The 112915-nt window shown below is 71.8% G+C and carries 108 protein-coding genes and 1 pseudogene (2 of these 109 running past the window's edge); 46 read left to right on the top strand and 63 right to left on the bottom strand.

Annotated features, from left to right (window positions below; all coding sequences use genetic code 11):
- A protein-coding gene (locus AB0C35_RS14640) for a sensor histidine kinase (RefSeq protein WP_358454988.1) crosses the window boundary here: on the top strand, positions 1-979 show its 3' portion. The gene continues 152 nt to the left of window position 1, outside the view; the window shows 979 of its 1131 coding nt (coding positions 153-1131); its start codon lies beyond the left edge, outside the window; it ends in the stop codon at positions 977-979.
- Positions 976-1638 (top strand): response regulator transcription factor, encoded by a 663-nt coding sequence (locus AB0C35_RS14635; RefSeq protein ID WP_358454985.1) that lies wholly within the window; start codon positions 976-978, stop codon positions 1636-1638. The genes AB0C35_RS14640 and AB0C35_RS14635 overlap by 4 nt, the downstream gene beginning before the upstream one ends.
- A 28-nt stretch (positions 1639-1666) precedes the next feature.
- Here AB0C35_RS14635 and AB0C35_RS14630 read toward each other — a convergent pair whose 3' ends face one another.
- The 8 genes from AB0C35_RS14630 to uraH form a co-directional block, all read right to left on the bottom strand.
- Positions 1667-1897 (bottom strand): hypothetical protein, encoded by a 231-nt coding sequence (locus tag AB0C35_RS14630; protein ID WP_358454983.1) that lies wholly within the window; start codon positions 1895-1897, stop codon positions 1667-1669.
- A 5-nt stretch (positions 1898-1902) separates the two neighbouring features.
- Positions 1903-2766, bottom strand: coding sequence for a hypothetical protein (locus tag AB0C35_RS14625; RefSeq protein WP_358454980.1), 864 nt, complete (start codon positions 2764-2766; stop codon positions 1903-1905).
- Between the two features lie 79 nt (positions 2767-2845).
- A complete protein-coding gene (locus AB0C35_RS14620; protein WP_358454977.1) occupies positions 2846-4192 on the bottom strand; it encodes a hypothetical protein in 1347 nt (448 codons plus the stop codon).
- Positions 4193-4318: 126 nt separating this feature from the next.
- On the bottom strand, positions 4319-6631 hold the full coding sequence (pucD, locus tag AB0C35_RS14615; RefSeq protein ID WP_358454974.1) for a xanthine dehydrogenase subunit D: 2313 nt from the start codon (positions 6629-6631) through the stop codon (positions 4319-4321).
- Positions 6631-7983: an 8-oxoguanine deaminase gene (locus AB0C35_RS14610; RefSeq protein ID WP_358454972.1), complete on the bottom strand. Its 1353-nt coding sequence runs from the start codon at positions 7981-7983 to the stop codon at positions 6631-6633. The genes pucD and AB0C35_RS14610 overlap by 1 nt, the downstream gene beginning before the upstream one ends.
- A complete protein-coding gene (locus AB0C35_RS14605; RefSeq protein ID WP_358454969.1) occupies positions 7980-8465 on the bottom strand; it encodes a (2Fe-2S)-binding protein in 486 nt (161 codons plus the stop codon). The genes AB0C35_RS14610 and AB0C35_RS14605 overlap by 4 nt, the downstream gene beginning before the upstream one ends.
- Positions 8465-9352, bottom strand: coding sequence for an FAD binding domain-containing protein (locus tag AB0C35_RS14600; RefSeq protein ID WP_358454966.1), 888 nt, complete (start codon positions 9350-9352; stop codon positions 8465-8467). The genes AB0C35_RS14605 and AB0C35_RS14600 overlap by 1 nt, the downstream gene beginning before the upstream one ends.
- Positions 9353-9364: 12 nt before the next feature.
- Positions 9365-9679, bottom strand: coding sequence for a hydroxyisourate hydrolase (gene uraH, locus AB0C35_RS14595; RefSeq protein ID WP_358454963.1), 315 nt, complete (start codon positions 9677-9679; stop codon positions 9365-9367).
- Positions 9680-9829: 150 nt separating this feature from the next.
- Here uraH and AB0C35_RS14590 point away from each other — a divergent pair, with 150 nt between their 5' ends.
- Positions 9830-11371, top strand: coding sequence for a PucR family transcriptional regulator ligand-binding domain-containing protein (locus AB0C35_RS14590; RefSeq protein WP_358454960.1), 1542 nt, complete (start codon positions 9830-9832; stop codon positions 11369-11371).
- A 59-nt stretch (positions 11372-11430) separates the two neighbouring features.
- On the opposite strand, the gene AB0C35_RS14585 is transcribed toward AB0C35_RS14590, so the two are convergent.
- The 7 genes from AB0C35_RS14585 to AB0C35_RS14555 are packed head-to-tail and all read right to left on the bottom strand — an operon-like array spanning position 11431 to position 18475.
- Positions 11431-12291 carry an alpha/beta hydrolase gene (locus AB0C35_RS14585; protein ID WP_358454957.1) on the bottom strand — a complete coding sequence of 287 codons (861 nt, stop codon included), beginning with the start codon at positions 12289-12291 and terminating at the stop codon, positions 11431-11433.
- A 30-nt stretch (positions 12292-12321) separates the two neighbouring features.
- Complete coding sequence (locus AB0C35_RS14580) at positions 12322-13050, bottom strand: Clp protease N-terminal domain-containing protein (RefSeq protein WP_358454955.1); 729 nt, start codon at positions 13048-13050, stop codon at positions 12322-12324.
- 50 nt (positions 13051-13100) lie between these two features.
- A complete protein-coding gene (locus AB0C35_RS14575; RefSeq protein ID WP_358454952.1) occupies positions 13101-14033 on the bottom strand; it encodes an NAD(P)-dependent oxidoreductase in 933 nt (310 codons plus the stop codon).
- Positions 14030-15535: a class I adenylate-forming enzyme family protein gene (locus AB0C35_RS14570; protein ID WP_358454950.1), complete on the bottom strand. Its 1506-nt coding sequence runs from the start codon at positions 15533-15535 to the stop codon at positions 14030-14032. The genes AB0C35_RS14575 and AB0C35_RS14570 overlap by 4 nt, the downstream gene beginning before the upstream one ends.
- Entirely contained in the window at positions 15532-16710 is a 1179-nt protein-coding gene (locus tag AB0C35_RS14565) for a cytochrome P450 (protein WP_358454947.1), read from the bottom strand. Before AB0C35_RS14565 ends, AB0C35_RS14570 begins: the two co-directional genes overlap by 4 nt.
- Entirely contained in the window at positions 16707-17459 is a 753-nt protein-coding gene (locus AB0C35_RS14560; protein ID WP_358454946.1) for a glycosyltransferase family 2 protein, read from the bottom strand. The genes AB0C35_RS14565 and AB0C35_RS14560 overlap by 4 nt, the downstream gene beginning before the upstream one ends.
- Positions 17460-17461: 2 nt before the next feature.
- Positions 17462-18475 (bottom strand): ketoacyl-ACP synthase III, encoded by a 1014-nt coding sequence (locus AB0C35_RS14555; protein ID WP_358454943.1) that lies wholly within the window; start codon positions 18473-18475, stop codon positions 17462-17464.
- Between the two features lie 192 nt (positions 18476-18667).
- On the opposite strand from AB0C35_RS14555, the gene AB0C35_RS14550 reads away from it, so the two are divergent.
- Positions 18668-19852 (top strand): cytochrome P450, encoded by a 1185-nt coding sequence (locus AB0C35_RS14550; protein WP_358454941.1) that lies wholly within the window; start codon positions 18668-18670, stop codon positions 19850-19852.
- On the opposite strand, the gene AB0C35_RS14545 is transcribed toward AB0C35_RS14550, so the two are convergent.
- A complete protein-coding gene (locus AB0C35_RS14545; RefSeq protein ID WP_358454938.1) occupies positions 19849-20289 on the bottom strand; it encodes a hypothetical protein in 441 nt (146 codons plus the stop codon). The genes AB0C35_RS14550 and AB0C35_RS14545 overlap by 4 nt on opposite strands.
- Before the next feature lie 320 nt (positions 20290-20609).
- Between AB0C35_RS14545 and AB0C35_RS14540 the strand changes: the two genes are divergently transcribed.
- The 3 genes from AB0C35_RS14540 (at position 20610) to AB0C35_RS14530 (ending at position 24166) form a co-directional block, all read left to right on the top strand.
- Positions 20610-21854 carry a cytochrome P450 gene (locus tag AB0C35_RS14540; protein WP_358454935.1) on the top strand — a complete coding sequence of 415 codons (1245 nt, stop codon included), beginning with the start codon at positions 20610-20612 and terminating at the stop codon, positions 21852-21854.
- Between the two features lie 96 nt (positions 21855-21950).
- A complete protein-coding gene (locus tag AB0C35_RS14535; RefSeq protein WP_358454932.1) occupies positions 21951-23111 on the top strand; it encodes a steroid 3-ketoacyl-CoA thiolase in 1161 nt (386 codons plus the stop codon).
- Between the two features lie 65 nt (positions 23112-23176).
- A complete protein-coding gene (locus tag AB0C35_RS14530) occupies positions 23177-24166 on the top strand; it encodes an MBL fold metallo-hydrolase (protein ID WP_358454929.1) in 990 nt (329 codons plus the stop codon).
- Here AB0C35_RS14530 and AB0C35_RS14525 read toward each other — a convergent pair.
- The 3 genes and pseudogenes from AB0C35_RS14525 to AB0C35_RS14515 all read right to left on the bottom strand — a co-directional run.
- A pseudogene (locus AB0C35_RS14525) lies at positions 24163-25194 on the bottom strand (ATP-binding cassette domain-containing protein); the annotation flags it as partial. The gene AB0C35_RS14530 and the pseudogene AB0C35_RS14525 sit on opposite strands and share 4 nt — an antisense overlap.
- A 3-nt stretch (positions 25195-25197) precedes the next feature.
- Positions 25198-25533: a helix-turn-helix transcriptional regulator gene (locus AB0C35_RS14520; RefSeq protein WP_358454927.1), complete on the bottom strand. Its 336-nt coding sequence runs from the start codon at positions 25531-25533 to the stop codon at positions 25198-25200.
- Positions 25530-25850, bottom strand: coding sequence for a type II toxin-antitoxin system RelE/ParE family toxin (locus AB0C35_RS14515; RefSeq protein WP_358455083.1), 321 nt, complete (start codon positions 25848-25850; stop codon positions 25530-25532). The genes AB0C35_RS14520 and AB0C35_RS14515 overlap by 4 nt, the downstream gene beginning before the upstream one ends.
- Positions 25851-26151: 301 nt before the next feature.
- On the opposite strand from AB0C35_RS14515, the gene AB0C35_RS14510 reads away from it, so the two are divergent.
- From AB0C35_RS14510 to AB0C35_RS14490, 5 genes are read left to right on the top strand one after another with little or no spacing between them, the layout of a single operon-like run.
- Complete coding sequence (locus AB0C35_RS14510; RefSeq protein WP_358454924.1) at positions 26152-27408, top strand: cytochrome P450; 1257 nt, start codon at positions 26152-26154, stop codon at positions 27406-27408.
- 26 nt (positions 27409-27434) lie between these two features.
- Positions 27435-28682, top strand: a complete 1248-nt coding sequence (locus AB0C35_RS14505) for a cytochrome P450 (RefSeq protein ID WP_358454922.1) — start codon at positions 27435-27437, stop codon at positions 28680-28682.
- 28 nt (positions 28683-28710) lie between these two features.
- Positions 28711-30018, top strand: coding sequence for a glycosyltransferase family 4 protein (locus tag AB0C35_RS14500; RefSeq protein WP_358454919.1), 1308 nt, complete (start codon positions 28711-28713; stop codon positions 30016-30018).
- Positions 30019-30061: 43 nt separating this feature from the next.
- A complete protein-coding gene (locus AB0C35_RS14495; RefSeq protein WP_358455082.1) occupies positions 30062-30823 on the top strand; it encodes a methyltransferase domain-containing protein in 762 nt (253 codons plus the stop codon).
- Entirely contained in the window at positions 30813-31940 is a 1128-nt protein-coding gene (locus AB0C35_RS14490) for a prenyltransferase (protein ID WP_358454916.1), read from the top strand. The genes AB0C35_RS14495 and AB0C35_RS14490 overlap by 11 nt, the downstream gene beginning before the upstream one ends.
- Before the next feature lie 54 nt (positions 31941-31994).
- Here AB0C35_RS14490 and AB0C35_RS14485 read toward each other — a convergent pair whose 3' ends face one another.
- A complete protein-coding gene (locus AB0C35_RS14485; RefSeq protein WP_358454913.1) occupies positions 31995-32702 on the bottom strand; it encodes a class I SAM-dependent methyltransferase in 708 nt (235 codons plus the stop codon).
- A gap of 174 nt (positions 32703-32876) precedes the next feature.
- On the opposite strand from AB0C35_RS14485, the gene AB0C35_RS14480 reads away from it, so the two are divergent.
- From AB0C35_RS14480 to AB0C35_RS14470, 3 genes are all read left to right on the top strand, one after another.
- A complete protein-coding gene (locus AB0C35_RS14480) occupies positions 32877-33068 on the top strand; it encodes a ferredoxin (RefSeq protein ID WP_358454911.1) in 192 nt (63 codons plus the stop codon).
- 120 nt (positions 33069-33188) lie between these two features.
- Positions 33189-35036 (top strand): endonuclease/exonuclease/phosphatase, encoded by a 1848-nt coding sequence (locus tag AB0C35_RS14475; RefSeq protein ID WP_358454909.1) that lies wholly within the window; start codon positions 33189-33191, stop codon positions 35034-35036.
- 168 nt (positions 35037-35204) lie between these two features.
- Positions 35205-35390, top strand: coding sequence for a hypothetical protein (locus tag AB0C35_RS14470; protein WP_358454906.1), 186 nt, complete (start codon positions 35205-35207; stop codon positions 35388-35390).
- A 218-nt stretch (positions 35391-35608) separates the two neighbouring features.
- Here AB0C35_RS14470 and AB0C35_RS14465 read toward each other — a convergent pair whose 3' ends face one another.
- Positions 35609-38125 (bottom strand): hypothetical protein, encoded by a 2517-nt coding sequence (locus AB0C35_RS14465; protein WP_358454904.1) that lies wholly within the window; start codon positions 38123-38125, stop codon positions 35609-35611.
- A gap of 111 nt (positions 38126-38236) precedes the next feature.
- A complete protein-coding gene (locus tag AB0C35_RS14460; protein WP_358454902.1) occupies positions 38237-38803 on the bottom strand; it encodes a DUF1707 domain-containing protein in 567 nt (188 codons plus the stop codon).
- Between the two features lie 116 nt (positions 38804-38919).
- On the opposite strand from AB0C35_RS14460, the gene AB0C35_RS14455 reads away from it, so the two are divergent.
- The 3 genes from AB0C35_RS14455 (at position 38920) to AB0C35_RS14445 (ending at position 41649) form a co-directional block, all read left to right on the top strand.
- Positions 38920-40128, top strand: a complete 1209-nt coding sequence (locus AB0C35_RS14455; protein ID WP_358454900.1) for an RNA-guided endonuclease TnpB family protein — start codon at positions 38920-38922, stop codon at positions 40126-40128.
- A 238-nt stretch (positions 40129-40366) separates the two neighbouring features.
- The gene (locus AB0C35_RS14450) at positions 40367-40951 is read left to right on the top strand and encodes a Uma2 family endonuclease (protein ID WP_358454898.1); all 585 of its coding nucleotides are present in this window, start codon (positions 40367-40369) and stop codon (positions 40949-40951) included.
- A gap of 2 nt (positions 40952-40953) precedes the next feature.
- Complete coding sequence (locus tag AB0C35_RS14445; RefSeq protein ID WP_358454896.1) at positions 40954-41649, top strand: cupin domain-containing protein; 696 nt, start codon at positions 40954-40956, stop codon at positions 41647-41649.
- 6 nt (positions 41650-41655) lie between these two features.
- Here AB0C35_RS14445 and AB0C35_RS14440 read toward each other — a convergent pair whose 3' ends face one another.
- Positions 41656-42141 (bottom strand): MarR family transcriptional regulator, encoded by a 486-nt coding sequence (locus tag AB0C35_RS14440; protein ID WP_358454894.1) that lies wholly within the window; start codon positions 42139-42141, stop codon positions 41656-41658.
- A gap of 65 nt (positions 42142-42206) precedes the next feature.
- Here AB0C35_RS14440 and AB0C35_RS14435 point away from each other — a divergent pair, with 65 nt between their 5' ends.
- The gene (locus AB0C35_RS14435; RefSeq protein ID WP_358454891.1) at positions 42207-43052 is read left to right on the top strand and encodes an LLM class F420-dependent oxidoreductase; all 846 of its coding nucleotides are present in this window, start codon (positions 42207-42209) and stop codon (positions 43050-43052) included.
- Positions 43053-43107: 55 nt separating this feature from the next.
- Here the strand turns inward: AB0C35_RS14435 and AB0C35_RS14430 are convergent, their stop codons facing one another.
- The 14 genes from AB0C35_RS14430 to AB0C35_RS14365 all read right to left on the bottom strand — a co-directional run bounded on the left by AB0C35_RS14430 (position 43108) and on the right by AB0C35_RS14365 (position 58899).
- Complete coding sequence (locus AB0C35_RS14430; protein ID WP_358454889.1) at positions 43108-44112, bottom strand: sugar phosphate isomerase/epimerase family protein; 1005 nt, start codon at positions 44110-44112, stop codon at positions 43108-43110.
- A 1-nt stretch (position 44113) separates the two neighbouring features.
- Positions 44114-45253, bottom strand: a complete 1140-nt coding sequence (locus AB0C35_RS14425) for a Gfo/Idh/MocA family oxidoreductase (protein ID WP_358454886.1) — start codon at positions 45251-45253, stop codon at positions 44114-44116.
- A gap of 71 nt (positions 45254-45324) precedes the next feature.
- On the bottom strand, positions 45325-46401 hold the full coding sequence (locus AB0C35_RS14420; RefSeq protein ID WP_358454883.1) for an ABC transporter substrate-binding protein: 1077 nt from the start codon (positions 46399-46401) through the stop codon (positions 45325-45327).
- Between the two features lie 37 nt (positions 46402-46438).
- The gene (locus AB0C35_RS14415; protein WP_358454880.1) at positions 46439-47545 is read right to left on the bottom strand and encodes an ABC transporter permease; all 1107 of its coding nucleotides are present in this window, start codon (positions 47543-47545) and stop codon (positions 46439-46441) included.
- Positions 47542-49074, bottom strand: coding sequence for a sugar ABC transporter ATP-binding protein (locus tag AB0C35_RS14410; RefSeq protein ID WP_358454878.1), 1533 nt, complete (start codon positions 49072-49074; stop codon positions 47542-47544). The genes AB0C35_RS14415 and AB0C35_RS14410 overlap by 4 nt, the downstream gene beginning before the upstream one ends.
- Positions 49075-49098: 24 nt before the next feature.
- Positions 49099-50286, bottom strand: coding sequence for an ROK family transcriptional regulator (locus AB0C35_RS14405; RefSeq protein WP_358454875.1), 1188 nt, complete (start codon positions 50284-50286; stop codon positions 49099-49101).
- Between the two features lie 269 nt (positions 50287-50555).
- A complete protein-coding gene (locus AB0C35_RS14400; RefSeq protein WP_358454873.1) occupies positions 50556-51155 on the bottom strand; it encodes an ATP/GTP-binding protein in 600 nt (199 codons plus the stop codon).
- Positions 51136-51537 carry a DUF742 domain-containing protein gene (locus AB0C35_RS14395; RefSeq protein WP_358454870.1) on the bottom strand — a complete coding sequence of 134 codons (402 nt, stop codon included), beginning with the start codon at positions 51535-51537 and terminating at the stop codon, positions 51136-51138. Before AB0C35_RS14395 ends, AB0C35_RS14400 begins: the two co-directional genes overlap by 20 nt.
- Before the next feature lies 1 nt (position 51538).
- Positions 51539-51985 carry a roadblock/LC7 domain-containing protein gene (locus AB0C35_RS14390; RefSeq protein ID WP_358454868.1) on the bottom strand — a complete coding sequence of 149 codons (447 nt, stop codon included), beginning with the start codon at positions 51983-51985 and terminating at the stop codon, positions 51539-51541.
- The gene (locus AB0C35_RS14385) at positions 51982-54603 is read right to left on the bottom strand and encodes a nitrate- and nitrite sensing domain-containing protein (RefSeq protein ID WP_358454866.1); all 2622 of its coding nucleotides are present in this window, start codon (positions 54601-54603) and stop codon (positions 51982-51984) included. Before AB0C35_RS14385 ends, AB0C35_RS14390 begins: the two co-directional genes overlap by 4 nt.
- Before the next feature lie 78 nt (positions 54604-54681).
- Positions 54682-55290, bottom strand: a complete 609-nt coding sequence (locus AB0C35_RS14380; RefSeq protein ID WP_358454864.1) for an ATP/GTP-binding protein — start codon at positions 55288-55290, stop codon at positions 54682-54684.
- A 10-nt stretch (positions 55291-55300) separates the two neighbouring features.
- Positions 55301-55681 carry a DUF742 domain-containing protein gene (locus AB0C35_RS14375; RefSeq protein ID WP_358454862.1) on the bottom strand — a complete coding sequence of 127 codons (381 nt, stop codon included), beginning with the start codon at positions 55679-55681 and terminating at the stop codon, positions 55301-55303.
- Positions 55682-55684: 3 nt separating this feature from the next.
- Positions 55685-56143, bottom strand: a complete 459-nt coding sequence (locus AB0C35_RS14370) for a roadblock/LC7 domain-containing protein (protein WP_358455079.1) — start codon at positions 56141-56143, stop codon at positions 55685-55687.
- On the bottom strand, positions 56143-58899 hold the full coding sequence (locus AB0C35_RS14365; protein ID WP_358454860.1) for a nitrate- and nitrite sensing domain-containing protein: 2757 nt from the start codon (positions 58897-58899) through the stop codon (positions 56143-56145). Before AB0C35_RS14365 ends, AB0C35_RS14370 begins: the two co-directional genes overlap by 1 nt.
- Positions 58900-59290: 391 nt before the next feature.
- Here AB0C35_RS14365 and AB0C35_RS14360 point away from each other — a divergent pair, with 391 nt between their 5' ends.
- Positions 59291-60133 carry a CbiX/SirB N-terminal domain-containing protein gene (locus AB0C35_RS14360; RefSeq protein WP_358454858.1) on the top strand — a complete coding sequence of 281 codons (843 nt, stop codon included), beginning with the start codon at positions 59291-59293 and terminating at the stop codon, positions 60131-60133.
- Between the two features lie 33 nt (positions 60134-60166).
- Here AB0C35_RS14360 and AB0C35_RS14355 read toward each other — a convergent pair whose 3' ends face one another.
- Both AB0C35_RS14355 and AB0C35_RS14350 read right to left on the bottom strand, forming a co-directional pair.
- On the bottom strand, positions 60167-60964 hold the full coding sequence (locus tag AB0C35_RS14355) for an enoyl-CoA hydratase-related protein (protein WP_358454856.1): 798 nt from the start codon (positions 60962-60964) through the stop codon (positions 60167-60169).
- 4 nt (positions 60965-60968) lie between these two features.
- Entirely contained in the window at positions 60969-61871 is a 903-nt protein-coding gene (locus AB0C35_RS14350; RefSeq protein WP_358454854.1) for an SDR family oxidoreductase, read from the bottom strand.
- 260 nt (positions 61872-62131) lie between these two features.
- On the opposite strand from AB0C35_RS14350, the gene AB0C35_RS14345 reads away from it, so the two are divergent.
- The 7 genes from AB0C35_RS14345 (at position 62132) to AB0C35_RS14315 (ending at position 70969) form a co-directional block, all read left to right on the top strand.
- Positions 62132-63199: a dihydrodipicolinate reductase gene (locus AB0C35_RS14345; protein ID WP_358454852.1), complete on the top strand. Its 1068-nt coding sequence runs from the start codon at positions 62132-62134 to the stop codon at positions 63197-63199.
- Between the two features lie 84 nt (positions 63200-63283).
- Positions 63284-64246, top strand: a complete 963-nt coding sequence (locus tag AB0C35_RS14340) for a glutathione S-transferase family protein (protein ID WP_358454850.1) — start codon at positions 63284-63286, stop codon at positions 64244-64246.
- Between the two features lie 61 nt (positions 64247-64307).
- Entirely contained in the window at positions 64308-64979 is a 672-nt protein-coding gene (locus AB0C35_RS14335; protein WP_358454847.1) for an AIM24 family protein, read from the top strand.
- A 233-nt stretch (positions 64980-65212) separates the two neighbouring features.
- Entirely contained in the window at positions 65213-68938 is a 3726-nt protein-coding gene (locus tag AB0C35_RS14330) for a multifunctional oxoglutarate decarboxylase/oxoglutarate dehydrogenase thiamine pyrophosphate-binding subunit/dihydrolipoyllysine-residue succinyltransferase subunit (RefSeq protein WP_358454845.1), read from the top strand.
- A gap of 130 nt (positions 68939-69068) precedes the next feature.
- Complete coding sequence (locus AB0C35_RS14325; RefSeq protein WP_358454842.1) at positions 69069-69251, top strand: DUF6104 family protein; 183 nt, start codon at positions 69069-69071, stop codon at positions 69249-69251.
- Between the two features lie 95 nt (positions 69252-69346).
- Entirely contained in the window at positions 69347-70171 is an 825-nt protein-coding gene (locus tag AB0C35_RS14320; protein ID WP_358454839.1) for a DUF4097 family beta strand repeat-containing protein, read from the top strand.
- A gap of 9 nt (positions 70172-70180) precedes the next feature.
- Positions 70181-70969, top strand: coding sequence for a helix-turn-helix transcriptional regulator (locus AB0C35_RS14315; protein WP_358454837.1), 789 nt, complete (start codon positions 70181-70183; stop codon positions 70967-70969).
- A 36-nt stretch (positions 70970-71005) separates the two neighbouring features.
- On the opposite strand, the gene AB0C35_RS14310 is transcribed toward AB0C35_RS14315, so the two are convergent.
- Positions 71006-71974, bottom strand: a complete 969-nt coding sequence (locus tag AB0C35_RS14310; RefSeq protein WP_358454834.1) for a zinc-binding dehydrogenase — start codon at positions 71972-71974, stop codon at positions 71006-71008.
- A gap of 198 nt (positions 71975-72172) precedes the next feature.
- On the opposite strand from AB0C35_RS14310, the gene AB0C35_RS14305 reads away from it, so the two are divergent.
- Both AB0C35_RS14305 and AB0C35_RS14300 read left to right on the top strand, forming a co-directional pair.
- Complete coding sequence (locus AB0C35_RS14305) at positions 72173-72547, top strand: BlaI/MecI/CopY family transcriptional regulator (protein WP_358454831.1); 375 nt, start codon at positions 72173-72175, stop codon at positions 72545-72547.
- Positions 72544-73434 (top strand): M56 family metallopeptidase, encoded by an 891-nt coding sequence (locus tag AB0C35_RS14300; RefSeq protein ID WP_358454828.1) that lies wholly within the window; start codon positions 72544-72546, stop codon positions 73432-73434. Before AB0C35_RS14305 ends, AB0C35_RS14300 begins: the two co-directional genes overlap by 4 nt.
- A gap of 39 nt (positions 73435-73473) precedes the next feature.
- Here AB0C35_RS14300 and AB0C35_RS14295 read toward each other — a convergent pair whose 3' ends face one another.
- Together AB0C35_RS14295 and AB0C35_RS14290 are read right to left on the bottom strand one after the other, a co-directional pair.
- Positions 73474-74004, bottom strand: coding sequence for a PH domain-containing protein (locus AB0C35_RS14295; protein WP_358454825.1), 531 nt, complete (start codon positions 74002-74004; stop codon positions 73474-73476).
- Between the two features lie 61 nt (positions 74005-74065).
- Positions 74066-74521 (bottom strand): TerB family tellurite resistance protein, encoded by a 456-nt coding sequence (locus AB0C35_RS14290; protein WP_358454822.1) that lies wholly within the window; start codon positions 74519-74521, stop codon positions 74066-74068.
- A 201-nt stretch (positions 74522-74722) separates the two neighbouring features.
- Between AB0C35_RS14290 and AB0C35_RS14285 the strand changes: the two genes are divergently transcribed.
- Positions 74723-75298: a TerD family protein gene (locus AB0C35_RS14285; protein ID WP_358454820.1), complete on the top strand. Its 576-nt coding sequence runs from the start codon at positions 74723-74725 to the stop codon at positions 75296-75298.
- A 301-nt stretch (positions 75299-75599) separates the two neighbouring features.
- Complete coding sequence (locus AB0C35_RS14280) at positions 75600-76400, top strand: SAM-dependent methyltransferase (RefSeq protein ID WP_358454817.1); 801 nt, start codon at positions 75600-75602, stop codon at positions 76398-76400.
- Positions 76401-76496: 96 nt separating this feature from the next.
- Here the strand turns inward: AB0C35_RS14280 and AB0C35_RS14275 are convergent, their stop codons facing one another.
- The 3 genes from AB0C35_RS14275 to AB0C35_RS14265 form a co-directional block, all read right to left on the bottom strand.
- Positions 76497-77249: an amino acid ABC transporter ATP-binding protein gene (locus tag AB0C35_RS14275; RefSeq protein WP_358455077.1), complete on the bottom strand. Its 753-nt coding sequence runs from the start codon at positions 77247-77249 to the stop codon at positions 76497-76499.
- A gap of 77 nt (positions 77250-77326) precedes the next feature.
- Positions 77327-78241 carry an amino acid ABC transporter permease gene (locus tag AB0C35_RS14270; protein WP_358454814.1) on the bottom strand — a complete coding sequence of 305 codons (915 nt, stop codon included), beginning with the start codon at positions 78239-78241 and terminating at the stop codon, positions 77327-77329.
- Positions 78242-78245: 4 nt separating this feature from the next.
- Complete coding sequence (locus AB0C35_RS14265) at positions 78246-79154, bottom strand: ABC transporter substrate-binding protein (RefSeq protein WP_358454812.1); 909 nt, start codon at positions 79152-79154, stop codon at positions 78246-78248.
- Between the two features lie 358 nt (positions 79155-79512).
- On the opposite strand from AB0C35_RS14265, the gene AB0C35_RS14260 reads away from it, so the two are divergent.
- Together AB0C35_RS14260 and AB0C35_RS14255 are read left to right on the top strand one after the other, a co-directional pair.
- Positions 79513-80703, top strand: a complete 1191-nt coding sequence (locus AB0C35_RS14260; protein ID WP_358454809.1) for an NADP-dependent malic enzyme — start codon at positions 79513-79515, stop codon at positions 80701-80703.
- A 144-nt stretch (positions 80704-80847) separates the two neighbouring features.
- A complete protein-coding gene (locus AB0C35_RS14255) occupies positions 80848-81411 on the top strand; it encodes a CGNR zinc finger domain-containing protein (protein ID WP_358454808.1) in 564 nt (187 codons plus the stop codon).
- Here AB0C35_RS14255 and sodX read toward each other — a convergent pair.
- On the bottom strand, positions 81312-81755 hold the full coding sequence (gene sodX, locus AB0C35_RS14250) for a nickel-type superoxide dismutase maturation protease (protein WP_358454806.1): 444 nt from the start codon (positions 81753-81755) through the stop codon (positions 81312-81314). The genes AB0C35_RS14255 and sodX overlap by 100 nt on opposite strands.
- A gap of 191 nt (positions 81756-81946) precedes the next feature.
- Here sodX and sodN point away from each other — a divergent pair, with 191 nt between their 5' ends.
- Entirely contained in the window at positions 81947-82351 is a 405-nt protein-coding gene (gene sodN, locus AB0C35_RS14245; protein ID WP_358454803.1) for a superoxide dismutase, Ni, read from the top strand.
- Positions 82352-82612: 261 nt separating this feature from the next.
- On the opposite strand, the gene AB0C35_RS14240 is transcribed toward sodN, so the two are convergent.
- The 12 genes from AB0C35_RS14240 to AB0C35_RS14185 form a co-directional block, all read right to left on the bottom strand.
- A complete protein-coding gene (locus tag AB0C35_RS14240; protein ID WP_358454801.1) occupies positions 82613-83083 on the bottom strand; it encodes a GNAT family N-acetyltransferase in 471 nt (156 codons plus the stop codon).
- A gap of 9 nt (positions 83084-83092) precedes the next feature.
- On the bottom strand, positions 83093-84328 hold the full coding sequence (locus AB0C35_RS14235) for an enolase C-terminal domain-like protein (RefSeq protein WP_358454798.1): 1236 nt from the start codon (positions 84326-84328) through the stop codon (positions 83093-83095).
- Between the two features lie 32 nt (positions 84329-84360).
- A complete protein-coding gene (locus AB0C35_RS14230; protein WP_358454795.1) occupies positions 84361-87450 on the bottom strand; it encodes a glycoside hydrolase family 38 C-terminal domain-containing protein in 3090 nt (1029 codons plus the stop codon).
- 53 nt (positions 87451-87503) lie between these two features.
- The gene (locus tag AB0C35_RS14225; RefSeq protein ID WP_358454793.1) at positions 87504-88358 is read right to left on the bottom strand and encodes a carbohydrate ABC transporter permease; all 855 of its coding nucleotides are present in this window, start codon (positions 88356-88358) and stop codon (positions 87504-87506) included.
- Entirely contained in the window at positions 88355-89329 is a 975-nt protein-coding gene (locus AB0C35_RS14220; RefSeq protein ID WP_358454790.1) for a sugar ABC transporter permease, read from the bottom strand. The genes AB0C35_RS14225 and AB0C35_RS14220 overlap by 4 nt, the downstream gene beginning before the upstream one ends.
- A gap of 24 nt (positions 89330-89353) precedes the next feature.
- The gene (locus AB0C35_RS14215; RefSeq protein ID WP_358454788.1) at positions 89354-90625 is read right to left on the bottom strand and encodes an extracellular solute-binding protein; all 1272 of its coding nucleotides are present in this window, start codon (positions 90623-90625) and stop codon (positions 89354-89356) included.
- A 161-nt stretch (positions 90626-90786) separates the two neighbouring features.
- Complete coding sequence (locus AB0C35_RS14210) at positions 90787-91488, bottom strand: FCD domain-containing protein (protein WP_358454785.1); 702 nt, start codon at positions 91486-91488, stop codon at positions 90787-90789.
- A gap of 35 nt (positions 91489-91523) precedes the next feature.
- Positions 91524-92480 (bottom strand): alpha/beta hydrolase, encoded by a 957-nt coding sequence (locus AB0C35_RS14205; protein WP_358454782.1) that lies wholly within the window; start codon positions 92478-92480, stop codon positions 91524-91526.
- Between the two features lie 103 nt (positions 92481-92583).
- A complete protein-coding gene (locus AB0C35_RS14200; RefSeq protein WP_358454779.1) occupies positions 92584-93894 on the bottom strand; it encodes a DUF4185 domain-containing protein in 1311 nt (436 codons plus the stop codon).
- A gap of 105 nt (positions 93895-93999) precedes the next feature.
- A complete protein-coding gene (locus tag AB0C35_RS14195) occupies positions 94000-94797 on the bottom strand; it encodes an SDR family oxidoreductase (RefSeq protein WP_358454777.1) in 798 nt (265 codons plus the stop codon).
- Positions 94794-95843, bottom strand: coding sequence for a DUF4432 family protein (locus AB0C35_RS14190; protein ID WP_358454774.1), 1050 nt, complete (start codon positions 95841-95843; stop codon positions 94794-94796). Before AB0C35_RS14190 ends, AB0C35_RS14195 begins: the two co-directional genes overlap by 4 nt.
- 10 nt (positions 95844-95853) lie before the next feature.
- Positions 95854-96621 (bottom strand): phytanoyl-CoA dioxygenase family protein, encoded by a 768-nt coding sequence (locus tag AB0C35_RS14185; RefSeq protein WP_358454772.1) that lies wholly within the window; start codon positions 96619-96621, stop codon positions 95854-95856.
- A gap of 137 nt (positions 96622-96758) precedes the next feature.
- Between AB0C35_RS14185 and AB0C35_RS14180 the strand changes: the two genes are divergently transcribed.
- The 3 genes from AB0C35_RS14180 (at position 96759) to AB0C35_RS14170 (ending at position 99129) form a co-directional block, all read left to right on the top strand.
- Positions 96759-97733, top strand: a complete 975-nt coding sequence (locus AB0C35_RS14180; protein WP_358454769.1) for a sugar kinase — start codon at positions 96759-96761, stop codon at positions 97731-97733.
- A gap of 146 nt (positions 97734-97879) precedes the next feature.
- Positions 97880-98308: an anti-sigma factor gene (locus AB0C35_RS14175; RefSeq protein ID WP_358454766.1), complete on the top strand. Its 429-nt coding sequence runs from the start codon at positions 97880-97882 to the stop codon at positions 98306-98308.
- 62 nt (positions 98309-98370) lie between these two features.
- Positions 98371-99129, top strand: a complete 759-nt coding sequence (locus AB0C35_RS14170) for an RNA polymerase sigma factor SigF (protein ID WP_024935411.1) — start codon at positions 98371-98373, stop codon at positions 99127-99129.
- Between the two features lie 70 nt (positions 99130-99199).
- Here AB0C35_RS14170 and AB0C35_RS14165 read toward each other — a convergent pair whose 3' ends face one another.
- The gene (locus tag AB0C35_RS14165) at positions 99200-99748 is read right to left on the bottom strand and encodes a hypothetical protein (RefSeq protein WP_358454763.1); all 549 of its coding nucleotides are present in this window, start codon (positions 99746-99748) and stop codon (positions 99200-99202) included.
- A 121-nt stretch (positions 99749-99869) separates the two neighbouring features.
- On the opposite strand from AB0C35_RS14165, the gene AB0C35_RS14160 reads away from it, so the two are divergent.
- Together AB0C35_RS14160 and AB0C35_RS14155 are read left to right on the top strand one after the other, a co-directional pair.
- Positions 99870-100802, top strand: a complete 933-nt coding sequence (locus AB0C35_RS14160) for a diacylglycerol kinase family protein (protein WP_358455074.1) — start codon at positions 99870-99872, stop codon at positions 100800-100802.
- Between the two features lie 314 nt (positions 100803-101116).
- On the top strand, positions 101117-101371 hold the full coding sequence (locus AB0C35_RS14155) for a WhiB family transcriptional regulator (protein ID WP_358454760.1): 255 nt from the start codon (positions 101117-101119) through the stop codon (positions 101369-101371).
- Between the two features lie 157 nt (positions 101372-101528).
- Here the strand turns inward: AB0C35_RS14155 and AB0C35_RS14150 are convergent, their stop codons facing one another.
- Positions 101529-103187, bottom strand: a complete 1659-nt coding sequence (locus tag AB0C35_RS14150) for a histidine kinase N-terminal domain-containing protein (RefSeq protein ID WP_358454757.1) — start codon at positions 103185-103187, stop codon at positions 101529-101531.
- Between the two features lie 75 nt (positions 103188-103262).
- On the opposite strand from AB0C35_RS14150, the gene AB0C35_RS14145 reads away from it, so the two are divergent.
- The 4 genes from AB0C35_RS14145 to AB0C35_RS14130 all read left to right on the top strand — a co-directional run bounded on the left by AB0C35_RS14145 (position 103263) and on the right by AB0C35_RS14130 (position 106371).
- Complete coding sequence (locus AB0C35_RS14145) at positions 103263-104435, top strand: 8-amino-7-oxononanoate synthase (protein WP_358454755.1); 1173 nt, start codon at positions 103263-103265, stop codon at positions 104433-104435.
- 112 nt (positions 104436-104547) lie between these two features.
- Complete coding sequence (locus AB0C35_RS14140; protein ID WP_358455072.1) at positions 104548-105276, top strand: GntR family transcriptional regulator; 729 nt, start codon at positions 104548-104550, stop codon at positions 105274-105276.
- 112 nt (positions 105277-105388) lie between these two features.
- Positions 105389-106066 carry a Uma2 family endonuclease gene (locus AB0C35_RS14135; protein ID WP_358454752.1) on the top strand — a complete coding sequence of 226 codons (678 nt, stop codon included), beginning with the start codon at positions 105389-105391 and terminating at the stop codon, positions 106064-106066.
- Positions 106067-106068: 2 nt separating this feature from the next.
- Entirely contained in the window at positions 106069-106371 is a 303-nt protein-coding gene (locus tag AB0C35_RS14130; RefSeq protein WP_358454749.1) for a hypothetical protein, read from the top strand.
- A gap of 6 nt (positions 106372-106377) precedes the next feature.
- Here the strand turns inward: AB0C35_RS14130 and bioB are convergent, their stop codons facing one another.
- Both bioB and bioD read right to left on the bottom strand, forming a co-directional pair.
- The gene (bioB, locus tag AB0C35_RS14125; RefSeq protein ID WP_358454746.1) at positions 106378-107418 is read right to left on the bottom strand and encodes a biotin synthase BioB; all 1041 of its coding nucleotides are present in this window, start codon (positions 107416-107418) and stop codon (positions 106378-106380) included.
- Between the two features lie 3 nt (positions 107419-107421).
- Positions 107422-108147: a dethiobiotin synthase gene (gene bioD, locus AB0C35_RS14120; protein ID WP_358454743.1), complete on the bottom strand. Its 726-nt coding sequence runs from the start codon at positions 108145-108147 to the stop codon at positions 107422-107424.
- 123 nt (positions 108148-108270) lie between these two features.
- Here bioD and AB0C35_RS14115 point away from each other — a divergent pair, with 123 nt between their 5' ends.
- Entirely contained in the window at positions 108271-109068 is a 798-nt protein-coding gene (locus AB0C35_RS14115) for a hypothetical protein (protein ID WP_358454740.1), read from the top strand.
- A 43-nt stretch (positions 109069-109111) separates the two neighbouring features.
- Here AB0C35_RS14115 and AB0C35_RS14110 read toward each other — a convergent pair whose 3' ends face one another.
- A complete protein-coding gene (locus tag AB0C35_RS14110; RefSeq protein ID WP_358454738.1) occupies positions 109112-110788 on the bottom strand; it encodes a carotenoid oxygenase family protein in 1677 nt (558 codons plus the stop codon).
- Positions 110789-110897: 109 nt separating this feature from the next.
- Here AB0C35_RS14110 and AB0C35_RS14105 point away from each other — a divergent pair, with 109 nt between their 5' ends.
- Entirely contained in the window at positions 110898-112577 is a 1680-nt protein-coding gene (locus AB0C35_RS14105; protein ID WP_358454735.1) for an acetolactate synthase, read from the top strand.
- Positions 112570-112915 carry the 5' portion of a GNAT family N-acetyltransferase gene (locus AB0C35_RS14100; protein WP_358454732.1) on the top strand. It continues 149 nt past the right edge of the window, so the window shows 346 of its 495 coding nt (coding positions 1-346); it begins with the start codon at positions 112570-112572; the stop codon falls past the right edge of the window. The genes AB0C35_RS14105 and AB0C35_RS14100 overlap by 8 nt, the downstream gene beginning before the upstream one ends.

Raw genomic sequence — 112915 nt, 5'->3', positions numbered from 1 at the left:
CCTGGTGCTGGCCGCCGGCCGCCGGGCCCCGGTCCCCGTCCTGGCCGTCACCGGGCTCTGCGCGCTGGGCTACCAGGCCGTCGGTTTCGACGTGCCCGCCGTCGCGTACCTGTTCGCGGTGTACGCCGCCGTACGCGCGGGGCACCGCATCATCACGCTGGCGGCGAGCGTGGCCCTGCTGGCCGCGCTACCGCTCGCCGCCATGGCCTCCCCGGCGGACGGGCCCGCGAGCGACGCGTTCGCACAGGCCAGGGGGGCGCTTGAGATCGCCTGGCTGATCGCCGCCGGTGCCGCCGGTGAGGCGCTGCGGCAGGCCGAGCGGCGGGCCGACGAGGCCGAGCGCACCCGGGAGGAGACCGCCCGGCTGCGCGCGTCCGAGGAACGGCTGCACATCGCGCGGGAACTGCACGACTCGCTGACCCACCAGATCTCGATCATCAAGGTACAGGCCGGAGTCGCGGTCCACCTGGCCCGCAAGCGCGGCGAACAGGTACCGGAGGCCCTGCTGGCGATCCAGGAGGCCGGCCGTGAGGCGACCCGGGAACTGCGGGCGACCCTGGAGACGCTGCGCGACGACGCCACGCCCCCCTCACATGGGCTCGACCACGTCCCCGACCTGGTGGAACGGGCCCGCTGGACGGGTCTCAACACGACCCTGACGATCGAAGGCCAACGCCACGACGTGCCGACGGCGGTGGACCGGACCGCCTACCGGATCGTCCAGGAGTCGCTCACCAACACCGCCCGCCACGCCGCCGCCTCCACCGCGTCGATCCGGATCGACTACCGTCCGGACACCCTCGCCATCCGAGTCGACGACGACGGCAAGGCCATGCCGGGAACCGCCCCCGTGCCGGGCGTCGGGCTGCTCGGAATGCGCGAGCGGGTCACCGCCCTGGGCGGCCGCCTGCGCGCGGAACCGCGCAGCGAGGGCGGCTTCAGCGTCGAGGCCGAGTTCCCCGTGGGCGGGCCGCAGTGATCCGCGTCCTCCTGGTCGACGACCAGCCGCTCCTCCGCGGCGGATTCCGCGCGCTCCTCAACGCCGAGGACGACATCGAGGTGGTCGCCGAGGCCGCCGACGGCGAGCAGGGCCTTGCGCTCATCAGGGAGCACCTCCCCGACATCGCGCTCATCGACATCCAGATGCCGGTCATGGACGGCATAGAGACGACCCGCCGCATCGCAGCGGACCCGGCCCTCGCCGGCGTGCACGTCGTCATCCTGACCAACTACGGCTTCGACGAGTACGTCTTCAACGCCCTGCGCGCCGGCGCCGCCGGATTCCTGGTGAAGGACATCGAGCCGGAAGACCTCCTCCACTCCGTACGCGTCGCCGCACGCGGTGACGCCCTGCTCGCACCGTCGATCACCAGAATGCTGATCAGCCGGTACGTCGCACAGCCGCTCAACACGGGAGCCGGCACGGAACTGAAGGAGCTGACCAACCGCGAACGCGAGGCCGTCGCCCTGGCCGCGCAGGGCCTGTCCAACGGCCAGATCGCCGACCGCATGGTGATCAGCCCCGTGACCGCCAAGACCCACCTCAACCGGGCCATGATCAAACTCCACGCCCGCGACCGCGCCCAACTGGTCGTCCTCGCCTACGAATCCGGCCTGGTAACCCCCCGAACCCCCTGAACGAGAGACAACCACGCCACAAACGACGTCAGTCGAACAGCTCGTCGGCGGACGACGCCGTCACTGCGCGGGTTGCCCACTCGGTGAGCTGCTCCTCGTCCGTGCAGGCCATGATCCGCTCACGCGCCTCGTCGGACAGACTCAGCCCGCGAGCCTCAAGCACGACGAACAGAACCCTTATCTCGCCCTCAACTCTGCCGATGGCTTTGTTACGGAGGAAGAGGGCGCTCTTCTTGATCTCGTTGCCAGTGGTGCTCACCGCGGTCAGTCGAACAGCTCGTCGGCGGAGTCCACCGTGATGGCCCGGGCCAGCCACTCGTCCAACCGCTCCTGATCCCGGCAGGACAGAATCCGCTCACGAACCTCATCCGACACCGACAGGTCCCGCGCGGCGAGAACCTTCAGCACCGACCCCGCCTCCCCGAGGGCTTGGTGGCGGAGGAAGAGGTCGCTCTTGAACTTGTATTCGGCGGTACCAGTGGACACGAGTTCCTCCAGGATGCGACGCGCCAGCCTCGGCAGCGCGCTGACCACAAGGTCAGTGTACAGATCGGCGTTTTCGTGGCCGGCGTTCTCGATGGTGGCGAGGGCGGCGTGGGTGATCTCCAAAGACTCCCTGGTGGGGGTGCTGACGTTGGCCAGCGTGCTGATGATGGCCAACTCGGGCATCTGCGCCGCCTGCTCGGTCGTGGTGACGAGCGGCTTGGTGCCCGGGCCGACTACCAGGGGCTTGAGGGTGAAACCGGGGTGGCCGATCCTGATCGGCTCACGTGCCCACTCGGCGACCGAGCGCTTGGGGCAGATGACGATCAGGTAGCACGGGCAGGCGGTTTTGCCGTGGAGCGTCGTGAGGTAGACGGGCCAGGACTTGCGTTTCCGCAGGTCCTTCTTCTGCTGCATTTCCGCGACGACGGCGAGGGTCGTCTCCGCGGAGCCCCCTTCGCACATCTCTACGACGTTGTCGGCTCGGTAGGCGGTCGGGGCGATCTGGGTGCACTCTTCGGACGTCGATCTGATCACCAGGTCGTCCCCGACCTCGATGTCGAACGCGGTGCGCAAGATCTGGGCTATGACCTCCGGGTTGTCGCGGATGATCTGGATAGGTCCTTCGTGGACTGCGGTGACCATGCACGGAAAGTTACTTTGGCATCACGGTTAGATACCTTGACTATCCAATGACTCAGCGTGTGGCTTACATCACAGTGGGTTATGGGTGGGCTGGTTGGGCTACGAGGTGGTTTGGGCGGTAGCGGATGAAGGCTGAGGGGTCGAGGGAGAGGGACTCGGCCGCCTTGTTCAGGGACGGGGCGGTCGTGTTCGGCCAGTGGCCGGTCTTGACGCGCTTCTCCAGGGCCTGGAGGGAGGCCATGTATTCGGACGCGGTGAAGTTGCAGTGGCCGATGCGGTGGACATAGGCCTGGCGCAGGAGATGGGTGCGGCCGGCCCGCCGGACGGACGCGGCGTACTCGGCCTGGTGCTCGACCGGGACGAGCTGGTCGGAGATGGTGTGGATGTTCAAGGCCGGGACGTTGACGCGGCCGGTCGGCTGGGAGGTGCGGGCCATCCAGGCGAGCGGGCGTGGTTCGACCTTCTTGGCGGCGGTGGCGGTCAGGTGGGACAGGTCTGCTTTCAGGTTCAGGCCCGCGGCGCGGTAGAGGGCCTTCACCTGGCGGTGGTTGCCGGACTCGTGGAGTAGGCGCGAGTGGTTCAGGCCCTGGTTCCAGGCGCTGTCGCCGCCGGAGGCCAGGTTGATCCAGTAGCGGCCGCCGAAGATGAAGTTGAGGACGCCGCCGGACGTGAGCCACTGGTACTGCTGGTGCTCCTGGGCGGCGTAGTCGTGGCGGGGCGGCGGCGCGTCGCCGGAGAACCAGGGTGACTGGTTGAGGAAGGCGGACGCCAGGGCGATGCGGGCGCGGCCGGCGGGGGTGGCTTGGGCGTCCCTGACCGCTTGGGTGAGCTGGGCTCCCGCGGCCGCGGCCTCGGCGGGAGTCTCGTAGTTGGTGAGCTTGATGTCCTGGTCCGGGGCCAGGAGCGTGGCCACGGTGTGGCCTGCGTTGAGCTGGTAGTTGTTGAGGTCGACGCCGCCGGCGACGATGCCGCAGGCGGTGAGGACGCCGTCCACCCCGCGAGTCTCGGCGATCTTGGCGCTGACGAGGCCGCCCATGGACTGGCCGAGGGCGAGCGTGATGCGCGGGCGGCCGATGATCTCTGAGACGGCGGCGCCGGTGGCGAGCTGGTCCCGGACGGCGCTGCCCAGGGCCCAGAGTGAGCCCGAGGGGTCGTAGGACGAGCCGGCGAGGGCGTAGCCGCGGTCGAGCAGGGCCTTGCCCGCGGCCTCGCTGGGGCGGTTGGCCGGGGTGAGGGGGCCGAACCCGTGGCTGAAAAGGACGAGCGTCCCGTTCCAGTCGGCCGGGACGTCGGCGATCCAGGTGGCTCCGTCGGGGAGGGTGCCGGTGTAGTGCGCGGGGCCCGCGAGCGCGTGGGCGGCGGTCGGGGTCAGGGCTGCGGGGGACGCGAGGACGGCGGCCACTGCGATGGTCGGCAGTCGTTTCATGGTGATCCTCCGGCCTGGGGGCGGGCTCAGAATTGGATACAAGTGCCACGAACGTCAAAATTTTGTCGAACATCGCAGAATGTAGGCAGATTCCCTGCGGCAGTCAATGCTCTGCCTAGTTTTGGCCTAGCCGACGATGTGCTCCGGGCGGACCGGGACCCGGGGCAGCGGACGGCCGGTGGCGTCCCTGATCGCGGCGACGATGGCGGGGGTGGACGAGAGCGTCGGCGGCTCACCGGCGCCGCGCAGCCCGTAGGGCGCCGCGGGGTCCGGGTTCTCCAGGATGTCCAGGCGCATCGGCGGCATGTCGAGGATCGTCGGGATCAGGTAGTCGGTGAAGGACGGGTTGCGGACGAGGCCGTCCGACACGACGATCTCCTCCATCACGGCGAGGCCGAGGCCCTGCGCGGAGCCGCCGTGGATCTGCCCCTCCACCCCCGTGCGGTTGATGATCCTTCCGACGTCCTGGACGGCGGCCAGCTCGACGACCTTGACCAGGCCGAGGTCGACGTCCACGTCGACGACGGCGCGGTGGACGCACAGGGCGAGCTGGGTGTGGCTGGCGCCCTGGCCGGTGACGGGGTCCATCGCCGTCGTGGGCCGGTGGTGGTATTCGCGGGTCTCCTCGATGACGGCGTCGCCGAGGACGTCCTCGATGGTGCCGAGCACGCCGTCCGAGAGGGAGACGATCTTCCCGCCGGTGGCGGTCAGGCCGGTGGCCGTCGCGCGGCCGAGGCGGCGGGCGGCCAGGGCGAGGAGTTCGGCGCGCACCGCCTCGCAGGCCGTCTTGACCGCGCCGCCCGTCATGTACGACTGGCGGGACGCGCTGGACGAGCCGGCGTCGCCGGCCCGGTCGTCCGCCGGGGCGATGGTGACCCTCTGGACGCCCAGCTCGGTCCGGGCGATCTGCGCCTGGATCGTCACGAGCCCCTGCCCGACCTCGGCGGCGGCGGTGTGCACGAGCACGGTCGCCTCGCCGCCGATGACCTCCAGCCGGACGCGGGCGGTGGAGTAGTCGTCGAAGCCCTCGGAGAAGCAGATGTTCTTGATCCCGACGCCGTACCCGACGCCCCGCGCGACGCCTTCGCCGCGGGTCGTCTGGGAGACCCCGCCGGGCAGGTTCCTGATGTCGGACGGGTCGAGCGGTGGCGGCATCGGCATCGCCTCCAGCCGGGACAGCATCCCGGCGAGCGGCGCCGGCGAGTCGATGACCTGCCCGGTGGCGAGCTTCGAACCCTGCGAGACGGCGTTGCGGCGGCGGACCTCGACGGGGCCGAGGCCGCAGGCGGCGCCGAGCTTGTCCATCATCGACTCATAGGCGAAGCAGGCCTGGACGGCGCCGAACCCCCGCATGGCTCCGCACGGCGGGTTGTTGGTGTAGACGCCGTACGCGTCGATGCTGATGTTCGGGATCTCGTACGGGCCGACGCCGAGTGAGGCCGCGTTGCCGGTGACGTTCTTCGTGGACGAGGTGTACGCGCCGCCGTCGAGGACGATCTCGACGTCGGCGTAGAGGAGCCGCCCGTCCGACGTGGCGCCGTACTCGTACCGCATCTGCGCGGGATGCCGGTGGACGTGCCCGAAGAACGACTCGTACCGGTTGTAGGACATCTTGACGGGGCGGCCGGTGTGCAGCGCGAGCATCCCGGCGTGGATCTGCATCGACAGGTCCTCGCGTCCGCCGAACGCGCCGCCGACGCCCGCGAGCGTCATGTGGATCTGGTCCTCGGCGAGGCCGAGGCAGGGCGCGATCTGCTTGAGGTCGTTGTGAATCCACTGGGTGGAGACGTAGAGGTCGACGCCGCCGTCCTCGGCCGGAACCGCCAGGCCGGACTCGGGGCCGAGGAACGCCTGGTCCTGGATGCCGACCTCGTACTCGCCCGACACGACGACGTCCGCCCGGGATCTCGCGTCGGCGACGTCGCCGACGCGCACCGGCTGGTGGCGGGTGATGCCGCCGAGGTCCTGGACCTTCAGGCCCTCCGGATCGGCGATCACGGCGCGCGGGTCGGTGATCGGCTCCAGCACCTCGTAGCCGACGGCGATCTTCTCCATCGCGCGCCGCGCCGTCTCCGGATGGTCGGCGGCGACGAGCGCGACCGGCTCGCCCTCGTGCCTGACCTGGTCGATGGCGAGGACGGGCTGGTCCTCGGTGTGGTCGATGCCGAACATCTTGCGGCCCGGCACGTCCTCGTGGGTGAGGACGGCGCGGACGCCGGGCATCGCGAGCGCGGGCCCGATGTCGATCGACCTGATCAGTGCCCGGGGATGCGGGCTGCGCAGGGTCGCGCCCCACAGCATCCCGTCCATCCACAGGTCGGACGCGTACGCGAACTCGCCGGCGACCTTGAGCGTCCCGTCCGGCCGCGGCGCGCTCTCCCCGACGCCGCCCAGCCCCGGGGCGGCGACATGACCGGGGCTTTTCACCGGGGACGCCATCAGAGCACCTCCTCCGCGAGCCGCATCAGGCGGCGGTGGGCGTCGGCGCCGCGCCGCCCGGCCTCGTCCTGCGGGACGGTGACGAGCGTGTCGTCGTCGACGACGGTCCGGCCGCCGACGAGGAGGCGCTGGAGCGGCGGGGTCTTCCCGAACGCGAACGCGACGACCGGGTCGGCGACGGCCGCGTGGAAGCCGTCCACCCGCCATAGCGCGATGTCGGCGAGCTTGCCCGGTTCTAGGGTGCCGATCTCGTCGTCGCGGCCGAGGCAGCGGGCGCCGCCGAGCGTCGCCATCTCCAGGGCCTGCCGGGCGGTCAGCGCGGTCGGCCCGGACCGGGCGCGCTGCATGTAGATCGCCTGCCGGATCTCCCCGGCGAGGGGGACGAGTTCCGCGGACGCCGACCCGTCCACGCCGAGGCCGACGGCCGCGCCCTCCTCCAGGAGGCGGGACACGCGGGCGATCCCGGCGCCGAGGCGGGCGTTGGAGCTCGGGCAGTGCGCGGTGCCGGTGCGGGTTTCGGCGAGCCGCTTGATGTCGGTGTCGTGCAGGTGGACGCAGTGCGCGAGCCACACGTCGGGGCCGAGCCAGCCGATCGAGTCCATGTACTCGGTCGGCGTCATGCCGAACTGCTCCGTCGTGTGCTCCTCCTCGTCCAGCGTCTCGGCGAGGTGGGTGTGCAGCCGCACGCCCTTGGCCCGCGCCAGCTCCGCCGACCTGGCCAGCAGTTCCCTGGTGACGGTGAACGGGGAGCAGGGCGCGACGGCCACCCGCAGCATGGAGCCGGGCGACGGGTCGTGGTAGCGGTCGATGGCGGCCTCGGTCTCCGCGAGAATGGTGTCGAGGTCTTCGACGACCTCGTCCGGGGGGAGCCCGCCCTGCGACTCGCCCCGGTCCATCGACCCGCGGCACGGGTGGAACCGGACGCCGATCTCGGCCGCCGCGTCCACCTCGGCGGCGAACAGGTCGCCGCGTCCCTTCGGGAACAGGTAGTGGTGGTCGGTGGACGTGGTGCAGCCCGACTTGGCGAGCCAGCCGAGGCCCGCGCTCGCCGCGCCCGCCACGACCTCGGCGTCCATCTTCGACCATGGCTTGTAGAGCGTGGTCAGCCACTCGAACAGGGTGTTGTCGACGGCGAGGCCCTGGCTCGCCCATTGATAGAGGTGGTGGTGCGTGTTGACCAGGCCGGGGGTGGCGAGGCATCCGGTGCCGTCGATCCGTTCGGCGCCGCCGGCGGCGGGGGCGGGGCCGGGGCCGACGGCCGTGATCCGGTCGCCGTCGATCACGATGTGGCCGCCCGGGTGCTCGCCGCCGGACACGGTGACGACGTGGGCGTTCTCGATGACGATCGTCATTTCGCGGCCGCCTTCCGCTCGGCGGCGAGGCGCACCGCGTCCAGGATCTTCTCGTAGCCGGTGCAGCGGCACAGGTTGCCGGCGAGCGCCTCGCGGATCTCGGCGTCGGTCGGCGCGGGGTTCCGCTCGATCAGGTCGTGCGACTGGACGATGAGGCCTGGCGTGCAGAACCCGCACTGGACGGCGCCGCTCTCGGCGAACGCCTCCTGGACGGGGTCGAGTCGCTCGTCCCCGGGCTGCCCCTCGGCGAGGCCCTCCACGGTGCGGACGTCGCGTCCCTCCGCCTGCCCGGCCGCGACCAGGCACGCGCAGGCCGGGACACCGTCCAGGTAGACGGTGCAGGAGCCGCATTCGCCCTGCTCGCAGGCGTTCTTGGAGCCGGGGAGGCCCATCCGCTCCCGCAGCATGTAGAGCAGGCTCTCGCCCTCCCACACGTCGTCCACGGTCTCGTGGGAGCCGTTGACGGTGACGTTCACGCGCATCAGGAAGCCTCTCTCCCGGAACCGGCCGGCGCCCCGGCGCGGTGGTCGTTCCAGGCCCAGGTCAGCGTGCGGCGCGCCATCACCGCCAGGGCGTGCCTGCGGTAGGCGCCCGTCCCCCGGACGTCGTCGATCGGCGCCGCCGCCTCCGTCACCAGTTCGCCGAACCGCCGCGCCGCCGGATCGGCGAGCGGTCCCCGGCCGTCCCAGTCCAGTTCGGCGGAGATGAACGCCTCGGCGGCGGTGGCTCGGCGCGGTGTCGGGGCGGCCGACCCGAGTCCCGTCCCGACGCGCCGCTCCCCCGGATGCAGCGCGACCGCGAACGAGCAGACCGCGATCACCATCGCGTTCCGCGTGCCGATCTTGGAGAAGTACTGCGGGCCGGACGCGGGCGCCGTCCAGAAAGCGCGGATCAGCTCGTCCGGCTCCAGCGCGTTCCGCTTCACGCCGGTGAAGAAGTCCGCCGCCGGGATCATCCGGACGCCGCGCGCCGCCGACTCGGCCTCGATCTCGGCGCCGCCCGCCAGCAGCGGCGGGTGGCCGTCCCCGGCGGGCGACGCCGCGCCGAGGTTCCCGCCGACCGTGCCCCGGTTGCGGATCTGCGGCGACCCGACCGTCCGGGACGCCTGCGCGAGGCCGGGCAGCCGGCCCCCCAGCTCGTCGATCAGCCGGGTGTAGGTGACGCCGGCGCCGACGCGCAGCCGCCCGTCCGCCGTGTCCCACTCCGCCAGGTCGCGGACGCGGGTGAGGTCGAGCAGCGCCTCCGGCCGCCGCGCATCGAAGTTGATCTCGACCATGACGTCGGTGCCGCCCTGGAGGGGCAGCGCCCCGGGCCGCTCCGCCTTCGCGGCGAGGGCGTCCGCCCAGCTCACCGGTCGCAGGAAGTCCATGTCTCGGTGTCCCTAGCTCCCTCGGTAGGTCGAGTAGGCGAACGGGCTGATCAGCAGCGGCACGTGCAGATGCCGTCCCGGATCGGCGACCGTGAACGCCACCGTGACCTCGGGATAGAAGTCCGACAGGCCCGCCGTGTCGAACGTCAGCCGGTGCACCCCGGCCTCGATCGGCGCGTCCCACTCCCTGATGCGGCCGTCGGCGTCAGTGCGGGCCGCGGCCAGGGGTGTCCAGCCGCCGTCCGCCGCGCGCCGCTCCAGCCGGACGGCCACGCCCGCCGCCGGCAGCCCCTTCGCCGCGTCCAGCACATGCGTCGACAGACCCAACGCTTCCTCCGATACGACTCCGCTCCAGGGTGACCAGGAGGCTTCCTCCCCTCACTGCCCGAGTACACACAGCCGCCCGGGGGCCGGTCGAGGCACAGGACATCCGAACTGTGCCGCCATCGACGAGCCGGCGTTTGTAGGTTGCTACATATGAGGTTGCGTTCCCTGCTTGCGATGCCCGCGCTGCGGCTTGAGGTCGTCACCGGGGAGGAGGAGCTCGACCGGACGATCCGCTGGGTCGTCACGACCGATCTCCTCGACCCCGGCCGCTACCTGCGCGGGCGGGAACTCGTGCTGACCGGGCTCGTCTGGCGGTCGGGGCCGGCCGACTCCGAGACGTTCGTGCGGGCGCTCGCCGACGCGGGCGTGTCGGGCCTCGCCGCCTGGGACCTCGCGCTGGGGACCGTCCCGGACGACCTGGTCGAGGCCTGCCGCCGGCATCGGATCCCGCTGTTCAAGGTGCCCGAGGACGTCGCGTTCGCGACCGTCACCGAGGAGGTCGTCCGGCATCTGTCCGGTGCCCGCGCCGCGGACCTGACCGCCGTCCTGGACCGGCACCGCCGGCTCGTCGAGGGCACCGGCCTCGGCGCCGTGCTCGACCTGGTCGGCCGTGACCTCGGGATGCGCTGCCACGTCCTCACCCCCACCGGACGGGTCGTCGCCGGCCCGCGCCCCGCCGAACCCGCCGCCCTGGCCAGGGCGTTCCTCACGGCGCCGCGGCTGCCCTGCCACCTCCCCCGGCTCGACGCCTCGATCTTCGCGGTCGCCGAGGACACCACGTCCCGCGTGGCCGACTGGTTCATCGCCTGCGAGGGCGACTTCGCCGACTGGCCCGCCGAGCGCCGCACGCTCACCACCGAACTCGCCGCGATCGTCGCGCTGGAGAGAGCCCGCCAGAACACCGAACACCGCTTCGCGCAGGAGGTCGTGACCGCCGCGGCCACCGGCGCCGAGATCGGCCCGAGGCTGGAACAGGCGGGGTTCGCCCCGTCCACCGAGTTCGTGGCGGTCGCCGCCTCGGCCCACGGCACGCTGCGCCCGGGGGAACTGCGCACCGTCCTCACCGAGGTCCTGCCGTGCACCCGGCCGCTCGTCGGCCTGCTGGACGATCAGGCCATCGCCCTCGCCCCGGCGACCGGGCAGGACATCGTCGGCGAGATCCAGGACGCCCTCGACGCGCTGGTCCCCGGCCTGTCGGCCGACGGCATCGCCGTGGGCGTCAGCGACACCGTGCCGGCGGGCGGCCTGCGCGGCGCCGTCGAGGAGGCCCGTTACGCGCGCCGCCTGGCCGCCACCCGGCTCCGCATCTCCCGGACGCCCGAGTCGCACTCACCGGTCCGCGTCGTCCGCCACGACGAACTCGCCACCCACGTCCTGCTGCTCGCCAGCGTCCCCGACGACGTGCGCCACATGTTCCAGGTCCGCCTGCTGGACCCGCTGCGCGCCTACGACGAGACCCACGGCGCCGACCTCGTCCGCACCCTTGAGACGTTCCTCCAGAACTCCGGCTCATGGACGCGCTGCGCCGAGCAGCTGCACCTCCACGTCAACTCCGTCCGCTACCGCGTCCAGCGCATCCAGGACCTCACCGGCCGCGACCTCTCCCGCCTGGAGGACCGGGTCGACTTCTTCCTAGCCCTCCGCCTCATGCACAGCCCCGAGCAGGGACCGGGCGGTGGGGGCCGGCCGTAGCGCCTCCGGCTCCGGAACGCCGTCGGGCAGGACGACGGCCGCGAGATCGGCCGTGATGATCACGACGTGTGCCGGAGGATCGCCGGGACGATCGTGTCCCAGGTGCGGCGCGGGAGTTCGTTGCCGGTGCCCGGCAGGGTGATGAGCTCGGCGGCGGGGATCTCGGCGGCGAGGGCCCGGCCGTTGCCGGGCGGGAAGAACGGGTCGTCCTCGCCGTGGATCACGAGGGTCGGCGCGGTGACGCCGCCCAGGCGTTCGCGCCAGCGGGGGCCGCTGTCGAGGGCGGCGAAGACGGTCGCCATCTGGTTGGCGCGATGGGCCTTGCCCGGGTCGGGGACGGCGGGGGTGCGGTCGTAAACGCGTTCGATGTTCTCCCGGGCCTCGGCCTCGTCGAACGCCGGGCCGGAAAGGTGGCGCGCGTTCTCCAGCATGAAGGCGACGGCGGACGCGCGGTCCGTCCAGTCGATCTTGGGCCGGTCCATGAAGTGGGCCATCAGTTCGGGTGCGTGCCCGGGCAGGTCGGAGTCGCTGGGGCCGGGAGCGGTCGGCCTGGTGGCGATCAGGGTGAGGGACGCGACGCGGGCGGGATGGTCGAGGGCGAGGAGCTGGGCGATCCAGCCGCCGACCCCGAAGCCGACGACGTGCGCGGAGGTCAGGTCGAAGGCGTCCAGGACGCCCGCGGCGTCGGCGACCAGGTCGCGCAGCGTGTACTCGGGAGCCTCGGGGTCGGCGGCGGCGGATCGTCCGGTGTCGCGCAGGTCGTAGCGGACGACGAACCGGCGCAGCGCCGCCAGGCGGGCGCAGAGGTCGTCGTGCCAGGTGAGCATCGTGTTGCCCACCAGCAGGATCGGCGCGTCAGCCGGGTCGCCGAACGTCTCGGCGCACAGTTCCACCCCGTTGGTCTTGATGAACTTCTCCATGAAGGGTTGGACTGCCCGGACGCCCGAAACTCATCCCTGCTGGGCGGCGATGGCGTTCAAAGCCTCGACGGTGCTCGCTTCGGCCTTCGCCTTGTCGATGCCGAGCTCGGACAGGGCGCCCGTCCCGTCCTCGAATTCGAGGAGGGCGAGCAGGATGTGCTCCGTGCCGACGTAGTTGTGGCCGAGGCGGAGAGCTTCGCGGAAGGTCAGCTCCAGGACCTTCTTTCCGTCGGCGTCGTAGGGGATGAGGTCGGGGACGTGCTCGGCCTCCGGGGGGAGCGCGGCGGTGGCGGCCTGGCGGACGGAGTCGAGCAGGACGTCCTGCGCGATGATCGCCTTGGCGGCGAGCGCGTCCGGCTCCGACAGCAGGCCGAGGACGAGGTGGACGGGCCGTATCACGTCGTTGCCCGCCGCGCGCGCCTCGTTCATCGACGCCATGACGACGTTGCGGGCTCGCTGGGTGAACCGCGAGAAGCCCTCGGCGGGGTCGAGGTCGCCCGTCAGCCCCTTGGGGACGAACCGCTTCTGCGCGGCCTGCTTGGTGACCCCCATGCTCCTGCCGATGTCGGTCCAGGAGGCGCCGGAGCGCCGGGCCTGGTCGACGAAGTGGCCGATGAGGTGGTCGGCGACCTCGCCGAGGTGCTCGGCGGCGACGACCGCGCTGGTGAGCTGTTGAAGGGCGTCGGTGTGGACCTTCTTGATGCCGTCGATCAGCTCGTCGAGCCTGATCTGACCGACCGGCCGGGTGGGTTCCGTCATGCGTCAACCATAGGTTGACGATTGGAGGGTCGTCAACCCGAGGTTGACGATTACCAGCGGGCGGCTCCGGCGAAGGTCGTCGCGTGCGGGTCGTAGCCGAGGACCTCGCGGGCCGCGGTGATGTCGAGGGTGCGCTCGACCGCGAGATGGCTGATGGCGTAACGGGTGAGGCGCGGCGGTTCAGGCCGTCCGGCCAGCAGGAACGCGCCCTCGATGACGGCCGCGAGGGGGCGGGCGGCGGCCGCCGGGACGTAGACGGGCCGCGCCCTGATCCTGCGCTCGCGGAGGATCTCGCGGAACGCGTCGTCGATCGTCACCGGGGCGGCGTCGGCGACGTTGAAGACCCCCGAGGCGGCCCGGCCGGTCGCGGCAAGGACGCACGCCTGGACGAGGTTGCCGATCGAGGTGAGGCTGATCCGCTGCCGTCCCGTCCCGGCGGCGGGCAGGAGCGGCCCCCGCACGGCGGACAGGACGCGCGGCAGCAGCGTCGTGTCCCCCGGCCCGTAGACGGCGTGCGGACGCAGGATGATCGCGTCGCGGCCGGCCCGCAGGACGGCACGCTCGGCGGCGGCCTTCGACGCCCCGTAGGCGTTCATGTAGCGGCGCACCGGCGCCTCGTCCTCGGCGGCCATGACGCTCGGGCGGAACGGGTCGTACACGCTGGCCGTGCTGACGTGCACGAACCGGGCACCGGGGAAGGACGTGAGGGCGCTTCGGGTCCCGGTGAGGTTGGCGGCGAAGAGTCCGGCGGCCGGTCCCCAGTCGGTGACGCTGCCCGCGCAGTGGACGACCGCGTCGACGTCCGGGGCGTCCGGGATCGGGCCGTGCGTGAGATCCCACGACCGGTAGGCCGCGCCGCCCAGATGGGCCGGGGCCACGGCGGGACGGCGGCCATAGGCGAACGTCGCGACGCCCTCGGACGCCAGCGCCCGGCACACCGCACCGCCCACGAAACCCGAGGCGCCCGTCACCGCGATCCTCACGGCGTCACCAGTTCGCGGAGGCGGTCGCGGTCGAGCTTGCGCGTCCGGCCGGAGCGGGGCAGCTCGTCCACGACGACGATGCGGTCGGGGAGGGCGTCGTGGTCGATGACGTCCGGGAGGCCGCGCCGCAGACGGGCGGGCAGGTCGGCGGGGCCGACCACCGCCAGCACGACCTCCTCGTCCCCGGTCTCCGGATCGGGCACGCCCACGATGGCGGCCTCGGCCACGCCGGGCAGCGCGGCGATCGACGGCTCGTACAGGCCGGGGTAGAGGTTGAACTTGCCGCGGATCAGCATGTCCTTCTTGCGTCCCGTGAGGACGAGGCGCCCCTCGTCCAGCCGCGCGAGGTCGCCGGTCGGCAGTTCGGCGAGCGGGTCGGCGCCGAGGTAGCCGCGGCACAGGTTGGGGCCGGACAGCAGCAGTTCCCCGTCGTCGGCCAGCCGCGTGCCGACACCGGGAAGCGGCGCTCCGAGGAGGTCGCCGGACGCGGTGTGCGCGAGTTTCTCCTCCGCCGAAGCGATCGCCACCGGCAGGATCTCCGTCATCGCGTAGACAGACAGGACCTCAGCGGTCGGCGCCGCCGCGACGGCCCGCCGCAGGATCGCCGGAGGCGCGGGCGCGGCGCCGAGCAGCACGTACCGCAGCGTCGGCGGGAGCTCGGGAGACGCGTCCAGCACCTCGGCGAGGTGGACGGGGACGCAGAACGTGTGCGTGGCTCCCCTGTCCCGCATCAGCCGGGCGAAGTCGGCGGGCAAGGTGAAGAGCGGCGGCATCGACCAGCGCGCCCCGGAGATCAGCGTCGGCAGCCCGAGCATGAGCTGGTCGGTGTGGACGACGTCACCGGGGCCGAGCGGCAGCCGCGCCCGGAAGAGGTCGAGGGCCGCGGCGAGGGACGCCTGCGTGTGGACGACGGCGCGCGGGTCCGCCGTCGTCCCCGAGGTGAAGATCACGGCGGCGGGGGCGCCGGGGTCGGCGTCGGTGCCGGGCTCCGGCGCGTCCCCCCGCACCAGGCGCGCGAACGACAGCGCCCCGCGCGGAACGCCGGGCAGCCGCCGGCCGACGTGTATGTGCCGCATCGGCTCCTCGCCCGGAATCTGAAGGTCGGCGAGGTTCGGCAGGAGCAGCCCGCGCCGCCGCGCGTACGCCCGGACGGGACGCAGCCGGCTGCCCGCGTACAGGACCGACTCCGCCGCCGACCAGCGCGGGCGGGCCAGGCTCAGCCGCGCGGTGAACATCTCCGGCCCGGCGCCCGGATCGGCGAACACGACCACTCCCCCGGCCGCGACCACGCCCAGCGCGAGGACGAGCGACTCCGGCGACGGCCGGACGGAGAACAGCACCCCGTCGCCCGGCGCGAGCCCGCCGGCCAGCAGGCCGTGCCGGACGGCCAGCACCCGCCGCCGCAGCTCGCCGTAGGTGAGTTCCGCACCGTCCCCGGCGACGAGCGCGACGTCGCCGGGCGTCCGGGCGGCCTGGTCGAGCAGCCGCCGGACCAGGGTCATCTCGTGCCCCGATCCGCGCGGACGGACAGGTGCTCGTACGTGGGGATCAGCACGCCGCGCGCCGCCGCACGCCGCGTGACCCTGAGAGGGGCGGCGGTCAGCACCGTCCGGGCGACCAGCCTGATCTGCGCCATGGCCAGCGGATACCCGATGCAGAAGTGCGGACCCGCGCCGAACCACAGCCGCCGCAGCTCCGGCGGGTGGGGACGGTCGAGGTCGAACGGGCCGTGGTCGCGGCAGCAGTTGTGCGTGGCGATCAGGACCCGGTCGCCGGGACGGATCGCGACGCCCCCGACCTCGGCGGGGCGGTGCACGCTGCGCAGCATGACCGGCGTCGGGGTCGTCACCCGCATGGCCTCCTCGATCGCCCGGTCGAGGAGGGCGCCGTCACCGGCGGCGACACGGGCGAGCTGCCCGTGGTCGGCGAGCAGGGCGATCAGGCGCGGCAGCAGCGTGGCGACCGTCTCGGTGCCGGTCAGGAAGAACGCCCCCGCGGCCCCGCGCGCCTCGTCCTCGGAGAGGCCGAGGGCCCGCATCCGGCCCATGACGGTCGACTCGTCGCCCGTCAGGTACGCCTTCGCCGCGATGTCGCCGAGCGGGTCCAGCACGGCGCGGGCCCGCCGCACCTGGGACGGGGAGAGCCGGCGCGTCCGCAGCGACACCATCGAGACGATCCGCTCGCCCTGCTCGAACAGGTCCCGGTATGCCGCCTCGGTCTTGGCGTCCAGGCCGATGACCTCGCCGATCACCGCACCGGCCATCACCCGCGCCGCGTCCACCAGATCGATGGTCGCACCGCGTGCGAGGCGGTCGGTGAGCCGGGCGAGCGGCTCGGCCAGGACGCGGGCGCACAGGGCCTCGGTGTAGGACGGGACGAACAGGTCGGTGAGGCGGCGGCGCAGGGCCCGGTGCGCCTCCCCTTCCATGTTGAGCAGGACGGACGGGCCGAGAACCGGCGTCCACAGCTCGCCCGGCGAGCCGGGGCCGTCCTTGCGGAACGTCCCGCCGTCCATGAGGACCTCGCGGGCCAGGGACGCGTCGTTCACGACGACGCCGACGCCGGGCACGCGGACGATCGGGCCGCGCCGCGCCACCCCGCGCAGCAGCGGGTACGCGAACGGATGCGCGGCCAGGTAGAGGCGCCGTTCCCAGTCCACCGGATGCCCGCGTTTCACCGGATGTCCACGACGGGTGGCCTGTAGCGGTGGTCGGCGTACCAGCCGAGCGTCCTGACCAGGCCGAACGCCCGCAGGCGCCGCACGGAGCCGTACATGACGACGTCCTTGCGCAGCCCGTAGGCGTCGGTGACGCGGCGGACCCGGTTGACCAGCTCGCGGTCCTCGTGGACGTCCTCGATGCGGGTGCGCGGGAAGCCGCCCGCCCGCTCGTACAGGTCTGCGGTGATGGCGAGGTTGCAGCCCGGCATCATGACGTACGGGCCGAGGTAGAGCGGGTCCTGGTTGCCGGGCCGGAACCGTCCGAAGAGGGCGGCGATGTCGATGACGGCCGGGAGCAGGCGCCGCTCCCAGAACTTCAGGGGGAACTCGTCGGTCCGGGGCAGCAGCGGCCCGCTGACCAGTTCCAGGCCCTCCGCGAACGCGCGCCGCACCGCCGCGATCCAGTCGCGGTGCGGCAGGCAGTCGGCGTCGGTGCGGGCGATGTGCGTGGCCCCGGCGCTGATCGCGTGCCGGATGCCGGTGTCGGCGGCGGCCCCGGTCCCCTTCTCCGGTTCGTGGACGATCCGGACGTCGAACGCCGTGTTCCCGGCGGCGAACTCCTTGACGACCTGCGCGGTCCCGTCGGTGCTGCCGTTGTCGACCACGACGAGGGAGAAGCCGGTGTCGGTCTGGCCGGCGAGGCGGCGCAGCGTCGCGCCGATGGAGCGCTCCTCGTCGTAGGCGGGGATGACGACCCACAGGTTCATGGTCACAGCTCCGCGAACATGACGCCGAGGCTGACGCCGCCGGCGAGGCCGATCAGCGCGACCCGGTCGCCGGGGCCGCAGCGTCCCTGCGCCTGGGCGGTAGCGATCTGGAGCGGGAGGCTCGCGGACGCGACGTTGCCGTGCTCGGGCAGCGTGACGACGAGCCGGCCGGGCGGGATGCCGAGGATCGAGCGGAGCACCTCCAGATACGGCAGGGTCACCTGGTGGACGGCGACGACGGCGAAGTCGTCCCATGTCAGCCCGGTCTTCTGCAGCGCGGTCGTGAAGATCTCCGGTCCGCTCGCGACGAACGCGTCCTTGAGGCGGCGCCCGTCCCCGCTGAAGTAGGTGAAGTCGGGGTCGCGGGGGTGCATCGAGCCGCCCGCCGGGAGCGTCCCGATCTGCCAGGCGCTGGAGACGGCGGCGAAGTCGCGGTAGAAGATCCCGCCGTCGGGGGCGGCCTCGACGAGCATCGCGGCGCCGCCGTCGGAGAGGGTGTAGCCGGCGAAGGCGTCGACGAACTGGGCGCGGTCGCGGACCTTCCAGCGGATCGCGCGGGACGGGCTCTCGCCCGTGCAGACCAGCACCCGCTCGTGCTGGCCGGTGCGGATCAGCGCGTCCGCCGTCTGCAGGCCGTTCAGGAAGCTGTTGCAGGCGTTCTTCACGTCGAAGACGGGGCAGGTCGCGCCCAGCTTGGCGGCGACGATGTGCGCGGTGGCCGGTTCGATGAGGTCCTGCGAGGCCGACCCGAACACCAGCAGGTCGATGCCCGCCGCCGGGATCCCGCGTTCGGCGAGGACGTCGCGGGCGGCGGCGACGGCCAGGTCGGACGCCTGCTCGTCGTCGCGCATGACATGCCGGGCGCGGATCCCGGTCATCCGCTCGACGATCGTGGGATGCGGCCGGTACCCGCCGTCCCCGGCGGCGCTCTCGGCCGCGACACGGGCCTCGACTTCGGCGCTGGTGACCGTCCGCTCGGGCAGGTGCGCCGCGACGGCGGTGATGCGGGCTCTCATGGGCTGGGGTTCCCCCGGTTCCTCGTGCTCCGTGGACGATCAGACTCGCCGACCCCGGACGCTCCCGGACAGGGCGACCCTACGGAACACGGGGTGGGCGTTGTACCCCGGTTCGCCGTGAGTACCGCCACTCATCCGGATTGAGTACTACCGCGTTTCCGCCCCGATCCGCCACCCGGCAGAATCACCCGGGTGACCAGCACAAAGATCGAGAACGCGGCGCGGCATGAGGCGCGGCTGCTGTGGACGGCCAACCCCGGACTGTTCGCGCTGCTGGAGGCGGCGCGCCACACCGGGCCCATCGCGCGGGTGCCGCGGCTCGGCTGGGTGGTGACCGACCCCGTCCTCGCCCGCCGCGTCCTCAACGACCACGCGGGCTTCGGAATGAACGGCGAGGGCGGCGTCGGCCACCTCTGGACACAGCTGTTCGGGGACGGGATGGCGCGGTTCTTCGGCGGGCCGGGACACGCGGAGGTCCGGACCCGGGCCCGCGACCTGTTCACCGAGGACGCCGCCCGCACGCTGGTGGAACGTTCCCAGGGCCCGTCCCACACCGCGCTGGCCCGCCGCCTCGCCGCCGGGGAGACCGTGGACGTCGCGGACGCCGCCCGCGTCCTGGCCGGGCGGATGGTCGCCGACCTGCTCGGACTGCCCCCCGGACGCGACGACGCCGCCTACCGTGACGTGTTCGCGGCCGGGGAGCGGCTGGCCCGGCTGGCGATGGGCACCACCGCCTCGACCGAACTGGACCCCGCGGTCATCGGCCGGGCCCGCGCCATCGTGGACGAGATCACCGCCGGCGTCCCGCACGCCTACCGGACGGCCGGGCCGGACACGCTCCTCGGCCGCTGCCGCGAGATGGGCCTCGGCCTGCCGCTCAGCCGCGGGCTGGCGACCCTGCTGGTGATCGCCGGCACCGAGACGGGCGCCTCGGGGACCGTCCGCACCGTGGCGCTGCTGCACGACACCGGCGAGCAGCGGAGCCTGCTGGACGACCCGTCGCTCATGGACAACGCGGTGCGCGAGGGCCTGCGCGTCTCGACCCCCGCGCCGGTGATCGGGCGGCACGTGTCCCGGGACGCGACCGTCGCCGGGCGCCGCCTCCGCGCGGGCGAGCGGATCCTCCTGCTGACCTACCTCGCCACCAACGGCGCCGGGCCGTTCGACGTCCACCGCGCGTACGTGCCCGAGACCCGGCAGCTGTGGTTCGGCGCCGGCCGCCACCTCTGCCTCGGGGCGGCGGTGGCGCGCACCCAGGTCGCCCGGATGCTGGCGACGCTGCTGTCCGACGGCCGCCCGTACCGGATCGTCTCGCGCCGCGCCGCCCGCCGCGTCCTCGTCCCGGCCTACGCCGAACTGCGGGTGCGGCTCGTCTAGATCTCGGGGATTCCCGTGGGGACATCCGTGGTCGGGGCCGGTGCCGGCGAATCGGGGTCGGCCGGGCCCCCGGGCCCCGGCGCTTCGGGTGCCGGCGCCTCGGGTCCCGGCGCCGTCGGGACGATCCGCTCCACCGGCCGCTCGGGCTCCGCGGGGGAGGAGTTCCACCACCAGAGCGCGAACGAGATCGCGAACAGCACCGCGATGGCGCCGATCAGCTGGAGCACGGCCGTCCGGTGGCTCGGGTCGCGGTAACGGCGCCGCCGCCGGAACCGGGCGCCGCCTCCGGTCCGGCGGGCGCGCTCGGCGGCGCGGCGCATGCGGCGCCGCTCGCGCCCGCTCGGCTTCCGGGCCCGCTCTCGCGCGCTCGGCTCGGTGAACGTGGCGCCTCTGACGAAGTCGTCGTCGAACACGGGCTCGTCGAAGTCTGCGGCCATGAGGATCTCTCCGGCGCCGGGGGCGGTCGGACACCCAGGCTAGTCGACGCCCCGGGGCGATCTCCCACCACATTTCTAGAACGCGTTCTACCTAAACCGCACCGGAACCGTGACGGACCTCACCGGCGGCCGATCTTGCGTTCGGCCGGGCTTTCATGCTCGGGACAGGTCGGCACGTTCGAGCACTTGAGGGCGTGAAAGCTCGATGAGACCTGTGACAAGACCCACGATTAGACTGGAGTCTCATTTTCCCTTGAAGTCCGGCTGAAACCAGTTCTACGGTGGGGGCGAGCAGCCAGTCCTATCGGGAGGAAGCGCGCATGACCGCCACCACACCTGAGACCGCCGTCCCCGCCGGATTCGACTTCAGCGACCCGGACCTGATGGCCGAGCGCATCCCCCTCGCCGAGTTCGCGCTGCTGCGCCGCACCGCCCGCCCGTGGTGGAACGAGCAGCCGCGCGGCCGCACCGGATTCGACGACGACGGCTTCTGGGTGATCAGCAAGCACGCCCACATCAAGGAGATCTCGCGCGACCACGAGCTGTTCTCCTCCAGCGCGGGCGGCGCGGTGATCCGGTACAACGAGACGTTCACGCCCGAGGAACTGGACTTCCAGCGCGAGAACCTCCTGCTGCACATGGACCCGCCGCAGCACACCAGGCTGCGCAAGATCGTCTCCCGCGGCTTCACGCCCCGCGTGATCAACGCGCTGCACGACGCTCTGCAGGAGCGGGCGGAGCGGATCGTCGCCGAGGCCCGCCGCCGCGGCGGCGAGGGCGACTTCGTCACCGAGGTCGCGGCGGAGCTGCCGCTGCAGGCGATCGCCGAGCTGATGGGCGTTCCGCAGGAGGACCGGCGCCGGCTGTTCGACTGGTCCAACAAGATGCTCGGCTACGACGACCCCGAGTACAACGCGGACCCGTCCGGCTCCGCCGCCGAGATCATCGGCTACTCCATGAGCCTCGCCGAGCAGCGCCGCGGCTGCCCCGCCCACGACATCGTCACCCGGCTCGTCCAGGCCGACGTGGACGGGCGCGGCCTGACCGACGACGAGTTCGGCTACCTGATGATCGTGCTCGCCGTCGCGGGCAACGAGACGACCCGCAACGCCATCACCCACGGCATGATCGCGTTCATGGACGACCCCGGCCAGTGGGAGCTGTACAAGGCCGAGCGTCCCGAGACGGCGGCGGACGAGATCGTCCGGTGGGCGACGCCCGTGACCGCGTTCCAGCGGACGGCCGTCCGGGACACCGAGATCGGCGGCGTGGAGATCAAGGCGGGCGGCCGCCTGGCCATGTACTACAGCTCGGCCAACTTCGACGAGGACGTCTTCGACGCCCCGGCGACGTTCGACGTCACCCGCTCGCCGAACCCGCATCTCGGCTTCGGCGGCACCGGCGCGCACTACTGCATCGGCGCGAACCTGGCCCGGCTGGAGATCCGCCTCATGTTCGACGCGATCGCCGACCAGATGCCGGGGATCACACGCGTCGGCGAGCCCCGCCGCCTGCGCTCCGCCTGGCTGAACGGCATCAAGGAACTCCCCGTCCGCTACGGGTAGGAGCGGGCGCCGTCCTACTCTGCGGGATGCGGCACCTCGCCGAAATTCTAGAACCGGTTACAGTTGTAAGCGAATCTCGTTCTAGAAGGAGACCGCATGGGCACCCCGGTGATCGTCGAGGCGGTACGCACACCGCTCGGAAAGCGCAACGGCTGGCTGGCGGGCATGAAGGCCCAGGCCGTCCTGGCACACGCCCTCAGCGCCGCCGTCGGGCGCTCCGGCATCGACGCCGCCGAGGTGGAGCAGGTCTTCGCGGGCTGCGTGACGCAGGCGGGCGAACAGGGCGGGCACGTGGGCCGGTACTCCTGGCTGTACGCGGGCCTGCCCTGGCAGACCGGGGTCACCACGATCGACGCCCAGTGCGGGTCGGCGCAGCAGGCCGTCCACCTCGCCGCGTCGCAGATCGCGGCCGGCGTGGTGGACGTCGCGATCGGCTGCGGCGTCGAGGTGATGAGCCGCGCGCCGCTCGGCAGCAACGTCCTGCCCGCCAACCCGCGCCCGGACGACTGGTCGATCGACATGCCGAACCAGTTCGAGGCCGCCGAGCGGATCGCCGCCCGCCGCGGCCTCACCCGCGCCGACCTGGACGCGTTCGGCGCCCGCTCGCAGCAGCTCGCCGCCAAGGCGTGGGCGGACGGCCGCTTCGACCGCGAGATCGCCCCGATCACGGCGCCCGTCCTGGACGCCGAGGGCAACGTCACCGGTGAGACCCGCGAGGTCACCCGCGACCAGGGCCTGCGCGAGACCACCGCCGACGGCCTCGCCAAGCTCAAGTCCGTCGCGGGCCCCGAGGGCCTGCACACGGCGGGCACCTCGTCGCAGATCTCCGACGGCGCGGCCGCCGTCGTGCTGATGTCGGAGGAGAAGGCGAAGGCGCTCGGGCTGCGTCCCCGCGCCCGCATCAAGGCCCAGGCGCTGGTCGGCTCCGAGCCGTACTACCATCTGGACGGGCCGGTCCAGTCGACCGAGCGCGTCCTCCAGAAGTCCGGCATGACGATGAACGACATCGACATCACCGAGATCAACGAGGCGTTCGCATCGATCGTGCTGTCCTGGGCATCGGTCCACAAGCCGGACATGGACGCGGTCAACGTCAACGGCGGCGCGATCGCGATCGGGCACCCGGTCGGCGCGACCGGCTCGCGGCTGATCACCACGGCCCTGCACGAGCTGGAGCGCCGCGACGCCGGGACGGCCCTGGTCACCATGTGCTGCGGCGGCGCGCTGTCCACCGCGACCATCCTCGAACGGATCTGACGGAACACGATCACGGGCCCCGGCCTCGCCGCCGGGGCCTTTCACAGGCGCGAAAGGCGGTCTCCTTGCAGCCGGAACCCGAAGACCTGGGCGGAGGACTCTGGAGCGTTCCAGTCCCGATCCCGGACAATCCGCTCGCCTACACCCTCGTGTACGCGGTGGAGAGCCCAGAGGGCCCCGTCCTCATCGACGCCGGGTGGCAGCACGAGGACGCCTGGACGGCCCTCCGCGACGGCCTCGGCACGTTCGGCATCGACGTCGCCGACGTCCGCGGGGTGGTCGTCACCCACTACCACCCCGACCACGCGGGACTGGCCGGCCGCGTCCGCGAGACGTCCGGCGCCTGGATCGCCATGCACCACCTGGACGCCGACATCGTCCGGCTCTTCCGCTCCACCGACCAGGGCGGCCGCCGCTCCTTCGAGCTGACGGCGCTGCGCCGCGCCGGGGCGTCCGAGCCGGAGCTGGCCGCGCCCGTCGAGAGCCGCCGGGTCGATCCGCCCGCCCAGCCGGACCGCGAACTGTCCGACGGCGACCTGATCGACCTGCCGGGCCGCAAGCTGCGGGCCATCTGGACGCCGGGCCACTCCCCCGGCCACATCTGCCTGCACCTCGAGGACGGCGACCGCATCTTCACCGGCGACCACGTCCTGCCGCGCATCACCCCGCACATCGGCCTCTACCCCTACGACATCCCGGACATCGACCCGCTCAGCGAGTTCCTCGGCTCCCTGGACAAGGTCTCCGCGATGTCCGTGGACGAGGTCCTGCCCGCCCACCAGTTCCGCTTCAACGGCCTCTCCGGCCGCGCCCGGGAGATCATCGACCACCACGAGCAGCGCCTCGCCGAGGTGACCGCCCTCCTGTCGTCGCGTCCGATCAGCCTGTGGGACCTCACGGCGGGCCTGACCTGGCGCCACCCGTGGGCCGACATGTCGCAGACCGCCCGGCGCATGGCGGCGGCCGAGGCCGCCGCCCACATCCGGACCCTGGAGACCCGGGGGGTCGCCCACCGCGAAGGAACGGACGACCCCCTGCGCTACAGGCTCCGCTAAACCCCCGGCCCGCCGGCGCCGACCGGAAGGCGGGGCCAGGCCGCGGTGTCACGCTGAAGCCGCCGGTCGTGGGTCGCGAGGACGACGGCCGCTCCGGTGGCGTGCAGCGCGTCGGTCAGCTCGTCCACCAGGGCGATCGACAGGTGGTTGGTCGGCTCGTCCAGCAGGAGGACGTGCGGACGCGCCGCCAGCGCCATCGCCAGGTCGAGCCTGCGCTGCTGCCCCATCGACAGCTCACCCACCGGCCTGCCCAGGTCGGCGGGCGAAAGCAGGCCGAGGGCCGAGAGCGAAACCGCCTCGTCCTCGGCGAGGACGCCCGCGGTGATCAGGCGCCCGACGTGCGCGGAGAACACGTCGTGGGCGCGCCCGCCGGCGGCGTGCGGCGACTCCTGCGCGAGGAGTTGCACACGCGCGCCGGGGGCGCGCCGCGTCGTCCCGCCCGTGGGCGTCAGGCGTCCCGCGAGCACCGCGAGGAGCGTCGACTTCCCGGCTCCGTTGGGGCCGGTGACGACGAGGCGCGAGCCCGACTCCAGTGACAGCGTCACCTCCCGGTGCAGCCGGGACTCCACCCGAACGCCGTCGGCGGTCAGCAGCGCGGTGCCGGGACGCGCGGGCAGGTCCGGCATCCTGAAGCGCTGCGGCGGCACCGGCGCCGTCACCGCGTGCTTCTCCAGGTCGTCGCGGCGCCGGTGCACGGCCCTGACGACGCCGGGGGCGCGGGTGGCGCGCTGGTGCCTCCCGGTCCCCTTGTCGGGCCGCCAGCCGGTCACGAGCCGGTTCTGCGCCTCCGACAGGTCCCGGGACAGCCGCGCGTGCTCGGCTCGCTGCTGCTCGTACTCGGCCTCCCAGCGCCGGAGTTCCGCCTCACGGCCCTCCCGGTATCCGGCGAACCCGTCCCCGTGGACACGCGGCCGCCCGTCCCGGCTCGGGTCGAGGTCGAGGACCGTCGTCGCCACGTCCGACAGCAGCGCCCGATCATGGCTGACGACCACGACCCCGCCGGGGTGGCCCCGCAGCCTCGCACTCACCTGCTATGCGGCGTGAGTGTCTGTGCCGCGCAGAACGTACATGTCGTCACCGAAGACGGCCGAGATCTGGAGCTGGCCACCGAGGGCCTGGACGTAGCGGGCAATGGCCTCGACAGTGGAGACTTCACCTCGCTCGATCTGTGACACGCGGCTCTTGGTCACGCCCATCCGGTCGGCCACCTCGCTCTGCGACAAGCCGATCGTCTTGCGCCTGTCCGCGAGCCGGTGCCCGTCGATGTACGCCTGATTGCGCCTGCGGGCCGCCGCCACGCCCTGCTCGCCGCCGGCTCCCTCAACGACATCAGCTCGCACATCGCTCCACCTGGGAAAGTTCGTCATCGCTGCCGCCCCTCCTCGCCCTCTCGCTCCTTCACGTAATCGGCGTACAACTCCTCTGCACGTGGAATGGCCTGCCGGTACCAGCCAGTCCAGTCCCCCGACTTGTCCCCGCCCACGAGCAGGATCGCGGACCGCCACGGGTCGAAGACGAACAAGATCCGAATCTCGGAGCGTCCCGCTGATCCCGGGCGCAGCTCCTTCAGATTGTGGATCTCCGAACCTTCCAGCCGATCAACCAGCGGACGCCCCAATCCGGGGCCGCCCTCGGCTAACCGGTCGATGGAATCCACGATCTGGGCCTTGGAGACCTCATCCAAGGCGTTGACCCACGCGAGGAACTCGTTCGTGACGCGGATCTCCCACTCCTCATCCACAGGCGCGAGTTTAGCAAATCCTCTACTTCTGGCGCCGCGGAGCGGCGCGGCGGAGGTCGATCGATGGGTGCGGCCGCGCCGGGGTGCGATGCGGGTCACTCAGTGGGCTGTGACCCTTGATGAGACTGGAGTCTCATGTTAGAACGTGTTCTAGGTCTGCAGGCCAAGCAAGCGCTCAGTTCACCATCCGTCACCTCCACAGGTTGTCGCCCCGAGTCCGGCCCCGGCACGAAGGATCTTCCCCATGGCACTTGCGACGTCCACCGCTTCGCTCACCCGGGCGTTCCGGGCTCCCGAGATCGACATCATCGACCCGGGCGTGTACGAGCGCGGAGGGATCCCGCACCGGCAGTTCGCGTGGCTGCGCGACAACGATCCCGTCCACTGGCACCAGGACCCGAACGAGGGGGTCCCCGGATTCTGGGCGGTGACCCGGCACGAGGACGTCGTGCAGGTGTCGCGGCGCGCCGACCCGTACTCGTCCCAGGCGCGGACGGCGATGTTCGAGGAGTTTACCGACGAGGACATCGCCCTGTACGGGCAGATGATGCTGTTCCAGGACCCGCCGGACCACACCCGGCTTCGGGCCCTGGTGAACAAGGGGTTCACCCCCCGCATGATCGGCAAACTGCAGGACCACATCCGGCAGATCTGCCATCAGCTCATCGACGAGGCGGCGCCCATGGGCGAGTGTGACTTCGTGGAGTACTTCGCCGCGCCGCTGCCCCTCTACACGATCTGCGAGCTGCTCGGCGCGCCGCTCGAGGACCGGCAGAAGATCTTCGAATGGTCCAACAAGCTGGTGGCGTTCAACGACCCCGAGTACATCGGGGACCGGACGGAGTCGCAGCTGTGCGCGGCCGAGTTCGCCGGCTGGGCCGGGGAGCTGGCGCGCAGCCGGGAGTCGACGCCGCGCGACGACATCGTGAGCAAGCTGCTCACGCCGGACGCCGACGGGACGCGGGTCAGCGAGGAGGAGTTCCAGCTCTTCGTGATCATGCTGTCGATCGCCGGGAACGAGACGACGCGGACGGCGACGGCGGGCGGCATGCAGGCGTTCTTCGAGCGGCCTGAGCAGTGGCAGCGGCTGAGGGCCGACCGGAGCCTGCTGCCGACGGCGGTCGAGGAGATCGTCCGCTGGGTGAGCCCGATCAACCAGTTCCGCCGGACGGCCCTCACCGATGTCGAGCTGGGCGGTAAGCAGGTCAAGGCGGGCGACAAGGTCGTACTGTTCTACGGGTCGGCGAACCGGGACGAGCGGGTCTTCGACGACCCGTTCACGTTCGATGTGGGCCGCGACCCCAACCCCCACCTCGGGTTCGGGGGCGGCGGGCCGCACTTCTGTCTGGGCACCCATCTGGCCAGGATGAACCTGAAGATCATCTTCGACACCATCCTGGACCGGATGCCCGACATCGAGCCGGCCGGCGAGCCACGCCGGCTCCGGTCGAACTTCGTCAACGGGCTCAAGGAGCTGCCGGTGCGCTTCACCCCGTCCTGATCTTCAGGGACCCCGAGGAGGTTCAGGTGACCGCGACCCCCGACACCACCCCCGACATCGAGCTGGTCGATCCCGGCGCGTACGAGCACGGAGGCATTCCCCACGGGCAGCTGGCCTGGCTGCGCGAGCACGACCCGGTTCACCGGCACCACGGGGACCCGGGCCGGGACTTCCCGCCGTTCTGGGCGATCACCCGGCACGAGGACGTCGTGCACGTGTCGCGGCACCCGGAGCTGTTCTCCTCGTGGAGGCGGCTCGCGCTGTTCGAGGAACCGGAGGAGGAGCATCTCGTCCTGCAGCGGATGATGATGCTCAACCAGGACCCGCCGGAGCACTCGCGCAAGCGCAGCATCGTCAACCGGGGCTTCACCCCGCGCGCCATCGGCGCGCTGGAGCAGCACATCCGGGAGATCTGCCGGGAGCTGGTCGCCGAGACCGTGGAGCGGGGGGAGGAGGCCGACTTCGTCCGGGACCTGGCGGCGCCGCTGCCGCTGTACGTGATCTGCGAGCTGCTCGGCGCCCCGCCCGAGGACCGGGAGAAGATCTTCACCTGGTCGAACACGCTGATCGGCGGGGACGACCCCGAGTTCCAGCGGACGCCGGAGGAGGGCCAGGCCGCCGCGACGGAGCTGTACGCGTACGCGAACGTCCTGGCCGCAAACCGGCGGGAGAACCCGCGCGAGGACATCGTCACCAAGCTGCTCCAGCCGGACGCCGATGGCGAGGTGCTGAGCGGGGACGAGTTCGAGCTGTTCGTGATGCTGCTGTCGGTCGCCGGCAACGAGACCACCCGCAACGCGGCGACCGGCGGCATGCTGGCGCTGCTGGAGCATCGGGAGCAGTGGGAGCGGCTCAAGGCCGACCGGTCCCTGGTGCGGACGGCGGCGGACGAGATCGTCCGCTGGGTCACCCCCGTCAACCTGTTCAAGCGGACGGCGGCCCGGGACACCGAGATCCGCGGCCGCAAGATCGCCGAGGGCGACAAGGTCGTGGTGTTCTACGCCTCCGCCAACCGCGACGAGGCCGTGTTCGCGGACCCGTACGGCTTCGACGTGGGCCGCGACCCCAACCCCCACCTGGGGTTCGGCGGCGGCGGGCCGCACTTCTGCCTCGGCGCCCATCTCGCCCGACTCGAGCTCAGTGTGCTTTTCGAAACACTTTTGGACGCCATGCCCAATATTGAACTCAACGGTAACGTACGGAGGCTAAGGTCTAGTTTCATCAACGGCATCAAGGAGATGCCGGTGCGCGTGCGACCGGCGTTCCTCGACTGACGGGAGTGGTGCGTGGGCAGGGGATGGCGTGGGTGAGGCAGGCGAGCCGGGCGGTGATCCGCTGCGCCCGGCCGCTTCGTTGCGGATCGCCCTGCTCTCGTACCGGAGCAAGCCGCACTGCGGCGGCCAGGGCGTCTACCTCAGGCATCTGAGCCGGGAACTCGTCGATCTCGGGCACACGGTGGAGGTGCTGTCCGGCCAGCCGTACCCGGAGCTGGACCGCGACGAGATCGTCCTCACCAAGATCCCGAGCCTGGACCTGTACCGGGACGAGGATCCGTTCCGCATCCCGGCCCTCGGCGAGTTCCGCGACTGGATCGACGTCCTGGAGTTCGCGCACATGAAGACGGGCGGCTTCCCCGAGCCGCTGACGTTCAGCCTGCGCGCGCTGCGGCTGCTGAAGAAGCGCCGCCGCGACTTCGACGTCGTGCACGACAACCAGGTCCTCGGCCTCGGCAACCTCGGCATCGCCCGGCTCGGGCTGCCGCTGGTGACCAGCATCCACCACCCGATCAGCGTCGACCGGCGGATCGAGCTGGAGGCGGCGCGCGGCGTCAAGCAGAAGCTCGGCAAGTTCCGCTGGTACGGGTTCGTCGGCATGCAGTCGCAGGTGTCGCGGCGGATCGGCCCCGTGATGACGGTGTCGGAGTCGTCCAAGGTCGACATCGTCAAGGACTTCAAGGTCGACCCGCGCGACATCGAGATCCTTCCGCTCGGCGTCGACACCCGCATCTTCCACCCGCGCGGCGAGCGCGTCCCCGGCCGGATCGTGGCGATGGCCAGCGCCGACGCGCCGATCAAGGGCGTGGACGTGCTGCTGCACGCGGTCGCCAAGCTCGCCACCGAGCGGGACGTGCACGTCATCGTCGTCAGCAAGCCGCAGAAGGACGGCCCGACCGAGAAACTCGTGCGGGAACTGGCCCTCGGCGACCGCGTCCGGTTCGTCAGCGGCATCAGCGACGACGAGCTGGGCGAGCTGATGGCGTCCGCGGAGATCGCCGCCGTCCCGTCCCGCTACGAGGGCTTCTCGCTGCCGGCCGTGGAGCACATGGCGTCCGGGACGCCGCTGGTCGCGAGCCGCGCGGGCGCACTGCCCGAGGTGGTCGGCGACGCGGGCGTCCTCGTCCAGCCCGGGGACGTGGAGGAGCTGGCCGCGACCCTGCGCCGGCTGCACGACTCCGCCGGGGAGCGCGCCCGCGCCGGCGCCGCCGGCCTGGCCCGCGTCCAGGAGCGCTTCGCCTGGCCCGCGGTGGCGAAGGCCACCGTGGAGCACTACCGGGCCGCCATCACCCAGCAGAACTACCTGCGGCTCGCCGCGGGCAAGGCCAAGGGCTGAGGGACGTCCCGACGGCGTTCCCCCGTATGGAAGGAGCACGACCCTGCTGACCGTGGATTTCCAGCGGTTCCGCGTCACCCCCGGAGACCGCGTCCTCGACATGGGATGCGGCGCCGGACGGCACGCTTTCGAGCTGTACCGCCGGGGTGCGCACGTCGTCGCCTTCGACCAGGACGCCGAGGAGCTGTCCGCCGTCGAGAAGATGTTCGGGGCGATGAGCCTCGAAGGCGACGTGCCCGAGGACGCGACCGCAGAGACCGTGCAGGGTGACGCGCTCGACCTGCCGTTCCCCGACGACCACTTCGACGCGATCATCGCGTCGGAGGTGCTGGAGCACATCCCCGACGACATGCGGGCGATGCGCGAGCTGCTGCGCGTCCTGAAGCCGGGCGGCAAGCTCGCGGTGACGGTGCCGAGCTGGCTGCCCGAGCGGGTGTGCTGGGCGCTGTCGGAGGACTACCACACCGCGCCCGGCGGGCACGTGCGGATCTACACGCGGGCCGAGCTGGAGGCCAAGCTGAAGTCGGTCGGCTTCCGGGTCGGCGGCCACCACCACGCGCACGGGCTGCACGCCCCGTACTGGTGGATCAAGTGCGCGGTGGGGGTGAACAACGACGGCAACCCGCTCGCCAAGGCCTACCACCAGATCCTCGTCTGGGACATCATGAAGCGCCCCCTCGCCACCCGGCTGGCCGAGCGCGCGCTGAACCCGGTGATCGGCAAGAGCGTCGTCGTCTACTTCGCCAAGCCCGCCGCACCGGGCACGCCGGCGGCCCCGGCCAAGGAGACCGCGGATGCGGTCTGAGACCGGCCCGCCTTCGGTGACCGGGGTCCTGTCGACGGACGACCTCGTCGCGACGGCGCGGAGCATCGCCGCGCAGCAGGAGGAGTCCGGCGCGATCCCCTGGTTCTCCCCCACGGGCGGCGTCCCCGGGCACGTGGACGCCTGGAACCACATCGAGGCCGCGATGGCGCTGTCGGTCGCCGGGCTCGGTGAGGAGGCCAGGCGGGCGTACGAATGGCTGCGCAACGTCCAGCGGCCGGACGGGTCGTGGCCCGCGAAGTGGGTGCTGGGCGAGGTCACCGAGCCGGGCGGCGAGTCCAACCACGCCGCCTACGTCGCGGTGGGCGTCTGGCACGAGCTGCAGATGACCGGGGACGAGGAGTTCGCGCGGCGGATGTGGCCCGCGGTCCAGCGGGCGATCGAGTTCACCCTCGGCCTGCAGACCCGGCGCGGGGAGATCATCTGGATCCGGCACGAGAACGGCGAGGCGTCCGACCACGCGCTGCTGACCGGCTGCTCGTCGATCCACCAGTCGCTGCGGTGCGCGGTGGCGCTGGCCGAGCATCTCGGCGAGCACCGGCCGGAGTGGGAGCTTGCCGCCGACCAGCTCGGGCACGTGGTGGCCGCGCATCCGGAGGCGTTCGCCGACAAGAGCCGCTGGTCGATGGACTGGTACTACCCGGTGCTCGGCGGCCCGGTCCGCGGCGAGGACGCGGCGCGCCGGTTCGACGAGGACTGGGACACGTTCGTCGTGCCGGGCCTCGGCTGCCGCTGCGTGTCCGACCAGCCGTGGGTGACGGCGGCGGAGAGCTGCGAGCTGGTGCTGGCGCTGGACGCGGCGGGCGACCGCGACCGGGCGCTGGAGCTGTTCCGCACCATCCAGCACCTGCGGCACGAGGACGGCTCGTACTGGACGGGCTGGCAGTTCGAGAACCGGCGGCACTTCCCCGGGGACCGTTCCACCTACACGGCGGCGGCGGTCATCCTGGCGGCGGACGCGCTCGCGGACGCCTCTCCCGGCGCCCGGCTGTTCAAGGAGGTCGCGGGACGGCCGCTCGGACCGTCGGAGGCGTCCGACCCGCTCGCGTGCGGATGCGCCCTGGTCTCGGTCGCCAACCCGATGCGGACGAACCTCTAGCGCTCACCTGCGGCGCGCCGCCCGGCCGCTCTCAAGGGCGGCGCACGCCGCGGGTCAGCGCACCGGGTCGGTGTCGTTGACGCGTTCCAGGACGCGCAGCGAGCCTTCGGCGCGGCGTTCCTCGAACGCGCCGCTCTCCAGTGCCCGCAGGTACACGTGGTACGGCGGCTGCCCGCCGTCCTTGGGGTCGGGGAAGACGTCGTGGATCACGAGGGCCCCGCCGACGGCGACGTGAGGGACCCAGCCCTCGTAGTCGCCCTGCGCGTGCTCCTCGGCATGGCCGCCGTCGATGAACAGCAGCGCCAGCGGTGTCCGCCAGAAGGCCGACACGGTGCGGGACTGCCCGACCACGGCGACGACCTCGTCCTCGAGCCCGGCGGCGGCGATCGTCTTCCGGAAGGTGGGGAGCGTGTCCATCCGCCCTGTGCTCGGGTCGACGAGGGACGGGTCGTGGTGCTCCCAGCCCGCCTGGTTCTCCTCCGAGCCGTGGTGGTGGTCGACGGTGACAAGGATCGTTCCCGCCGCGCGGGCCGCGGCCCCCAGGTAGACCGCGGACTTGCCGCAGTAGGTGCCGACCTCCAGCATCGGGCCGGTGCCGGCGAGGCGCGCCCCGTACTCCAGGGCCGTCTCGTACAGCGCGGCGCCCTCACCGTCCGGCATGAAGCCCTTGGCGTAGCGCGCCGCCCGCAGCAGGTCGGCGGGCATCTCGGGGGTGGACGTGCCGGTCGTCCCCGGGCCGGTGGACGCCTTGGTGTGGGTCATCGCTCTCCTCCAGTCCGGGCACCCTATCCGAGATCCGCTCAGTGAGACCCGCCCTTGTCCCCCTATATGGAACCTGTTCTACTTTTGGGGTCGGCAGACCACCCCGAACCACGTTCGGTAAGTTGGCGGGCGAAGGTGGTACCGGCACGCTCACGGCGGGAACGGAGAAGGCGAATGAGAGTACGAGTCGATCCTCTGGTGTGCGAGGCGAACGCCGTGTGCGTCGGGCTCGCACCCGAGGTCTTCGACCTGGACGACGACGACGAGCTGCGGATCCTGAAGCCGGACGTCCCGCCGGAGGAGGAGGACCGCGTCCGGCACGCGGTCCGCTCGTGCCCGAAGGCCGCGCTGACGCTGGAGGAGTAGGCCCCGAAGGCCGCGGTGTGCCGCCCCGGACGACGTTCGCGAGGGCGGCACGCGGTGCCCGGGCGCACGCGTATCATCCTTGTCGTTCGGTCGGACTCCCTAGTCGATCATGGAGCGCGGGTGGTGCACGGTCTCCGGAGGCTCCTGGCCGCGACCGTCCTCGTCGCACCGCTGGCCGCCCCGCACGCCGCGCACGCCGCGGCGCCCGCCGTGCGCATCCGCGACATCCAGGGCGCCGTGCACGTCTCGCCGCTGAACGGCTCCGCCGTCGCGCGGGTCCCCGGCGTCGTGACCGCGCTGACCGGCAACGGGTTCTGGATGCAGGACCCCCGCCCCGACAGGAACCACGCGACGTCCGAGGGCGTGTTCGTCTTCACCCGGACCCGGCCCCGCGTCGCGGCGGGCGACTTCGTCCGGGTGGACGGCAAGGTCGCCGAGTTCCGTCCGGGCGGCGCCTCGTCCGGCGGGCTGACCCGCACCGAGATCGACGCCACCGCGACCACCGTCGAGGCGCACGGCGCTCCGCTGCCGCCGCCGGTCGTCATCGGCCCCGGTGGCCGCCGGCCGCCGCCGCAGGTGATCGACCGCGGGTACGGCGACGTCGAGCGGGGCGGCGCGTTCGACCCCCGCCGCGACGGCATCGACTTCTACGAGTCCCTCGAAGGGATGCGGATCGAGATCCGCGAGGCCGTGGCGGTCGGCCCGTCCCGCTACGGCGAGGTCCCGGTGCTGCCCGCGAACGGCGCCGGAGCCGGGACGCGGACGGCGCGCGGCGGCATCCTGCTGCGCGACGGCGACGCCAACCCCGAGCGGATCATCCTGGACGACGCCCTCGCCCCGCTGCCCGGGATGAACGTCGGCGACCGGCTCCCGGGCGCGAACCGCGGCGTCCTCGACTACGGGTACGGCGACTACCGCCTGCTGCTCACCGCGACCCCGCGCCGCGAGGCCGGCGGGCTGCCCCGCGAGGTCACCCGCCCGCAGAGGCCCGGCGAACTCGCCGTCGCCACCGCCGGGCTGGACGGGCTGAACCCGGACGCGCCGCCCGCGCGGTTCGCCGGCCTCGCCGGCGACATCGTGACCGGGCTGCGCTCCCCCGATCTCATCACCGTCAGCGGCCTCGGCGACAACAGCGGCCCCGACGACGACGGCACCGTCGCCGCCGACCAGACCGTCGCCCAGCTGATCACAGCGATCAGCGCGGCGGGCGGCCCCGCCTACGACTGGCGGTCGGTCGACCCGCGCGACAACGCCGACGGCGGCCGGAAGGGCGACAACCGGCGGATCGGGTTCCTGTTCCGCACCGACCGCGGGCTCGCGTTCGTCGACCGCCCCAACCTCACCGAGCCGCTCCCCGATAACCCGCCCAAGGGCCCCGACCCCGCCGTGACGCCGGTCCGGGCCGTCCGGCGCGGCGGGACGGCCGGGCTGTCGCTCAGCCCCGGCCGGATCGCACCGGGCGACGCCGCGTGGGCGGGGACCCGCAAGCCCCTCGCCGGGGAGCTCACCTGGCAGGGCCGCCGCATCATCGTCATCGCGAACCAGTGGTTCCCGCGCACGGGCGACGACCAGCCGCTGTTCGGCCGGCACCAGCCGCCGGCCCGTCCCACCGAGTGGCGCCGCGCCGCGCAGGCCCGCGTCGTGGCGGGGTTTGTTCATTCGGTCCGGAAGGTGGACGCGGACGCCAGGGTGATCGTCGCGGGTGAGCTCAACGACGGTGAGGCCTCCTCCCCCGTCGGCGCCCTCGTCCAGGGCACCGGGCTCACCGACCTCCCGGCGCGGCTGCCCGCGGGCGACCGCTACACGGCGGTCACCGGCGGCAACTCCGAGGTCCTCGACCACATCCTGCTCAGCCCGTCCCTGCGGCGGGACAAGCACGAGTTCGACGTGGTGCACCGCAACGCCGAGTTCGCCGGCCCCGACGACCGCGACCCCACCGTCGTCCGCATCAGCATGTCGGGGAAATAGGCGACCCGCCCGGACGGTGGGCGCCCGCTTCCGCACGGTCATCGCACACCAATTTGGGATGTGCCAAAAAGTGCGTCAGGGTCTGACCCTGAATGCCGCCGGTGTTTTCTCCCTGACCCGCGGGGCAGCGAGCGATCGTCAGACCCCCACCGGGAGGAGACGCCGTACATGGCGACCCGATACCGGCCGCACATCAGCCTGGTCGGCCTCATCTACATCATCATCGGCGTGTTCATCGCCTGGGACCGCGGCTATATCGACGAAAGCCTGATCCGCCGCGTGGGCAGCGCGCTGCTGGCCATCTTCCTCTGGGTCCTGATCCTGCTCGGCGTGGACCTCCACATCGACGCCTGAGCCGCCAGCCAGGCACGGGCCGTCCCGAGATTCCCCGCCCCGGGGCGGTCCGTGTCCTGCACGACAGAGTCACCTCGCGCCGACGGCCATAGACCGCACAATGCGCCGGAGGCTACTTTCCGCGCATGACGAAAAAAGGCTGCAGTTGCGGACACGGCGGCGGATGCTCATGCCCGAAGGGATGCTCCTGCGGCTGCAACGGCTGACCGTCCCCGCCGCTACCGCGGGACGCGGGCCTTCCAGAGGAGCGGGACCTCCGAGCGCGGGCCCGCCGTGATTCCGGTGGCGAGGACGGCGGGGCCCATGGCGGTCAGGGCGGTGAGCCGCTGATCACCGGCCCCCGACAGCCCGGGAACCCGGAGAAGCCGCCACGTGGCGCCGTCCGCGGACGTCAGGACCACCGCGTCCTGCGTCGAGGTGGTCGCGGCGACGACGAAGCCGTCCGGCGTCGAGGTGACCGCGGTGGCGTTGAAGTCGCCGCCGAGCCCGTACGCGCCCCAGGTCGTCCCGCCGTCGGCGGAGACCAGCGGTGCACCGTCCTCGCCGATCGCCACCAAGACGTTCCCGTGGGCGGCGACATCGGTGAGCGGCCCGGTGGCGAGACCGGCCGGAAGTTCGGCGGCCGTCCACTTCGCGCCGTCCGGTGACGTCCAGACGGCCGGCGCCTCCCCACGGGCGCCGACCGCCACGTACCTCGCGGCCGTCGCCGTCACATCGGACGGGGCGCCGTCGAGGTCGGTGCGCTTCCACGCCCGGAGGTCGGCCGTCCGCCAGATCGCGCCCGTCCCGACCGCGACGTAGCCGGACGACCCCGTCGCGGCGGCCGCGGGCGGCGGGCCGGCGGGGAACGCCGCCTTCTGCCAGGACGTCCCGTCCTGCGAGGTCATCGCGAGGGGCGCCGGTCTCGCGCCGGACGTGCGGCCCACCGCGAGCCACCCCTCGCCGCCGTGCACGACGTCCGAAAGCCGTCCGCCGGCGCCGGGGAACCGGGCGCGCTGCCAGGTGCGGCCGTCCGGGGCCGTCCAGATCGCCGCGCCGCCATTGCTGCTGCCCACCGCGACCGAGCGGCCGGGAGCCGCCGCGACGGACGTGATCGCGCGTTCCGGGCGGACGGCCCCCGGCACGGTCCGCAGATCCACGCCGTGCAGGTAGGCGTCGTCGCCCTGCCGCCCGGAGATCGCGACCGCGCCGCCCGACGCGACCGTCAGCCCGCTGCTCCGCACGGGCGCGGCGACGGTGCCGCCCGGCTGCCACGCGCGGCCGTCGGCGCTGCGCAGGATCGTGCGGGCGCCCTCGGCGCCCTGCACCAGCACCGCGAGGCCGGCCGGCGTTCCGCCGAACCGCTCGATTCCGTACCCCTTGAAGCGGCTCGCGACCTGCCACTTCAGGCCGTCCGCCGACGTGAACAGGACCCCGAAGCGCGTCGTCCTGCGGCGCTTCTTCGGGCCGGTCGTGTGCTTGCCCTCGCGGACGGTCGCGAACCCGCCGGGACCGAACGTGAGGCCCTTCGTGGGCCCGTACGAGCCCTGCGCCTGCGGGATCTCCACGGGGGCCCACGTCCGCCCGCCGTCCGTGGACCGCCAGACGGCGTGGGCGGGCACGGTGCGCGTGACCTTCTTCCCGCCCCGCCTCCGGGTGACCTTGCTGGAGTAGGTCCCGTACGCCACCAGGACCGTCCCGGACGACGCCACGCGCTCGAAGCCCGTGATCCCCTTGAAGCCCTCGACGCGCTGCCAGGTGCCGCCGTCCGCCGAGATCCAGACGACGGCACGGCCGTCCGCGACGCCCACGGCCGCGAAGCCGTCGCCGGTGCGGGCCAGGTGGTTCACCTTGTCTGACGGCTGGAACGCGGCGCCGAGCGTGTGCCTGGTCCAGGTCTTGGCGTCCCGGCTCGTCCACGCCACCGTGCCGCCGCCGGACGTGCGGCCGAGCGCCGCCCACAGTCCGTTCCCGCCGGAGACCATGCCCGGGTCGTCGCCGAACGGGAGCACCGAGCCGTCCGCCGTGCGGATCCGCCCCAGCGACCAGGCGTGTCCCCCGTCGACGGAGGAGAGGAACCTGGTCCGCTCCCGTCCCGCGACGCCGTCGCTCTCGGTGCCCGCGGCGACCAGCGTCCCGCCGGCCGCGGCGACGGCGGCGAGGTCCTGGACGAGCCCGTCGGTCTCGGCGGCCGGGTCGGGCGCGAAGAGCGCGTCCGCCGCCACCGGGCCGGGGACGCCCGGCTCGTCCGAGCCGCTCTCCCCCTGGGACACCGTGAAGATCACGCCTGCGGCGACCAGGACGAGCCCGGTCACAACCGCCAGCCGCGAACGCAGCCCGCGCGCCGGGGGCGGGGACGGGGCCTGCTTCCGCGCGGTCAGGCTCGGCCCGGCCACCAGCACGTCGTCCGGGTCGGGCGCGGCCTTCTTCGACGCGGGCTTCTTGCTCTCGGTCTTCTCGGGGGCGGGCTCGGCGGGCTCGGGCTCCGCTGTCTCCGGCGCCTCCTCCAGGCGGACGGCGTTGACGCTCGTGGCCTCGCCGGCGGACCGTTCCCGGGGCGGGGCACCGTGGCCCCAGCTCAGCCCGGCGGCCCGCCACGCCTCGTACGCGCGCTGCCAGGGTGACAGCGCCGCCCGCATGCCGGCGAGGTCGCCGGCGACGCCGAAGGTCAGCCGCCGCCGGACCTGGCGGGAGCCGGCCGTTTCCTCCTCGGCCGTCCGCCGGGCCTCGTCCTGCTCCGGGGTGCTCGCCGTCACACGCGCTCCTTCACGGTCCTGTCGGACCACCATCAAATCGCGCCACACAGGTGTCTGTACGGACATCCAGGTGAACGGCGGCCAATGGGGCCGCGGGAGCGTTCTATCACTTCATGAGCGGCGTATTCGATCTTTCGCCTCGATCGTTCCCTTGTAGGCATAACCCCGGACGTGAACGACCGGCGCACCGGCCGGCGGGACGCCGTGGACCTCGGTGGAGACGCCCACACCGTCGGTCTCCACGCGAACACCCGGAGGCACGATGATCTCCACCGAGGACTTGTAGGCCAGGATCCGAAGCACGGTGACGGGCCCGTCCAGCTCGGCGGACCGCAGGTCGAGCAGGCCCGTCCCCTTGTAGACGACGGTGGTGAAACGCTCGGGCAGCCGCCAGCGTCCGGCGCGCGTGACCGGGCTCTTGTAGGCGACCTGGAACCGCCCGGCGGGTCCGGAGCACTCCGGGACCGCACCGCCCCCTTGGCGGGGCAGGTCGGCGGCCACTGCCCCGAGTTCCTCATGGGTGCGTGAGGCCAGGACCAGGTCGATGCGCTCGTCGAGCTCGGCTTCGCTCAGCCGCCCCTCGGCGAAGGCCGTGTGCAGCCGGACGAGCATCTCGTCGCGGTCGCGGTCCGAGGCGCGCAGCGCGGGCGCGTTCTGTGGATGCTGCTCGACGCTCATCAGTCCTCCTTGATCATGGATGCCCCTGCCGTCAAGTACCTAAGGAAACGCTGCACAACGCTGCAAATTCGAACTGGCGTACGATATTCAGCCGTGACGCCGGTAGGATGTGAGGCATGGCACGGCAGGTGAAGCGGGCGTTCCGGTACCGCTTCTACCCCACGGGCGAGCAGGCGGCGGAACTTTCCCGCACGTTTGGCTGCGTGCGCCTCGTTTACAACAAGGCGCTGGAAGAACGCACCCGTGCCTGGTACAGCGAGCAGCGCCGCATCTCCTACGTGCAGTCCTCGGCCACGCTGACCGAATGGAAGAAGACCCCGGAGCTCGGGTTCTTGTGCGAGGTGTCCAGCGTCCCGCTTCAGCAGGCGTTGCGGCACCTTCAGACCGCGTTCACCAACTTCTTCGCCAGGCGCGCGAAGTATCCGCGTTTCAAGGCGAAGAAGAAGACTCGCGGCTCGACGGAGTACACCCGTTCGGCGTTCCGCTGGCGAGATGGTGAACTCACCTTGGCGAGGATGTCCGATCCATTGGACATCGTGTGGTCGCGCCCATTGCCGGTGGGGTCGGAGCCGTCCATGGTGACCGTCTCCTGCGACAGTGCGGGGCGTTGGTTCTGCTCGATCTTGTGCGAGGACATGATTGCGCGGCTTGACCCGGTCAGCCAGGTGGTGGGCGTGGACGCGGGGGTCACGTCGCTGGTGACGCTGTCGACGGGAGAGAAGGTCACCAACCCCCGGTACGAGCGGCGGGACCGGGAACGCCTCGCCAAAGCGCAGAACGATCTGTCTCGCAAGGCGAAGGGGTCGAAGAACCGGGACAAGGCCCGCCGGAATGTTGCCCGGATCTACGCGCGGATCGTTGACCGGCGCCGTGATCACCTGCACAAGCTGTCGACTCGGCTCGTCCGTGAGAACCAAACGGTCGTGATCGAGGACCTGAACGTCGCGGGCATGGTCCGCAACCACTCGCTGGCCCGCGCGATCTCGGACGCGGCATGGCGGGACCTGCGGACGATGCTGGAGTACAAGGCCGACTGGTACGGCCGCGAACTCATCGTGATCGACCGGTGGTTCCCCTCCTCCAGGCTGTGCTCGCAGTGCGGGACCAGCACCGAGAAGATGCCCCTCGACGTGAGGGAATGGCGCTGCGATTGCGGCGCGGTCCACGACCGCGACGTCAACGCGGCCCGCAACGTTCTGGCCGCCGGGCTGGCGGTGTCTGCCTGTGGAGCCGGTGTAAGACCTCAACGGGAGCCCTCCCGGACGGGGCAGTCGGCGACGAAGCAGGAAACCCGACCGGCGACGGTTGGAATCCCCTGCCTTTAGGCGGGGAGGAAAGTCAACGCATCTCTCCTTCGGAGAGAGAGAAGAGAGAGAAAAGGGTCTGCCTCCGCAGACTCGTCCCTCCCCCGGGTGGAGGGTCAAGTCCAAGACACGATGTATCTTAACCTGCCGCCCCTCTGCTTTCGAGACATTGGCCGCATCCCGACGCGCGATCATGCCTGCGGCCCTGCCGGACCCGCGTCCGCTAAATTCGGAGAAGCCGAGGTGAGGGGGACGATCCATGGGCGGGACGCTCGGCCGCGCGCACGGTCCGTACACGCTGTACGACCTGGACGCGCTGCCCGAGGAGGGCCGCCGCTACGAACTGGCGGACGGGTGGCTGAACGAACTGCCGGGCGACCTGTGGCACGACCACGCCGCCGAACAGCTCAAGAACGTCCTCAAGGACGCGGCCCGCCAGGCGGACGCCGACGTCCACGTCGCCGGGGCTCCGCAGGACGTGACCACCCCCGCCGGCATCCGCAAGCCGGACGTTTTCGCCGTGACCCGCGACGTCGCCCGCGCCGCCCTGGAACGGCAGACCCGCACCTACTACGGTCCCGACCTCATCCTCGTCGCCGAGGTCGTCACGCCCCGCACCGTCAACGAGCAGATCGACCGCGTCCGCAAGGTGAGCGAGTACGCCCTGACCGGCATCCCGCACTACTGGCTGGTCGACCTGGAACCCCGTCCAACGATCACCATGCTGGAACTCAGGGACGACCGCTACGAGGTGGCCGCCAAGGCCCGCTCCGGCGAAACCATCACGCTGGACCGCCCCTACCCGATCGCCTTCGACCCGGCCCGCCTCTCCGAAATGGACTGACCGTGCTGCTGCTCACGACTCTCGATGCCTGGCAGGCCCAGCCCGGCCCGCGGTTCGTCCTGTCCGAGGCGGGCGCGGTGTGGGCGCCCGATGACGCCGCCGCGCTGGCCGTGGCCGATGACGTGTTCGAGGACGGGCAGGTCGTCGCCGTCACGCTGGATCCGGCGCCGGGTGCCGTGCCTGGACGCGGGGTGATCGACCGGACGACGGCTGCGCGCGTCCGGTACCTGCGGCGCGGCCCGGACGGGCGGCACGTCGCGATGCTCGATCGTCCCGCGACGGCCGAGGCCCTCAGCCTGCTGCCGCACCCCGAGGGCGGGTGGTACCGGGAGACGTGGCGGTCGGACGTGGCGTTCACGCCGGACGGATACCCGGGTGAGCGGGCCAGCGCCACCGGCATCTACTTCCTGCTGCCGCCCGGCGAGGAGTCGATGTGGCATGCCGTCCGGTCCGCCGAGGTGTGGCTGTGGCACCGGGGTGGGCCGCTGACGCTGCTCCTCGGCGGGGACGGAGAACGCCCGTCCGGGACGCAGGAGTCGATCACGCTGGGAGCGGACGTGGCGGGCGGGCAGGTCCCGCAGGCCGTCGTGCCGGCGGGCGTGTGGCAGGCCGCCCGTCCGTCCGGTGACGAGGAGGTCCTGGTCAGCTGCGTGGTCTCCCCCGGCTTCGACTTCGCCGACTTCCGCGCCCTGCCCTGATCCCGCTCAGCGCACCGGCTTGCGGCGCGGGCGCACCGTCTGCTCGGCCCAGAACGGCTCCATCACCCGTCCGAGTGCACGGGTGAGCATGCGCAGTTCGTCGTCCGACAGCGGCCCGAACACGTCCGCTCCGACCCGGTCGGCGGCTTCGCGGGCCCGGCGGTGCAGCGCGGTCCCCTCTTCGGTGATCTGGACGGAGTAGCGCCGCCGGTCCTTGGGGTCCCGGGTTCGCTCGCAGAGCCCGCGCGCCTCCAGATCGTCCACGAGCCCGACCATGAGCGTGGGGTCGAGCAGGAGGTAGCCGGCCATCTCCTGCTGCGACAGCGTTCCGGAGGAGCCGAGCATCGCGAGGACGAGGAAGTGCCGCACCCGGAGGCCGAGGGGCCGCAGCTCCTCTTCGAGCCGCTGCTCCAGCCACCAGCCGCACTTGGACATCTGGAAACCGGTGAGGGAGGCGAGGCCCTCGGGCAGTCCGTCCCGCATCGAAGCCATGCCGACAGCGTATATCCCGTCGATCATCGCTTGACTCGATCGTGGAAAAGTTCGACTATTGAGCCATGCCACCGACCTTGGGACTTTTCGCCGCCAACCTGCACGCGTGCGCGGAACCGCGCGCCACCGCCCGTGTCGCCGAGCTCGCCGAGGACCTCGGGTACGACTCGCTGTGGGTCGCCGACCATGTGGTGCTGCCGAGCCCGCGCGTCGACTCCTCGCCCCTGGACCCGGACGTCCCCGTCCTCGACCCGCTGATCGCGCTCGCCCACCTCGCGGCGCACACCGAGCGCATCGCCCTCGGGACCGGGATCATCGTCCTGCCGCAGCGCAACCCGCTGATCCTGGCCAAGCAGCTCGCCAGCGTCGACGTGCTGAGCGGGGGACGGCTCATCTTCGGCATGGCCGTCGGATACCTGGAGCCGGAGCTGCGGGCCCTCGGCGTCCCGCCCGAGGACCGCGGCGCGCGCGCAGACGAGTACCTCGGGGCGATCCGGTCGCTGTGGCACGACGACAAGCCCGCCTTCCACGGGCGCCACGTGGACTTCGACGGCGTGGACGCTCATCCGCGTCCGGTGCAGCGTCCCGTTCCGGTGGTGACGGGCGGGCACAGCCGGGCCGCGCTGCGGCGGGCCGTCCGGCACGCCGACGGCTGGTACGGCTGGATGCTCGGACGCCGCGCCGCCGCGGATCTCATCTCACGGCTGACCGAGGAGACCGGCGACCGTCCGCCGCTGCACATCTCCGTCACCCCGCCGCGGGCGCCGGATGAGGAGCACGTCACCGCCTACGGCGCGATGGGCGTGGACCGGCTCATCATCGTCCCGCCGCTCGGTGCTCCGCTCGCCGAGGTGCAGCGTTTCGTCGAAGACCACGCCCCGGGAAGGGTAGGCGCCCGGGTCGCGTCGTGAGGGGAGCGGCGCGCCGCGCCCGGTGCGTGGCCTCACCGGGGCGGCGCGCCGCGGGTCACTCGGACGAGAACGCGGAGTCGAAGGACGACGTCGGCAGTTCCATCGCGTTGAGGCCGCGGACGAACTCCAGCGCCTCCGGGGCGCCCTGCAGCCGGTCCATGCCGGCGTCCTCCCACTCGACCGAGATGGGGCCGGTGTAGCCGATCGAGTTGAGGGCGCGGAAGACGTCCTCCCAGGGGACGTCGCCGCGGCCGGTGGAGATGAAATCCCAGCCGCGCCGCAGGTCCGCCCACGGCAGGTGGGACGAGAGCCGCCCGCGCCGGCCGTCGCCGGTGCGGACCTTGGTGTCCTTGCAGTCGACGTGGTAGATCCGGTCGCGGAAGTCGAACAGGAAGCCGACCGGGTCGAGTTCCTGCCAGACGAAGTGGGACGGGTCGAAGTTGAGGCCGAACGCGGGACGGTGCCCGATCGCCTCCAGCGTCCGCACGGTCGTCCAGTAGTCGTAGGCGATCTCGCTCGGGTGGACCTCGTGCGCGAACCGGACGCCGACCTCGTCGAACACGTCCAGGATGGGGTTCCAGCGGTCGGCGAAGTCGGCGTAGCCGCGTTCGACCATCGCGTCGGGGGTCGGCGGGAACATCGCGACCGTGTGCCAGATCGACGAGCCGGTGAAGCCGATGACGGTGTCGACGCCGAGCTTCGCGGCGGCGCGCGCGGTGTCCTTGATCTCGGCCGCGGCGCGCTGCCGGACGCCCTCGGCCTCGCCGTCGCCCCAGATCCGTTCGGGCAGGATCGCCTGGTGGCGTTCGTCGGGGTTGTCGCAGACGGCCTGGCCGACGAGGTGGTTGGAGATCGCCCAGACCTTCAGGTCGTGCTTGGCGAGCGTCTCCAGCTTGCGGGGAACGTAGGTGTCGTCGGCGAGTGCCTTGTCCACCTCGAAGTGGTCGCCCCAGCAGGCGATCTCCAGTCCCTCGTAGCCCCAGCCGGACGCGAGCCGGCAGACCTCCTCGAACGGCAGGTCCGCCCACTGGCCGGTGAACAGGGTGATCGGTCGTGCCATGTCAGTCGCTCCCTTCGACGTCGACCCAGCGCCGGGACGCCGCGCTGTCGGCGACGGCGGCGAGGACGCGCTGGATCCGGAGCCCGTCGGCGAACGAGGGGCTGGGGTCGGTGCCGTCAGCGATCGCCGTGAGCAGGTCGGCCATCTGGTGGGTGAAGGTGTGCTCGTAGCCGAGCACGTGACCGGGCGGCCACCAGTGCCCGGTGTAGGGGTGGACGGGCTCGGTGACGACGATGCGCCGGAACCCGGCCGTCGCCGCGTCCTCCGTCCCGTCGTAGAACCACAGCTCGTTCAGCGACTCCAGGTCGAAGGACAGTGCGCCGGACGAGCCGCTGACCTCGATCCGCAGCGCGTTCTTGCGTCCCGTGGCGGCGCGGGTGGCCTCGAAGGACGCGAGCGCGCCGCCGTCGGTGCGCCCGATGAACAGGGCGGCGTCGTCCACGGTGACCTGGGCGGTGCCGCCCCCGGGCGCCGGGCGTTCCGGGACGAAGGTCTCCATCGTCGCCGACACCCCCGTCACCTTGTGCCCGGTGATGAACTGCGCGGTGTCGACGATGTGCGAGGCGATGTCACCGAGCGCGCCCGACCCGGCCCTGTCGCGGTCCATCCGCCAGTTGAACGGGGCCTGCGGGTCGGTCAGCCAGTCCTGGAGGTACTGGGCCCGGATGTGCCGGACGGTCCCGAGCCGCCCGTCGGCGACCAGCCGGCGGGCCAGGGTGACCGCGGGGACGCGCCGGTAGTTGAACCCGACCATCGACCGGATGCCGCGTTCGCGGGCCCGGTCGGCGGCGGCGGCCATCGCCTCGGCCTCAGCGACGGAGTTGGCGAGGGGCTTCTCGCACAGCACGTGCTTGCCCGCGTCGAGCGCGGCGACCGCGATCTCGGCGTGGCTGTCGCCCGGCGTGCAGATGTCGACGAGCTGGACGTCGTCGCGGCGGAGCAGCTCCTTCCAGTCGGTCTCCACCGACGCCCACCCGAGCGACGCGGCGGCCGCGCCGGCGCGCTCGGCGGAACGCCCGGCCAGCGCGGTCATGACCGGGGTCAGCGGCGGCCCGAAGAACGGCCCGACGCTGCGCCACGCCTGGGAGTGGGCGCGTCCCATGAACGCGTGCCCGACCATCCCGACTCCGACGGTCGTCATATCCTGCTCACCTCTCTGTCTGGCCGGCGCATCCACCCCGTGCGGGGCGGACGCGCCGGCGCCCCCGTCGCTCAGGACTCGAAGCCGAGCGGCATGTAGCGGTCGACGTTGTCCTTGGTGATCGTCTCGGACGCCAGGGTGATCGACTGCGGCACCTGCAGCTCGACCAGGTCGGCCATCCCCTTGCCCTGCGCGATCAACCGGCCCAGCTTGATCGCGGACGCGGCCATCGTCGGCGAGTAGGTGACGGTCGCCTCCAGCACGCCGCCCGCCTTGATCTCCCGCATCGCGTTGGCGGACCCGGCGCCGCCGACCATGAAGAACTCCTTGCGGCCGGACTGCTTGATCGCTGCGAGCACGCCGACGCCCTGGTCGTCGTCGTGGTTCCAGACGGCGTCGATCTTCTTGTGCGCCTGCAGCAGGTTGGAGGCGACCTGGTTGCCGGACTCGACGGTGAACTTCGCGTCCTGCTTGGCGGTGACGGAGAAGCCGTGGGACTTCAGCGCGTCCGCGAAGCCCTTGCTGCGGTCCTGCGTCAGCGGCAGCGTCGCGATGCCCTGGATCTCCACGATGACCGGGTCGGCGACGCCCTTGTCCTTGAGCTTCTTGCCGATGTAGTTGCCGGCGGAGACGCCCATGCCGTAGTTGTCGCCGCCGATCCACGTCCGGTACGACAGGTTGTCGGGGAAGACGCGGTCGAGGTTGACGACCGGGATGCCGGCGTCCATCGCCTTGCGGCCGACCTGGTTGAGCTGCTCGCCGTCGTTGGGCAGGATCACCAGCACGTTGACCTTCGCCCTGATCAGCGACTCGACGGCGGAGATCTGCTGGTTGATGTCGTTGGTCGGCTCCACCGGCTTGAAGCTCACGTCGGAGTACTTCTTGGCCTGCGCCTCGGCGTTCTTGGCGATCGCCGCGATCCAGCCGTGGTCCGCGGCGGGCGCGGAGAACCCGACGGTCACCTCCTTGCCCGGCTTGTCGTTGTCGCCGGCGAGCGTGCCGGCCTGCGGGGTCGTGCCGGAGTCGCCGCTCTCGGAGTTGCCGGTGCAGGCCGCGGCCAGGCCGCCGGCCGCGACGACGGCGCCGCCGAACAGGACGCCTCTACGAGTGGGACGGGGGCCCTTCTGATGCGGGCGCTGTTCACGCATGTCGTGCTCCTGATTGAGGGGTGGGCTGGCAGGGGGGTCAGGTGGGCGAGCGGAGCCCGCGACGCTGCAGCAGCACGGCGCCCACGATGATGGCGCCCTTGGCGATCAGCTGGTCGCTGGTCTGCAGGCCGTTCAGGATGAACAGGTTGGTGATGAGGGTGAACACCAGCACGCCGAGGATCGACCCGACGACGGTGCCGCGCCCGCCGGTGAGCAGCGTGCCGCCGATGATGACGGCGGCGATCGCGTCCAGTTCGTACAGGTCGCCGTGCGTACTGGAGCCGGTGGTGGTGCGCGCCATGATGATGATCGCGGCGATGCCGCAGCAGAACCCCGACAGCGCGTACAGCGTCAGGGTGTGCCGGCGGACGTCGATGCCGGCGAGCCGCGCCGCCTCGGGGTTGCCGCCGACCGCGAACGTCCGGCGGCCGAACGTGGTGCGGTTGAGCAGCAGCCAGCCGGCCAGCCCGACCGCCGCGAAGATGTACACGACCAGCGGCAGCCCGAGGATCTTCGTCGTGGACAGCGCCACGAGGGCGTCGTTCTCCGGGCCGATGAGCTGGGTCCTGCGGTCCGACATCCGCTGCGCCAGCCCCCGCGCCGCGACGAGCATCGCGAGGGTGACGATGAACGGGACCATCCGCCCGTAGGAGATCAGCAGCCCGGTCACGACGCCCGTGCCCGTCCCGACGAGGATCGCGCACAGCGCCATCACCGCCGGGCCGTACGACTGCGTCGCCACGGTCGTCGCCCATACCGACGCCAGCGCCATCACCGACCCGACGGACAGGTCGATCCCGCCGCCGATGATCACGAACGTCTGGCCGACGGTGATCACGCCGATGGTGGCGGCGAGCACCAGGATGGCGACCATGTTCCCGGACGTGGCGAAGTTGTCGGGCTGGGTCGCGAGCCCGACGCCGGCGAGCAGCACCAGCGCGGCGGCCAGCCCGAGATGGTGGATCTCGCCGGGCCCGCGCGCCACGCCGCCGCCCCTGGCGAACGGCCGCCACGGCCCGCCGGGCCCCGCCTTCTTGGTCAGCGAGACGGGCGCCCCGCCGGACTCGGTTGCGGCCCCCTCGGAATGACCCGTGTCGTTCCCGGGGGTCTGGGGGGTCGTCCCCTCAGATTGACGCGCGGTCACAGGGCACTCCCTTCCATGATCATGTTGAGCACGGTGGCCTCGTCGAGGTCGCGGGCGTCGCCGGTGTGCACGACCCGCCCCTCGCGGACGACGAGGACGCGGTCGGCGAGCCCGAGCACCTCGGGGACCTCGCTGGACACCAGCAGCACCCCGATGCCGCGCCCGGCGAGCTCGCGGATCACCGCGTACAGCTCGGCGCGGGCGCCGACGTCCACGCCGCGGGTCGGTTCGTCCAGGATCAGCAGCCGCAGATCGGCGGCCCCGAGCAGCCAGCGCGCCAGCACCACCTTCTGCTGGTTGCCGCCCGACAGCGTCACGACCGGCCGTTTCGGGTCGGGCGGGCGGATGTCGAGCGCCTCGATCTGGCGGCGCACGGCGGCGATCTCGCGGCGGCGGTTGAGCCAGCCGAACGAGGCGTACCGGGACAGGCCGGCGACGCTGACGTTGCCCGCGACGGTCTCGTTCATCAGCAGCGCCTGGCTCTTGCGCTCCTCCGGCGCCATGCCCATCCCGCGCCGCACCGCCGCGCCGGTGTCGCCGGGCCGGACCGGCCGGCCGTCGACGAGCACCCGTCCGCGGGCGGGACGCCGCGCGCCGTAGACGGTCTCCAGGATCTCCGAGCGGCCGGAGCCGACCAGCCCGGCGAGCCCGACGATCTCGCCGGCGCGGACGGTGAGCGACACGTCGTCGAAGGCGCCGGGAAGCGCCAGGTTCTCGACGCGGAGCACCTCGGGCCGGTCGTCGTCGTCGCGCGGGGGGTCGGGGCGTTCGGGGAAGACGTACTCGACGTCGCGGCCCGTCATCAGCGACACGATCTCGTCGGTGGACGTGGTCTGGGCGGGCAGCCCGACGGCGACGGCCCTGCCGTCCTTGAGGACGGTCACCCGGTCGCCGACCTCGCGGATCTCCTCCAGGCGGTGCGAGATGTAGATGACCGCGACGCCGGCGGAGGTCAGCTCCCGGATGATGCGGAACAGGTTGTCCACCTCGTCGTGGGCGAGGGCGGCGGACGGCTCGTCCATCACGAGGATGCGGGCCTCGTGCGACAGGGCGCGGGCCATGCTGACGACCTGCTTGCCCGCCGCGGGCAGCCGGCCGACCTCGCGGCGCGGCGGGATCTCCCCGTGCCCGAGCCGGCCGAGCAGTTCGCGCGCGGCCTTCTCGGCGTCGCCGCGCCGGGTGAAGCCGAACGTGGCCTTCTCGTGGCCGAGGAAGATGTTCTCCGCGACCGACAGCCCGTCCACCAGGTCGAGTTCCTGGTAGATGGTCGCGATGCCGGCCCGCATCGCGGCGGTCGGCCCGGCGAGCCGCACCGGCTTCCCGGCGAACAGGATCTCGCCCTCGTCCGGCTGGTGCGCGCCGGCGAGCACCTTGATGAGCGTCGACTTCCCGGCGCCGTTCTGCCCGAGCAGGCAGTGCACCTCGCCGGGACGTACGTCGAGGTCGACGCCGTCCAGGGCGCGGACGCCGGGGAACTGCTTGACGATGCCGCGCATCAGCAGCAGGGGTTCGGTTTCGGGCGAGCCCATCGGGCCTCCTCGGCGGAGAGGGGGTTAGGACGCGGAGAAGACGTGGTCGCTGATGAGTCGGGCGCCGCCGACCACGCCGGCGGCCCCGGCGAGTTCGGACAGCACGATCGGGAGGTTGCCGGTCGCGAGCGGCGCGGACCGGCGGTAGACGACGCTGCGGATCTCGGCGAGCAGCGCGTGGCCGAGACCGGCGACGCCGCCCGCGATGATGACGAGCCCCGGGTTGAAGAAGCTGACCAGCCCGGCGAGCACCTGCCCGACGTGCCGGCCGCCCTCCCGGATGATCTGCACGGCGACCGGGTCCCCCGCGGCGGCGGCCTCGCCGACGTGCACGGCCGACAGCTGCCCGTGGGTCTCCAGCAGCGCGGCGAGCTGCGGTGACCGGCCCGACCTGGCGGCCGCCTCCGCGTCCCGGGCGAGCGCCGCGCCGCCGAAGTAGGCCTCCAGGCAGCCGGCGTTGCCGCACGCGCAGATGGGGCCGTCGTCGTCGACGCGGATGTGGCCGATGTCGCCGGCGCTGCCGGACACGCCGCGGTAGATGGCGCCGTCCACGACGATGCCGCAGCCGATGCCGGTGCCGATCTTGACGAGCAGGAAGTCGTCCACCGCGCGGGCCAGCCCGGCGTGCAGCTCGCCGAGCGCCATAAGGTTCACGTCGTTGTCGACCAGCACCGGGCAGCCGAGCTCCTGCCCGATCGCGTCCCGCACCGGGAACCGGTCCCAGCCGGGCATGATCGGCGGGACGACCGGCATGCCGTCGCGGAAGCTGACCGGCCCGGGCACCCCGATCCCGGTGCCGTGCACCTGGCCGATCAGGCCCTCGTCGCGCAGCTTGCCGAGCAGGTCGAGGGCCCGGTCGAGCACCACGGTCGCGCCCTGCCGGACGTCGCACTCCTCGCTGACGTGCCCGAGCACCTCCATGGCGCCGTCGGTCACGGCGACGTCGATCGAGGTGGCGCCGATGTCGAAGGCGACGAACCGCAGCCGCGGCGACAGCCGGACGATCCCGGAGCGGCGCCCGCCCCGGGACGCGGCCAGCCCCGCGCCCTCGACCAGCCCGAGCTCGACGAGCCGGTCCAGCTCCACGGCCAGCTTCGAGCGCGACAGCCGGACGACGTCGCCCAGCTCGGCCCGCGAGCGCGGGCCCTCGTCACGCAGCAGCCGCAGCAGGCGCGCCTGATGCACGTTCTGCGGGCGAGCCGACATGCGCATCACGCCGTCCTCTCGGAACCGGTCCGGGGCCGTGTGACTCCGGTCTCATGGCGAGACCGTAACCGGCTTTCGCCTCTTTGAGAAGACCTTTTCTCTAGATCAACCGAACTTCTTCCACTCAGAGGACAAAGCCGCCGACCAGCGCAGACAACGAAGACCCCCGGACCGAAGGTCCAGGGGTCGGGAACGCACGGCAAGGCAAGCCGGGCGACGCGGCGAGCGCACGTGCTTGAGGGTGCAGGCGCCGGGGACGCCTGCACCCTCAAGCACTAGGCGTACTGGCGGCCGCTCATGGTGCGCATGATGTGCTCGACGAGGGTGATGAGCACGCGCTTGGCGTCCTCCCTGTCGCGCACGTCGCAGGAGATCACCGGGATGTCGGGCGACAGGTCGAGCGCGTCCCGGACCTGCTGGGCCGTGTGCTGGCCCGCCCCGTCGAACCGGTTGACGCCGATGATGAACGGGACGCCGCGCCGCTCGAAGTAGTCGACCGACGCGAAGCAGTCGGCGAGGCGGCGGGTGTCCACCAGGACGACCGCGCCGAGCGCGCCCTTGGCCAGTTCGTCCCACATGAACCAGAACCGGTCCTGGCCGGGCGTCCCGAACACGAACAGCACGAGGCCGTTCGGCAGGGTGATCCGCCCGAAGTCCATCGCCACGGTCGTCGTCGTCTTCGACGCGACGGCCGTGGTGTCGTCGATCCCGATGCTCTTCTCGGTGAGCGCCTCCTCGGTGCGCAGCGGACGGATCTCGCTGACCGCGCTCACCAGGGTGGTCTTGCCGACGCCGAAACCACCGGCCACGAGAATCTTGACCGTCAGCGCGGATTCGCCCGGGGGGGCGACCGCGTCAGAGCGCACGGATTCCATCGATCACTTCCTTGAGTACGCGCTCGCCGGGGAACTGCGCCACCGGCGCGGGACGCCGGACCTGAATCAGCGAGTGGTCGAGCAGGTCGCCGAGCAGGACACGGACGACCCCGAGGGGAAGTTCCAGATCCGACGCTATCTCGGCGACCGACAACGGGGTGCGGCAAAGCTCCAAGATCATGTCATGTTCCGGCTCCGGCGCCCACGGGGACGCCGCAAGTGCCGGGCCGTCGCCGTCGGACGCCGGCGGGTCCGCCGCGACGATCAGGGCCACCAGATCGAACTCGACGCCGTCGTAGTGCGTCCGGCCGCCGGTGAGCGCGTACGGGCGGACGACGGGCCCCGCGTCGTCGTCGTACCAGGCGCCGCCTCGCCCCCGCACCTCAGCCGCCGCCGGGCTTGGCCGCGGCGACCCGCGGGTTGGCCGACAGGTGCTGCCCGACGCGGGTGACCAGCATCGCCATCTCGTAGGCGATGACGCCGAGGTCGGCGTCGGCGGAGGCGAGGACGGCCAGGCAGGCGCCGTGCCCGGCGGCGGTGACGAACAGGAACGACGACTCCATCTCCACGATCGTCTGCCGCACCGGCCCGCCGCCGAACGACTCCCCCGCCCCGCGCGCGAGGCTCTGGAAGCTGGCGGCCACGGCGGCCAGATGGTCGGACTCCTCGCGGGCCAGTCCGCTGGACGAGGCCATCCGCAGTCCGTCGCTCGACAGCACCACCGCGTTCTGCACCGGGGCGACCCGCTGGACGAGGCCGTCGAGCAGCCAGTTCAGCTCACCGCCGGCTCCGCCCGGAACCTCCGCGCCGGGGTACTGGGCTTGTGTCATGGGGTGTCGTCCTCCTGGTCGGCTGGGTTCCGCGCGGCCTCCGCCTCGGCGTCGGCCGCGTCCTGCCTGCCACGCTGCCATCCACGCTGCATGGCGGACATCATCGATGCCATCGTCTCGGGTGAGCGCGCGTCGTCCGCCGGCGCGGCGTCCATCGGCCCGGCGTCCGCCGGCGCGGCGTCCGTCGGGACGGGGTCCGTCGGCACGGGTGCGGCGAGCGGCATCCCGGCCGGTTCCGGCGCGGGCGGCGGGCCGGCGGGCTCCGCCGGCGGCTCGGGGTCCACGGGCGGAGGCCGGCCCTGGGCGGCGAGGTGCTCGTCCACTCGCCTCTTGAGCTGGGGCGCCAGATGCTGCTGCCGCCTGCGCTTGGGAAGTCCACCGGGATCCTGCGACGCGGGCTCCGGCGGGGCCTCGGCACTCGCCTCGGCGGGCGCGGGCTCGGGCCGGGGGGCCGGCGGAACGGGATCGGGCGCGACGTGCTCGGCCTCGGCCTCGACCAGCCGCACGACGCCGCCCGGGTCGGCCCTGCGCGCCCCGGCACCGCCAGACTCGACCGCCGGGCGCGCGGGCGCCGACAGCGCCACCGCCGGGCCCGGCAGGGTCTGCATGGGCCCGGTGACACGGCGCGCGGCCGGTTCGGGCTCGGCGCCGTCCACGATGAGCGAGCCGGGGATCAGCGCGATCGCGGTCGTCCCCCCGTACGGGGACTGGCGGAGCGTGACGTGGATGCCGTGCCGCTCGGCCAGCCGCGCCACGACGAACAGCCCGAGCTGGGCACTGTCGGACGGGTCGAACTCGGGCGGATGGGCGAGCCGCGCGTTGGCGACGCGCAGCGCCTCCTCGGTCATCCCGAGCCCGCGGTCCTCGACCTCGATCGCGAAGCCGTTGGCGACCGGCTGGCCGCTGACCCGCACCGGCGACTGCGGCGGCGAGAACGTCGTGGCGTTCTCCACGATCTCGGCGAGCAGGTGGATGACGTCGGCGACGGCCGAGCCGAGCAGCGCGACGCGCGGCAGCGGCTGCACTCTGACGCGCGGGTAGTCCTCGACCTCGGCGACGGCGCCGCGGACCACGTCCACCAGCGGCACCGGGCGGCGCCAGCCGCGGCCGGCCGTCTTGCCGGCGAGGATCACCAGGCCCTCGGCGTGCCGCCGCATGCGGGTGGCGAGGTGGTCGAGCCGGAACAGGTCCGACAGCTCCGACGGGTCCTCGGTGCGGCGTTCCATGGTGTCCAGCAGGCTGAGCTGGCGGTGCAGCAGCGCCTGGTTGCGGCGCGCGAGGTTGACGAACACCTCGCTGATGCCGCGCCGGGCCGCGACCTCGCCCTCGGCCGCCCTGACGACGGCGTCGCGGGCGCGGTCGAACGACGCGGCGATCTGCCGGATCTCGTTGATGCGGTAGTCGGCCCCGGGCGGCGGCTCGGGTTCGGCGGCCCGCCCGGCGCGGATGTCCTCGGCCAGCTTCGGCAGCCGCCGGTGGGTGAAGTCGACCACGCCGCCGGCGAGCGCGCGGCATTCGCGCACCAGCCGCCGGGAGACCCGGACCGCGAAGAAGGACGACAGCAGGATCGCGAGCAGCCCGAGACCGCCGGCGAGGGCGAGCCGCGTGAAGGTGCCGACCGCGATGCCCTGGGCGTGTTCGGTGACGTCGTCGAGGACCTCGTTCTCCAGGTCGAAGAGCCGGCCGTTGACGGTGTCGGCGACGGACCGCCAGTCGGCGGCCTCGATGACGGGCGCCTCGCGCGCGCCGGCCTGCCCCGGCCGCGTCGGCCGGGTGCCGCTTCCCGCCGTCCCGTCCGGCGAGCCGGCCCGGCGCTGCGCGGCCGCCGGCGGCACGGCGCCGTTGATGACCTGGTTCTCCAGCATCATCAGCCGGCTGAACGGCGGCGACGCCATGAGCCGCTCGTAGTGGGCGTGGTGCTCGGCGGGCAGCTCGCGCGCGTTGTCCGCGTGGATCGTGTGGTGCGCCCCGACGAGCTTGGCGAACTGGGTGCGTTCGGCGGCGGTGATGCGTCCCGCGGCGAGCGCCCCGGTCAGCAGGGCGTCCTCGCGCGCCAGGTACTCGCGGGCGCGGCCGAACGAGGTGAGCGTGCGGGCGCGGGCGGTGATGGATCCCTCCGCCGGCGTGGTCGCGCTGTACATCGCGAAGCCGGCGTCGATCAGGGCGTTGTACTCGCCCAGCACGTGCGCGCGGCCGGCGGCCCGCCGGTCCACGCTGCGGCGCAGCTCCCCGAGGCCGCCGAGCTTGTCGACGAGCCCGTCCATCCGGACGACGACCTCGGGCAGGATCGCGTCCCGCATGCCCTCGTCGCGGCTGCCCGCGCGGACCTCCCTGGCCGCCTTGTCGGTGGCCTGCCGCTGCGTCCGCATCGCTCCGGGATCCACCGGCCGGGCGCCGCCGAGCATGGCCATCGACAGGCGCCGCTCCTTCTGCAGGCCGTCGATGAGCCGCTGGGTGGGCAGCACGGCGTTCTGCTGGAAGGTCCGGCTCTGCAGGAGCTGGTGCGCGTCGCCGTAGGTGATGCTGGTGACGAACACCCACAGCGAGGCCAGTGCCAGCAGCGGCACGAGGACCAGCAGGGTGATCCTCGCCCGGATGGAGGAGAAACGGGGGGCCATCACAGCTTCGGCGCTCGGGGGCGGAACATGCGGGGGAAACCTCCCGATGCGTGGTGTACGGGGGTGTGCGGGAGCCTACTACGTCGCGGGTTCCCGGCGGTCCGGCGGTCGCGCGCCATCCTGCCCCTCCTGCGGGTCCGGCCAGCTCAGGACATGCTCCATCAGCGCGACCAGAACATGCTTGGACGATTCGCGGCGCCGGACGTCGCACAGCAGCACCGGGACGCCGGGGTCCAGGTCGAGCGCGATCGCGACGTCCTCGGCCCGGTGCGTGCGGTGGCCGTCGAAGCAGTTGACCGCCACGACGAACGGGACGCCGCGCCGCTCGAAGTAGTCGATGGCGGGGAAGCAGCCGGTCAGCCGCCGCGTGTCCGCCAGGACGACCGCGCCGATCGCGCCCGCCGCCAGCTCGTCCCACATGAACCAGAACCGCTCCTGTCCGGGGGTGCCGAACAGGTAGAGGAGCAGCTGCTCCGACAGGGTGATCCGCCCGAAGTCCATCGCGACGGTCGTGGTCGATTTGGCGCCCACGCCGGCCACGTCGTCGACGCCGACGCCGCGGTCGGTCAGCGGCTCCTCGGTGTGCAGCGGCCGGATCTCGCTGATCGAGCCGACCATCGTGGTCTTGCCGACGCCGAACCCGCCGGCGATGAGGATCTTCGTCGTGACGAGGGGACGCGCGCTCATGCCGGTCTCCTCAGAGGGCGCGTAGGCCATTGAGCACCTCCCTCAGCACTCCGCTCGGGGGACGGCGGCCCTGTGCGGGCTCCACCGCGGCGACCACGGTGATCAGGCCCTCGTCCCGCAGGTCGCCGAGCAGGACCCGGACGACGCCGATGGGCAGGCCGAGGTCGGCCGACAGGTCGACCACCGGGACGGGACGCGCGCAGCCGCGCAGCACCCGCGCGTGGTCGGGGCTGTAGCGCAGCCGGTCGCCCGGCGGGGTGCCGGTGGCGGCCACGACCGCGATCAGCTCGAAGCCCGCACCCTCGGGACGGGTCCGTCCCCGGGTCATGGCGTACGGACGCACGACCGGACCGGCCTCCCGGTCCAGCCACCGCTCTGCCGACGCGGACATCGGTCACAGACCTCGCGGCGAGGACCCTCCGCCGCCCCCGAAGCCCTCACCCGCCGTTTCGTGGTGGGCTCCGAATCTGGGGTTCGCCTGCAGATGCTGGCCGACCCGCTTGACCAGCACCGCCATCTCGTAGGCGACGAGCCCGGCGTCGGCCTCCGCCTCGGCGAGCACCGCGAGGCAGGTGCCGTCGCCGGCGGCGGTCACGAACAGCAGCAGCGCGTCCATCTCGATGATGGTCTGGCGGACGTTCCCGCCGGCGAAGTGCCGGCCCGCGCCGCGCGCGAGGCTCTGCACGCCGGAGGCCAGCGCGGACAGGTGCTCGGCGTCCTCGCGGCCGAGTTCGGTGGACGCGGCGATCGCCAGGCCGTCCCGGGACAGGATCACCGCCTGCCGCACCGCCGTCACCCGCTCGGCGAAGTCGTTGAGCAGCCAGTTCAGCTCGCCGGTCACGGTGTTGTGCATCATCGCGTCCCCTCGTCGCCCACGTCCGACGCGCGTCCGCGCCGCCATCCCTGTTGTATCGATGCCATCAGCGAACGTGCCTCCTCGGGCGAGCGTGCGATGCCCCCGGACGCGCCTCCGCCGACGCTCGGCGGGGGTGGCGGGGGTCTCTTGCGCAGTTGGGGAGCCAGGTTCTCCTGCCGCACCCTCCGGGGCAGGCCCGCGTGGGTTCCGGCGGGCTGCCAGTCGTCCCGGGCGTCCGCGTCCACCACCTCGTCGGCGTCCACGATCTCGTCGGCGTCGACGACCTCTTCCGCGTCCACGATGTCGTCCGCCGCGACCTCGAAACGCGCGGCCTCACCGGACGGCCCCGGGGGCTCGTCCCGGGGCACCGGGACGGCGTCGTCCGACCACGGGTTCGGGGACGGGCCGGACCGGGCGGGCGCGGTGTGCTCGGGCAGACCCCACGGCGTCGCGGGCCCGGCGAGTTCCGGGAGGACGGGCGGGGCCTCGAGGTCGCCGGCGTCCTGTGCGCGCTGCCGCCGCCGGTGCGGCTCGTCCGCGGGCAGGGACGCGAACCGTCCGGTCGTCTCGGCCTCGCGCAGCGGGACGACCGCGTCGGATCGCGGCGCGGGCACCAGCATCGGCTCGCGTCCCCGGCCGGCGGGCGTCTCACCGCTCGCCGCCGGGTCCGCAGCGCCCTCGTGCGCGCCGTCCTCGCCGGATTCGGGCGCCGGCGCCAGCATGCCCGCCGCCATGTGCTCCGCGGGCACCACGAGCTCGTGCGGCAGCAGCACGATCGCCGTCACGCCGCCGTACGGGGACCGCTGCAGCGACACCGAGATGTCGTGCCGGGCCGCCAGCCGCGCGACGACGAACAGCCCGAGCTGGTCGGTGTCGACCAGGTCGTACTCGGGCGGCTCGGCGAGCCGCCGGTTGGCCTCCTCCAGCAGCCCGGGCCGGACGCCGAGGCCGCGGTCCTCGATCTCGACGGCGAACCCGTTGCCGACGCGCTCGGCCATCACCCGGACCTCGGTGTTGGGCGGGGAGAACGACGCGGCGTTCTCCAGCAGTTCGGCCAGCAGGTGGACGACGTCGGTGACGGCCGCGCCGACCAGGCCGTCCTCGGACTCGGTGAGGACGGTCGCGCGGGTGTAGTCCTCGATCTCCGAGACGGCGGCGCGCAGCACGTCGGCGAAGCGGACCGGATGGCGCCAGCCGCGTCCGGGCGTGGCGCCGGACAGGATGATCAGGCTCTCCGCGTGCCGCCGCATGCGGGTGGTGAGGTGGTCGATCCGGAACAGGTCCTCCAGGTCATCGGCCTCGGCGCGGCTCTCCAGGCCGTCCAGCATCGTCAGCTGGCGGTGCAGCAGCGACTGGTTGCGGCGGGCGATGTTGAGGAAGATGCGGCTGACGCCGGCCCGCAGCTCGGCCTGTCCGACGGCCGCGTCGACGGCGGTGCGCTGCACCTTGGAGAACGACTCGGCGAGCCGGGCGACCTCGGTGGTGCGGCCTGCGGCCAGAGGCGGCGCCTCCGCGTCGACGTCCACGCTCTCGTTGCGGCTGAGCCGGTCGACGAGGCCGGGCAGCCGGCGGTCGGCCAGTTCCTCCGCGGAGCCGCGCAGCCCGACCAGCTCGCGGACGAACCCGCGCGCGAACCGCAGTGACAGCAGCACCGAGACGAGGATCGCCAGCAGGCCGAGGCCGCCGACGACGCCGAGCCTGATGTAGGCGGCCCGGCCGAGGTCGTCGGCGTGCTCGCCCGCGCGCTTGGAGTTGCCGAGCACCATCTCGTTGACGGCCAGCACCAGCGGCTCCGCGGTGCGCCGCCACTCCTGCGCTCCGACGGGCAGCGGCTCGCGCGGGTCGGCGTCGGCGATCCGGTCCTCGATCTCCCGGAAGCTCTGGTACTGGGGGGAGGCGAAGACCTGCGCCGTCCCGGTCGCGTAGATCTCCGGGTCGAGCAGCGAGCGCTGCTTGATCCACTGCCAGCGCTGCTCGCCCACCATCTCCACGAACAGCCGGTGCTCGGCCGCCGTCATCCGGCCGCCGGTGACGAGGGCGGAGGCGATCAGCGCGTTCTCGCGCTGCAGCAGTTCCATGGCGCGGCCGGCGTGCCGGGTGGACAGCGTCCAGTTGTAGAGCTCGGAGTCGTCGATGACGACGAGGCCGTCGTACAGCCGGTGCATGTCGTCGACCATCGTGCTGTAGCTGTTGATGGCGGTCAGCCGCTCGATGGACCGGTCGTCGACCGTGGTGCGGAGCCCGGGGAGCCCGCCGAGCGCCTCCAGGACGTCGGAGACGCGTTCCTCCATCTCTTCGGTGGTGGCGCCGCGGGCGGCCTCGGAGGTCGCCTCGCGGCGGAAGTGGGCGATGGCGTCGTCCACGCGGTTGCGCTGCAGCACGAGCGCGTTGGGCGTCGACGGCGCCTTGGAACGCGGGGTGCTGAGGAACACGGCGGACGCCTGGCGCTCCTTGCCCAGCTCGACCAGGACGCCCTGGCCGCTCGGCGCGAACTTGCGGTCGAGCGTGTGGTAGTTGCGCTGGGCGAGCGCGTCGCGTCCGGTGACGTTGGCGGCGTATCCCCACAGCGTGACCAGGGACAGCAGTGGCACCAGGAGCAGCGCGGCGACCTTCGTGCGGATCGAGCGCGTGCGGGTCGAGGGCGTGCGCCGGCGGCCGGCGGGCTCGGCCGGGCGGCCGGGCGGGCCGTGGCGCGCATCGGTCTTCGCCGCGGTGTCCCGGGGGGTGTCCCCCCTGGATGAAACGGATTCCATGTGACCTCGAACGTTCCGGCGCGGAGGATCCCTGGATCATAAAGGCGGTGCGCGACCGGCCCGCAACCCCTTTGGCGCCTTTCGGACGTATTGCCGCCATTCCGTGTCACCTGCGGCTATGCGCTCAGGCGCACCGGGGACGCCGAACTCCACAAAGAGATAGCGGCAAATCCGGACAATTTACTTCATTTCCCCCTGTTGCCGGGGGGTGGTTGCGCCATACTGTGCTGCTTCACCCACCGCTCGCGTCGCGGCCGGCACGGGAAGGAGATCCACGATTCATACAGGCAACGACGGCGGCTGGAACGAGGGCGCCCGCACCGGGCCGCCGAACACGTCCGGCGGGGCCGGGAGGCCGACTTCCGGGCCGCGGGACGTTACGATGCCCGCCGTGAGTCCCGAAAGCCAGGCATCCGAGGCACTTCCGTCGCGACGGCGCCGCGCACCCCGCGGCGGCCGGCACCGCGGCGACGAGTCCTTCCTGCTGCCGCACGGATCCCCCACGCTCATCCTGGCCGTTCCCGGCCCCGCCCGGCGGGCCGGTACCGAGATCGCCGCCGAGCTCGCTCGGCTCGTCGAGATCGAGCACACCGGCCAGCCCGCCCACATCGCGCATCTGGAGGGCGACGAGGCGAGCCTGCCCGCGGTCCTCGCCGGGCTGCGCCAGGAGGAGGACCGGCTCGCCGCCGTGGTCGTCCCGCTGTCCACCGGGCCCGACCCGGCGCTGGACGCGGCCGTCCACGCCGCGGTGGCGGCCGCCCCGGTGCGGGTCGTCGCCGCCGAGCCGCTCGGCCCGCACCCGCTCATCGCCGAGGCGCTGCACGACCGGCTCGCCGACGCCGGCCTCGCCCGCGCCGACCGGATCAGGCTGATGACGATGGTGACCGCCGCGTCCGGCGTCATCGTGGCCACACCGGGGAACGCCACGGCCGTGCGGCAGGCCGAGGTCACCGGCGTGCTCCTGGCCTCCCGGCTCGCGGCCCCCGTCTTCACCGCCTCGCTGAACGACGAGGCGTCCGTCAAGGCGGCCGCGGAGCAGCTGCGCGCTGCCGGCGCCACGTCCATCGCCGTCGCCCCGCACCTGATCGGCGCCGAGCCGGAGGGAGCCCTGGTCGCGCACGCGGCGGCCGTCGTGGGCTCCGCCCACTCGGCTCCCCTGGGCGCCCACCCGGCGCTGGCCAGGCTCGCCGCGCTCCGCTACGTCGAGGCGCTCTCGCTGGCCCTGTCCGAGTAGCCCAGGGGGCGCGGGCCCCCTGGGCGTACGGACTCAGCGGTTCTTGAACTCGGGTGGGCGTTTCTGGAGGGTGGCGGTCATGCCCTCGGCCAGGTCCTCGCTGAAGAAGGCGAGGGTCTGGACGGCGGTCTCCGCCATGAGCTGCCGCCGGAGCCCCGGCACGTCCAGTGACGCGTTCAGCAGCTCCTTCGTGCGGCGCAGCCCGTACGGGGACCTGGTGAGAAGCTCGTCGGCGAGGGCCTGCGCCGACTCCACGTCCCCGCCCTCGGGGGCGATCTCGGTGATGAGGCCGAGGGCGTCGGCGCGGCCCACGTCCAGGCGCTGGGCCCGGTAGCAGATCTCCGCGGCCCTGGCCGGGCCGACGAGGCGGGGCAGCAGCCAGGACAGGCCGCAGTCGCCGGCCGACAGGCCGAGGTCCACGAACGGCACCACGAAACGGGTCGTGGGGTCGGCGACCCGAAGGTCGCAGGCGAGCGCCCACGAGACGCCCATGCCCGCGACGGGCCCGCGCAGCGCCGCGATCACCGGCTGCGGGATCTCCCGCAGCCGCGCGGTGACCTCGCCGCCGCGCGCGATGCCCCGGTAGAGCCGCTGGACGCGGCCCTCCGAGGTCTGCCCGCCCGGGTCGCCGCCCTGGATGTCCATTCCCGAGCAGAACCCGCGGCCCTCGCCGGTGAGCACGACGACCTGGGTGTCGGGGTCGCGTGCCAGGTCGTTGAGGACGTCGAGCATCTCCTCGGTGAGCGCGCCGTCGACCGCGTTCAGCCGCTCCGGGCGGGACAGGGTGATGGTGCGGACCCCGTCCCGCCGGTCGAGCTTGATCCCGCTCAACGGCTCAGGAGGTGAGCTGCTGGATGAGGGGGCCCATCTGCTCGCCCACGTTCTTGAACACGGTAAGCGGGTCGGCCGCGTTGATGGCCGCCCAGTTGTCGCGGACGTCCTCGACCGACAGCGTCGTCTTCTGCCCGTAGCCGGGGCCCTCCGCCACGAAGATCTTCGCGATGCGGCCGCCGCCCACGGTGTAGACCTCGCCGGAGTCCTGGTTGCCCTCGTGGACGAGGTAGGCGACGAGCGGCGTGACCTGGTCGACGCCGAGCTTGTCGGCGAAGTCGGCGGGCAGCAGGTCCTCGGTCATCCGGGTCCAGGCGACCGGGGCGATCGCGTTGGCCTTGATGTCGTACTTGGCGCCCTCCTGGGCGAGGGTCTTGGTGAAGCCGACGAGTCCCATCTTGGCGGTGGCGTAGTTGGCCTGGCCGAAGTTGCCGAACAGGCCGGCCGGGGACGAGGTGTTGACGATCCGGCCGTAGCCGTTCTCGCGCAGGTGCGCCCAGGCGGCGCTGGAGACGAGGAACGAGCCGCGCAGGTGCACGGCGATGACCGCGTCGAACTCCTCCGGGCTCATGTTCTTGAACGACTTGTCCCGCAGGATGCCCGCGTTGTTGATGACGATGTCGACCTTGCCGAACGTGTCCAGCGCGGTCTGGACGATCGCCTGCGCGCCCTCGGGGGTCGCGACGTTGTCAGGGTTGGCGACGGCCTCGCCGCCGTTCTTCTTGATCTCGTCCACGACCTCCTGCGCGGGGCCGGCCGAGGTGCCGACTCCGGACCGGTCGCCGCCGAGGTCGTTGACGACGACCTTGGCGCCGCGCGCGGCGAGCTCCAGCGCGTGCTGGCGGCCGAGGCCGTGGCCCGCCCCGGTCACGACCGCGACGCGGCCGTCGTAGCGCAGTTCCGACATCTCTGTCTCCTCACATCGCACCGACTGCGAACCCCGGACGATCACCCGGGGGTTACCAAGTGGTACCAGTAAACCGAATCCCGCTCGGCCACGGCTCCCGGGGGTTCGTTCCCGCCTGGACGCCCGGCCAGTCCTGCGTACGATGGGACATGGGAGGAAGTTGCGCCGAATGCCGCTTTTCACCCGGAGTCGCGGCGTAGTCTCCTCCCGATACGGGTTCACTCATCGAAGCCGCGAGGAGCAACGGAGGTCCCGTCTCGATGAGCACCGCCGCCGCGCTCACGCCGAGCCGCCGCCCCCACCGCGTCGTGCAGTGGGCGACGGGAGCGGTCGGCCGCAGCGTGATCAAGGGCGTCCTCGACCGCGACGACATGGAGCTCGCCGGCGTCTGGGTGCACACACCCGCCAAGGCCGGCGCCGACGCCGGCGTCCTCGCCGGGCGCGACCCCGTCGGCGTCACCGCGACAGGCGACGTCCGCGACATCCTCGACCTGGACGCCGACTGCGTCCTGTACGCCCCGAGCCCGGCACAGGACCGGGTCGCCGAACTCGACCTGATCTGCTCGCTGCTGTCGTCCGGCAAGAACATCGTGTCCCTGAGCGGTTTCGTCTACCCGCAGGCGCACGGCCCGCACTACGCGAACGAACTGGAGCAGGCCTGCAAACGCGGCGGCGTCTCGATCCACGGCAGCGGGATCAGCGGCGGGTTCATGGCCGACGTCATGCCGCTGACGCTGACGCGGCTGTCCCGGCAGATCACCCACGTCTACTCCCGGCAGGTCTTCGACTTCGCCCCGCACCCGTCCTGGCAGATGGTCCACCACATGCTCGGCTTCGGGAAGGACGAGGAGGCGTACCGGCGCGCGCTGCGGCCCACCCGCACCGCGATGCGGGCGGTCTTCTCCGAGAGCCTGCACCTGATCGCCGCCGGGCTCGGTGTCGACCTGGACGAGGTCGACGTGGACGTGGAGCACCGCCTCGCCCGCACCGACCTCGCCCCCGCCGCCGGGCCGATCCCGCGCGGCACGGTCGCGGCGGCCCGCTGGACGTTCAGCGGCCTGGCCGCCGGACGGCCCGTGATCACCATCGAGATCGTGCACAAGGCCGACGCCGCGCGGATGTCCGACGAGTGGGGGCGCCCCGGATACTCGCTGCGCGTGGACGGCCGGCCCTCCCTCACCCTGGCGACCGACGAGCAGTGGGTCTCCGACGAGATCTCCGCCGCCGCGTCCCACGCGCTCAACTCCGTCCCGGTCGTCTGCGCCGCCGAGCCGGGCATCCGCACCTGCCTGGACCTGCCGATGATCGGCGGCCGGATGCGGATCTGAGCGGCCGCACGGCCGTTCGGGCCGGGCCGCCGGCGGTTATCGTGGGCCTGGGAACCGCCCATCGGCGTCCGGGAGGAGTGCGGCATGAGCGTCCAAGAGGTCGAGGGGGGACGGTTCGTCCGGCAGGCGAACCGGTTCACCGGCCGGATCACGGCCGACGGGTCGAGCGGCCTGCCCGCCGAGCCCGGCCGCTACCGGCTGTTCGTCTCCTACGCGTGCCCGTGGGCGCAGCGCAGCCTGATCGTGCGGCGCCTGCTCGGCCTGGAGGACGCGATCAGCGTCGCCGTCGTCGACCCGATCCGGGACGAGCGCGGCTGGCGGTTCCCCGACCACGACCCCGTCACCGGCGCGGTGTTCCTCTCCGAGCTGTACCTCGGCACCGACCCGTCCTTCAAGGGCCGCTACACCGTCCCGTGCATCTGGGACACCGAGACGAAGCGGCTGGTCACCAACGACTTCCCGAACATCACCACGATGATGGAGACGGAGTTCACCGCCCATCACCGTCCTCCAGCCCCCACCCACCACCAATCAAACGACGAGCTTCGCTCGGCCGACCGGCAGGGCGCGCCCGACCTGTACCCGGAGGCGCTCCGCCCCGAGATCGACGAACTGAACGACCTCGTCTACACGACCGTCAACAACGGGGTCTACAAGTCCGGGTTCGCCACCTCGCAGGGCGCCTACGAGGAGGCCGTCGACGCCCTCTTCGCCACCCTCGACCGGCTCGAAGAGCGCCTCGCGGACCGTCGCTACCTGTTCGGCGACGAGATCACCGAGGCCGACGTGCGGCTCTACCCGACGCTCGCGCGCTTCGACGCCGTCTACTACGCGCACTTCAAGTGCAACGTGCGCCACCTGACGGACTACCCGAACCTGTGGGCCTACGCCCGCGACCTGTACTCGGTTCCCGCGTTCGGGGAGACCACGAACTTCGACCACATCAAGCGCCATTACTACGTGACGCAGCGCAACATCAACCCCTCGGGCGTCGTCCCCAAGGGTCCCCTCGTCGACTGGACCGTTCCGCACGGCCGGGACAGCTGACCTCGTCACATCGTTATGCTGGCGATCCTCCAGTAATCCCCACGAGAGGCACGACCCGACCATGCGCAGCCAGTTCTTCGGAAACATGGACCAGGGGCAGCAGCTCCCCGGCCACTTCGCCCTCCAGAACTCCAAGATGCTCCGGATCCACCTCAACGGAGACGTCCTCGCCCGGCAGGGCTCCATGGTGGCCTTCCAGGGCCAGATGGAGTTCGACTACGAGGGCTCCGGCGGCATCGGCAAGTTCATGAAGAAGGCCCTGACCGGCGAGGGCGTCCCGCTGATGCGCGTCAAAGGGCAGGGCCTGCTGTTCGTCGCCAACGACGCCGACGACATCCACCTGTTCTACCTCGAGAACGAGGGCATCACCGTCAACGGCGCCAACATCCTCGCCTACGACTCGCACCTGCAGTCCGACATCCAGCGCGTCCAGGGCGCGGGCATCGCCGCGGGCGGCCTGTTCAACACCACCCTCACCGGCACCGGCTTCGTCGCCCTCACCACCCACGGCACCCCGGTCATGCTCGACTGCGGCCGCGCCCCCACCTTCGCCGACGGCCAGTCCGCCGTCGCCTGGAGCACCAGCCTCCAGGTCGGCGTCAACCGCACCTTCAAGGCGGCCGCCCTCATCGGCCGCGGCAGCGGCGAGGCCATGCAGCTCGCCTACCAGGGCCAGGGCTTCGTCCTCATCCAGGCCAGCGAAGGCCCGACGGTCGCTCCCCACACCCACTGACGGTCGAAGGCCGGGATCGGCGGCTGAGGATCACCCCGCGGGTGACGCGCGTCCGAGGAGATCGGCACTGTTGAACACTGCCGAAGCTACGGTCCTGGCTTCGGCATGTTCGGCCATACTGGCGCGGCGCGGGCGCGGCGCTCACCGTGCTGGCGTGGGGGGCGGGCAAGAACGAGTAGCCTTGATGCGTCTCAGAAATTACCTGCGAGCTGCGGAAGAGGGCGATCTCCGCCGTGTCGACAGAGTCGTCGCAAACTAGTGCCGACCCAACGATGACAGACTTCGGTGCCAACGAGTGGCTGGTCGACGAGCTGTACCAGAAGTACCTCGAAGACCCGAGCTCGGTTGACGAGGCTTGGTGGAACTTCTTCGCGGACTACCAGCCGGACAGCCGGCCCGCGTCCGTGACCCCGGCGTCCCCCGGGGCGCCCCAGGCCCCCTCCCAGAGCACGGCCCCGAACGGCACGGCGGCCGCTCCGCCGACACCGCAGCAGCCGGTCGAGCCCCCGAAGGCCCCGCCCGGGGCCAAGGCCGCCCCGAAGGCGGAGCAGAAGGCCGCGAAGAAGCCGGCGCCGCCGCCCGTGCCGGCGGGCGCCGAGGAGGTCAGGCTGCGCGGCGTCGCCGCCAGGACGGTCACCAACATGGAGACCAGCCTGAGCGTGCCGACCGCGACGAGCGTGCGCACCATCCCGGCCAAGTTGCTGATCGACAACCGCATCGTCATCAACAACCACCTGAAGCGCGGGCGCGGCGGCAAGGTCTCGTTCACCCACCTGATCGGGTACGCGATCGTCAAGGCGCTCGCCGCGATGCCGGAGATGAACACCGCCTACACCGAGGTCGACGGGAAGCCGGTGATGATCCGGCCGGAGCACGTCAACTTCGGCCTGGCGATCGACCTGCAGAAGAGCGACGGGTCGCGGCAGCTGGTGGTGCCGAGCATCAAGGCCGCCGACACGCTGGACTTCCGCCAGTTCTGGGCCGCCTACGAGGAGATCGTCCGCAAGGCGCGCGGCAACAAGCTCACCATCGAGGACTACCAGGGCACCACGATCAGCCTGACGAACCCGGGCACGATCGGGACGGTGCACTCGGTGCCGCGGCTGATGGCCGGCCAGGGGACGATCATCGGCGTCGGCTCGATGGAGTACCCGGCGGAGTTCGCGGGCGCGTCCGGCGAGACGCTGTCGCGCATGGGGATCAGCAAGACGATGACGCTGACCTCCACCTACGACCACCGCATCATCCAGGGCGCGCAGTCCGGTGACTTCCTGCGCCGCATCCACGAGCTGCTGCTCGGCGCGGACGGGTTCTACGACGAGATCTTCGAGGCGCTGCGCATCCCGTACGAGCCGGTGCGCTGGGTCAAGGACATCTCCGCGAGCCACGAGGACGACGTCGCCAAGGTCGCCCGCGTGCACGAGCTGATCCACGCCTACCGGGTCCGCGGCCACCTGATGGCCGACACCGACCCGCTGGAGTACAAGCAGCGCCGCCACCCCGACCTGGACATCCTCCGGCACGGCCTCACCCTGTGGGACCTGGAGCGCGAGTTCGCGACGGGCGGGTTCGGCGGCAAGCCGACGATGAAGCTGCGCGAGATCCTCGGCGTGCTGCGGATGGCGTACTGCCGGACGGTCGGCATCGAGTACATGCACATGCAGGACCCGGAGGAGCGGGCCTGGATCCAGGAGCGCGTGGAGGTCCCGCACGAAAAGCCGTCGCGCGAGGAGCAGCTGCACGTGCTGCGCCGGCTGAACAGCGCCGAGGCGTTCGAGACGTTCCTGCAGACGAAGTTCGTCGGGCAGAAGCGGTTCTCGCTGGAGGGCGGCGAGTCGGTCATACCGCTGCTGGACTCGGTGATCTCGGCGGCGGCGAAGGCCAGCCTGGACGAGGTCGTCATCGGCATGGCGCACCGCGGCCGGCTGAACGTGCTGGCCAACATCGTCGGCAAGTCCTACGGGCAGATCTTCGGCGAGTTCGAGGGCAACCTCGACCCGCGCAGCGCGCAGGGCTCCGGCGACGTGAAGTACCACCTCGGCGCGTCCGGCGACTTCGTCGCCGACGACGGCTCCAAGATCCACTGCGAGCTGGTCGCGAACCCGTCGCACCTGGAGACGGTCGACCCGGTGCTGGAGGGCGTCGTCCGCGCCAAGCAGGACCTCCTCGACGTCGGCGAGGCCGGCTTCAGCGTGCTGCCCGTGCTGCTCCACGGCGACGCCGCGTTCGCGGGGCAGGGCGTGGTGGCCGAGACGCTGAACCTGTCGCAGCTGCGCGGCTACCGCACCGGCGGCACCGTGCACGTGGTGATCAACAACCAGGTGGGCTTCACCACCGCCCCCGAGTACTCGCGTTCCAGCGTCTACGCCACGGACGTCGCCCGGATGATCCAGGCGCCGATCTTCCACGTCAACGGCGACGACCCGGAGGCGTGCGCGCGGGTGGCGCGGCTGGCGTTCGAGTACCGGCAGACGTTCAAGAAGGACGTCGTCATCGACATGGTCTGCTACCGGCGCCGGGGCCACAACGAGGGCGAGAACCCCTCGTTCACCCAGCCGCTGATGTACGACCTGATCGACGCGAAGCGGTCGGTGCGCAAGCTGTACACCGAGGCGCTGATCGGCCGCGGCGACATCACGGTCGAGGAGGCCGAGCAGGCGCTGCGCGACTACCAGGAGCAGCTGGAGCGGGCCTTCACCGAGACCCGCGAGGCCGTGAAGCGGCCCCAGGAGCCGGGTTCGGTCGTGAAGCCGGACGTCGAGGAGCGGATCCCGATCGACCACGGCAAGGCCGGGTCGGCGATTTCGCAGGAGACCGTCAAGCGGATCATCGAGTCGCAGGTCAGCCTGCCGGAGGGCTTCACCCCGCATCCGCGGCTCCAGCCGATCCTGCAGCGCCGCGCCCAGATGATCGAGGACGACGCGATCGACTGGGCGACCGGCGAGCTGCTGGCGATGGGCTCGCTGCTGATCGACGGCCGCCCGGTGCGGCTCGTCGGGCAGGACACCCGGCGCGGGACGTTCGGCCAGCGGCACGCGGTGCTCGTGGACCGCAGGACCGGTGAGGAGTACACGCCGCTCAAGCAGTTCGGGCAGGGCGTGTCGAAGTTCTACGTGCACGACTCGCTGCTCAGCGAGTACGCGGCGATGGGCTTCGAGTACGGCTACTCCATGACCCGCCCGGACGCGCTGGTCTGCTGGGAGGCGCAGTTCGGCGACTTCGCCAACGGCGCCCAGAGCATCGTGGACGAGTACATCTCGTCCGGTGAGCAGAAGTGGGGCCAGCACTCCGGTGTGGTGCTGCTGCTGCCGCACGGCTACGAGGGGCAGGGGCCCGACCACTCGTCCGCCCGCATCGAGCGCTTCCTGCAGCTGTGCGCGCAGGACAACATGACGGTCGTGTACCCGACGACCCCGGCGAACTACTTCCATCTGCTGCGCTGGCAGGTGCTGTCGGGCCGCAACAAGCCGCTGGTGGTGTTCACGCCGAAGTCGCTGCTGCGGCTGAAGGCGGCCACGTCCCCGGTCGCGGAGATCACCGGCGGCGCGTTCCGGCCGGTGATCCCGGACGGCGACCCGGCGATCGACCCGGCGGGCGTGCGGCGGGTGCTGCTGACCACCGGCAAGATCTACTACGAGGTGATGAAGTCCCGGGAGGCGGCGGGCGCGAACGACACCGCGGTCGTGCGGATCGAGCGGCTGTACCCGCCGCCGGTGGACGAGATCAAGGCCGAGCTGGCGAAGTACCCGGCGGGCGCCGAGGTCGTGTGGGTCCAGGACGAGCCGGCCAACATGGGCGCCTGGCCGTTCATGGCGCTGAAGCTGTCGCACCACATCGAGGGTCTGCGGATGTCGCGGGTGTCGCGTCCGGCGTCCTCGTCCCCGGCGGTGGGGTCGGCGAAGATGCACCAGGCGGAGCAGGAGGCCCTCCTCGCCCGCCTGTTCGGCGAGCAGGGGTAGGCGGGGCCGGGGGCCGACCCCGCGCTTCGGAAATCAGGTATCTGGAACGACGTGGACCCGAGGGCTCCGGTGCGCTGCGCCGGGGCCTTCGGCCGTCCGCGGCCGGCATCGCAGAGAGTGGAACCAGGCCATGTACTTCACCGATCGGGGCATCGAGGAGCTGACGGACCGGCGCGGCGAGGAGGAGGTCAGCCTGACGTGGCTGGCGGAGCGGCTGCGCGAGTTCGTGGACCTCAACCCCGAGTTCGAGACGCCCGTCGAGCGGCTGGCCACCTGGCTCGCCCGGCTGGACGACGACGAGGACGACGATTGACCGACGCCCAGAAACGCGATACATCTTGACTTTTCAAGAACGCGACATATCGTGTTTACTGGTCAGAGGACGCTCGGACGAAGGGGCAGATCCCTATGTCGCGCTGGACGATCGACGAACCGACCACCCTCGACTTCGACGGAGCGGTCGCGCTGCGGGCCACCCTGATCGCGGGGAACATCTCGGTGCTCGCCTCCGACGAGCGGCCGTCCATCATGATCGGCGACGTCGAGGGCCCGCCCCTGGTGATCACCCATGAGGCCGGCATGCTCACCGTCACCCACGAGAAGCTGTGGGAGAACGTGCTGAGCTGGCTGCGCACGCAGCGATGCCGCGCGTCCATCACCGTGACCGTCCCGCACGACTGCCCGGTCACCCTGAACCTGGTGTCGGCGGACGCCGTCGTGACCGGCATGACGGCCCGCACGTCCATCAAGAGCGCCTCCGGCGACGTCACGCTCGACGAGGTGGCCGGCGCGATCGACGCCAACACCGTCTCCGGCGCGATCGAGGCGCAGGGCCTGGACGGGACGGTGTCGTTCACCTCCGTGTCCGGCGACCTGTCCCTGGCCGGCGGGTCCATCGACCATCTGGCGGCGCGGGCGGTCAGCGGCCGCATCGCCGCCGACGTCAGCCTGACCGGCGACAGCAGGGTCGACGTCAACACGGTCTCCGGCGAGGTCGCGCTGCGCATCCCCGAGTCCGCCGGCGCGCACGTCACGCTGAACTCGGCCGCCGGGCGGATCGAGACGTCCTTCCCCGAGCTCGGCCGGCAGGAGCGGCCCGTCGCGCGCAGCATCGCCGGCAAGCTCGGGGACGGCTCGGGGCGGCTCACGGTCAACACGGTGTCCGGCTCCATCACCCTCCTCGGCCGCGACGACGCCGAACCGGAGATCACCGCACCCCGAACGGAGAAGTGAGGAATCCACGTGAGCCCCGTTTTCGGCCACGGCAGGCTGCGGCTGTACCTGCTGAAGCTGCTGGAGGAGAGCCCGCGGCACGGCTACGAGGTGATCCGGCTGCTGCAGGACCGGTTCCTCGGGGTCTACTCGCCCTCCCCCGGCACGATCTACCCGCGGCTGGCCCGGCTGGAGTCCGAGGGCCTGGTCACCCATGAGGTGATCAAGGGCAAGAAGGTGTACTCGCTGACCGACAAGGGCCGCGAGGAGCTGGAACGCCGGATGGACGAGCTGGCCGATCTGGAGGAGGAGATCGCCGCCTCGGCGCAGGAGTTCGCCCGCGGGGTGCAGGAGGACGTCCGGCAGACCGTCCGGTCGCTGCGCGAGGAGCTCACGCAGGCCGCCCGGACGATGCGCGACCAGGGCAAGGCCACGTCCAAGGAGGCGTGGAAGGAGACCGCCGACCGGCAGAAGGACGAGTGGCGGCGGCAGAAGGAGTACTGGCGCGAGCAGAAGCAGACGTGGAAGGAGGAGTGGCGGCAGAGCTGGGACGACGCCTGGAAGACGGCGACCGGCACCCGCGAGGACGTCGCCCGCCTCAAGCTGGAGCGCCTGCTCCGCAAGTTCGTCGAGGACGTCCGCAAGGCCGCCAAGCACTCCCGCCTCGACGACGACGGCCTCGCCGCCGCCCAGGCGATCCTGGACGAGGCACGCGCCCGCCTCAAGGACGAGGTCCTCAGCCGGGACGGGCACCGCGCCCGCAAGGACGAGCACGAGCACGGGCACGGGCACGGGGAGCACGAGCACGGCGGGCCGTGACCGGGACGCCCCGGCCACGGGCCCGCACCGCCCGGCTCAGGGCGTGAAGACGATCTTTCCGAAGAGGTCGCCCTCGGCCATCGCGGCGAAGCCCTCCCGGGCCCGGCTCAGCGGCAGCGTCCGGTCGATCGGCGGCCTGGTGCCCGTCTTGACCAGGAACCGCGCCAGCCGCTCCAGCTGGTCGCGCGTCCCCATCGTGGAGCCGATCACCTGGAGCTGCAGGAAGAACACCCGGTTCAGCTCCGCCGGCGGCACCTGGCCGCTGGTGGCGCCGGACACCACGATCTTGCCGCCGGGCTTCAGCGACTTCAGCGAGTGCGACCAGGTCGCCTGCCCGACGGTCTCGATGACGGCGTCCACCCGCTCGGGGAGCCGCGCGCCCGTCTCCAGCGCCGCGTCCGCCCCGAGCTCCCGCGCCCGCTTGCGCTTGGCCTCGCTGCGGCTGGTCGCGTAGACGCGGTACCCGGCCGCCGACGCCAGCGCGATCGCGGCGGACGCGACGCCGCCGCCCGCGCCCTGCACCAGGATGGACGCGCCGGGCTGCAGGCCGGCCTTGTCGAACAGCATCCGGTAGGCGGTGAGCCACGCGGTCGGCAGGCAGGCCGCCTCCTCGAACGACAGCTCGGCGGGCTTGGGGACGAGGTTGCGGCGCGGCACCGCGACCTTCTCGGCCAGCGTCCCGGGATGCGTCTCCGAGAGCAGCGACCGCTTCGGGTCGAGGGTCTCGTCGCCGCCGCCCCGCGCGGGGTCGCCGATCACCGAGTGGACGATGACCTCGTTGCCGTCCTCGTCCACCCCGGCCGCGTCGCAGCCGAGGATCATCGGGAGGCTGTCGGCGGACAGGCCGACGCCCTTGAGGGACCAGAGGTCGTGGTGGTTGAGCGCGGCGGCCTTCACCGTGACGGTCGTCCAGCCGTCCGGTACCTCGGGGTCGGGCGCCTCCCCCGCCGTCAGCCCGTTCAGCGGATTGTCTGCGTCGATCTGCGTAGCCGTGACAGCGAACATGAACGCACACTAACCGTCCACCCTGCACGCGGACGGCCCGCCCCCGGTCCCGGGGGGCCTGCCGCCGCCCGCCCGCCACGGGCGGCGGCGCCCGGTCCTCGCCGTCCGTTCGCGCCGGCCGGCGTATTCGGCGGGCGGTGCGCATCGCGCACCTGATCTACTTTGAACCCGATGTATGCGCGCGAAGGGGTGAGGCCGGTGCCGCGTAGTCCATCGCGTAGACCGCTGGGGCGGTTGGAGGCCGAGGTCCTCGCCGCGCTGGCGGGGCTCGGCGGCTCGGCCCGGACGGCGGAGCTGGTGGAACGGCTGGACGGCGACCCGGCGTACACGACGGTGAACACGATCCTGCACCGGTTGCACGAGAAGGGGCTCGTCTCGCGGACCCGCGCCGGCCGGCACTACCACTACCGGCTCGCCGTGGACGAGTCCGAGCTGGTGGCGGGCCGGATGCATGAGCATCTGCGGCACGCGAGCGATCCCGTGAGCGTGCTGAACCGGTTCGTCCGGACACTCACCAGCGAGGAGGCGCGCCACTTGCGCGAGCTGCTCGAGGGCCCAGGTGAACGCGAGTGAACTGGTTCACCGTCATGCCGCTGGCCATCATGCTGGCATTGAGCACGGTGTTCGCCAGGGCGCCGTTACCGCTGCATCCGTCCTGGTCGGCGCGGCTGCTGGCCACCACGTGCGCGATGACCGTCGTGGCCGCGCTCGGCACCGGGGTCTTCGTGTCGATCAACTACGCGGCGTCGCTGGCGCCGGGCGCCGCCGGGCACGTCCCCGAATGGGCGCTGTTCGGAGACGACAGGCCGGTCCCGGACGTGGCGGGCGTCCCGGCGGTACTGCTGACCGCCGCCGGGCTGCTGATCACCGGCAGGACCGCCGTCGGCTGGCTCGCCGAACTGCGGACCGCGCGGGTACAGGCTCGGAAACCACTGGAGACCGACGTTCCGATCGCCATCGCGGTCCCCGGCCGGCACGGCGGGGTGCTGCTGTCGCGGGGCATGCTCCGCGGATTCACGGCCGAAGAACTCCATGTGGTGTTCCAGCACGAAACGTCCCACCTGCGGCACCGCCACCACCGCTACGCGGCGTCCGGCGCGCTGCTCTCCGCGGTCCTGCCGCCGCTGCGTCCGCTGAACGAGCGGCTGCGGCTCTCGGTCGAGCGGTGGGCGGACGAAGACGCGGCCGAGGCGGTCGGTGACCGCGCCGTCGTCGCCCGCACGATCGCCAAGGCCGCCCTCGCCCACCCGCACAGCACCGGGCCGGCCGCCGCGTTCGCCGAATCCGGGGTCGTCCAGCGCGTCGAGGCGCTGCTGGGTTCGCCCCCGGGCAGGAACGCGGTCGCGGGCCCGCTGCTGTTCATGGGCAACGGTTTCGTCACCAGTTCCCTGACCGGCGCGACCCTTCAGCTCGACCACGCCGCCGCGGCCTTCCTGCTGCCGCTGCTGACCCTGCGCTGACGGACGGCGGCTCGCGCCACGCTCGCCCGTCCCAAGGTTTCACCCGTGGTCGGCGGCGCCCGAACCCGTCTGATGGCGGCGCTGCTCCCCGTCCACGGCCTGGTAGATCTTGGACTTCAGGCCCTCGGGGTCCGGGACGCGCTTGAGCCGGAGCATGCCGTGCTCGGAGGCGGACTGGATGTCGAGCGTCCCGTATCGCCAGATCCGCTCCCACAGCGTCACCCGGAACGACACGTCGTTGACGCGGATCAGCGGGATGCTGTGCCCGGTCTTGGTCAGGAACCCGCTGCGCTTGTAGATGCGCTTCGTGGTGACGATGTAGATGGTGCCGCGCCACCGCAGCAGCGGGATCAGCCAGAACCACAGCGACAGGACCACGGCGACGCCAAGGACCACGTAGTCGGCGATCCGCCCCCAGTCCTCGCCGGACGGGACGACCCACAGCAGCGCACCGGCGACGATCCAGACCAGGCAGAGGATCACGAACTCGCCGATCAGCTCGGTCCAGTGCTGGCGGGTGGCATGGACCAAGGATTCGTCCTCGGCCAGATACCGGTCGGCAAAGCTCATGCCGCGCATCCTGGCACAACATCCCGTTCAGGTATACGGCGGCGGAGTTGGCGGGGCGGGGTCAGAGTTCGAATTCGGCGGGGGGCAGCCCCACGGCGTGGCAGGCCTCGCGGACGACGGCCTTCTCGTTGTCGTCGAAGTCGCCGTCGGCGCCGCCGATGACGATGCCGATCTGGATGACGGCGCGGGCCTCGGCGGGCTTCTTCTTCACCTTGGCGATGTCCTGCAGGACGCCGACCTTGCCGAAGTCGAAGTCGGCGGTGAGCTTGTCGATGTAGCCGTTGAAGCGCTGCTGCAGGTCGGCCGCCGGGAAGTTCTGCAGTACCTCGTTGGAGGTGATCAGTGACGCGGTCCGCTGCCGTTCGCTCGCGTCGACCGAGCCGTCGGCGGCGGCGACCAGTGCGCACATCGCCATGCTCGCGTCCCGGAAGGCGCCGCTCTTGAGGTCGTTCTTCTTCGCCATGAGCTGGGTCTGCATGGTCTGGCTAGACTCGCGTAGCTTGTCCCAGAAGGCCATCGGAGATCTCCCTCGTTAGCTGCCGGACCGGGGTTCTCGGTGATCTGCTACAAGTGTAATAGCATGTTTCCTTCCGCAGCGGCCATCCGGAGGTCGGTTCCGTGCAGGCGACGTCCGTCGTCGCGGACCGACGTCTCTCGAACGCTCCGGCCTGCCCTGCGGTTCCACGCGGTCCCGAACGACGACATGAGGAGAAACGCCATGGGTGTGAGCCTTTCCAAGGGCGGCAACGTCTCGCTGACCAAGGAGGCCCCCGGGCTGACGGCGGTCGTGGTGGGACTCGGCTGGGACGTCCGCACGACCACGGGCACCGACTTCGACCTCGACGCGAGCGCGCTGCTGCTGGACGAGGCGGGCAAGGTCCCCTCCAACGGGCACTTCGTCTTCTTCAACAACCTCAAGAGCCCCGACGGATCGGTGGAGCACACCGGCGACAACCTCACCGGCGAAGGCGAGGGCGACGACGAGCAGATCAAGGTGAACCTCGCCGCGGTTCCCGCCGAGGTCACCCGCATCGCCTTCCCGGTGTCGATCCATGACGCCGACGCGCGCGCCCAGAACTTCGGGCAGGTCCGCAACGCCTTCATCCGCGTCGTCAACCAGGCGGACAGTTCCGAACTGGCCCGCTACGACCTGTCCGAGGACGCCTCCACCGAGACCGCGATGGTCTTCGGCGAGCTGTACCGCAACGGCGCCGAGTGGAAGTTCCGGGCGACCGGGCAGGGCTACGCGTCCGGCCTGGCCGGTGTCGCGTCCGATTTCGGCGTCAGCGTCTGAGGGCGGGCTGCTCGACCGCGTCCTGAACCGCCTCTGATCGCTCAAAGGCGGGCCGGCGAGGGCGGGTACCGGACGGGGCGGCGTCCGGTACCCGCCCTCGGCCGTCTGCCCGGCGGGTTGGTTCGGGCCGTCACCCGAGGCGAGTCGCCGCGCCATCGATCGCTGAAGGCACCGCCGCGGAAAGTCGCGGCCGTAGCATGGAAACCGCCTGCGGCTACACCATGGGTGTCGTCGCCGACGAACAGCGAGCCGGTCAACGGCTCACCCGTCGGCGACACCGGTCCGAACCCGAGGAGCCTCCATGAGCCCAGAACCCAGAATCGACACCTCCGTGCCGCATTCGGCGCGGATCTGGAACTTCCTGCTGGGAGGCAAGGACAACTACCCCGTCGACCGGCAGGCCGGCGAGAAGGTCTTCCAAACCTTCCCGGGCATGGTGGAGATGGCTCGCCAGTCCCGGCGCATGCTCACCCGGGTGGTGCGATACCTGGCCGGCGAGGCGGGGATCCGCCAGTTCCTGGACATCGGCACCGGACTGCCCACCATGGACAACACCCATGAGGTCGCCCAGCGCGCCGCGCCCGATGCCCGCGTCGTCTACGTCGACAACGACCCGCTGGTGCTGGTGCACGCCAAGGCGCTGCTGACCAGCAGCCCCGAAGGGGCCACCGACTACATCGAGGCGGACATCCGCGACCCCGACACGATTCTGGCGCGGGCGGCCGGAACCCTCGATCTCGAACGTCCGGTCGCGCTCATGCTCATGGGCATCCTGGGCCTGGTGGACGACCACGATCAGGCCCGGTCGATCGTGGACCGGCTGATGGCGGCGCTGCCACCGGGCAGCTACCTGGCGGTCTACGACGGCACCGACACCGACCCCGACTATGTGGAGGCCATCCGGGCCTACAACGCGGGCAGCGGCGGAATCTCCTACACGCCCCGCAGCCCCGAGCAGATCGCCCGCTACCTCGACGGCCTGGAGATCGTAGAACCCGGCGTCGTGCCCGTGACACGATGGCGCCCCGAACCCGGCGCCCAGGGGGAGCCTCCCGAAGTCGCCTGCGTAGGCGGCGTCGCACGCAAGCCCCCGCGGCCCTGACGGCCGCGCTCGGCAGGCCCTGGGCGGGCCGCGTCCCACGGTGACGGGGCCCACCCGCCGTGGGGCCCCGTCACCGTGGAGGAAACCGAATCCGGGTCAGAGAACCTTGGAGAGGAAGTCCCGGGTGCGCTGGTGCTGCGGGTTGGCCAGGACCTCGCGGGGCGTGCCCTCCTCGACCACGACACCGTCGTCCATGAAGACGAGCGAGTCGCCGACCTCGCGGGCGAAACCCATCTCGTGGGTGACCACGACCATGGTCATGCCGTCGAGGGCGAGCTGCTTCATGACCTCCAGGACCTCGCCGACCAGCTCGGGGTCCAGCGCGGACGTCGGCTCGTCGAACAGCATCAGCGCGGGCTCCATGGCGAGCGCCCGCGCGATCGCCACCCGCTGCTGCTGCCCGCCGGACAGCTGCGACGGGTACGCCTGCGCCTTCTCGCTCAGCCCGACGCGCTCCAGCAGCGTGATCGCCTGCTCCCTGACCTGGTCCCTCGGCAGCCCCTTGACCCAGATCGGCGCCCCCATGACGTTCTCCAGCGCCGTCTTGTGGGGGAAGAGGTTGAAGCGCTGGAACACCATGCCGATCTCGCGGCGCTGCGCGGCGACCTCCCGGTCGCGCAGCTCGTAGAGCTTGCCGCCCTGCTGCCGGTAGCCGACGAGATGGCCGTTCACCCACAGCCGCCCGGCGTTGATCTTCTCCAGGTGGTTGATGCAGCGCAGGAAGGTGGACTTGCCCGACCCGGACGGCCCGACGACGCACATCACCTCGCCCTGCCGGACCTCCAGGTCGATGCCCTTCAGCACCTCCAGCCGGCCGAACGACTTGTGCACCCGCTCGGCCTTGACCATCAGGCCGCCGCTCTCGGGCGCGGGCGTCGGCGCGGGCTCCTTCGAGAGGGAGTTGCTCACGATGTCCTCACCTCCGCTCACTGGCCACCGCCCCCGCCCCGGAAGCGGACCCGCGGCTCGCGCGACGTCGTCCCCCTGCCGACCCCGCGGCTGAAGTGGCGCTCCAGGTAGTGCTGGCCCACCATCATCAGCGATGACAGCAGCAGGTACCACAGGCACGCCATCACCAGCATCGGAATGATCTTGTAGGTGCTGGCGTAGATGGTCTGTGCGGTGAACGTCAGCTCGGAGAACGGGATCGCCGCGACCAGCGAGGTGTTCTTCATCATCGAGAGCGCCTCGTTGCCGGTCGGCGGGATGATGACCCGCATCGCCTGCGGCAGCACGATCCGGCCCATGGTCTGCATCCGGGACATGCCGAGCGCGCTCGCCGCCTCCTGCTGCCCCTCGTCCACCGACAGGATCCCGGCCCGGATGATCTCCGCCATGTATGCGGCCTCGTTGAGGATCAGCCCGAGTCCCGCGGCGATCATGGCGGTGACGAGCGCCTGCGTCTGCCATGTGTGGAACTCGGGGCCGAACGGGATGCCGATCCCGACGGTCGGGAACAGCGAGCCGATCGCGCCCCAGATGAGCAGCTGCGTGTAGAGCGGCGTCCCGCGGAAGAACCACAGGTAGAACCAGGACGCGCCGCGCAGCAGCGGATTGGGCGACAGCCGCATCAGCGCGAGGACGGTGCCCAGCAGCACGCCGCCGATCATCGCGGTGAGGGTGAGCAGGATCGTGTTGCGGACGCCCTTGAGCACCGCGATGGAGAAGATGAACTTGCGCTGCTCCGGCCAGTCCAGCGCGTCGCTGGTGAGCAGGAAGTGGACGAACATCGCGACCAGCACCAGCACGACCGCCGCGGCGGCCCACCGGCCGGGATGCCGGACGGGGACGGCCCGGATCGCTTCGGGCCGTCCCTTCTCGACGTCGCTGTCGACCGTCATCCGATCAGCTCTGCGCCGCGTTGATCGCCGGCTCGGTGATCGCGCCGCTCTCCACGCCGTTCTCGGTGAGGATCTTCTTGTAGGTGCCGTCGGCGATGAGCGCCTTCACCGCGGCGAGCACGGCGTCCTTGAACTGGCCGGAGTTCTTGCCGAAGGTGTAGCCGTACGGCGCGGTGTCGTAGACCTGGCCGATGATCTCCAGCTTGCCGGTCTTCTTGACCGCGTCACCGATGATCGGCGAGTCGGCGGCCATCGCGTCGACCTTGCCCGCGACCAGGTCGTTGTTGACCTCGGTCTGCTGCTTGCGGACGACCTGCTTGATGGCCGGCTTGCCCGCGTCGGTGCACTTCTTGCTCTTCGCCGTGAGGTCCTCGACCTGCACGGTGCCCTGCTGGACGCCGATGCTCTTGCCGCAGGCGTCGTCGGGGTTGACGCCCTTGGGGTTGCCCTTGAGGGCCGCCCAGGCCGTCCCCGCCGAGTAGTAGGTGACGAAGTCGACGGCCTGCTCGCGCTCCTTGGTGTCGGTGAAGGAGGAGACGCCGGCCTCGTACTTGCCGGACTGGACGCCCGGGATGATCGTGTCGAAGCCCGCGTTGTGGTACTCGGTCTTCAGGCCGAGCTTGGCCGCGACGGCGTCGAACAGCTGGACGTCCCAGCCGACGATCTTCTGCGTGGCCGGGTCGACCGACTCGTTGGGCGGGTAGGACGCGTCGGTGCCGACGACGATCTTGCCATCGCTCTTGATCGCGTCCGGGACCATGGCCGCCAGTTTCGCGTCCGCGCTCGTGTTCGAGCCGGAGTCGCCCGTGTCTCCCGTGTCGTTACTGTCGCCACATGCGGACAGGGCGAGTGCGCCCGTCAGCACGAGCGCGCTCGCCGCGACGGCGCGACGGCGCAGAGAACCGATGATCATGGTCCCCCTCCAAGTGGTTGCGTCGGATCCGTACAGATCCGAAGGTCAGGTGCATATTTTGGCGTACAACCTCCCTGATCTGGATAAAGGGTCCGAAACAATCACGCAACGACGGAGCGCCGGAACCGTCTACCACCCCAACGCACGTGTACCCTCCGCGACCGGCCCACCACATGTGGCAACCGTCACGTGATGGTCACCACCACCCCGGACTCCGGGCGCGCGGAGGGCGGTATGAGAGAATCGCACAACGGGTGACCCCCGTACGTCGCGAGATGACCACCAGGTGACCGGCCACCACGCCTCCACCACCGCGGCGGCATCGCAAGAAAGCCAACTTTCACTGACAGGGGTCGCTGTGGCTGCTGAGCCCATTCCCACCGAACCATCCTCGCTCGACGATGATCCGGCCTTTTCGCTGCACCGCGGCGGCAAGCTGGAAATGCGGTCGACCATTCCGGTCCGCAACAAAGACGATCTTTCGCTGGCCTACACGCCGGGCGTCGCCCGGGTCTGCACCGCGATCGCCGACCGTCCCGAACTGGCCTACGACTACACCTGGACGTCCAGGGTCGTCGCCGTCATCACCGACGGCACCGCCGTGCTCGGGCTCGGCGACATCGGCCCCGCCGCGTCCATGCCGGTCATGGAGGGCAAGTCCCTGCTGTTCAAGGAGTTCGCCGACGTCGACTCCGTGCCGATCGCGCTGAACTGCACGGGCGTGGACGAGATCGTCGACACCGTGATCCGGATGGCGCCGAGCTTCGGCGGCATCAACCTGGAGGACATCAGCGCCCCCCGCTGCTTCGAGATCGAGGACCGGCTCCGCGCCGCGCTCGACATCCCCGTCTTCCACGACGACCAGCACGGCACCGCGATCGTGGCGCTCGCCGCCCTCAAGAACGCGGCCCGCCAGGTCGGCAAGCCGCTGTCGGAGCTGCGCGCGGTCGTGGCCGGCGCGGGCGCGTCCGGCATCGCCGTCTCCAAGATGCTGATCGAGGGCGGCATCGGCGACATAGCGCTGTCGGACAGCAAGGGCCTCATCTACGAGGGCCGCGACGGGCTCAACCCGATCAAGACGCAGATCGCCGCGATCACCAACCGGTCGCACCTCAAGGGTTCCACCGAGGAGGCGCTGCGCGGCGCCGACGTCTTCATCGGCCTGTCCGGCGGCACCGTCCACGAGTCGTGCGTCGCCACGATGTCGGAGAACGCGATCGTCTTCGCGCTGTCCAACCCCACCCCCGAGGTGCACCCCGAGGTGGCGCGGCGGCACGCCAAGGTCGTCGCGACCGGCCGCAGCGACTACCCGAACCAGATCAACAACGTGCTGGCGTTCCCCGGCATCTTCCGCGGCGCGCTGGACGTCCGGGCGCGCTCGATCACCGAGGGCATGAAGCTGGCCGCGGCCAACGCGCTCGCCGGCATCGTCGGCGACGACCTCACCCCCGACTACGTCATCCCCGGCCCGTTCGACGACCGCGTCGCCCCGGCCGTCACCCGTGCGGTGGCCGAGCAGGCCCGCAAGGAGGGCGTCAACCGGATCTGATCCGGCCCGCGATCTTGCATTTCGGACGGCCCGCGTTCCCGCCGTGGAACGCGGGCCGTTTCCCAAGAATCTGTGTAGTTTCCGTCACGAGGGAATAACTCTTGGCCAGTTCGTCCGTTCAGGTCGAGTCCGTCAGGAGCGAAAGTGGACCTCGCCTCGTACGCAGACCTGGCGATCGATCTCGTGAACACGCAGCGTGGCCGACAGGACGACCTGCGTGATCTCGAAGGGCTGCGGGCCCTGCTGGTGCACCGGCCGCATCTCGGGGGGCGGATCGCGCACCGCGATCTCGACGCCATGCGCGAACTCCGCGCGCAACTGCGCGCCATCTTCGTCTCGGCCGCGCGCGGGGACGAGGACGACGCGGTGGACCGCCTCAACACGCTGCTGATCCATCATCCGGTCCATCCGCAGGTCTCCCGCCACGACGGCCAGGACTGGCATCTGCACTTCAATGAGGCCGGCTCGATACCCGACCGTTATGCGGCCCGCACCGCGATGGGCCTCGCGGCGAAGATCGCCGACCAGGGCATCGACCGGCTCGGGCTGTGCCGGGCGGAGGGCTGCGAGCGGGTGTTCTTCGACACGACCGCGAACCGGTCGCGCCGTTATTGTTCGGACCGCTGCGCCGGCCGGCCGAGCGTCACCGCCGCCTGCCACCCGAGCGCGCCCCGCGTGAACGTCCCGGCACGCGACAGCGGCCAGTAGCGCGCGACGACCCGTCCGAGGACCAGCGCTTCGGGCACGGCACCGAAGTCCCAGCTGTCACGGCGGCCCTGGGCACCCTGGTTGTCGCTCTCCAGCCACCACCCGTCCGCCGACCGGTGGCCGGCGCGTTTGACGATGAGGAGGCCGGGGCGTTCCGGGTGCCGCGCGACGACGACGTCGCCCGGCGCGGGACGGGCACCGGCGCGCACGAGCAGCCAGTCCCCCGGCCGCAGCCCGGGCAGCATCGAGTCGCCGGCGACCTCGACGGCCAGCAGCCGCCGCCACAGGCCGGCCAGGGCGAGCACCGCCCCGCCGGCGAGGCCCCACAGCATCGGCCCGCGCATCCGCATGATCCTCCTCGTTCGCCCGCATAGATTGCCGGCCGGCGGTCATGAACACTGCCGGAAGGGTTCCAGACCGCGCCGCGGCCCGGTCTTAGGCCGAAATACCGAGCGCCCTGGCCGGACGTGGCCGGGAGCACAAGGGTAATGTCGGTGACCTGACCATGATCCGCAACGAGGGAAGGGATTCGCAGGTGTTGCTCAAGCTTCTGCGCCCGAAGACGACGGTCTCCGCGCACTGCGACCTGCCGTGTGGCGTCTACGACCCGGCGCAGGCCCGGATCGAGGCCGAGTCGGTCAAGGCGATCACTGAGAAGTACGCCGCCAACGAGGACCCCGAGTTCCGTGCCCGGGCGATCCTGATCAAGGAGCAGCGCTCGGAGCTGGTCAAGCACCACCTGTGGGTGCTCTGGACCGACTACTTCAAGCCGCCGCACTTCGAGAAGTACCCGCAGCTCCACCAGCTGTTCAACGAGGCGACCAAGCTCGCCGGCGGTGGCGGCGGCACCAAGGCCACCATGGACACCAAGGTCGCCGACGACCTGCTCGCGAAGATCGCCGAGATCAGCGACATCTTCTGGGAGACCAAGAAGGGCTGACCGGCCCGGACACTGAGGCCCAGCCCGAAACCGGGCTGGGCCTTGTTCATGCCCGCCCCCCGTCCCTGCCCCGCCCCCGCATGGCCTGCCCCCGCATGCCTCGCCCGCACCCATGCCCCGCCGGCATTCGAGATCGGGCGGCCAGGGCCGCGCGGCCTTCAAGCATTGCCCGCGTCCATGCTCGGCCCGCGTCCATGCTCGGCCCGCGTCCATGCTCGGCCCGCGTCCCATGCCCGGCCCGCCTTCAGGAGCGGGCGGTCTTCAGGAGCGGGCGGCCTTGGTGAGGGTGTCGCCGGTGAGGCGGTAGACCGTCCACTCGTCCTGTGGGCGGGCGCCCAGGGCCTCGTAGAACTCGATGGCCGGCTTGTTCCAGTTGAGGACGGCCCATTCGACTCGTTCGTAGCCTCGGTCGTCGGCGATGCGGGTCAGTTCGGTGAGGAGGGCCTTGCCGTAGCCGTGACCGCGGACGTCCGGGTCGACGTACAGGTCCTCCAGGTAGATGCCGTGCGTGCCGTTCCACGTGGAGAACGTGAGGAACCACAACGAGACCCCGACGACGCGGCCGTCGTGTTCGGCGACGTGGGCGAAGACCTTCGGGTCGTCGCCGAACAGGCTCTTGTGCAGCTGCGCCTCGGTCGCCTTCACCTCGTGCAGGGCGCGCTCGTACTCCGCGAGATCGCGGATGAGCCGCAGGATGGCCGGGACGTCGTCGGGGGTGGCGAATCGGATCACAACCGCAGGTTATTCGAGCGGAGCGAGCGGGACGGACGGGTCCGCCCAGCGGTCGTTGGGGACGAGCGGGTACCAGCCGGGGCGGCCGGGGTCGCGGTCGTAGGGGTAGCCGCCGAGTTCCCGGTACAGCTCGGCGTACTCGGCGACCTTGTCACGGTCCAGGCGGACGCCGAGGCCGGGGCCGGAGGGCACCGGGATCCTGCCGTCCGCGTAGCGCATGGGACCGCCCTCGATGACGTCGTCGGTGAGGTGGTGGTAGTGGGCGTCGGCAGCGTAGGTGAGGTTGGGCAGGACGGCGCCGAGGTGCAGCATGGTGGCGAGCTGGATGCCGAGTTCGCCGGAGGAGTGCACGGCCACGCCGATCTGGAAGGTCTCGCACACGGCGGCGGCCTTCACGCAGGGACGGATGCCGCCCCAGAACGTGGTGTCGAGGAGGACGACGTCCGCGCTGCGGCGCAGCACGTTGGCGGCGAGCTGCTCGAAGTTCACGACGACGGTGTTGGTGGCGAGGGGGACGTTCACCCGCTCGCGCACGAGCCGGAGCCCCTCCAGGCCGAGGACGGGGTCTTCGAGGTAGTCGTTGTCGAGGTCCTCGATCGCCTTCCCGAACCGCAGGCCCTCCTCGAGGCTGAGCACGGAGTTGGGGTCGTAGCGGAACCGGTCGCCGGGGAACGCGTCCGCGAGCGCCTTGTAGCACTCCAGTTCGTGGCCGGGCGGGAACACGCCGCCCTTGAGCTTGTGGACGCCGAACCCGTGCAGGTCCTTGAGCGCGCGGGCGTGCTCGACGAGCTGGTCCGGGGTGCGGACCTCCGGGGACCCGCCCGCGCCCGGGTAGCGGTAGAAGAGGTAGGACGCGAACGGGACGGAGTCGCGGATGCGGCCGCCGAGCAGGTCGTGCACCGGGACGCCGAGGTACTGGCCGACGAGGTCCAGGCAGGCGAACTCGATCGCGGCGAGGATCTGGGTGCGGTTGTTGTAGAGGCTCGCCGTCGGGTTGGCGATCTTGAAGCGGAGGGTCTCCAGCTCGAACGGGTCGTGCCCCTCCAGGTGCGGCGCGAGGGCCTGGAAGGCGGCCTCGGCGCTCTGCCCGCCGCCGCCCATCTCGCCGAGCCCGACGAGGCCGTTGTCGGCCTCGACCTCCACGATCGTCCGGACGAAACGGCCCCAGTGCGCGCCGTTGCTGTGCAGGAGCGGCGCCTCCAGCGGCACGGTGACCGTGGTGGCGCGGATACCTGTGATCTTCATGTGTCCCCGATCCATGCTCGACGCCGTGCCGTTCAACGCAGGACGGTGACGGTGGCGACGCCGCACGCGGGCAGCCGTACCGTCATCGTGCCGTCCCGGGCGGGCAGTTCCGCCGGGTCACGCTCCAGACCGCCGCTCAGCAGCGCGCGGGTGACGCCCGGCACGTGCAGCCGGGTCTCCACCGTGTCGGCGGCGAGCGACTGGAGCCGGACGGCCAGCCCGTCGCCGTCGCGTGCGCGGCCCACCGAGGTGACGAGCACGTCCGGGTCGTCCACGTGCAGGAACGTCCCGTTCTCGGCCGCGGGCGCGGTGCCCGTGGCGAGGGTGGCGACGAACGGGTCGGTGAGGCCGGCGGCCGTGCGGGCGCCGAGCCTGCGGCCCGACCCGGCGGCGCCGGACGCGAGGGCGTAGCGGAAGGTGGTCTCGCCCTGCTGCTGGGACGGGAAGTTGGTGTCCCAGATGTTGTTCAGCGCCCACGAGTAGACGGTGCCGTCCTCGTTGTCGAGGGTCGGCGGGAACGGCGCGTACGGCATGTGGATGGAGCCGAACTGGACGAGCGGCGCCTCCAGCGTGGCCCACGCGACGGTCAGGTCGGGGTCCTCGAACGCGACCCAGTGGCGGATGGGGCGCATGTGCTCGGCCGATCCGGGGACGCTCGGGACGCGGGTGCCGCCGACGCCGCCGGTCAGCTCCCAGGCGGCGGGCGGCCCGTCCACGGCGAACGGGAACGCGAAGAACACCGCCTCCTTCGCCGCCGTGGGCTGCTTGCCGAGCTGGTAGCGGACGTCGATGCGGGGGACGCCGGCGTACAGGTCGATGGTGGTGCGCAGCCAGTCGACGCCCTTGCCGTGCTGCTCGATGACGAGCCGTTCCCCGGCCGGGGTGCGCACGCACTCGGTGACGGTCGCGTGGGTGCCGACGGCCCGGTCGCCGAGCATGGTCTTGTCGTGGACGAGCATGTGCCCGGACATGTGGTTGAAGTGCGGCGCGGTGGCGTACCGGTCGTAGACGTACTGTCCGAACCCTGCGACGGAGCCGGAGTTCACCAGTTCGCGGCCGGCGGCCTTGTCGAACACCGAGCCGATGTGGCCTTCCTTGACGTCGTAGGCGACGCGGTAGAACTCGTTCTCGATCGTCCCGTCGGCGCCGAGGTCGACCGGGGGCGCGGCGGCGTCGCCGCGCACCACGTCGACCCGGACGTGCCCGTGGCCGGGGACGTCCGGGAGCACCGCCTCCAGGTGGCGTCCGATGGGACGGGTGGGCCACTCGTCGGGGTCGACCTCCTCCTCGCGGTGCGGGACGGGCTCGCCGGTGCGGGCGTCCACGAGGGTGATCGGGACGTCCGCGGCGACGACGTCGCGGGGCAGGAACGCGCGGGCCACGTCGGTGCGGGCGGCGGTGCCGGGGTTGACGACGAGGAACGACGCGAGCGCGTCCGGCGCCGCCCCGAACGTCGCGCCGAGCCGCCGGGCGCCGGACTGGAGCAGGTCGAGCGCGTCGTCGTGGGCCTGGTACCCGACCTGGGACTTGCGGGTCCACTGCAGGGCGCCGGAGTCGCCGCCCTCTTCGGCGTCCTCCCACGGGTTCGCGGCGCCCCAGGTGTGCTCGTCGAACAGCGCGGCGCGGTCGTACGCCTCGTCGATCGCGGCGGACGCGCCCGTCCGGTCGCCGCTGCGCTCGTCGGCGAGGGCGTGCAGCGTCTCGGCGGACCGCAGGATGTTCTGCGCGCGGCGGACGTGGCCGAGGGGGCGGGCGCCGGAGCCGAGGCCGTCGGCCCACCAGTCGGTCCAGTCGCCCTCGTGGGTCTGGAGCCGGCCGGCGTGGTGCTCCTCGACGTATTCGAAGAAGTCGGCGTTGGTCGCCATCCGCAGCCGCGGGTACGCCCACGTCTCGTTCCACCGGTGCGCAATGTCGGCGGGGACGATCGACGGACCGGCGTTGTCGGCGTGGGCGCCCTGCACGCGCAGGTGGACGGCGTCCAGGAAGTCGGGATCCTTGGCGGCGCCGACCTGGCCGGGCGCGGCGTACCAGCCGAACGTCCCGGGCCCGTACGGGTAGGGGCGGTCGGCGAGGGAGCCGAGGTAGCGGGGCAGCAGGTCCTCGGCGAGGTCGTAGCCGTCAACGAGACCGACGGTGTTGCCCTCCATGTAGGCCATGCCGTGGGGGGTGTCGGTGAACCAGACGATCAGCTCGCCGCCGCCGGGCGACCGCCACCGGAACGGGCGGGCGAGCTTGTCGCCGCCCGTGATGTAGGGGACGGACCGCCCGGCCCAGTTGTGCGCCGCGGCCAGGTACCGGACGCCGGCCGCGTTCAGCGCGTCCACGGTCCCGGCGACCGCGCCCGGGATGTCGGTGTGCATGGCCGACCGGACCTCGATGCCGTACGTGTGCCGCAGGTGCTCGACGAAGCGGAGCTGCCGGTACAGCTCCTCCGTCGAGCACGCCTCCGTGTGCAGCTGCATCGGGAACGCGGTGACCTCGATGTCGCCCGCGCGGGCCCGCTCGGTGAACTCGGCGACCTGGTCGTCGGGACGTGTCGCGAGCCAGCGCAGCGCCGGCATCGACGACTCCACCGACCAGCGGAACCGGGCGTCGTCCGGGCGCCCGTCGGTCTGCCGCGACAGCCGCAGCGCCGCGTCGAGGTAGTCCAGGTGGTGCCGGAGGACGGTGCCCTGCGTGTCGGTGTAGCCGATGTCCAGGTGCGAGTGGTGGACAACGAACACGTTCCACTTGCGCTGCGGAGTGATGTCGAGCGGAGCGGCGCCGACGAGGCCGTCCGCTCCGGCGGCGCCCGGACGCCGCACCTCCAGGGTGACGCGGCGCGGGCCGTCCACCTCGGGGACGAGCAGCGTGACGGTCTCGCCGGCCGCGGCGGTGGCGCTCGCGACGACGGCGTCACCGTCCTTGAGCGTCAGGTCCACCGGTCCGCCGCCGGACGGCGTCAGCCGGACGGCCTGCCGGAGCGCGCCGGTCCCGTCCCGCTTGAACAGCGGGAGCACGGCGGCGCGGACGGACAGCCCGCGCACCGCGAGGACCTCGGTGGAGGTGTCCTGGCGCAGCGCGTCGCGGATCCCGTCATAGTCGGGCGAGCCGAGGCTCGCCTGAAGCAGGCGACTCGTCATCTCTCAGCGTCAATCCTTCTCTGGGGAGCTTTCAGGGGGCTTTCTCTTCGGTGTCAGAACTGGGCGAGGGTCAGCCCGCGCGTGAACAGCCGCTGGGTCGCGAGGAACAGCACGACCGTCGGCAGCGAGACCACCAGCCCGGCGGCCAGCGCGATCGGCACGGGCGTCCCGGCGTACACGTCGGTGGTGAGCGCCGACAGCTCCGCCCACACCGGCCGGACGTTCTCCGACTGCGACAGCGTCAGGCCGAACAGCAGGTCGTTCCACACGAAGGTGAACTCCAGGATGAACACGGCGGCGAGCGCCGCCGAGGACAGCGGGAGGTAGATCCGCCAGAAGATGCGGAACGTGGACGCGCCGTCCAGCCGCGCCGCCTCGAAGATCGACACGGCGACGTTGCCGAAGAAGTTGCGCATCACCAGCGCGGCGAGCGGGACGTTGATCGCCGAGTAGATCAGGATCAGCCCGAGCCGGTCGTCGTACAGCGCCACCTTGCTGTAGCCGACGAACAGCGGCACCAGCAGCATCTGGAACGGCACCACGGTCCCGGCGAAGATCACCACGAACCAGGTGAAGCCGTGCTTGAGGCGCAGCACCACGATCGCGTACCCGGCGAGCGCGCCCAGCAGGACGGCCAGTGCCGGGGAGACGACGCTGTAGAGCAGCGTGCTCAGCAGCGAGCCGCCGACGGCGGTCTGCTCCCACGCCTGCGCGATGTTGTCGAACAGGCCGATCGACGACGGCGGCGACACCGAGTCGGCCGGGTCGTAGTCGTCCGCGGGGCGGACGGCGTTCGCCACGATCAGGTACGTGGGGAACAGCCACACCACGCCGAGCACGGCCAGCACGGCCCGGCGCACCGTCCGGTTCACGGCGCCCGCCCGCAGGCCGCCGTTTCGCTCCCTCATGACGCATCCTCCTTGCCGATCTGGCGGCGCAGGTAGACGTACGAGGCCAGGCCCGTGATGGTGGTCAGCAGGATCGCGACCGCCGAGCCGTATCCGTACTCGTTGGCGACGAACACGTCGCGGTACATGGTCACGGCGAGCGTCTCGGACGAGCGTCCCGGCCCGCCCTGCGTCATCACCCAGACGATGTCGAAGTTCTTCAGGCCCGCGACGAGCGCGAGGCCGAGCACGACCGTGGTGATGGGCCGCATCAGCGGCCAGGTGACGTGCCGGAACATCGACCATCCGGACGCGCCGTCGATGCGGGCGGCCTCGATGGGCCCCTTGGGGATCGACTGCAGGCCGACGACGAACAGGAGCATGTTGACGCCGAGCTGCTGCCACGTCCACACCACGATCATCGCGAGGGTGTTGCGCGGTCCGTCCTGGAGGAAGGCGGTGTCGCCGCCGGGCATGCCGAGGGTCGTCAGGATCTGGTTCGCCATCCCGTCCGGCTGCAGGATGAAGCCCCAGATCACGCCGAGTCCGGCGCCCGACATCGCGTACGGCAGCAGGAACGGCAGCCGGAACCATCCGCCGCCCCTGACGTCGTAGGACAGCACGGCGACGAGCAGCCCGCCTCCCACCGGCAGCGCGACGGTCCCGACGACCCACAGCAGCGTGTTGCGGATCGAGGTGAGCAGGGCCTCGTCCTCGAGGAGCCGCCGGTAGTTGTCCAGGCCGGTGAACTCCGGTGACGCGAGCCCGTCGTAGGAGGTGAAGCTCAGGTACGCCGTCCACAGGAACGGCAGGTAGAGCAGGACCGCGACGAACAGCACCGCCGGTGAGATGTAGACGTGCCGGAACCGGCCGTGCAGCGCGAAACCCTTCCCCGGACGGCCGCCGCGCGTGCCGCGGCGGCCGGTCCCGGGACGGTGCCCGCGCGCCACCGCCGGCGCCGGGCGGTCGGCGGTGGCCTTGTGGGTGCTCATGAATGGACCAGCCTCATGAATGGATCAGCTTCCGCCCTTTTGCGACTTCCAGTAGTCCTCGTTCACCTTCTGGATGTTCTTGAGGACGTCCATGTACGAGCCGGGCTCGTTGAGGAACTTGTCGAACCCGCTGAGCGCCTCGGTGAGGACGGGCGCCGGCGCCGCCTCGAAGTAGCGCAGGATGAGCCGGTTCTCGTTCGACGCGGCCTCCTTGGTGACCTTGTCCAGCTCGGGGTCGGCGACCTTCACCTTCGGGTTGCCGGACACGTCGCCGCGCGCGTTCGCCCACTTCTCCTGGGCCGCGGGCGTGATCCACCACTTGAGGTACTTCATGCTGGCGTCCGGGTCGGGGGCCTTGCGCAGCGAGCACAGCGGCCCGCTCTCGAAGATCAGCGACCGCTTCTGCAGCGACGGGTCGACGTTCGGGATGAAGAAGAACCCGTAGTCCTCGCCCTGCTTGAGGCCGCGCTGGGTCATGCTCGTGTTGAACCACGTCCCGTTGATGACCATGGCGGCCTCGCCCGACTTGAAGTGGTCGGCGGGGTCGGCCTTGTCGCCCGGCTTGGTGAAGTAGCCGGCGTCGATCATCGACTTCCAGCGCTCCATCACCTTCACCACGCCGGGGTCGGTGTAGGACGCCTCGCCCTTCGACAGCCGGTCGTAGAGGTCGGGGTCGCTGCCGGCGAGGAGCTGCTCGAACCAGGCGAAGGAGAACAGCGACGTCGGGGTGGTCTGGTTGAAGGGCACCTGGCCCTTCGACTTGAGCGTCTGGGCGAGCTTCTCGAGCTCCGCCCAGGTCTTGGGCGGCTTCAGGTCGTGCTTGGCGAAGAGCTTCTTGTTGTAGAACATGCCCCAGTAGGCGGTGTTCAGCGGGACGCAGTACTGCTTGCCGTCGACCGTGTAGTAGGTCTTCAGCTCCTCGGTCAGGTCGCCGCTCTGGATGGCGTCCTGCCAGAGCTTCGTCGTCTCGGCGACCTGGTTCTGCTCGACGATCTCCTTCAGCCGCCCGCCGGTCGTCCAGGTGAACAGGTCCGGTTTGACGTTGGTGCGGAACGAGCTCTTGATGAACGCCGTGTAGGTCGGTTCGTCGGTGTAGCCGACCGGTTTCATGCCGAGCCCGGTCTGCTGCTCGCCGAGCACGGCCATCTGCTCGAAGAAGGGCTTCCAGGCGCCCTTGTCGTTGTAGAGCTTCAGCTCAGTCTTGTCGCCGCCGCCGTCGCCGGATCCGCAGCCGGCGGCGAGCAGCAGCGCGCCCATGGTGAACGCGGTCACCCGCAGTCGCTTGGACGACAACATGGTGAGCCTCCTTCATCGGGTGGTGCCCGATCGGGGTGGTCGAAGGTCTTGGGGTCGGGTCTTCGGGGAGGACGAACAGACCGCGCGGCGCGTCCGCCGGGCGGCGGGGACTTCAGGGGTTGCAGGGTTTGCGGGGGTGTGCGGCAGGGGGTGCGGCTCGCTCAGCCGAGCCGCTGCTCGATCACGTGTTTGACGTCGGCGAGGTGGGAGCGCATGAACTCCTCGGCCTCCCGTTCCGCGCCGGCCTCGATGGCACCGAGGATCGCCCGGTGCTCCTCGTAGTCACGGGTGCGGTCGTCGAAGATCCGCTGTATCTCGCGCTGCTCGGAGGAGTGCACCATCAGCAGCGAGTCGATGACCTCGCAGAGGACGGAGTTGCCGGCGGCGCCGGCGGCGGCCCGGTGGAAGGCCATGTTGGCGTCGTGCAGCCGCGCCTCGGCCTCCTCGCCGGGGGTCAGGTTCTGGGCGGCCTCGGCCAGGACGGTCCGGAGCGTCTCGAGGTCGCCGGGCTCGGACCGGTGGGCGGCCTGCGCGGCCAGCGGCGGCTCGATGAGCAGCCGGGCGTCCAGGAGCTGGAGCAGCCGGTCGCCGTCCAGCGTCCGGACGTTCGGGTTCGGGATGATCACGCGTTCGAGGTCGGCGCCCACGTAGATGCCCGAGCCGTGCCGGAGCTGGATCGCCCCGGTCGCCTCCAGGCGGCGCAGCGCCTCCCGCAGCGTCGGCGTGGTCACCGCGAAGCGCTGCGACAGCTCGCGCGCCGACGGCAGCCGGTCGCCGGCGCGCAGGCCGTCCGACCTGATCAGCTCCAGCATCCGCTCGGTCAGCGCGTCCGCCAGGCTCGGCCGGGCCACATCGTGTGACATCGCCACCTCGTTCCCAAAGAAGTAAAGTCATCTAATCACTTAGCGACTGTGCTGTCCAGCCTTCCGGCGAGGTCAGCGGCGAGGTTCCGCCGCAGGACGGCGCGCTCCTCCTCGAACGCCAGCCGTCCCAGCCGCGCGCTCATGATGCCGTCGAACCCGTGGCAGGCGCCCGGCACATGGTGGACCTCGGTGGGGACCCCCGAGACGATCAGGCGGTGCGCGTAGGCGAGGTCCTCGTCCCGCAGCGGGTCGAACTCCGCGACCAGCACGTACGCGGGCGGCAGGCCGCCCAGGTCGGCCGCGCGCGCGGGCGCCGCATACGCCGGGACGTCGGCGCGCCCGCCCAGGTAGTGCCGCCACATGTGCTCGACGTCGGTGCGGTTGAACAGCGGCGGCTCGGTGAACGCCCGCATCGACGGGGTGTCCATGCGGTCGTCCAGGACGGGATAGAGCAGCATCTGGAACACCAGCGGCGGGCCGCCCTCGTCCCGTGCGCGCAGTGCCACGGCGGCGGCCAGCGCGCCCCCGGCGCTCCCCCCGCCCACCGCGACCCGTGCCGGGTCGCCGCCGAACCCGGCCGCGTGCTCGTGCGCCCACGCCGTCGCCGCGTAGCAGTCCTCGAACCCGGCGGGGTACGGATGCTCGGGCGCGAGCCGGTAGCCGACCGACACGACCGCGATCCCGTCCTCGGCGGCGAATTTCACGCAGCGGCCGTGCTCGTTCTCCAGGCCGCCGGTGACGAACCCGCCGCCGTGGAAGTACACGAGAACGGGCACCGGCCGCGGCGCGTCCCGCGGCCGGTAGATCCGCACGGGCACGGGCGGCGCGCCGGGCGGCCCCGGAATCGTCCGGCCCTCGACGTCCGCGCGGCCGTCGGTCTCCGGCTCTCCCAGGGCGGCGACGAGGTCGCGCATCGCCGTTCGGGCCTTGAGCGGGTCGGCCAGCCCGACATGGGGCATTCCGTCGAGCGCGGCGGCCAGTTCGGCGTCCATGAGACCTCCATGTCCGAAGGGGAGGGACGCGCCCCCGGGCGGGAGGTCACCCGGGGGCGCGTGGGAAGCGGTACCGCCGTGGACGGAACGGCGATGCCGCGGCTCAGCCGGAGACCGGCAGGTTGACGTAGCGCGCCCGGTAGATGGTGACGTCCCGGTAGTTGTCGTTCTCCGGGCCCTTGGTGGTGTCCAGGCTGTTCACGTTGTAGGAGATGACGAGGTTGCCGCTGGAGGACAGCGAGGCGTGCTGATGGGCGTTGTAGGTGTAGACGTCCGGGTCGCCGTAGGAGCCCCAGGCGCCGGTCTCGGGCGTCGAGTAGACGGTCTGTTCGGCGGTGAAGGGCCCGGCGGCCGAGCAGGACAGCAGGACGTCGATCTCGGCGCCGAAGGCGATCTTCGTGTCCTGGTTGACCATGATGTAGTGCGAGCCGCGCCGGGTGACGCTGAACTCGTTGGACACGCCGCTCATCAGCCGCGCCGAGGCCGTCTCCGACCACGACCAGCCGTCCGCCGTCCGGTACTGCCACGTGCCGCGCAGGTCGGTGCCGTTCACCCGCGCGATGTGCAGGTACTTGGTGTTCACCTTGGTGTCGGGGTCGGTGTAGTCCTCGGTGCCGTAGATGTAGGTGTGGCCGCCGTCCTTGAGCAGCGCCGAGCCCCACTGGACGCCGGCGGCGGACGGCATCGCCCTCACCTGCGTGGGCTCGGACAGGTCTCCGGTGGAGAAGCGTGCGAGGACGTTGTCCTTGAACTTCATGTCCCAGCCGGTGCCGTTGGCCGGGTCGGGGTCGTAGTACTCGCGGTAGAGCTGCTGGATCTCCGAGCCGCTCTGGGTGAGGTCACCGGCCCAGTACCAGTGGGCCGGCTGGGCGGGCGGCATGACCGCCTTCGGGTCGGCGGCCGTCCCGCCGTGGACGGTGGTGAGCCGGCCGCCGGCGGACTGCACGACGAAGGAGCTGTTGATGAACGGGGTCGTCCCGCCGTCGTCGACGGTGAGCGGGCGGGAGCCGTCCGCGTTGACCTTGCCGAGGAACGTGTCGGAGTAGGCGTAGACGAGGCGCCCGTCCGACAGCTTCAGCGAGTACGTGGTGTCGGCGCCGGTCCAGTCGTCCAGGAGGGCGTTGCTGTTGCCGTAGGCGGTGAACTTGCCGTTCACGGCCGTGTTCGGCGTGGCCGTGCCGAACGTCGGCGCGGGGCGGCCGGAGCAGGCCGGCCCGGCGGCGCTGTTCCCGTGGCCTTTGCCGTGGCCCTTTCCGTGGCCGTTTCCGGGTGAGACGGCGGCGGCCGGGACGGCCGGGACGGTGGCCAGCCCGGCGCCGAGCACCAGGGCGGACGTGAGGGCGGCGGCGCGCGTCCGCCGCCGGATTCGTGGTCGGGCGGGAGAGGAGGGGCGGGAGGGGACGGGATCCTGCATGGGGAACCTCCGCGAGCTCACACCGTGTGAACCAGGAAACGGATGGGGTTGGCGGTTCACACGCGGCCCGTGCGCCACATCATTATTCATTAGATGACTTGGTGTCTAGATCTCTGGGAGTGCGGCCGGGTTGCGGGCGAGGAGGCCGCCGTCCACGCGGTGCTCGGCGCCGGTCACGAACGACGAGCGCGGCCCGGCGAGGAACGCGACCACCTCGGCGACCTCGGCCGCGCCCGCCACCCGTCCGAGCGGATGCGCCCGTCCCCACTCGGCGACCTGCGCGTCCTGGCTCGCCTCCCCGCGGAACAGGTCGGCGGCCCAGCGCAGCATCGGGGTGTCGACCGACCCCGGGCACACCACGTTCGCGCGGATGCCGTCGGCGGCGTGGTCGAGCGCCATCGCCCGCGTCAGCGCGTTGATCGCGGCCTTGCTGGCGCTGTAGGCCGCGACCCGGTCCTGCGAGACGAACGCCTGCACCGACGACATCGTCACGATCGCGCCGCCGCCCCGGCGCCGCAGCTCGGGCAGGGCGGCACGGCAGGCGAGGAAGACGCCCTTGACGTTGACGCCGAGCACCTCGTCCCACAGCTCCTCGGAGGTCTCCTCGACCGTCCCGTAGCGCTGGACGCCCGCACAGGTCACCACCACGTCGAGCCCACCGTGCCGGGACACGGCGGTCTGGACCAGGGCGTTCATCTGCGCGGCGTCGGTCACGTCGGCCACCGTGCCGGTGACCTCCAGGCCGTCCGCGCGCAGATCCCGCTCCGCCCGCCGGACGCCGTCCTCTTCGATGCCGCAGAACACCACCGCGGCGCCGTCCGCCGCGAGCCGTTCCACCACGGCCCGCCCGATCCCCAGCGACCCGCCGGTCACGATGGCGACCCTGCCGTCGAACTCCTTCACGTGTCCCCTCCGATCACGCCCGCGCGCAGCCGGAGACTCCGGGTGGAGTGCGGATCCAGCCGGAGCGCGGTCCCATTGCCGGCCGCCGCCGCGAGCCCGTCCGTCGGGTATCCGGCGAACGGCTCCAGGCCCATCACGTAGGCGCGGCCCCACCACGGATGCCCGGTGGTCGCGCCGGACTCCTGCCACAGCCACAGGTGCGGCAGGACGGACACGTCCCAGCGCACCCGCATCCCGAGGCCGCCGTCCGGGTCGACGACCTCGTAGCGGCCCTCGTCCAGCCCGGTGAGGTAGACGATCTCACTCGGCGCACCGTGACCGGGCACGACGTCGAGATCGACGACCCCGCCCGCGTCGCCGGGGACGCGCGGCCACTCGTGCGGCCCGCCGCCCGCGACGCGTCGGCCGCCGGGCCCGATGGCGGTCTCGTGCGGGACGACCCGGGCGGCGCCGGGGAGCCTGATCCGGTGCCCCGGGCGCAGGAAGGGCGCGCCGAACACGATGTGGTGCCCCCACATCACGTCCAGCGGCACACCGGACTCGTTGCCCAGTTCCTCCTCGACGATCAGCTCGGGCTCCCCGGACCGGAGCCGGAGCGTCTTGACCAGCCTGAGCGGCATCCGCGTGGTCCGCACGCCGAGCCGGACGGCGACCTCGCCGGGGTCGTCGGCCACGATCTCGGCGTCCCACGCAAGCCCGGCGACCTCGCCGTGCTGGGCGAACGCGGCGCCCCGGTAGGTGCTCGGGGCGCCGCCGTTCGGCAGGACCTCCTGCCATCCGCCCTCGTAGCCGTCGAGGAACGCGGCGGTGTCGTCCGCCGCGCCGCCGGCGACGTCCCTTGGGTTGCGCAGGCCGTCCGGCGACAGCCACACGAAGTCCATGTCGCGCGGCTTGAAGCAGAACTCGGCGATGTCGCCGCCCTTGCCCGCGAGGACGGTGATCCGCAGCAGCTCGTTCTCCAGCACCAGGGCGTCCAGGCCCGCCCAGGTGATCTCGTGGACGCGGGCACCCCAGTTCCGGGACGGCCGGTGTCGTCGATACGTCATCGGCGGCCGTTCAGCTCCAGTTCTCCGCGCCGCTGAAGGCGAAGTGCTCGCCCGGCGCGTAGCGGGGGCGCGGCTGGTACTCGTTGACGCCCGGCTCGCCGCGCAGCAGCAGCGCGGACGGGAACGGCAGCGGCTCCTCGGTGATCCGGGTCGAGGTCGGGATGTAGCGGATCGTCAGGCCGCAGCGCCGGTGGGGCGAGTCGTTGGCGTTGCTGCCGTGCATGATGTTCGGGTGGTGGACCTCGACGTCGCCGGGTTCGAGGACGAGGTCCACGGCGCGCGACTCGTCCACCCCGACCGCGCTCTCCACGCCGAAGACGGCCCCGGCGTCGTCGCGCTCCCTGACCTCGTGCAGGTCGTCCTTGTGGCTGCCGGGGACGACGCGCAGGCAGCCGTTCTCCGGCGTCGAGCGGTCAATGGCGAGCCAGAGCGTCACGACGCGCATCGGTTCGAGGGGCCAGAACGCGCCGTCCTGGTGCCACAGGACCGCCTTGCCGGTGTAGGGCGGCTTGGAGATGTAGGCGGAGGCGAACAGGGCGATGTCGGGGCCGATGAACCGCTGTGCGACGTCCAGCAGCCGGTCGTCGGAGACGAGCCGCACCCAGAAGGGGTCCTTGGCGACGAGTTCGGTCGACAGGTCCTCGCCGGTCCGGTCGGGGTGGCGCTCCTGCAGCCAGCGGACGTGCCGGTCGGCCTCGGCGATCAGCGCGGGATCGAGCACGTTCCTGAAGATCGCGTACCCGTCGTCGTCGTAGCCTCGCATCGGATCGTCGTGCATGGGCGTCCCTTCCGTGTCGGCCGAGGGCGGGGTCTCGCGCGGTGATGTGGATCGGCACCCGCAGTCTTAGTCATCAGATCACTTGTTGTCTAGATGTATCGTCGCCCCTATCGCGGACGCCCCGCAGGGAGGAACCCATGAGCACGCTGGACACCGTGATCCCGGCGAACCCCGGACGACCCGCACGGATCGCCCTGATCGGCGAGTGCATGATCGAGCTGAGCCATGCCGCCCCGGACCGGCTCGCGCTCGGATACGCCGGAGACGTCTTCAACGTCGCCGCCTACCTCGCCCGGAGCGCCGCCCCCGGGACGGCCGACGTCCAGTTCGTCACCCTCATCGGCGACGACCCCTACAGCACCATGATGCGGGAATCGTGGGCCGCCCACGGCGTCGGCGCGCGGCACACCCGCGCCGTCCCCGGCGGGCAGGCCGGCCTCTACCTCATCCGCACCGACGGAGACGGCGAGCGGACGTTCCACTACTACCGGTCGCAGTCGGCCGCCCGGGGCCTGTTCGGGCCCGCCCAGCCGGACGAGATCGACGACGCCGTCGCCGGTCACGACCTCGTCTACCTCTCCGGGATCACCCTGTCGATCATGACCGGCCGGGCACGGGAACGGCTGCTCGGCGTCCTGGACGAGACCCGGCGGCGCGGCGGCCTCGTCGCGTTCGACGGCAACTACCGCCCGGCGGGATGGCCCTCGCCCGCCGCCGCGGCCTCCGCCATGTCCGCCGTCCTGTCCCGCACCGACGTCGCGCTGCCCACCCTGACCGACGACCGCGCCGTCTTCGGGGACGCCTCCGCCGCCGACGCCGTTCGCCGTCTGCGAACCGCCGGGGTGCCCGAGATCGCCGTCAAGATCGGCGACCGCGGTTGCGTGATCGCCGACGGCGACGCCCAGGAGTCGGTCCCGGCCGTGCCCGGCGTGGCCGTGGTCGACACCACGGCGGCCGGTGACGCGTTCAACGGCGGCTACCTCGCGGCCAGGCTCGGCGGCGCCGGGCGGCGCGCGGCGGCCGAAACGGCCAACGCCCTCGCCGCCCGTGTCATCGCCCACCGCGGCGCCCTTCCGCCCCCGGAGCCCCGTCCGGCAGGGCTCCGCACGTGATGCACCCCTCCCTCGCGGGAGGTTTGGAACGCGTCGTTTCACGTCGGCGCGGACATTGGTGAGAAAGCCACGCGCGCCGGAGTCTCTCACAGGGCTTCGCAGGCGGTAGTTTCGATGGCAGCGGGACCATCCTGCGAGGGAGTGACGTGACCGAGGAAACCGCTGCAATGCCGACCAGTACGAAGTTGTCCGTCCGCGACGTGGTGACGGTGAAGCTGCCCGCCGCGAGCGCCTACCTGTCCGTCCTGCGGACCGCCACCGCGGGGCTTGCGGCCAGGCTGGACTTCACGCTGGACGAGATCGAAGACCTGCGCATCGCCGTCGACGAGGCGTGCGCGATGCTGCTCGCCCAGGCCGTCCCCGGGACCGACCTGGTATGCGAGTTCGAACTGACCGGGGAGGCCATGCGCATCTCCGTGTCGGTGCTCACCGTGGACGGCGAGGAGCCGAGCCGCGACACCTTCGCCTGGACGGTCCTGTCGTCGCTGGCGGGCGAGGTGGACGCCCAAGTGGGCGCCGACGACAGGGTCACCGTGACGCTGCAGAAACGGCGCGGTACGGCGGGGGCCCCGTGACGGAGAAGACGACGACGGAACAGACGGTCGCCGAAGTGAGCACCGAGCGGACCGAGAGCGCGGTGCCCGACCGCGCTCGGGCGCGCGCCCTGTTCGAGCGCCTGACCGAGCTTCCCGAGGGCGATCCGGAGCGCCAGCGCATCCGCGACCAGCTCGTGGAGCTGCATCTGCCGCTGGTGGAGTACCTCGCCCGCCGCTTCCGCAACCGCGGCGAGTGGCTGGACGACCTGATCCAGGTCGCCACCATCGGCCTGATCAAGTCGATCGACCGGTTCGACCTGGAACGCGGCGTGGAGTTCTCCACCTACGCGACGCCCACCATCGTCGGCGAGATCAAGCGGCACTTCCGCGACAAGGGCTGGGCCGTGCGCGTCCCGCGCCGGCTGCAGGAGCTGAAGCTGTCGCTGACCAAGGCGATCAGCGACCTCGCCCAGCGCGAGGGCCGGGCGCCGACCGTCAGCGAACTCGCCGCCCACCTGCAGATGAGCGAGGAGGAGGTGCTGGAGGGCCTGGAGTCGGCGAACGCCTACTCCACCGTGTCCCTGGACGCCCCCGACTCCGGCGACGAGGACGCCCCCGCGGTGGCCGACTCGCTCGGCATGGTCGACGAGTCGCTGGAGGGCGTGGAGTACCGCGAATCCCTCAAGCCGCTGCTGGAGAAGCTGCCCGCGCGGGAGAAGAAGATCCTGCTTCTGCGGTTCTTCGGCAACATGACCCAGTCGCAGATCGCCGCCGAGCTCGGCATCTCCCAGATGCACGTGTCGAGGCTGCTCGCCCGCACCCTGGCCCAGCTCCGCGAGGGCCTCACCGCCGACGAGTGACGGACTTGTGCCGAGGGGCCCCGCGGTTCCCTCGGCGCCCGATCACCTCTTCGTGATCACCTCTTCGTGATCACCTTTTCGTGTCGTCCACCTTCAAGCGGTCCATGAGGCGCCGGCCCAGCGAGCGCGGTTCGGCGGGCGGCGTTTCCGCGGCGACGGAGCGTTCGTCCTCCCCGCTTCCGTCGTCGCTTCCATCGTCGCCGAGTGCCCGGTCGCCTTCGTCCCGTGCGTCCTCCTCGTCGTGGTCCTCGATGAGCCAGGCGGTGCTGGGCGGGCTGAGCACGGTCACCAGGGCGAGGACGGCGATCAACGCCATCGGGATCGCGATGGCCGGACGGTCGCTCTGCCACAGCGACCACGCGACCGGCAGCGCGAACAGCTGGGTCAGCACCGTGGGCGCGCGGCTCCACTGGTCGGCGCGCAGGAGCCCCCGGGCACAGGCCAGCATGCCGAGGCCGCCGGCGAGGGCGAGGACGGTCACCCCGATCGCGCTGGCCGGGTCGACGGCGGCGCCGAGGGCCGTCTCCACGCCGACGAAGACGCCGAATCCGACGGCGGCGAGGCCCTCAGCGGCTTCGAGGGCGGCGGCGGCCTGCACGGTGATGGGACGCTTGGACACAACCCGAAACCCTACTCCCGCGCCGGTGCGCACCCGCGCGGACCCGGATGGAAGGCGAACCCCCACTGCGGGGCCGGGCGAACGCATCCGGAACGCTCGATACCCTGACGCCGTGCGCGCCATGCTCATCGCCAACCCCAAGGCGACCTCCACCTCCCGGCGGGCCCGCGACATCCTCATGCGGGCCTTCACCGGTGACCTCGACCTCGTCCTCGCCGAGACCGGTCACCGCGGCCACGCGACCGAACTGGCCCGTCGGGCGGCCGTGGACGGCTACGACGTCGTGATCGCGCTCGGCGGCGACGGCACGGTGAACGAGGCCGTCAACGGGCTGCTCGCCGACGGGCCGTCCCCCGATCTGCCGGCGCTGGCGGTGCTGCCGTCCGGCAGCGCGAACGTGTTCGCCAAGACGCTCGGCCTCCCCGCCGACCCGATCGGCGCGACCAAGTCGGTGCTGGAGGCGCTGCGGGCGGGCCGGCACCGGACGGTCGGGCTCGGGACGGCGTGCCACGAGGGCGGCGCCGAACGCTACTTCACGTTCTGCGCGGGCGTCGGGCTGGACGCGGAGGTCATCCGCGAGGTGGAGCGCCGCCGCGCCGCCGGGGCCACGGCCTATACGTCGCTGTACGTGCGGACGGCGGTCCGGCATTTCTTCTCCGGTACGGATCGGCGGCGTCCCGCCCTCACTTTGGAGCAGCCCGGCCGTCCCCCGAAAACGGGACTGTTCCTGGCATTCGTCTCCAATACCTCTCCGTGGACTTACATGGGCCACATGCCGGTGAATCCGAGCCCCAGGGCGAATTTCGCGCGCGGCCTGGACGTGTTCGGGATCCGCTCACTGGAGGTGGGTCCGACGCTGGGCGCGGTGGCTCAGATGCTGACGGCCCGCGCCCGTCCCCTCCAGGGCCGCCACGTGGTGAACGTGCACGACGCGTCGGAGGTGACGTTGCACTCGGAGCGTCCCGTGGCCTTCCAGCTGGACGGCGACTACCTCGGCGAGCAGCGCAGCGTGACGTTCCGGTCGGTTCCCAGGGCGATACGGATCGTCATCTGAGGCGTGCCCTCGCACAGCGCAGGGTCATGCTCTGCCAGGTGAGAGCCAAGTAACACGCCCGTTCCGCGGGTGTGACACATGCGACACCCATACTTTGAGAATCCTTTCTCAAAGGTCTTGCATCCGCCCGCGCCGCCCTGACAGGCTCAAAGTGCGTTACCCGAGACAGGAGCCCCAACGCCGTCGGCTCCCCGCTCGCAGCGCCGCCGAACACTCACCCCTGGACCTGGCCACCGCCACCCCGGGCGTTCGCGACATGTGAAACCGTTCACAAAAGTGGAGTTACTCCACCACCTGACGAAGGAGTGGACCGCATGGACTGGCGCCACCGCGCAGCCTGCCGTGACGTGGACCCCGAGCTGTTCTTCCCGATCGGCAACACCGGGCCCGCGATCCTGCAGATCGAAGAGGCCAAGCAGGTATGCCGACGCTGCGACGTGACCGACGCCTGCCTGCGCTGGGCGCTGGAGTCCGGCCAGGACTCGGGCGTCTGGGGCGGAATGGGCGAGGACGAGCGCCGCGCCCTGAAGCGCCGCGCGTCCAGGATCCGGGCCCGCACCAGTCTCTGAGCCGCAGTCGGTACCGGCGCCGCCTCCGAGCCTCCGGCCGGAGAGCCAGAGCCGCACCCGCGAGACTCTCCCGAAGCGCCCGTGACCACCGGCCACGGGCGCTTCGCCGTCCCCCGCCGAGGAACCGCGCCGCGACCGGGCCCGGAAAGAAGCGCGATCAAGTTCTCGGGCGGTGGTTGTCCAGGGGGACGTCCACGACGACCTCCGTACCGCCGCCGGGGCGGGGGCGGAAGTCGAGACGACCGCCCAGCTCCCCCACGATCAGGGTGCGGACGATCTGGAGGCCGAGGCTGTCGCTGCTCTCCACGTCGAAGTCCGCCGGGAGCCCGACGCCGTCGTCCGCGACGACCGTGACAAGGCGGCGCCCGGTGGGCTCCTCGCCCACCTCGGGCGTCTCGCGGGACTCGTGATCGCCGGCCGCCGGCCATTCCCCCCAGACCGCCACGCCGCCGCGCTCGCGCACCTCGCCCTCGCCGTAGCGGTGCGCGACGACCTCCAGGGTCCCGAACCGGCTGACGAGGCCGTGTTCGAGGGCGTTCTGCAGCAGTTCGGTGAGCGCCATCGCCAGCGGCGTCGCCACCTCGGCGGGCAGGACGCCGAAGCTCCCGGTCCGCTTGGGCGTGACCTTCGTCTCCGGGGTCGACACCTCCGCCGCCATCGTGATCACCCGGTCCGCGATGTCGTCGAAGTCGATCAGCTCGTCGGGGGTGTGCGACAGCGTCTCGTGCACGATCGCTATGGACCCGACGCGCCGGACCGCCTCGTCCAGCGCGGCGCGCCCCTCCGGGATCTGCAGCCGCCGCGCCTGGAGCCGCAGCAGCGCCGCGACCGTCTGCAGGTTGTTCTTCACCCGGTGGTGGATCTCCCGGATGGTGGCGTCCTTGGTCAGCAGCTCCCTGTCCCGCCAGCGCAGCTCGGTCACGTCCCGGCACAGCACGATCGCGCCGATCCGCGTCCCGCCGACGACCAGCGGGATCGTCCGCAGCTGCATGATCGACCCGCGCGACTCGACCTCCACCTCGCGGGGCGCGCGGCCGGACAGCACGACGCTCAGCGCCTCCTCCATCGGCTCGCCGGTGTCGCACAGGTCGGCGGTGACCTGCCCGAGCGCCTCGCCGACCAGGTCCGCCGGGTAGCCGAGCCGCCGGTAGGCCGACTGGGCGTTGGGGCTGGCGTAGGTGACCCGGCCCGAGCGGTCCAGCCGCATCAGCCCGTCGCCGACGCGCGGCGAGCGGACCATGTTCGGCTCGTCCCCCGGCACCGGGAACCGCCCCTCGGAGATCATGGTCGCGAGGTCGCTGGCGCTCTGCAGGTACGTCAGCTCCAGCCGGCTCGGGGTGCGGGCCGAGCTGAGGTTCGTGCTGCGCTGGATCACGCCGAGGACCTTGGCGCCGCGCCGCACCGGGATCGACTCCTCCCGGACGGGGATGCCGCTGCCCCACTCCGGGTCGCCCTCCCGGACGATCCGCCGTTCCCGCCACGCCACGTCGATCAGCCCGCGCCGTCCCGTCCGGACGACCTTGCCGACGAGGTCCTCCGGGTAGGCGGTCGGCCCGGTCGTCGGCCGCATCTGCGCGATCGCCACCCATCCCGGCACGGTCGCGCCGGTGTCGAGCGCGCCCCGCTGCCCCCGGCCCCCGCGGGACATCGCGTCGGCGGGCAGCGCGTCCGCCGACCGCAGCGGCACCCAGAGCAGCAGGTCCGCGAACGACAGGTCCGCGAGGAGCTGCCAGTCCGACACCAGCGCGTGCAGCCACTCCAGGTCGGCCTCGGTGAGGTCGGTGTGGTCGCGGACCAAATCGGTCAAGGTAGGCACGCCACCATCATCGCCGATCGGCTTTGGTGCCGGACCCGGTCCCCCGGCCCGCGCACCGCCTGACAGGATTCCCGCATGACCGCAGGACGAGACCCTCTGGCCCGGCTCCGGGACGCGGCCGCGCGGCGGGCCGAGGCCGGGCTGCGGCGGACGCTGCGCCCCCGTCCCGCCGGGCCGGGCGGCCTCGCGGACCTGGCGTCCAACGACTACCTCGGGCTCGCCGGGGACCCGCGCCTGGCCGAAGGCGCCGCCGCCGCAGCCCGCGCATGGGGCACCGGCTCCACCGGCTCGCGCCTCGTCACCGGGACCACCGAACTGCACGCCGAACTGGACCGGCGGCTCGCCGCATTCACCGGCAGCCCCGCGGGGCTCGTCTTCTCCAGCGGCTTCCTCGCCAACCTCGGCGCCGTCACCGCACTCGCCGGACCCGGCACGCTCGTCGTGTCCGACCAGGTCAACCACGCCTCCATCGTGGACGCCTGCCGGCTGTCGCGCTCCCGCACGGTGATCGTCCCGCACCGGGACGTCGCCGCAGTCGAGCAGGCCCTCGCCGACCGCGACGAGGACGACGCCGTCGTCGTCACCGACGCGGTCTTCTCCGTGGACGGCGACCTCGCGCCGCTGGGTGCACTGCACCGCGTCGTCCGGGAGCACGGCGCACTGCTGGTGATCGACGAGGCGCACGCGCTCGGCGTCGTCGGCGACCACGGCCGCGGCGCCGCGCACGCCGCCGGCCTCGCGGGCGAACCCGACGTGATCCTCACGCTCACGCTGTCGAAATCGCTGGCATCCCAGGGCGGCGCGGTCCTCGGCGCCCCCGAGGTGATCGACGCCCTGGTCGACACCGGCCGGTCGTTCATCTTCGACACCGGCCTGAACCCGCCCGCCGCCGGCGCCGCGCTCGCCGCCCTCGACGTCCTGCGATCCGATCCCGGACTGCCCGCCCGAGCCCGCGACCGCGCCCGCCGCATCGCCCGGCTCGCGGCCGGTTCCGGCCTGGAGACCCGCCAACCCGACGCGGCCGTCGTCCCGGTGTTCCTCGGCGAACCGCACGCCGCCGTCCGCGCCGCCGGGATCTGCGCGGATCACGGGCTTCACGTCGGCTGCTTCCGCCCGCCCTCGGTACCGAAGGGCCGCGCCTGCCTCCGCCTCACCGCCCGCGCCACGCTGGAGGAGCCGGACCTCGCACGGCTCCGGGAGGCCCTGGCGGAGGTGGCAACTTCTACCGCCCGTAGTCTTCACGCATAACATCGGGGAGAACCGATGATGAACGTGAGGAGATGCCGTGACGGAGGTCAGGGGCGGGCCCCGGCACGGGGGCGGATTCGAGCACGGATTCGATCGGGCCTCGCTCGGCGACATCGGTAAGCGCCACCCGAATCAGGCACCCCGTATCCCCAAGTACTACAAGCTCAAAGAGCTCCTCGTCGAGCTGATCCAGTCGCTCCCGCCGGGCAGCCCGCTGCCGCCCGAGCGGACCCTCGCCGAGAAGTACGAGACGTCCCGCACCACCGTCCGCCAGGCCCTCGCCGAACTCGTCGTCGAAGGACGGCTGCAGCGCATCCAGGGCAAGGGCACCTTCGTCGCGAAACCGAAGGTGTCGCAGGAACTCCAGCTCGTCAGCTACACCGAGGACATGCGGCACCACGGGCTGCGCCCCGAGACCCGCATCCTGGAGGCCGGCTACGTCAGCGCGGACGAACGCCTCGCCACCCTCCTGGCCATCCGCCCCGGCGGCCGCGTCCTGCGCGTCCACCGCCTCCGCCTCGCCGACGGCGAGCCCATGTCGATCGACACCTCCCACCTCCCCGCCCGGCGCTTCCCCGGCCTGCGCCGCGAACTCCCCCGCCACCGCTCCCTGTACGAGACGCTCGCCACGGCCTACGACGTCCACCTCACCGAGGCCGAGGAGACCATCGAGACCGTCCTCGCCACCCCCCACGACGCGCAACTTCTGGGGGTGGACGTCGGCCTCCCCATGCTGCTGCTCTCCCGCCACGCCTTCGACACCACCGGCCAGCCCGTCGAGTGGGCCCAGTCCCTGTATCGAGGCGACCGCTACAAGTTCATCACCCGCCTCCGCCGCTGACCTCCGGCCTCGTCCCACACCACCCAGCGCCCTCAAGATTTTTCGACCACAGGTTCGAAGGATCTGGCTACGCTGGGTGCATCGCTTCTCTACGATGACTCGGGAGCAGATCGTGAGGGAGGGATCACAGATCGTGAAAGTCCTGTCTAAGGACGAAGTGTCGAAATTGCCCGACACGCCCTACAACCTGTGGGTGCGCGGTGAACTCGATGACTACGTCGACGCCCCCGAAGGATCCCGGATCGAGATCATCGGAGGGAAAGTCGTCGTGTCACCGCCGCCGGAGTTCCCGCACAATGCCATCGCCGGGGACATCGCCTACGCTTTCATCCGCGCCCACGTACTTCAGACCGACTACGCATGGAGGACGGACCACGGGACCGGGATGTCACTCGTCGGTATCGGCGATGGATTCGTCCCGGACCTGATGCTGCTGGACCAGGAGGTATTCCGGGCCGCGCGGCACTCGAAGGTGCGGACGCTGGTGCCCGATCAGGTTGAACTGGTCGTGGAAGTGACCTCGTTCAGCAACGCCAAGAACGACCAGCAGCCCACTGGACGGGGACGCGGCAACAATAAGTGGAACGGCTACGCCGCCGCCGAGATCCCCTACTACCTACTCGTCGATCGCTCCCCCAAGGTCGCGCGCTCCATTCTCTACTCCATTCCAGACCAGAGCTTGGCCGCATACCTGCACCAGGAATCCTGGGAGTTCGGAGAGACGATCCATCTCCCGGACCCGTTCGACATCGAGATCGACACCAGCGAGTGGAAGCCTTGGGACGACTGAGAATGGGCTACTACGTAGTTCATCAGTTCTACTACATCGAACTGCCAGACACGCCGTACAACCTCGCCCGGTCCCATAAGCTCTGGGACTACGTCAATGCCGAGGAAGGCGCCAAGGTCGAGGTCTTCAAGAACTTGGTCTCCATCGACGGCGCACCTCGTCCCCCTATACCGGACTCCCCTCGCGCCAAGCCCCGCACGCTCCGGCAAGCGATGGAAGAGATGGAGGCATTGAAGGAGGCGTACCACCGGGAGTGGGAGAAGGAAAACAGCGAGCCCGCAATGGGGGCGAAGGAAGACGAGTGACCATCCTTACAGGGTCTGAGATAGGGCCTTGATGGGCATTTGTAGGTCGGTGAGGAGTTGTAGGTCCTTCTCGGCGGGGCGGCCGAGGGTGGTCAGGTAGTTGCCGACGATGATGGCGTTGATGCCGCCGAGCATGCCGTCGCGGGTGCCGAGGTCGCCGAGGGTGAGTTCGCGGCCGCCGGCGTAGCGAAGGATGGTGCGGGGCAGGGCGAGACGGAACGCGGCGATGGTGCGGAGCGCGTCGGCGCCCTCGACCAGCGGGAGGTCGGCGAACGGGGTGCCGGGGCGGGGCGCGAGGAAGTTCAGCGGAACCTCGTCGGGCTCCAGGTCGGCGAGCTGCCCGGCGAACTCGGCGCGCTGCTCGATGGTCTCCCCCATGCCGACGATGCCGCCGCAGCAGACCTCCATGCCGGCGTCCTTGACCATGCGGAGGGTGTCCCAGCGTTCCTCCCACGAGTGGGTGGTGACCACGTTCGGGAAGTGGGAGCGGGCCGTCTCCAGGTTGTGGTTGTAGCGGTGGACGCCCATCGCGGACAGCTCGTCCACCTGCTCCTGGGTCAGCATGCCGAGCGAGCAGGCGATGTTGATCTCGACGGCGTCGTTGATGGCCTTGATGCCGTCGCGGACCTGCGACATGAGGCGCTCGTCCGGTCCGCGGACGGCCGCGACGATGCAGAACTCGGTGGCGCCCGTCTTCGCGGTCTCCTTCGCGGCCTCGACGAGTTCGGGGATGTTCAGCCACACCGAGCGGACGGGCGACTCGAACTTGCCGGACTGCGAGCAGAAGTGGCAGTCCTCGGGGCAGCCGCCGGTCTTCAGCGACACGATCCCCTCGACCTCGACCTCAGGTCCGCACCAGCGCATCCGGACGTCGTGGGCGAGCGCGAGGAGGTCCTCCACCCGGTCGTCCGGGAGGGTCAGGCATGCGAGGACCTGGTCGGCGGACAGGCCCCTGCCCTCGTCCAGCACCTGACGGCGGGCCACGTCGAGGATGTCGCTCCCGCGGCCTGAGCTTCGCCGCTGTGCTTCCTGGTTCGCTTCGCTCACGTACTACTCCTTGTCGAGGCCGAAGCTGTCGCGGAACGCGGCGGCGTCGAAACCGCCGCCGAACGAGGGGGCCAGGCCGCGGTGGGCGGCGAGGAGGAACTCCGCCGGGTCCAGCGCGCCCGCACCGGCGGGCATCGCGCCCGACAGCGGCCGGGCCGCGATGGTCTCCAGGTCGCGGATGTTGCTGCGCATCGCGAGGTCCGGGTCGTCCGGCCATTCGCCGATGACGACGCCCGCGAGCTGCACGCCGCGGTGCGCCATCGCCTCCAGGGTGAGGGCGGTGTGGTTGAGGGTGCCGAGGTCGGGACGGGTCACGACGACGACGGCGGCGCCGAGCCAGCGGGCGAGGTCGGCGATCGTGGTGCCCTCGTCGTCATAGCGGACGAGGAGGCCGCCCGCCCCCTCGATCAGCACCAGGCGGCGGTCGCCGGAGAGTTCCCGCACGCGTTCGGCGACGTGGGGCAGCCGGACGGGCGGGACACCGGCGCGGCGGGCCGCGGCGGCGGGCGACAGTGGATCGGGGAAGCGCGTGAACTCGTGGACGTCGTCGAGGCCGGCGAGCCGGCGGACGTCGTCGAGGTCGCCGGGTTCCCCGTCGCGGGCACCGGTCTGGCCGGGTTTGACGACGGCGACGGACGCTCCGCGCGTGGCGGCGACCGCGGCCAGCGCCGCGGTGACGACGGTCTTGCCCACGCCCGTACACGTCCCGGTGACCACGAGCACACTCACAACGCGTGACACTAGCGCGGGGCCGTCGCGCGGACGGTCGCCGAATCCCACAGTCTTCGGCGACCGTTTTTGTAAGAGGTTCGATGGGCGGAACCCGGGGGACGGGCCGGGCGTCCAAGTGTCATGGCCGGTCCGTATACGCGTACCCGCCGGGCGCCGGTGCTCGCCTGCACGGCCTTGACGGCCTGCATGGCGCTGACCGCGTGCGGCGACGACTCCGGGACGGCCGGGCCGCCGCCCCCGTCCCCCACACCGACCGCGTCCTCGTCCCCCGCCAAGGACCCCACCGGTGAGCAGCTGGTGCTGCGCTGGCGCAAGACGGGCGGCATCGCGGGCATCGGCGGCCCGGGAAGCGTCCCCGAGTTCTCCCTCTACTCCTCGGGACGCGCGATCGCCGCGGCCGAGGGGTCGCAGGGCGGGCTGACCGAGTACCGCCTGAAGCCGGAGGCGCTCCAGCGGCTCCTGGACGAGGCCCGCGCGGCCGGTTTCGGCCGTTCGCACACGGTCGGCTCCGACCGGATCGCGGACGCGGTCATCACCGTGGTCACCATGGGCGAGGCGAAGACCCGGATCATCCAGCCCGAGTCCCAGGCGGGCGCGGAGGCGAAGTTCCTGAAGCGCCTCGACCCGGCGGGCTGGCCGGAGTCCGACCAGGCCGCGCCGCCCGAGCCGTACACGCCGGGGAGGACAGCGGTCCTGGCGGGCGAGACCCTCGGGACCGGCACCGTCAAGGAGTGGCCGCTCGGCCCGCTCGGCGAGGGTGTTGAGGCGGCGGGCGGCATCTGCACGCTGGCCCCGTCCGGGAAGGTCCCCGAGGCCCGGCCGGGCGTCGCCTGGCGCAGCGAGGGCAAGACGTACTCGGTCCGGCTGCGCCCGCTCCTCCCCGGCGAATCGTCCTGCCAGGACCTGAACACCACATGACCTGCGGCTGAGAGGTGCCGCGCCGCAGGTCGGCGAAGCGGTGTCAGCGGGCGTCGAGGTCGGCGGCCACCTCGTGGGCGGTGGCGGCCAGGTCGGGATCCAGCTGGTCGAGGCGGGCGTCCAGGTCGTCGGCGAAGCGGTGGCGTTCCAGGTCCGGGGCGGGGACGGCTTCGGGCATCCACGCGGAGTGGATCAGGAACGGCATCGTCGTCCCGTTGGGCGGGGCCAGGACGGCGACGGGGCCTCGTCCCACGTCGGCGGCGTCGAAGAGCTCGATGCGGAACCGGTCGTCGTTGTGGACGGCCACGACCAGGTACCCCTCGTGGCCGCCGGGGTCGGCGCCGGCGTAGCGGGTGCCGCCCCGGCCGCGTGGGACGAACGACGGCGACGTGGGGTAGTCGTCCAGGGCGAACGTCCATTCGGACAGGGCTTTGAGGTCTTCGCGGTCGTGGGTGACCAGGACCGCAGGGGTCTCTTCGTCGGGGAACAGCGACGGGTCTATGCGGCCCTTGTAGTTGCGCATGGCCCGCTGGTTGACGGCCTCCGGGTGGAATCCGATGTAGACGAGGTGGTGCCGGGTCGGGTCGGTCTGGCCTTCGATGCTCCAGTCGATGGCGGACAGTTCGGCCTGCCACCACCGTTCCGGGTCGTGGGCGCGGGCGCGTTCCCGCACCTGGCCGGATTCGGGGTCGAACTGCAGGACGGTCGTGAGCGCGGGCGTCATGCCGTGGCAGTACATGCCGCGCAGGGCCGGGTCGACCGGGCGGCCGTACGCGTCGATGTCGTCCTCGCGCAGGTACATCCCGATGTCGACGCCTTCGCTGTGCTCCATCACGACCTGGACGCCGTCGGCGTCGTCGTAGCGGGCGTAGAAGTGGTTGACCTCGGGGGCGATGCGGAACTCCTTGCAGGTGACGGTTCCGCGCCCCGGGGTGAGGTCGTCCTTGCGGATGAGCAGCACGGGCCCGTCGGGGTTGTTGGCGACGGTCCGCTCGCCGCCGAAGACCTCCTCGGGGTCGATCTTGTAGGCGGTGTCGGCGAGGACGAGCCAGTCGCGGGTCTGGGTGATGGTGTGCGTGGCCTGCGGAAGCGCCGCGTTCTCGACGTCCCAGCGCTGGACGCGGGCTCCCATGCCGTCGTACCGGATCACGGAGACGGCGCCGGTGATCACGTCTCGGCTGATGCTCCACAGGCAGCCGCGCTCGGGGTCGACGACCGGGTGGGCGGTGGTGGAGATCAGCGGCAGGACGGCCTGGTCCATGGCGGGTTTCCAGTCGTCGCGGTGCCCGACCTCGGCGACGAACTGCAGCGTGACGGGGTCGACCTCGACGGGGCGCCCGGCGTCCCAGGTCGCGAAGAGCCGCTCGCCCCACGGCAGCGGCGCGGTGTTGGCGGCGTTGACGAACCCCCATGGTGAGCTGGTGCCGACCGGCCCGGCGGTGAACAGGTCGGGACGTTTGGCGCGCAGCCGGACCGACGGGGTGTCGACGACGCGGGCGCGCCAGGCGAAGCGGCCGGCGGGCGCGCCGTCGGTGCCGGGCCGGAGGGCCAGCCTGGCCATGATCCCGTCGCCGAAGAAGGCGTGCAGGGGACGGGTCCGCTGGTCGGACGTGCTGACGACGAAATGGCCGCGGACGTCGTCCGGCCATGCGCCGGCGACGACGTCCAGGTCCATGTCGGCGACGTCCTGCCTGCCGAGAATCGAGCGCGGGACGGGCATCGGTGCCTCCGGGGGTCGGCTTTCCGGCCAATCAACATCGCGAACCCATTGGTCGTCAACCCTCTAACTACTAGTGCACAAGTAAGCGATCGCTTGTTACGGTGCGTGCATGACGGCTCGGCACGGCGGCGACACGGCGATCGCGGAGATCCGCAGGCACGGCGTCGAAACGATGTTCACGTTGTCGGGCGGGCACGTGTTCCCGTTGTACGACGGCGCGGTCGGCGAGGACGGCGCCGAGACCGGCGCCGCGAGAACAGGGCGGGACGCGTCGCCCCGCATCCTGGACGTCCGGCACGAGCAGACCGCCGTGTTCGCGGCGGAGGCGACGGCGCGGCTCACCCGCCGCACCGGTCTGGCCGTCCTGACGGCGGGCCCCGGCGTCACCAACGGCGTCAGCGGCATCACGACCGCCCATTTCAACGGGTCACCGGTCGTCGTCCTCGGCGGCCGCGCCCCCGCGGGCCGGTGGGGCGCGGGGGCGCTCCAGGAACTCGACCAGCCGCCGATCCTGGAGCCCGTCACCAAGCTGGCGATGACGGCCGGCGGGCCGGGCACCCTCGCCTCCGACATCGCCCTCGCGTTCGCGACGGCCGCCGCCCCGCACCGCGGGCCGGTGTTCCTCGACGTTCACATGGACCACCTGTTCGGCCCCGCCGGTCCGGGCGGCGGCGCCGACGAGATCCCCGAGCCGCCGGAGCGGCCCGCCGACCCGGAGGCGCTGGGCCGCGTCGCCGGGCTGCTGAAGGCCGCGCGCCGTCCCGTCCTCGTCCTCGGCTCGGACGTGTGGATGGACGGCGCCGACGAGGCCGCCCGCGCGTTCGCCGAGGAGCTGCGGCTGCCCGTGGTCGCCAACGGGCAGGGACGCGGCATCCTGCCCGCCGGGCACGAGCTGCTCGTCACCCGTGCCAGAGGCGACGCGTTCGGGAACGCCGACCTCGTCATCGTCGCGGGCACGCCGCTGGACTTCCGCCTCGGCTACGGCTCGTTCGGCGACGGCACGGCCAAGGTCGTTCACATCGCGGACGCGCCCTGCCAGCTGGCGACCCACGCCCGCACCGCCGCGACCGCGGCCGGGGACCTGTCCCCGCTGTTCACCGACCTCGCCGCCGCCTGCGCCAAGGCGGGCGTGTCCCCCACGGTGTACGCGGAGTGGCGGGAGGGCCTGCGCGACGCGACCTGCGCCGCCATCGCCGGCGACGTCGACCTGCTCGCGTCCGGCGCCGACCCGATCCATCCGCTGCGGATCTACGGGGAGCTGTCCAAGGTCCTCGACGACGACGCCGTGGTGATCGGGGACGGCGGCGACTTCGTCTCCTACGCGGGCAAGTACGTCGAGCCGCGGCGGCCCGGCGGCTGGCTCGACCCCGGCCCGTACGGCTGCCTCGGCACCGGGCTCGGCTACGCGATCGCGGCGCGTCTCGCCCGCCCCGCCGCGCAGGTGGTGCTGCTGCTCGGCGACGGAGCCGCCGGCCTGTCGCTCATGGACGCGGACAGCCTCGTGCGGCACGGCCTGCCGGTCGTCATGATCGTGGGCAACAACGGCTCCTGGGGGCTGGAGAAACACCCGATGCGCATGCTGTACGGCTACGACGTGGCCGCCGACCTGCAGCCGCACTGCCGCTACGACGAGGTCGTGAAGGCGCTCGGCGGCGCCGGCGAGCTCGTCACCGACCCGGACGAGATCGGGCCCGCGCTGCGCCGCGCGTTCGCCTCGGGCGTCCCGTACCTGGTCAACGTCGCCACCGACCCGGACGTCTCCTACCCACGCAAGACCACCGGTGTCTGATCCGGTGATCGTCCGCCAGGCCCGCCCGGACGAGTACGGCCTGATCGGCGACCTGACCGCGGAGGTCTATGTGGACGGCGGCCTGGTGTCGGCCGCGTCCTCGTACGTGAGCACGCTCCGGGACGCCGCCGGCCGCGCCGCCGGATCCGAGCTGCTCGTCGCCGAGGTCGGCGGCGAGGTCGCGGGGGCCGTCGCGTACTGCCCGCCCGGCAGCCCCTACGTCCAGGTCGCCGGGCCGGACGAGGCCGAGTTCCGCATGCTCGCCGTCCGAGAGAAGGCCCGCGGCAGGGGCGTGGGCCGCGCAATGGTCCTGGCGTGCGCCGACCGTGCCCGCGCGG

The sequence above is a fragment of the Spirillospora sp. NPDC048819 genome (assembly GCF_040650055.1).
In the GTDB taxonomy this organism is placed as follows: Bacteria; Actinomycetota; Actinomycetes; order Streptosporangiales; family Streptosporangiaceae; genus Spirillospora.
The sequence above is the reverse complement of the archived record's forward strand: the minus strand, read 5'-3'. Positions and strand labels throughout refer to the sequence as shown.

Bases quoted from the DNA above. Each gene is read 5' to 3' on its own strand.
- AB0C35_RS14625 (WP_358454980.1), bottom strand. From the start codon at position 2,766: ATGGTCACCGCAGTCCACGAAGGACCTATCCAGATCATCCGCGACAAC.
- AB0C35_RS14620 (WP_358454977.1), bottom strand. From the start codon at position 4,192: ATGAAACGACTGCCGACCATCGCAGTGGCCGCCGTCCTCGCGTCCCCC.
- pucD (WP_358454974.1), bottom strand. From the start codon at position 6,631: ATGGCGTCCCCGGTGAAAAGCCCCGGTCATGTCGCCGCCCCGGGGCTG.
- AB0C35_RS14610 (WP_358454972.1), bottom strand. From the start codon at position 7,983: ATGACGATCGTCATCGAGAACGCCCACGTCGTCACCGTGTCCGGCGGC.
- AB0C35_RS14605 (WP_358454969.1), bottom strand. From the start codon at position 8,465: ATGCGCGTGAACGTCACCGTCAACGGCTCCCACGAGACCGTGGACGAC.
- AB0C35_RS14600 (WP_358454966.1), bottom strand. From the start codon at position 9,352: ATGGACTTCCTGCGACCGGTGAGCTGGGCGGACGCCCTCGCCGCGAAG.
- AB0C35_RS14590 (WP_358454960.1), top strand. From the start codon at position 9,830: ATGAGGTTGCGTTCCCTGCTTGCGATGCCCGCGCTGCGGCTTGAGGTC.
- AB0C35_RS14585 (WP_358454957.1), bottom strand. From the start codon at position 12,291: ATGGAGAAGTTCATCAAGACCAACGGGGTGGAACTGTGCGCCGAGACG.
- AB0C35_RS14580 (WP_358454955.1), bottom strand. From the start codon at position 13,050: ATGACGGAACCCACCCGGCCGGTCGGTCAGATCAGGCTCGACGAGCTG.
- AB0C35_RS14570 (WP_358454950.1), bottom strand. From the start codon at position 15,535: ATGACCCTGGTCCGGCGGCTGCTCGACCAGGCCGCCCGGACGCCCGGC.
- AB0C35_RS14560 (WP_358454946.1), bottom strand. From the start codon at position 17,459: ATGAACCTGTGGGTCGTCATCCCCGCCTACGACGAGGAGCGCTCCATC.
- AB0C35_RS14555 (WP_358454943.1), bottom strand. From the start codon at position 18,475: ATGAGAGCCCGCATCACCGCCGTCGCGGCGCACCTGCCCGAGCGGACG.
- AB0C35_RS14545 (WP_358454938.1), bottom strand. From the start codon at position 20,289: ATGGCCGCAGACTTCGACGAGCCCGTGTTCGACGACGACTTCGTCAGA.
- AB0C35_RS14540 (WP_358454935.1), top strand. From the start codon at position 20,610: ATGACCGCCACCACACCTGAGACCGCCGTCCCCGCCGGATTCGACTTC.
- AB0C35_RS14535 (WP_358454932.1), top strand. From the start codon at position 21,951: ATGGGCACCCCGGTGATCGTCGAGGCGGTACGCACACCGCTCGGAAAG.
- AB0C35_RS14520 (WP_358454927.1), bottom strand. From the start codon at position 25,533: ATGACGAACTTTCCCAGGTGGAGCGATGTGCGAGCTGATGTCGTTGAG.
- AB0C35_RS14510 (WP_358454924.1), top strand. From the start codon at position 26,152: ATGGCACTTGCGACGTCCACCGCTTCGCTCACCCGGGCGTTCCGGGCT.
- AB0C35_RS14490 (WP_358454916.1), top strand. From the start codon at position 30,813: ATGCGGTCTGAGACCGGCCCGCCTTCGGTGACCGGGGTCCTGTCGACG.
- AB0C35_RS14485 (WP_358454913.1), bottom strand. From the start codon at position 32,702: ATGACCCACACCAAGGCGTCCACCGGCCCGGGGACGACCGGCACGTCC.
- AB0C35_RS14480 (WP_358454911.1), top strand. From the start codon at position 32,877: ATGAGAGTACGAGTCGATCCTCTGGTGTGCGAGGCGAACGCCGTGTGC.
- AB0C35_RS14470 (WP_358454906.1), top strand. From the start codon at position 35,205: ATGGCGACCCGATACCGGCCGCACATCAGCCTGGTCGGCCTCATCTAC.
- AB0C35_RS14460 (WP_358454902.1), bottom strand. From the start codon at position 38,803: ATGAGCGTCGAGCAGCATCCACAGAACGCGCCCGCGCTGCGCGCCTCG.
- AB0C35_RS14455 (WP_358454900.1), top strand. From the start codon at position 38,920: ATGGCACGGCAGGTGAAGCGGGCGTTCCGGTACCGCTTCTACCCCACG.
- AB0C35_RS14450 (WP_358454898.1), top strand. From the start codon at position 40,367: ATGGGCGGGACGCTCGGCCGCGCGCACGGTCCGTACACGCTGTACGAC.
- AB0C35_RS14440 (WP_358454894.1), bottom strand. From the start codon at position 42,141: ATGGCTTCGATGCGGGACGGACTGCCCGAGGGCCTCGCCTCCCTCACC.
- AB0C35_RS14435 (WP_358454891.1), top strand. From the start codon at position 42,207: ATGCCACCGACCTTGGGACTTTTCGCCGCCAACCTGCACGCGTGCGCG.
- AB0C35_RS14430 (WP_358454889.1), bottom strand. From the start codon at position 44,112: ATGGCACGACCGATCACCCTGTTCACCGGCCAGTGGGCGGACCTGCCG.
- AB0C35_RS14425 (WP_358454886.1), bottom strand. From the start codon at position 45,253: ATGACGACCGTCGGAGTCGGGATGGTCGGGCACGCGTTCATGGGACGC.
- AB0C35_RS14420 (WP_358454883.1), bottom strand. From the start codon at position 46,401: ATGCGTGAACAGCGCCCGCATCAGAAGGGCCCCCGTCCCACTCGTAGA.
- AB0C35_RS14410 (WP_358454878.1), bottom strand. From the start codon at position 49,074: ATGGGCTCGCCCGAAACCGAACCCCTGCTGCTGATGCGCGGCATCGTC.
- AB0C35_RS14405 (WP_358454875.1), bottom strand. From the start codon at position 50,286: ATGCGCATGTCGGCTCGCCCGCAGAACGTGCATCAGGCGCGCCTGCTG.
- AB0C35_RS14400 (WP_358454873.1), bottom strand. From the start codon at position 51,155: ATGGAATCCGTGCGCTCTGACGCGGTCGCCCCCCCGGGCGAATCCGCG.
- AB0C35_RS14390 (WP_358454868.1), bottom strand. From the start codon at position 51,985: ATGACACAAGCCCAGTACCCCGGCGCGGAGGTTCCGGGCGGAGCCGGC.
- AB0C35_RS14385 (WP_358454866.1), bottom strand. From the start codon at position 54,603: ATGGCCCCCCGTTTCTCCTCCATCCGGGCGAGGATCACCCTGCTGGTC.
- AB0C35_RS14380 (WP_358454864.1), bottom strand. From the start codon at position 55,290: ATGAGCGCGCGTCCCCTCGTCACGACGAAGATCCTCATCGCCGGCGGG.
- AB0C35_RS14375 (WP_358454862.1), bottom strand. From the start codon at position 55,681: ATGTCCGCGTCGGCAGAGCGGTGGCTGGACCGGGAGGCCGGTCCGGTC.
- AB0C35_RS14370 (WP_358455079.1), bottom strand. From the start codon at position 56,143: ATGCACAACACCGTGACCGGCGAGCTGAACTGGCTGCTCAACGACTTC.
- AB0C35_RS14365 (WP_358454860.1), bottom strand. From the start codon at position 58,899: ATGGAATCCGTTTCATCCAGGGGGGACACCCCCCGGGACACCGCGGCG.
- AB0C35_RS14350 (WP_358454854.1), bottom strand. From the start codon at position 61,871: ATGTCGGAACTGCGCTACGACGGCCGCGTCGCGGTCGTGACCGGGGCG.
- AB0C35_RS14345 (WP_358454852.1), top strand. From the start codon at position 62,132: ATGAGCACCGCCGCCGCGCTCACGCCGAGCCGCCGCCCCCACCGCGTC.
- AB0C35_RS14340 (WP_358454850.1), top strand. From the start codon at position 63,284: ATGAGCGTCCAAGAGGTCGAGGGGGGACGGTTCGTCCGGCAGGCGAAC.
- AB0C35_RS14335 (WP_358454847.1), top strand. From the start codon at position 64,308: ATGCGCAGCCAGTTCTTCGGAAACATGGACCAGGGGCAGCAGCTCCCC.
- AB0C35_RS14325 (WP_358454842.1), top strand. From the start codon at position 69,069: ATGTACTTCACCGATCGGGGCATCGAGGAGCTGACGGACCGGCGCGGC.
- AB0C35_RS14320 (WP_358454839.1), top strand. From the start codon at position 69,347: ATGTCGCGCTGGACGATCGACGAACCGACCACCCTCGACTTCGACGGA.
- AB0C35_RS14310 (WP_358454834.1), bottom strand. From the start codon at position 71,974: ATGTTCGCTGTCACGGCTACGCAGATCGACGCAGACAATCCGCTGAAC.
- AB0C35_RS14295 (WP_358454825.1), bottom strand. From the start codon at position 74,004: ATGAGCTTTGCCGACCGGTATCTGGCCGAGGACGAATCCTTGGTCCAT.
- AB0C35_RS14290 (WP_358454822.1), bottom strand. From the start codon at position 74,521: ATGGCCTTCTGGGACAAGCTACGCGAGTCTAGCCAGACCATGCAGACC.
- AB0C35_RS14285 (WP_358454820.1), top strand. From the start codon at position 74,723: ATGGGTGTGAGCCTTTCCAAGGGCGGCAACGTCTCGCTGACCAAGGAG.
- AB0C35_RS14280 (WP_358454817.1), top strand. From the start codon at position 75,600: ATGAGCCCAGAACCCAGAATCGACACCTCCGTGCCGCATTCGGCGCGG.
- AB0C35_RS14275 (WP_358455077.1), bottom strand. From the start codon at position 77,249: ATGGTCAAGGCCGAGCGGGTGCACAAGTCGTTCGGCCGGCTGGAGGTG.
- AB0C35_RS14270 (WP_358454814.1), bottom strand. From the start codon at position 78,241: ATGACGGTCGACAGCGACGTCGAGAAGGGACGGCCCGAAGCGATCCGG.
- AB0C35_RS14265 (WP_358454812.1), bottom strand. From the start codon at position 79,154: ATGATCATCGGTTCTCTGCGCCGTCGCGCCGTCGCGGCGAGCGCGCTC.
- sodX (WP_358454806.1), bottom strand. From the start codon at position 81,755: ATGCGCGGGCCGATGCTGTGGGGCCTCGCCGGCGGGGCGGTGCTCGCC.
- AB0C35_RS14235 (WP_358454798.1), bottom strand. From the start codon at position 84,328: ATGAAGATCACAGGTATCCGCGCCACCACGGTCACCGTGCCGCTGGAG.
- AB0C35_RS14230 (WP_358454795.1), bottom strand. From the start codon at position 87,450: ATGACGAGTCGCCTGCTTCAGGCGAGCCTCGGCTCGCCCGACTATGAC.
- AB0C35_RS14225 (WP_358454793.1), bottom strand. From the start codon at position 88,358: ATGAGGGAGCGAAACGGCGGCCTGCGGGCGGGCGCCGTGAACCGGACG.
- AB0C35_RS14220 (WP_358454790.1), bottom strand. From the start codon at position 89,329: ATGAGCACCCACAAGGCCACCGCCGACCGCCCGGCGCCGGCGGTGGCG.
- AB0C35_RS14215 (WP_358454788.1), bottom strand. From the start codon at position 90,625: ATGTTGTCGTCCAAGCGACTGCGGGTGACCGCGTTCACCATGGGCGCG.
- AB0C35_RS14210 (WP_358454785.1), bottom strand. From the start codon at position 91,488: ATGTCACACGATGTGGCCCGGCCGAGCCTGGCGGACGCGCTGACCGAG.
- AB0C35_RS14205 (WP_358454782.1), bottom strand. From the start codon at position 92,480: ATGGACGCCGAACTGGCCGCCGCGCTCGACGGAATGCCCCATGTCGGG.
- AB0C35_RS14200 (WP_358454779.1), bottom strand. From the start codon at position 93,894: ATGCAGGATCCCGTCCCCTCCCGCCCCTCCTCTCCCGCCCGACCACGA.
- AB0C35_RS14190 (WP_358454774.1), bottom strand. From the start codon at position 95,843: ATGACGTATCGACGACACCGGCCGTCCCGGAACTGGGGTGCCCGCGTC.
- AB0C35_RS14185 (WP_358454772.1), bottom strand. From the start codon at position 96,621: ATGCACGACGATCCGATGCGAGGCTACGACGACGACGGGTACGCGATC.
- AB0C35_RS14180 (WP_358454769.1), top strand. From the start codon at position 96,759: ATGAGCACGCTGGACACCGTGATCCCGGCGAACCCCGGACGACCCGCA.
- AB0C35_RS14160 (WP_358455074.1), top strand. From the start codon at position 99,870: ATGCTCATCGCCAACCCCAAGGCGACCTCCACCTCCCGGCGGGCCCGC.
- AB0C35_RS14155 (WP_358454760.1), top strand. From the start codon at position 101,117: ATGGACTGGCGCCACCGCGCAGCCTGCCGTGACGTGGACCCCGAGCTG.
- AB0C35_RS14145 (WP_358454755.1), top strand. From the start codon at position 103,263: ATGACCGCAGGACGAGACCCTCTGGCCCGGCTCCGGGACGCGGCCGCG.
- AB0C35_RS14130 (WP_358454749.1), top strand. From the start codon at position 106,069: ATGGGCTACTACGTAGTTCATCAGTTCTACTACATCGAACTGCCAGAC.
- AB0C35_RS14115 (WP_358454740.1), top strand. From the start codon at position 108,271: ATGGCCGGTCCGTATACGCGTACCCGCCGGGCGCCGGTGCTCGCCTGC.
- AB0C35_RS14110 (WP_358454738.1), bottom strand. From the start codon at position 110,788: ATGCCCGTCCCGCGCTCGATTCTCGGCAGGCAGGACGTCGCCGACATG.
- AB0C35_RS14105 (WP_358454735.1), top strand. From the start codon at position 110,898: ATGACGGCTCGGCACGGCGGCGACACGGCGATCGCGGAGATCCGCAGG.